Source organism: Microbacterium excoecariae (assembly GCF_011326725.1).
Classification (GTDB): domain Bacteria; phylum Actinomycetota; class Actinomycetes; order Actinomycetales; family Microbacteriaceae; genus Microbacterium; species Microbacterium excoecariae.
Genome location: NZ_JAANCO010000001.1, coordinates 2,334,003 through 2,415,429, shown reverse-complemented (window position 1 = coordinate 2,415,429; position 81,427 = coordinate 2,334,003). Strand labels below are relative to the sequence as shown.

The 81,427-nt window shown below is 71.2% G+C and carries 71 protein-coding genes (1 of these 71 running past the window's edge); 58 read left to right on the top strand and 13 right to left on the bottom strand.

The genetic code is table 11. The features are described 5' to 3' along the window. Nucleotides 1-222 (bottom strand): phosphoadenosine phosphosulfate reductase domain-containing protein (locus G8E01_RS11130; protein WP_166319648.1); only part of this gene is annotated, 222 nt, incomplete at its 3' end. Between the two features lie 147 nt (nt 223-369). Here G8E01_RS11130 and G8E01_RS11125 point away from each other — a divergent pair. Then, on the top strand, nt 370-1,350 hold the full coding sequence (locus G8E01_RS11125) for a sulfite exporter TauE/SafE family protein (RefSeq protein WP_166319646.1): 981 nt from the start codon (nt 370-372) through the stop codon (nt 1,348-1,350). Here G8E01_RS11125 and G8E01_RS11120 read toward each other — a convergent pair. Further along, nucleotides 1,347-2,306: a helix-turn-helix transcriptional regulator gene (locus tag G8E01_RS11120; RefSeq protein WP_166319644.1), complete on the bottom strand. Its 960-nt coding sequence runs from the start codon at nt 2,304-2,306 to the stop codon at nt 1,347-1,349. The genes G8E01_RS11125 and G8E01_RS11120 overlap by 4 nt on opposite strands. Before the next feature lie 297 nt (nt 2,307-2,603). Here G8E01_RS11120 and G8E01_RS11115 point away from each other — a divergent pair, with 297 nt between their 5' ends. From G8E01_RS11115 to G8E01_RS11100, 4 genes are all read left to right on the top strand, one after another. After that, a complete protein-coding gene (locus G8E01_RS11115; protein WP_166319642.1) occupies nt 2,604-5,489 on the top strand; it encodes a helix-turn-helix transcriptional regulator in 2,886 nt (961 codons plus the stop codon). A gap of 242 nt (nt 5,490-5,731) precedes the next feature. Next, a complete protein-coding gene (locus G8E01_RS11110) occupies nt 5,732-8,536 on the top strand; it encodes a SpaA isopeptide-forming pilin-related protein (RefSeq protein WP_166319640.1) in 2,805 nt (934 codons plus the stop codon). 43 nt (nt 8,537-8,579) lie between these two features. Continuing rightward, nucleotides 8,580-10,010, top strand: a complete 1,431-nt coding sequence (locus tag G8E01_RS11105) for a SpaH/EbpB family LPXTG-anchored major pilin (RefSeq protein ID WP_166319638.1) — start codon at nt 8,580-8,582, stop codon at nt 10,008-10,010. After that, entirely contained in the window at nt 10,007-10,903 is an 897-nt protein-coding gene (locus G8E01_RS11100; protein ID WP_166319636.1) for a class C sortase, read from the top strand. Before G8E01_RS11105 ends, G8E01_RS11100 begins: the two co-directional genes overlap by 4 nt. A 17-nt stretch (nt 10,904-10,920) precedes the next feature. Here G8E01_RS11100 and G8E01_RS11095 read toward each other — a convergent pair whose 3' ends face one another. Then, nucleotides 10,921-11,871 (bottom strand): DUF1214 domain-containing protein, encoded by a 951-nt coding sequence (locus G8E01_RS11095; RefSeq protein ID WP_166319634.1) that lies wholly within the window; start codon nt 11,869-11,871, stop codon nt 10,921-10,923. A 99-nt stretch (nt 11,872-11,970) separates the two neighbouring features. Here G8E01_RS11095 and G8E01_RS11090 point away from each other — a divergent pair, with 99 nt between their 5' ends. Then, complete coding sequence (locus G8E01_RS11090; protein ID WP_166319632.1) at nt 11,971-12,828, top strand: serine hydrolase domain-containing protein; 858 nt, start codon at nt 11,971-11,973, stop codon at nt 12,826-12,828. 100 nt (nt 12,829-12,928) lie between these two features. Here G8E01_RS11090 and G8E01_RS11085 read toward each other — a convergent pair whose 3' ends face one another. After that, complete coding sequence (locus G8E01_RS11085) at nt 12,929-13,714, bottom strand: SDR family NAD(P)-dependent oxidoreductase (protein ID WP_166319630.1); 786 nt, start codon at nt 13,712-13,714, stop codon at nt 12,929-12,931. A gap of 125 nt (nt 13,715-13,839) precedes the next feature. On the opposite strand from G8E01_RS11085, the gene G8E01_RS11080 reads away from it, so the two are divergent. Further along, nucleotides 13,840-14,721: a helix-turn-helix transcriptional regulator gene (locus tag G8E01_RS11080; RefSeq protein WP_166319628.1), complete on the top strand. Its 882-nt coding sequence runs from the start codon at nt 13,840-13,842 to the stop codon at nt 14,719-14,721. A 71-nt stretch (nt 14,722-14,792) separates the two neighbouring features. Here G8E01_RS11080 and yicI read toward each other — a convergent pair whose 3' ends face one another. Both yicI and G8E01_RS11070 read right to left on the bottom strand, forming a co-directional pair. Next, nucleotides 14,793-17,108: an alpha-xylosidase gene (gene yicI / locus G8E01_RS11075; RefSeq protein WP_166319626.1), complete on the bottom strand. Its 2,316-nt coding sequence runs from the start codon at nt 17,106-17,108 to the stop codon at nt 14,793-14,795. Further along, entirely contained in the window at nt 17,105-18,148 is a 1,044-nt protein-coding gene (locus G8E01_RS11070) for a substrate-binding domain-containing protein (RefSeq protein WP_166319624.1), read from the bottom strand. The genes yicI and G8E01_RS11070 overlap by 4 nt, the downstream gene beginning before the upstream one ends. Before the next feature lie 192 nt (nt 18,149-18,340). On the opposite strand from G8E01_RS11070, the gene G8E01_RS11065 reads away from it, so the two are divergent. The 4 genes from G8E01_RS11065 (at nt 18,341) to G8E01_RS11050 (ending at nt 22,859) form a co-directional block, all read left to right on the top strand. Next, the gene (locus G8E01_RS11065; protein WP_166319622.1) at nt 18,341-19,546 is read left to right on the top strand and encodes a sugar ABC transporter substrate-binding protein; all 1,206 of its coding nucleotides are present in this window, start codon (nt 18,341-18,343) and stop codon (nt 19,544-19,546) included. A gap of 90 nt (nt 19,547-19,636) precedes the next feature. Beyond that, nucleotides 19,637-20,539 carry a carbohydrate ABC transporter permease gene (locus tag G8E01_RS11060; RefSeq protein ID WP_240921449.1) on the top strand — a complete coding sequence of 301 codons (903 nt, stop codon included), beginning with the start codon at nt 19,637-19,639 and terminating at the stop codon, nt 20,537-20,539. 8 nt (nt 20,540-20,547) lie between these two features. Continuing rightward, a complete protein-coding gene (locus G8E01_RS11055; protein ID WP_166319618.1) occupies nt 20,548-21,366 on the top strand; it encodes a carbohydrate ABC transporter permease in 819 nt (272 codons plus the stop codon). Nucleotides 21,367-21,530: 164 nt separating this feature from the next. Continuing rightward, complete coding sequence (locus G8E01_RS11050; protein ID WP_166319616.1) at nt 21,531-22,859, top strand: HNH endonuclease signature motif containing protein; 1,329 nt, start codon at nt 21,531-21,533, stop codon at nt 22,857-22,859. 284 nt (nt 22,860-23,143) lie between these two features. Here G8E01_RS11050 and G8E01_RS11045 read toward each other — a convergent pair whose 3' ends face one another. Beyond that, nucleotides 23,144-24,013 (bottom strand): aminodeoxychorismate lyase, encoded by an 870-nt coding sequence (locus tag G8E01_RS11045; RefSeq protein ID WP_166319614.1) that lies wholly within the window; start codon nt 24,011-24,013, stop codon nt 23,144-23,146. Nucleotides 24,014-24,040: 27 nt separating this feature from the next. Beyond that, entirely contained in the window at nt 24,041-25,075 is a 1,035-nt protein-coding gene (locus G8E01_RS11040) for a LacI family DNA-binding transcriptional regulator (RefSeq protein ID WP_166319612.1), read from the bottom strand. A 281-nt stretch (nt 25,076-25,356) separates the two neighbouring features. Between G8E01_RS11040 and G8E01_RS11035 the strand changes: the two genes are divergently transcribed. The 33 genes from G8E01_RS11035 to G8E01_RS10875 all read left to right on the top strand — a co-directional run bounded on the left by G8E01_RS11035 (nt 25,357) and on the right by G8E01_RS10875 (nt 63,819). Beyond that, a complete protein-coding gene (locus G8E01_RS11035) occupies nt 25,357-26,331 on the top strand; it encodes a dihydrodipicolinate synthase family protein (protein WP_166319611.1) in 975 nt (324 codons plus the stop codon). Then, entirely contained in the window at nt 26,325-27,494 is a 1,170-nt protein-coding gene (locus G8E01_RS11030; RefSeq protein WP_166319609.1) for an FAD-dependent oxidoreductase, read from the top strand. The genes G8E01_RS11035 and G8E01_RS11030 overlap by 7 nt, the downstream gene beginning before the upstream one ends. Next, nucleotides 27,491-28,810 carry a metal-dependent hydrolase family protein gene (locus G8E01_RS11025; protein ID WP_166319607.1) on the top strand — a complete coding sequence of 440 codons (1,320 nt, stop codon included), beginning with the start codon at nt 27,491-27,493 and terminating at the stop codon, nt 28,808-28,810. Before G8E01_RS11030 ends, G8E01_RS11025 begins: the two co-directional genes overlap by 4 nt. Then, a complete protein-coding gene (locus G8E01_RS11020) occupies nt 28,807-30,867 on the top strand; it encodes a hydantoinase/oxoprolinase family protein (protein ID WP_166319605.1) in 2,061 nt (686 codons plus the stop codon). Before G8E01_RS11025 ends, G8E01_RS11020 begins: the two co-directional genes overlap by 4 nt. Then, a complete protein-coding gene (locus G8E01_RS11015) occupies nt 30,864-32,597 on the top strand; it encodes a hydantoinase B/oxoprolinase family protein (RefSeq protein WP_166319603.1) in 1,734 nt (577 codons plus the stop codon). Before G8E01_RS11020 ends, G8E01_RS11015 begins: the two co-directional genes overlap by 4 nt. An 8-nt stretch (nt 32,598-32,605) precedes the next feature. Then, nucleotides 32,606-34,183, top strand: coding sequence for an ABC transporter substrate-binding protein (locus G8E01_RS11010; protein WP_166319601.1), 1,578 nt, complete (start codon nt 32,606-32,608; stop codon nt 34,181-34,183). A gap of 79 nt (nt 34,184-34,262) precedes the next feature. Then, nucleotides 34,263-35,342, top strand: coding sequence for an ABC transporter permease subunit (locus tag G8E01_RS11005; RefSeq protein WP_166319599.1), 1,080 nt, complete (start codon nt 34,263-34,265; stop codon nt 35,340-35,342). Continuing rightward, nucleotides 35,339-36,214, top strand: a complete 876-nt coding sequence (locus G8E01_RS11000) for an ABC transporter permease (RefSeq protein WP_166319597.1) — start codon at nt 35,339-35,341, stop codon at nt 36,212-36,214. The genes G8E01_RS11005 and G8E01_RS11000 overlap by 4 nt, the downstream gene beginning before the upstream one ends. Next, nucleotides 36,211-37,074: an ABC transporter ATP-binding protein gene (locus G8E01_RS10995; protein WP_166319595.1), complete on the top strand. Its 864-nt coding sequence runs from the start codon at nt 36,211-36,213 to the stop codon at nt 37,072-37,074. Before G8E01_RS11000 ends, G8E01_RS10995 begins: the two co-directional genes overlap by 4 nt. Continuing rightward, entirely contained in the window at nt 37,071-37,895 is an 825-nt protein-coding gene (locus G8E01_RS10990) for an ATP-binding cassette domain-containing protein (RefSeq protein ID WP_166319593.1), read from the top strand. Before G8E01_RS10995 ends, G8E01_RS10990 begins: the two co-directional genes overlap by 4 nt. Continuing rightward, nucleotides 37,892-39,280: a dihydropyrimidinase gene (hydA, locus tag G8E01_RS10985; protein WP_166319591.1), complete on the top strand. Its 1,389-nt coding sequence runs from the start codon at nt 37,892-37,894 to the stop codon at nt 39,278-39,280. The genes G8E01_RS10990 and hydA overlap by 4 nt, the downstream gene beginning before the upstream one ends. 119 nt (nt 39,281-39,399) lie before the next feature. Beyond that, the gene (locus G8E01_RS10980) at nt 39,400-40,215 is read left to right on the top strand and encodes a GntR family transcriptional regulator (RefSeq protein ID WP_166319589.1); all 816 of its coding nucleotides are present in this window, start codon (nt 39,400-39,402) and stop codon (nt 40,213-40,215) included. 173 nt (nt 40,216-40,388) lie between these two features. Next, nucleotides 40,389-41,699: an NtaA/DmoA family FMN-dependent monooxygenase gene (locus G8E01_RS10975; RefSeq protein ID WP_166319587.1), complete on the top strand. Its 1,311-nt coding sequence runs from the start codon at nt 40,389-40,391 to the stop codon at nt 41,697-41,699. 2 nt (nt 41,700-41,701) lie between these two features. After that, nucleotides 41,702-42,547, top strand: coding sequence for an ATP-binding cassette domain-containing protein (locus G8E01_RS10970; RefSeq protein ID WP_166319585.1), 846 nt, complete (start codon nt 41,702-41,704; stop codon nt 42,545-42,547). After that, nucleotides 42,540-43,304, top strand: coding sequence for an ABC transporter ATP-binding protein (locus G8E01_RS10965; protein WP_166319583.1), 765 nt, complete (start codon nt 42,540-42,542; stop codon nt 43,302-43,304). The genes G8E01_RS10970 and G8E01_RS10965 overlap by 8 nt, the downstream gene beginning before the upstream one ends. Further along, nucleotides 43,304-44,353 carry an ABC transporter permease gene (locus G8E01_RS10960; protein ID WP_166319581.1) on the top strand — a complete coding sequence of 350 codons (1,050 nt, stop codon included), beginning with the start codon at nt 43,304-43,306 and terminating at the stop codon, nt 44,351-44,353. Before G8E01_RS10965 ends, G8E01_RS10960 begins: the two co-directional genes overlap by 1 nt. A 22-nt stretch (nt 44,354-44,375) precedes the next feature. Next, nucleotides 44,376-45,290, top strand: coding sequence for an ABC transporter permease (locus G8E01_RS10955; protein WP_166319579.1), 915 nt, complete (start codon nt 44,376-44,378; stop codon nt 45,288-45,290). Between the two features lie 65 nt (nt 45,291-45,355). Beyond that, on the top strand, nt 45,356-47,017 hold the full coding sequence (locus G8E01_RS10950; protein ID WP_166319577.1) for an ABC transporter substrate-binding protein: 1,662 nt from the start codon (nt 45,356-45,358) through the stop codon (nt 47,015-47,017). A 63-nt stretch (nt 47,018-47,080) separates the two neighbouring features. Beyond that, nucleotides 47,081-48,394 carry an NtaA/DmoA family FMN-dependent monooxygenase gene (locus G8E01_RS10945; protein WP_166319575.1) on the top strand — a complete coding sequence of 438 codons (1,314 nt, stop codon included), beginning with the start codon at nt 47,081-47,083 and terminating at the stop codon, nt 48,392-48,394. A gap of 206 nt (nt 48,395-48,600) precedes the next feature. Then, nucleotides 48,601-49,098, top strand: a complete 498-nt coding sequence (locus G8E01_RS10940) for an NAD(P)H-dependent oxidoreductase (RefSeq protein WP_166319573.1) — start codon at nt 48,601-48,603, stop codon at nt 49,096-49,098. Nucleotides 49,099-49,135: 37 nt separating this feature from the next. Beyond that, nucleotides 49,136-49,672, top strand: coding sequence for a flavin reductase family protein (locus tag G8E01_RS10935; RefSeq protein WP_166319571.1), 537 nt, complete (start codon nt 49,136-49,138; stop codon nt 49,670-49,672). Then, complete coding sequence (locus tag G8E01_RS10930) at nt 49,669-50,499, top strand: aldo/keto reductase (protein WP_166319569.1); 831 nt, start codon at nt 49,669-49,671, stop codon at nt 50,497-50,499. The genes G8E01_RS10935 and G8E01_RS10930 overlap by 4 nt, the downstream gene beginning before the upstream one ends. A 275-nt stretch (nt 50,500-50,774) precedes the next feature. Beyond that, on the top strand, nt 50,775-51,611 hold the full coding sequence (locus tag G8E01_RS10925) for an ATP-binding cassette domain-containing protein (protein ID WP_205827278.1): 837 nt from the start codon (nt 50,775-50,777) through the stop codon (nt 51,609-51,611). Between the two features lies 1 nt (nt 51,612). Further along, the gene (locus G8E01_RS10920) at nt 51,613-52,398 is read left to right on the top strand and encodes an ATP-binding cassette domain-containing protein (RefSeq protein WP_166319567.1); all 786 of its coding nucleotides are present in this window, start codon (nt 51,613-51,615) and stop codon (nt 52,396-52,398) included. Further along, nucleotides 52,395-53,435, top strand: coding sequence for an ABC transporter permease (locus G8E01_RS10915; protein ID WP_166319565.1), 1,041 nt, complete (start codon nt 52,395-52,397; stop codon nt 53,433-53,435). The genes G8E01_RS10920 and G8E01_RS10915 overlap by 4 nt, the downstream gene beginning before the upstream one ends. Beyond that, complete coding sequence (locus G8E01_RS10910; RefSeq protein WP_166319563.1) at nt 53,432-54,295, top strand: ABC transporter permease; 864 nt, start codon at nt 53,432-53,434, stop codon at nt 54,293-54,295. The genes G8E01_RS10915 and G8E01_RS10910 overlap by 4 nt, the downstream gene beginning before the upstream one ends. A 78-nt stretch (nt 54,296-54,373) precedes the next feature. Continuing rightward, nucleotides 54,374-56,035 (top strand): ABC transporter substrate-binding protein, encoded by a 1,662-nt coding sequence (locus G8E01_RS10905; RefSeq protein WP_166319561.1) that lies wholly within the window; start codon nt 54,374-54,376, stop codon nt 56,033-56,035. 84 nt (nt 56,036-56,119) lie between these two features. Next, nucleotides 56,120-57,424, top strand: a complete 1,305-nt coding sequence (locus G8E01_RS10900) for an NtaA/DmoA family FMN-dependent monooxygenase (RefSeq protein ID WP_166319559.1) — start codon at nt 56,120-56,122, stop codon at nt 57,422-57,424. Continuing rightward, complete coding sequence (locus G8E01_RS10895; RefSeq protein ID WP_166319557.1) at nt 57,424-58,743, top strand: NtaA/DmoA family FMN-dependent monooxygenase; 1,320 nt, start codon at nt 57,424-57,426, stop codon at nt 58,741-58,743. Before G8E01_RS10900 ends, G8E01_RS10895 begins: the two co-directional genes overlap by 1 nt. A gap of 35 nt (nt 58,744-58,778) precedes the next feature. Further along, complete coding sequence (locus G8E01_RS10890) at nt 58,779-59,579, top strand: GntR family transcriptional regulator (protein WP_166319555.1); 801 nt, start codon at nt 58,779-58,781, stop codon at nt 59,577-59,579. Then, nucleotides 59,576-61,072: an MFS transporter gene (locus tag G8E01_RS10885; RefSeq protein WP_166319553.1), complete on the top strand. Its 1,497-nt coding sequence runs from the start codon at nt 59,576-59,578 to the stop codon at nt 61,070-61,072. The genes G8E01_RS10890 and G8E01_RS10885 overlap by 4 nt, the downstream gene beginning before the upstream one ends. A 175-nt stretch (nt 61,073-61,247) precedes the next feature. Then, nucleotides 61,248-61,784 carry a flavin reductase family protein gene (locus G8E01_RS10880; RefSeq protein WP_166319551.1) on the top strand — a complete coding sequence of 179 codons (537 nt, stop codon included), beginning with the start codon at nt 61,248-61,250 and terminating at the stop codon, nt 61,782-61,784. Between the two features lie 310 nt (nt 61,785-62,094). Further along, on the top strand, nt 62,095-63,819 hold the full coding sequence (locus G8E01_RS10875) for a tannase/feruloyl esterase family alpha/beta hydrolase (RefSeq protein ID WP_166319549.1): 1,725 nt from the start codon (nt 62,095-62,097) through the stop codon (nt 63,817-63,819). Nucleotides 63,820-63,863: 44 nt separating this feature from the next. Here the strand turns inward: G8E01_RS10875 and G8E01_RS10870 are convergent, their stop codons facing one another. Further along, nucleotides 63,864-64,640 (bottom strand): IclR family transcriptional regulator, encoded by a 777-nt coding sequence (locus tag G8E01_RS10870; RefSeq protein ID WP_166319547.1) that lies wholly within the window; start codon nt 64,638-64,640, stop codon nt 63,864-63,866. A 212-nt stretch (nt 64,641-64,852) separates the two neighbouring features. Between G8E01_RS10870 and G8E01_RS10865 the strand changes: the two genes are divergently transcribed. The 14 genes from G8E01_RS10865 to glmM all read left to right on the top strand — a co-directional run bounded on the left by G8E01_RS10865 (nt 64,853) and on the right by glmM (nt 78,504). Further along, the gene (locus G8E01_RS10865) at nt 64,853-66,100 is read left to right on the top strand and encodes an ABC transporter substrate-binding protein (RefSeq protein ID WP_205827277.1); all 1,248 of its coding nucleotides are present in this window, start codon (nt 64,853-64,855) and stop codon (nt 66,098-66,100) included. Nucleotides 66,101-66,122: 22 nt separating this feature from the next. Further along, nucleotides 66,123-67,136, top strand: coding sequence for a branched-chain amino acid ABC transporter permease (locus tag G8E01_RS10860; RefSeq protein WP_166319545.1), 1,014 nt, complete (start codon nt 66,123-66,125; stop codon nt 67,134-67,136). Then, on the top strand, nt 67,133-68,218 hold the full coding sequence (locus G8E01_RS10855) for a branched-chain amino acid ABC transporter permease (protein WP_166319543.1): 1,086 nt from the start codon (nt 67,133-67,135) through the stop codon (nt 68,216-68,218). The genes G8E01_RS10860 and G8E01_RS10855 overlap by 4 nt, the downstream gene beginning before the upstream one ends. Then, entirely contained in the window at nt 68,215-68,949 is a 735-nt protein-coding gene (locus G8E01_RS10850; protein WP_166319541.1) for an ATP-binding cassette domain-containing protein, read from the top strand. The genes G8E01_RS10855 and G8E01_RS10850 overlap by 4 nt, the downstream gene beginning before the upstream one ends. After that, complete coding sequence (locus G8E01_RS10845) at nt 68,933-69,640, top strand: ABC transporter ATP-binding protein (RefSeq protein WP_240921244.1); 708 nt, start codon at nt 68,933-68,935, stop codon at nt 69,638-69,640. The genes G8E01_RS10850 and G8E01_RS10845 overlap by 17 nt, the downstream gene beginning before the upstream one ends. 2 nt (nt 69,641-69,642) lie before the next feature. Then, nucleotides 69,643-70,992: an MmgE/PrpD family protein gene (locus G8E01_RS10840; protein ID WP_166319539.1), complete on the top strand. Its 1,350-nt coding sequence runs from the start codon at nt 69,643-69,645 to the stop codon at nt 70,990-70,992. After that, nucleotides 70,989-71,651: a cysteine hydrolase family protein gene (locus tag G8E01_RS10835; RefSeq protein WP_166319537.1), complete on the top strand. Its 663-nt coding sequence runs from the start codon at nt 70,989-70,991 to the stop codon at nt 71,649-71,651. The genes G8E01_RS10840 and G8E01_RS10835 overlap by 4 nt, the downstream gene beginning before the upstream one ends. Next, nucleotides 71,651-72,613, top strand: a complete 963-nt coding sequence (locus G8E01_RS10830) for a polysaccharide deacetylase family protein (RefSeq protein WP_166319535.1) — start codon at nt 71,651-71,653, stop codon at nt 72,611-72,613. Before G8E01_RS10835 ends, G8E01_RS10830 begins: the two co-directional genes overlap by 1 nt. After that, nucleotides 72,610-73,527, top strand: a complete 918-nt coding sequence (locus G8E01_RS10825; RefSeq protein ID WP_166319533.1) for a polysaccharide deacetylase family protein — start codon at nt 72,610-72,612, stop codon at nt 73,525-73,527. The genes G8E01_RS10830 and G8E01_RS10825 overlap by 4 nt, the downstream gene beginning before the upstream one ends. Before the next feature lie 25 nt (nt 73,528-73,552). Then, a complete protein-coding gene (locus G8E01_RS10820) occupies nt 73,553-74,956 on the top strand; it encodes an MFS transporter (RefSeq protein ID WP_166319531.1) in 1,404 nt (467 codons plus the stop codon). Then, a complete protein-coding gene (locus tag G8E01_RS10815; protein ID WP_166319529.1) occupies nt 74,953-76,014 on the top strand; it encodes an oxidoreductase in 1,062 nt (353 codons plus the stop codon). The genes G8E01_RS10820 and G8E01_RS10815 overlap by 4 nt, the downstream gene beginning before the upstream one ends. Before the next feature lie 181 nt (nt 76,015-76,195). Continuing rightward, the gene (gene rplM / locus G8E01_RS10810; RefSeq protein WP_166319527.1) at nt 76,196-76,642 is read left to right on the top strand and encodes a 50S ribosomal protein L13; all 447 of its coding nucleotides are present in this window, start codon (nt 76,196-76,198) and stop codon (nt 76,640-76,642) included. Nucleotides 76,643-76,667: 25 nt separating this feature from the next. Continuing rightward, nucleotides 76,668-77,132, top strand: coding sequence for a 30S ribosomal protein S9 (rpsI, locus tag G8E01_RS10805; protein ID WP_338100801.1), 465 nt, complete (start codon nt 76,668-76,670; stop codon nt 77,130-77,132). Nucleotides 77,133-77,142: 10 nt separating this feature from the next. Next, entirely contained in the window at nt 77,143-78,504 is a 1,362-nt protein-coding gene (gene glmM, locus G8E01_RS10800) for a phosphoglucosamine mutase (RefSeq protein WP_166319525.1), read from the top strand. A gap of 789 nt (nt 78,505-79,293) precedes the next feature. On the opposite strand, the gene G8E01_RS10795 is transcribed toward glmM, so the two are convergent. The 4 genes in view from G8E01_RS10795 to G8E01_RS10780 are tightly spaced (at most 22 nt apart) and all read right to left on the bottom strand, a layout consistent with a single transcriptional unit that may run on beyond the window. Beyond that, entirely contained in the window at nt 79,294-79,629 is a 336-nt protein-coding gene (locus tag G8E01_RS10795) for a DUF202 domain-containing protein (protein WP_166319523.1), read from the bottom strand. Continuing rightward, nucleotides 79,629-79,988, bottom strand: coding sequence for a DUF202 domain-containing protein (locus G8E01_RS10790; protein WP_166319521.1), 360 nt, complete (start codon nt 79,986-79,988; stop codon nt 79,629-79,631). The genes G8E01_RS10795 and G8E01_RS10790 overlap by 1 nt, the downstream gene beginning before the upstream one ends. Beyond that, nucleotides 79,985-80,965, bottom strand: coding sequence for a formylglycine-generating enzyme family protein (locus G8E01_RS10785; RefSeq protein ID WP_205827276.1), 981 nt, complete (start codon nt 80,963-80,965; stop codon nt 79,985-79,987). Before G8E01_RS10785 ends, G8E01_RS10790 begins: the two co-directional genes overlap by 4 nt. Nucleotides 80,966-80,987: 22 nt before the next feature. Beyond that, nucleotides 80,988-81,427 carry the 3' portion of a Ppx/GppA phosphatase family protein gene (locus tag G8E01_RS10780; protein ID WP_166319519.1) on the bottom strand. Its footprint extends 490 nt past the window's final position, so 440 of the gene's 930 nt are visible here — the last part of the coding sequence; the start codon falls outside the window, past its right edge; the stop codon is at nt 80,988-80,990.

The following is an 81,427-nucleotide window of genomic DNA, read 5'->3' as shown; positions in this document are numbered from 1 at the left end:
CTCATCGAAGTTATGACCCGTATCGATATGCACCACCGGGAACGGCAACCGCGCCGGCGCGAACGCCTTCATCGCCAGATGCAACATCACCAGCGAATCCTTACCCCCCGAGAACAGCAACGCCGGCCTCGACAGCTGCGCCACCACCTCCCGGATGATATGAATCGACTCCGCCTCCAACTGCCTCAGCTGGGAAATCGAGTAGTGCTGCTCTGAGCTCACGCAGGGGTGCCTTCCTGTGCGGAGGGGTGTCCGGGCACCCCGGGTCGGGATGCCAACAGGGTGACCTTACCTGAGGCGTATTACGGGCGTGTATTCCGGAACATTAACCCAACATCCCCGCCCTCTCGTGCTGATAGGTTGCTCGACATGGACTGGGCCACACTGCTCACGGAGTTCAACTGGCCCCTCGCGATCGCCGCCGTCGGGATCGGCGTCGTCGTAGGCCTCACAGGCATGGGCGGCGGGGCGCTGATGACACCGCTCCTCGTGCTCGGGTTCGGCGTCAGCCCGCTCACCGCGGTCTCGAGCGACCTCATCACGTCGGCCGTCATGAAGCCGGCGGGCTCTATCGTGCACGCGCGCCACGGCACCGTCGACTGGCGCATCGTGGGGTGGCTTGCCCTCGGATCCGTTCCCGCCGCGTTCGCCGGTGCCCTTATCATCGCGGCGGTTGGCGAGCTCACCGGGGTACAGGCGTTCGTCAAGACCGCGCTCGGCGCCGTCCTCCTCATCGCCGCCGCGCTGCTCGGTCTGCGCGCGTTTATCGGGATGCGCAACCGGGCTCGGGAGCGCCGGTATGGCACCTCGACGCGGCGAAGCGAGGCGGCCGAGATCAGGGTCCGTCCGATTCCGACGCTCATCATCGGGGTGGTGGGCGGCCTCATGGTGGGCCTGACCTCGGTCGGCAGCGGGTCGTTCATCATCATCACGCTGATGCTCATGTACCCGCTGCTGTCGATGAACAGGCTCGTCGGCACAGACCTGGTGCAGGCCGTGCCGCTGGTCATCGCCGCCGCCATCGGACACCTTCTCTTTGGTGACGTCGACTGGTCGATCGTCATCCCGCTGACGATCGGAAGCGTGCCCGGCGCGATCCTCGGCGCGCGTATGTCTTCTTTGATGCCGGGCGGCATCGTGCGGCGCGCGCTCGCGCTCGTCCTCCTGGCCGCCGGGCTGCGGATGCTGAACGTCGATCTCGGCTGGACGATCGCCGCGGTCTCGCTCGGTTTCGTTGCCGCGACGGTCGGCTGGATGGGTCTCCGGCGTGCCAACGGGCTCGAGGCGACGTATGCCGGGGAGCGGAAGGTCGCGGGGGACGACGAGGTCGTGGCCGATTCGCCCCGCTAGAACCCCAACCCGCGCCGCCGGTACGCCGCCGGCGACATGCCCTTCTGGGCGCGGAAGGCGCGGTAGGCGGCGTCGGGGGATCCGAATCCGACGCGGCGGGCGATCTCCTCGAACCCGTCCTCGGTAATGATGAGGTCGCGGCCCGCGGCCTCCACGCGGCGCAGGCGGATCGTCTGGGCGAGCGAGAGCTCCTCGCCCTCGAACAGCTTGTGCAGGTGGGTGCGGCTGATGTTCATGCGGCGCGCGAGCTGCGCGACCGTGAGATCCGGATCCGTGTACTCCGCCGCAATGAGGTCGCGCACCCGCGTGCGCACGTCCGCGAGCGGCGGGCCCTGGTTCACGACGGGTCCGGGGGAGAGGATCCGGGCGTGCACGAGATCCGTCAGCGCGCGGGCGACGAGCGCGGTCTCGGGGGATCCGTCGGTCGGGGCCGCCGTCGCCAGCCCGTCCGTCATCCCCGCGAGCGCGGCGTCCAGCGGCGAGGCGGGGAGGGCCCGGAACGCCCGGTGCGCCACCTGGTCGGGCGTCATACGCAGGGCGCCGACCGGGAGGGCGAGGCTGACGATGCGGCCCGGCCCGATCGTGTGATTGCGGAAGGGGCGCGAGAGTGGGAGCACCACCGTCTGGCCCACCGTCAGCGTGTGCGCCTCGCCGTCGCCCGCCTCGATGTGCAGGGCGCCGCGCGCGACGCGCGTGAGGAAGACGACGTCGCTCGGCGCCTCCCGGACATCGGTAACCGTTCGCTCCATCGCCCAGGCGTTCGCCGTCAGCTCCTGGAACGTGACGTGGCCGATGCGGGCCGACACCAGGCGCGCGCGGAAGGCTTCCGGCGACGCGGACGACACCGTCAACCCGGCCGAGAGCAGCTGAAGGCCCGCGCCGCCGGCGAGAGAGACGGTCGCGTGTGCGCCATGGCCGGCCGGAGCGATGCCTGTCGGGAGGGAAGAGGGAGGCATCGCGTCGGGCATACAGGTGATCCTTCCGTGGCCGCCCGCGATCCGCGGGACGTGTCGGCCAATATGAGGATATTCGGAGCGGATTCCCTCCCGGATTGCCGCAGACCGTCCGCGGGTCGCAGTTTGTCCGCACAATTCCCCGTAGCCGGTACGAGGTATCGCGCCTAGCTAGGATATTGCCACGACCCGCATCGTCCGGCGAACCCGAAACGCTCGACACTGCGGCTCAGGCGCCGGTGGCGGGCAGTGATGCCGTCGGTGTCTGTGTCGCGCGCGGGAGGATTGGGGGATCCGCCGATGCCAGAACTGCTCCGCACGCCCGACGGCGCAGCCACCGCCCTGCCGCTCCACGACGCCGCCTTCGTCGGGCGCGAATTCGAGCTCTCGCGCCTGCGCGAGCACGCCCAGCGCGCCGCGGCGGGATCCACTCAGCTCGTCGTGATCGAGGGGCCCCCGGGGATCGGCAAGACGGCGCTCGCGCAGTACGCGTTCGACGCGCTCGGCGAGTCGGCGCGGCTCGCCATCCGGCTCGATCCGCAGGACCGTCACGTTCCCGGCGGCACCGCGTGGCGGGTGTTCCACGACGGGCAGGAACCCGCCGACGTCCCCGCCGTTGACGTCGAGTTCCTCGTCGACGGCGTGCTCGAGGCCGCCGCGGCCGTGACCGGCCCCGCGATCATCCTCGTCGACGACCTGCAGTGGATCGACGATCTCTCCGCCGAGGCCCTCTGGCTCGTCCTGCGCGCCCTCGATCGATTCCGCGGGCTCATCGTGACCACGATGCGGCCGAACCACCGCCGCCTCGTCCAGCGCCTCGCCCGCTTCGCGCAGACGAGTCCCGACGCGAGCTACCTGCGCCTCGACGCCCTCAGCGCGCGCGACGCGCAGGACCTCCTGCGCGAGCGCACCGGCCTCCCGATCTGGCGGCACGCCAGCGACCGGCTCCGCACCGTGACCGGGGGCTACCCGCTGCACCTCGACATCGTCGCCCGCGCGCTCGCCCAGGCCCCGGCCGGCGAGCGCAGCGTCGACGGGATGCTCGCCACCCTGCGCGGGTCGACGGATCCGCGCCTGATGAGCTTCGACCGCGCGATCCACGCCGCGCTCGTGGACGAGGGCGACGAGGTCGCGCTCCAGCTTCGGGCGCTCGCCGTCGCCCAGCGACCCATCTCGATCGAGGACCTCGGGCGTCTGACAGCGACCGCCGTGGACACGGCCCCGATCGTGGCGACGGGCCTCGTGACCGCGAACGCAGACCGGCGCACGCTGCGCATCGACCACGCGCCGGTCGCCGGCGCCATCCGCGCGAGCATGAGCCCGGAGGACCTCGCCCGCCTGCACCTCGACGTGGCGGCGTTCGAGCCGGAGGCCGCGCTCATGCACCGTCTGCACGCGGCGCTGGCGCACCCGGGTTCGGGCGAGACGGACCCGATCGTGGCGGAAGCCCGCGCGACCGCCGCCCGCGAGCTTCACCACGGCGGTACCTGCGTTGACCGGATGCTCCAGCTCGTCCGCCTCGACACCTCGCCCGAAACGATGCGCCTTGCCCTGCGCGGGATCGCCGTCTCCGCGACGCCCCAGCGGATCCTCGAGATCGAGCCGGCCGCCGCCGCGATGCCGGCCGGCCCGCTACGCGCCGCCCTCGAGGCGCGCGCGGCCGCCGCGCGGTACCGCCCCGTCGCCGCCCTGCGGATCCTCGAGGAACACGAGCACGCGCTGGCGGGATCCGACATCGCCGACGTCCTCGCGTACGCGGAGGCGGCGGGGGCGATCGGCCGCATGGCGGCCGCGATCTACCGCACCGACGTCGCGACGAGCGTGTACTTTTCCGCCCTGCGCGAGCTGGACGCCCGCGCGGTGCCGGACGGCGACGCGGAAAACGCGGGCCGCGTGCGCGGGGTGCGGGCGTTGCTGCGGGTGTGGTGCGCGCTCGCGGAGGTCGGCCCGCACAACATCGAGGAGTCCATCCGCGTGCTCGCGGACGAGGCCGCCCGCGCCGACGTCGTCCCTGACGCGAGCGAGGCCGCCGCGACCGCCCACAGCATCCTCGGGATCCTCCTGCGCCAGACCGGCGACAACCGCGTGGCGCTCACCCACCTGGACGCCGCGCTCGCGCACTCGGCCGCGGGCGCGCACCACGTGACGGCCGTCCAGACGCATCGCGCGCTGATCTTCTTCGACGCGGGGCTCTGGCCCGACGCGGACGTCGCCATCGAGCACGCCCTCGCGCGGCTCGTCGAGACGGGGGAGGGGCCGGACGCCGTCTACGCCCACGCGGTCTGCGCCCTTCTCTGCGCGGGGCGCGGCGACGCTGCCGGCGCGCACGCCGCCCTCGCGCAGGTCGCGGAGTTCGTGCCCCTCGCCGCCTCGCCGCCCGTCGTCGCCCTCGTCGACTACGCGCACGCGTGGCTGGCGATGGGAGGCGAGAGCGAGGAGGAGTTCGCGGACGTCGCCCAGCGCATCGCCGACAACCCGATCGGCGGCAGCATGATCGGCGGATCCGTCGTCAGCATGCTCGCCCGCGGGCTCTACAGCGGCGGGTACGCCGAACTCATCCCCGACCTCGTCGACGACGCCGAGCGCGTCCTCCTCCCGCACCCCGATAACCCCGCACGCTTCACGCTCGCGTACGCGCGCGGGCTGCACGCGTGGGCGCTCGACCGGCCCCACGACGCCGCGTCGTCCCTGCGCGCCGCGATCGACCAGATCGCGCGCGGACCGGGCCTGCGCACGCCCGGGGACCGCGCGCGCGGTCTCGGCCTGTTCCGCGCGCTCGTCGCCGTCGACCTCGCGACCCTCGTGCGCGACAACTCCGACGCCCTGTCGGGGCATCGGGATCGCGCCCTGTCCGAGGTCGTCGCCGCGAGCAGCGTGTTTCGCCGGTGCGGGGTAAGTCCGCTCGCGGCCCGCGCGCGGCGACTTGCCGCCGAGATGCGGGGCCTCGCGTCCGCACCGGCCCCGTCGTCCGCGCGCGAGAACGGATCCGTTCCCGCGGCCCTGACGCGCCGCGAACAGCAGATCGCGCACTTCGTGGCCGACGGCCTGACGAACCGGGAGATCGCCGAGGAGCTCGTCGTCTCGGTGCGCACCGTGGAGTTCCACGTCGCCAACGCGCTCGCGAAGCTTGGCCTCACCTCGCGCGTCGAGCTGCGGCACCTCGTGCGCGCGCCGCGGGACGCGTAACGCCCGGTCGCCCTTCCTCACGACGCGCCCAGACGCGCCGTGGAGATCGCCGTCGCGCTCGCGCGCGCCTGGGGCCACCCCCGTATCGCCCCCGTATCCGTGCGCGCCACGGGGGAGGCCCACCGTCTACGTGTTGTTCCCCGTAGGCCCCACGGGAATCACGCGAACCTCGTAGGATCCCCGTTCAGCCAGGTCATAACTTCGGGACGCCCCCTCTCACGGCGACCCGGAGCCGACCTCACATGCCCTTGCTTTCTTCCCGGCGCCCGCGCGCATTCACTCGCCGGCGCGTCCTCGCGACGTCGCTCGCGGCCGCCCTCGCGGCCGCCGTGCTCGGCGGCGCGGTCGCCCCCATCGACGAGGCCGTCGCCGCCGTGCCGGCCGCCTCGAACACCACCTCGGTCGTCACGATCAAGACCGGCGGCGACCGCACCGGGGGCGCGACCATCGCGCCGCTCGCCGGCGTCGTTCTGCACCTGCGCACGGGCGGCTCCACCGGGCCCTCCACCACTCGCGCCGACGGCGTCGCGGGCGACGGTGCGGGCTGGGCCCGCTGCGTCGCGGACGCGCAAGGCGACTGCAACTTCACGGTCCCGAACACGGGAACGAACCAGGCGAACCGCAACCGGCAGTTCTGGGTCGTGCAGCAGAGCGCACCGACCGGATGGGTCGCGAGCGCGGCGCTCCGCACGGGCAGCGGCGACGGATCCGGATCCCAGGCGACGCCCTACGTCTTCCGTACGCCCGCCCTCGTGTCGAACACCGTCTACCGCTCGACGGACACCACCTTCATGGTGCCTACACGGGACGGCAACGGGCGCGATGCGAACAACGACCGAGACGCCTCCGGCGGCATCTGGCAGCAGCGCCGCGTCAACCCCAACCTGCCCCTGACGTGCGGGCTGGACGTCGCCCTCGTGCTCGACCTCTCGAACTCCGTGTCGAACAACGGGGCGCTCGAGCCGCTGAAGGACCAGGCCGACGCGCTCGCGAACGCGCTCGTGGGCACGCCGTCGCGCATGGCGCTGTTCTCCTTCGGGTCGCTCTCGCCCGCGCTCACGTCCCAGCCCAACGACCCGACGCTGCGCTCCGTCGCGACGCAGTCCGCCGCCGACGCGTTCACGAGCACCTACGCCGATTGGACGACGCCGACCCTGGCCGGGACCGCCATCCGCGGCGGGACCAACTGGGATCGCGGCCTCTACGCGCCCGCGCAGGCCACCGGCGCGCTCAACGACTACGACGTCGCCGTCGTCCTGACCGACGGCAACCCGACCCTCTACGGGCCGGATGCCATCTCGGGAGGCAGCACGGTCAACGGGTCCGGCAACTACACGCGTTTTCGCGAGGTCGAGAACGGCATCTTCTCGGCCAACGTGCTGAAGTCGCAGGGCACGCGCGTCCTCGCCGTAGGCGTCGGCCCCGGCATCACGGACGCGCAGACCGGCCTCAACCTCGCGGCGATCTCGGGCGGCGAGGCGTACAACGCCGCACAGGACAACGCGCTCACGGCCGACTATTACCAGCTCGCCGATGTCAACCAGGCCGGGCGCGCCCTCGCCGACCTCGTGCAGGCGCAGTGCGCCTCGTCGCTCAGCGTCACGAAGATGATCGTCCCCGAGGGCGGCGACACCGCCGACGCCGAGCCCGCCGGCGCGGGCTGGGACATCACGGCCACGAGCACGACGGCCGGCGCCGTCCCCGCTCCCGCCACGCGCACCACGACGGACGACGGCACCGGGTCGGTCAGCTACCCGCTGAACGTCACCTCGGGCACGGCCACCGTCGAGGTCCGCGAGGCCCAGCAGTCTGGGTACGCCTACCTCGGTAGCGAGTGCATCGTCCGCACCGCCTCGGGAAGCACCACCCGCGTCACGACCGAGCGCGAGGACGATCCGGCGGCGCCGGGATTCTCCGTCAGCGCCGCGCAGGGCGAGCGCCTCAGCTGCACGATCTACAACACGCCCGCGCCCGCCTCGCTCAGCCTCGTGAAGACCGTGGAGGGCGGTGACGCCGACCCGGCCTCGTGGACGCTCACCGCCACGGGCCCCGAGGGCGCCGAGCCCGGCCCGACGGGTACGACCGGCACGTCCGCCGAGGTCACCCCCGGCGCGACCTACGTGCTGTCCGAGTCCGGCGGCGACCCGCGCTACGTGCAGGTGGACGAGCGCACCCGCCCGCTGCAGTACCCCGCGTCGACCGGATCTTGGTCCTGCACCGACGTGATCACCGGAGAGAACGTCGGGGGCGCCGAGGGCGCGATCAGCGTGCCCAGTGGGGCCTCCGTCGAGTGCGAGGCCGTCAACCAGACGGCGAGCCTCACGCTGCTCAAGCACGTGGCGGATCCGCTGCCCGGCGGCGACACCGCGGACGACTGGACGCTGTCCGCGGACCCGGCCACCGGAGTCGCGGGCCTCGACCGCGCAGAGATCGCGGGCGCCGAGGAGGCGTCGGACGAGAACACCGTCCTCGTCCGACCCGACCACGACTACACGATCGACGAAGAGGGCCCGACGGGCTACCGCGCCACCCTCCAGCGCCTCGTCGGTGAGGAGTGGGTGGACGTGGACGAGACGACCGTGTCCGTCGCGGCTCTCGACACCGACACGTACCGCCTCGTCAACGCGCGGATCCCCGGATCCATCGCCTGGTCCAAGGTCGCCGACGGCGCCTCGCAGGCCCCGCTCGCGGGCTCCACGTGGCAGATCGTCGGCCCCGACCACCCCGCCGACGACCCGCTCGTCGTTGAGGACGCGGACGAGACGGGATCCTTCCTCGTGGAGGGCCTCGACTGGGGCACCTACACGGTGACGGAGATCTCGGCCGCCCCCGGCTACGCGCTCGCCGACCCCGCGCCGTCGTTCACTGCGACCCTGACGGGCGCCGACCGTGACTACGTGCACGCCGACGCCATCGCCAACCCGCAGCGCGAGATCACCCTGCCGGTCGCCGGCGGATCCGGAACCTGGCCGTACCTCGCGGGAGGCGCGCTCGTGCTCCTCATCGCCGCGGCCGCCGCCCTCCGCGCCTGGCGCCGACGGGCCTGACACCCCCCGCATCACACCACCCACCCATCCAGAAGGAACCTTCATGTCTGAGAAGTCCCTCGCACGCGGCGCCTGGCGGGCCCTCGCCGGCGTCACCGCGACCGCGGTCCTCGCGCTCGCCGCGGGCCCGGCGTTCGCCGCCGGCCCCGGCAACATCGACCCCGAGGCCGAGCCGACGCTCACCATCCACAAGTACGAGCAGCCCGACGGCACGCTCGGCGAGAACGACGGCACTGAGATCGACGTTCCGGCGGACGCCAACGCGCTCGAGGGCGTCGAGTTCACCGTCCAGCGCCTCGGATCCGTGGACCTCCTCACGAACGCCGGGTGGGACACGCTCGACGGCCTCACCGCCGCCGACGTGCTCGCCGACCCCGACGCCTACGGGCTCGAGGCGGGCGTCGCCGAGACGACCGACGCGGAGGGCATCGCGACCTTCGCCGCGCCCGACGTCGAGATCGGCGCCTACCTCGTGACGGAGACGGCCGCCGGCCCGAACCCCATCGTGCAGCCGGCCGTGCCCTTCCTCGTCACCCTGCCGATGCCGGCGGGCGACGGCGCGTGGAACTACGCCCCGCACGTCTACCCGAAGAACGCGCTGAGCTCGATCACCAAGGCCGTCGACGACACGAGCGCCGTCGTCCTGGGCGACATCGTCGACTGGACCATCACCAGCGCCGTCCCGCTCCTGCCCGAGGGCACGACCTACACCGACTACACCGTGACCGACACGCTCGACGCGCGCCTCGGCTTCTCGGCCGCCACCGTCTCGCTCGGCGGCACCGCCCTCGTCGAGGGTACGGACTACACGCTGACGGCACCCGCCGTGGGCGAGAACGGCACCGTCACCATCCAGGTGGACCCCGCCGTCGCGAACGCGGCGGGCGCGGGCGCCGAGCTCGTCGTCGTCCTCTCCACCGAGGTTCTCTCCATCGGCGATGGCGTCATTCCCAACACGGCCACGGTCTTCATCAACGACCCGGAGCGCACGAACGGCACCGAGTCGAACGAGGTCGACACGAAGTGGGGCGCGCTCCAGATCGTCAAGCACGCCGCGGGCGACGAGACCCAGCTTCTCGAGGGCGCCGCGTTTGACGTGTACGCGGTCGACCCGGCGCAGAACGCCGACGCCGAGCCCGTCGCCTCGCTCGAGACGGACGAGGCCGGTCAGGCGACCGTGTCGCTCGCCACGGGCCAGGCCGACTCGCGCGACTACTGGCTGGTCGAGACCGCGGCGCCCGCCGGGTACGAGCTTGACGAGACGCCGATCCAGGTGACCGTCGTCGCCGGATCCGTCGCCAACGCCACGGTCGAGCTCATCGCCAACAGCCAGGTGCCCGCCTTCATGCTGCCGATGACCGGTGGCATGGGTGCGTCGCCGATCGTCCTCGGCGGCCTCGGCATGCTCCTCCTCGCCGCCGGCGCGTACCTCATCGTTCGCCGTCGCGCCCGCGTCGCCGAGCAGGCCGCGTGACCCTGAGCCCCACGCACGACGCGCGGCGGCGGCCCCGACGGGCCGTCGCCGCGCGGCGTCTCGCGCGCCGTCGCGTCGTGCGTCAACGCGTGGGGCTCGCGACGCTCGCGCTCGCGGGCGTCCTCCTCATGCTCTACCCGCCCGCGGCGACCTGGGTGTCGTCGCTCAGCGAGGCGGGGGCGCTGACCTCCTACTCCGAGCGCGTGGCCGGCCTCACGGACGCCGACCGCGACCGCGCGCTCGCCGCCGCCGACGCCTACAACGACACGCTCACCGACGGCCCGATCGTCGACCCGTTCAGCAACACGCCGGGGGTGGAGCAGCTCGCCGTCGACGCCGACGCCCGCGCGTACCTCGATCAGCTGGCGCTCGACGACGTTATGGCGCGGATCCGCGTCCCCGCGATCGGCGTCGACCTGCCCGTGTTCCACGGCACGACCGACGAGACCCTCCGCCGCGGGATCGGCCACCTGTACGGCACGTCGCTTCCCGTCGGCGGATCCGGCACGCACGCCGTCCTCACGGGCCACAGCGGGCTCCCCGAGGCCGAGCTGTTCACACGGCTCGCGGACCTTGAGGAGGGCGACGAGATCGTCGTGGAGACGATGGGGGAGAGCCTCACCTATCGCGTCACGGGATCCGAGACCGTCGAACCGACCGACATCGATTCGCTGCGCCCGGCCGCGGGCCGCGACCAGCTGACGCTCCTCACCTGCACGCCCATCGGCATCAACACCCACCGCCTGCTCGTCCACGCCGAGCGCGTCGACGACGCGCCCGCCGCGAACGCCGAGCCGGCCGGGGTGGGCACTCCCTGGGCGCTCATCGCCGCCGGCGTCGCCGTGGCCGGCTGGGGCGCGGTCGTGGTCGGGGCGGTGCGGCGGCGCGGCTGAGGCGCGCCGCCGCCCGCTCAGCCCGCGATCTCGGTCACCTCCGGCAGCACGTACTCGCGGGCGAGCACGGACGCGTGCGGCCGGTACACGCGGAACAGGAAGTTCCAGCCGTCCGAGATATCGAGGCGGTTCGGCTTGTCGCCGACGACCTCGGCGGATCCGAAATACACGGTGAACGTGCCGTCGTCGTTCATGTGCGTTGTCGCGGGGCTGAGGGTCGCGTTGTCCGAGTGGAAGAACGCGTCGTCGCCGTACACCGCGATCGACCAGAACGCGTCGCATGGCGGCACGGTGTACGTCGCCGAGTAGCCCTTCGTGGCGTCGGCCGGGCCCGTGTAGTTGATGTAGACGGCCTCGGTCTCGGGAAACAGGCCCCACGCGCCCGCGACCGCCAGGTGCCGCGTGGCCTCGTCGACCTCGCCGCGGCGCCCCATCCACTCGGCCGGGTACTGCGCGAACGTGCGGAACTCCTTCTCGTACTCCGCCCGCAGCGCGAACATCGAGGCGTAGTCCCAGTCGGCCGGAACGAACGGATCCGCGCTCCCCGCCTCGATGCGGAAGGCGTTCAGGATCTCCCGCACCTCGGCGATCTCCTCCTCGTCGCGCATGTCGTGCAGCTCGACGCGCGGCACGGCGACGCAGTAGCGCGTCGGCGAGTCGATCTCGTGCCAGCCCGGCTCGTGGAACACGCCCACCGTGTAGTGATCGTTGTCGATCACCATGAGCGAGACGTACCGGCCGTCCGGCGCCTCCGGGATGAACACGCGCGCGCCCCGGGCCGTGTCGATCACGCCGCCGCCGTACAGCGTGTCGCGGTTCATCCGCACCACCGGCTGCTCGTGGGTGGGCACCGGGCGCGAGATCAGGTAGAACGCGTTGACCGCGCCCCCCGCCCGCTCCTGGAAGACCGCGAACCGGCCGTCCACCTCCGCGCGAATGTAGGTCTCGGGCGTGACTGTCGTCGGCATCGTTGCTCCCCCTCGTGGATGTGGGGCCAGGCTATCGGCGGGGTGCGCCTGCGGTCGAGGGGCGATCGGATGTCGGTGCCCCCTGCGAGAATCGTCCCCATGGATCCCGCCGCCCGCGCCCTCGCCCCGCTCGTGACGTTCGTGGAGGAGGGCGGGTTCGGCGCGCGGGGAATCCACGTGCGGGTCGGATCCGACACCGCGCGCTTCGACGCCGTCCCGGACGCCCGGGTCGACGTGCAGTCGGTGGCGAAGGGCGTGTGCGTCATCGCCGCGGGAATCGCGAGCGACGCGGGGCTCTTCGACATCGACCGGCCCGTCGCCGAGTACCTGCCGGGGATGCGGCTCGGATCCGGCGCCTCCGAGGTCACGACCCGGCACCTGCTGAACATGACGAGCGGCGTCGACCTGCCCTGGTCGCCGACCCTCATGACCGACTGGCCCGACCTCGCCGCCGAGTTTCTCTCCCGCCCCACCGAGGGGCGGGCGTTCCAGTACTCCAACGCCTCGACGTACACGGCGATGCGGGCGCTCGGCGCCGTCGTCGGCGACGTGGGGGCTTTTGTGCAGGCGCGGCTGTTCGACCCAATCGGGATCCCCTCGGTCGAGTGGGAGCGCTGCCCGAACGGGCACATCGTCGCCGGCGGGGGCCTGCCCCTCAGCCTCACCGAGCTCGCGCGCCTCGGGCTCCTCATCCGGAACGCGGGGGAGTCGCTCGTCTCGCCCGGGTGGATCCGCGCCCTCCACGAGCCGTGGTTCGTGCGGGAGGAGTCCGCGGATCCGTACCGCCGCTACGCGCTCGCCGGCTGGGGCGGGCCGGGAGACGCGTGGCGGCTGCACGGCGCGTACGGGCAGATGCTCATCTTCTCGGGCGACGCCGTCGTGGCGATCACGGCGGACGATCACTTCGGGGCCGATCAGATGGCGGAGCGGGTGGTGGGGGTGCTGGCGGGGGCGTGAGGAGCCGGCGTCGTGGGCGGTCGCGCGGACGGCGCGCGGCGCCTGCGTGGCGCGGGGGAGGTCGCCAGCGTTGGTCGTGGCGCCGCACCGGGCCCGAGGGCTACCGCCGGGGCTTCGCGCCCTCCGCGTGCCGGGCGGCCTTCTCCGCCTCGGGGAGGGCGCGGTTCGTGCGGTAGGCCTCCTGGGTCCGCTCGTCGCCGCCCACGACAAAATCGTCGCCGGCGAACAGCGCGTCGACGCCCTGCCGGGCCACGAGGGTCTTGTCGTTCTTCCACGAGTTGTCGCCGTAGACCGTGTCGTGCATCCCGGCGTTCGCGTGGAAGTCGCTGTTCGTCGCGCCGGGCAGCAGCGCCGTGACGGAGATGCCCGTCTCGATGAGTTCCTCCCGGAGGCCCTCCGCGAAGGAGTACCCGAACGCCTTCGTCGGCCCGTAGACCGTCTCGTAGGGCGTCGGCGTCGTGGCGCTCACGGACGAGACGACGAGGATCCGCCCCGCGCCCCGGGGCGCCATGTGATGCACGACGCGCTTGGCGAGGTGGACGGTGCCCGTGATGTTGATGGCGATGATGCGGAACTCGTCCTCGAGGGAGTTCTCGAGGAAGGATCCGCCCTTGCTGATGCCGACGTTCAGCGCCGCGACCTCGACCGGGCGGCCGAGCGCGGTCACGAAGGCCCAGAAGGCCTCGACGCCGTCGTAGGTGCCGAGGTCGGCCTGGAAGGGGTAGGCCTCCTGGCCGAGCGCGCGGAGCTCCTCGGCCGCGGCGAACACGCGCTCGCTCTGGCCCGAGATCGCGACGTCGTAGCCGCGGCCCGCGAGCTGCTTCGCGATCTCGAGGCCGATGCCGGAGGATCCGCCCGTGACGAGGGCGAGGGGGCTGGTGGTCATGGTGCTCCTTGGGGTTGCGTGGTCGGATCCACTCTCCGCCCTCGACCGGGGGCCGCGGAAGGGACGGGGGACCGTAGGACATTGCGGCCCACCCACGTTGCGGGCGCCGGGGCGACAATGGGCGCATGGCCCGAAACGACGCGCTCAGCGACTTCCTCACCGCCCGGCGTGCGGCGATCACGCCGGCGATGGCCGGGATCCCGGCCCAGGGCGTTCGGCGCGTGCCCGGCCTGCGGCGCGAGGAGGTCGCGTTCCTCGCGGGCGTGAGCGTGGACTGGTACGTGCGGCTCGAGCAGGGGCGGCAGGTGCGGCCGTCCGAATCGGTGCTCGACGCGATCGCGCGGATCCTGCAGCTCGACGACGCCGAGCGCGACTACCTCGTGAATCTCGCGCGGCCGAGCGCGGGGATCCGCGGATCCGCGACCCCCGTCGTCCGGCCGGGCATCGAGCGGATGATCCGGGGCCTCGACGACCAGCCCGCTTTCGTCCTCGGGCCCCGCATGGAGGTGCTCGCCGGCAACGCGCTCGCGTGGGCGCTGTTGCACGACTTCTCCGCGCACCCCGTCGGCGACCGGAACCTCTTGCGGTGGATCATGACGGATCCGTCCACCCGCACCCTCTATGTCGACTGGAGCGTCGTGGCCACCGAGATGACGGGCGTACTGCAGCTCGAGGCGAGCGCCCACCCGCACGACGCGGAGATCGCGGCGCTCGTGGGGGAGCTGTCGACGTCGACCCCGGAGTTTCGGAAGTGGTGGGCGGAGCCGAACCCGCAGGGCCGCACCTCTGGCACGAAGCGCTTCCGCCACCCCATCGCCGGCGAGCTCACGATCGAGTGGGAGGCGTTCGTCGTGCCGGACGACGAGACGCAGACCCTGTTTATCTACACGGCGCGCGACGCGGCGAGCCGGGAGGCGTTGGGGTTGTTGGGGGCGTGGGGGGTGTCGGGTTCCCCGGGTGCGGACGGCGCCGGGAGAGTCGAAGCCGAGGCGCGCGGGGGAGCGTAAGAGGGAGGCCGCGGAGTGCGCGGCTGCGGCGAGGGGCCGCGGCTGCGCACTCCGCGGCCCCTCGCAGGGAATCAGGCCGCTCGCACGCGAGCGGTGCCCGAGGCGGAGGCCGACGTGGCGCCGCCGAGCACCTCCACGCCCCATGCGCCCGCGGGACCGGTGACGATCACGTCGTCCCCGTCGCGGTGCGCGCGGAACTCCGCGGTCGAGCCGTCCGGTCGCTCCACGCGCAGCGTGCGCGTCCAGCCCGGGTCCGTCCCGGGGTGCACGAGGAGCGTCAGCCCATCCAGGTGATCCGCGTCCGGCCGGTCCTCGTGCGCCGACATCGGGATCACCGCGCCCTCGCGGACGTACAGCGGCAGCGAGTCGAACCCGTGCTCCTCCCGCCGCCACCCCGCCTCCGCGACCGCGCCCGTCCGCAGCGCACGCCAGGAGCCTTCCGGCAGGTAGAACTCCGCGACACCCGATGCGTGGAACACGGGCGCGACGAGCAGGTCGCCCCCCAGCATGTACTGCCGGTCCAGGTGCGGCGTCGCCGGGTCCTCCGGGAACTCCAGCATCATCGGCCGCATGATCGGCGTGCCCGAGTCGTGCGCCTCGCGCCCGGCCGCGATGAGGTACGGCGCGAGTCGGTTCTTCAGGCGCGCGAAGGTGCGAGTCACGGCGACGGCGCTCTGCGGGTCCGCCTCGTCCTCGCCGAACATCCACGGGACGCGATACGACCCGCTGCCGTGGAAGCGGCTGTGGCTCGACATGAGGCCGAAGGCCACCCAGCGCTTGAAGACGCCCACGTCGGGCGCATGCTCGAAGCCGCCGATGTCGTGGCTCCAGTACCCGAAGCCCGAGTACGCAAGCGACAGGCCGCCGCGCAGCGTCTCGGCCATCGACGCAAAGGAGGCCGTGCTGTCCCCACCCCAATGGATGGGGAAGCTCTGCCCGCCCGCGCTCGCCGAGCGCGCGAACAGCACGGCCTCGCCCTCGCCGCGCTCCTCGGCGAGCACCTCGTGGACGGCCTGGTTGTAGAGGTGCGTGTAGTAGTTGTGCAGGCGCTCGGGATCGGACCCGTCCGCGTACACGACGTCCACGGGGATGCGCTCGCCGAAGTCGGTCTTGAACACGTCCACACCCTGCCGCACGAGCGCCCGCAGCTTGTCCTTGTACCAGGACGTCGCATCCGGGTTGGTGAAATCCACGAGCGCCATGCCCGCCTGCCAACGGTCCCACTGCCATACGGACCCGTCGCGCCGGTGCACGAAGTACCCGCGCGCGAGACCCTCGTCGAACAACGGCGACTGCTGCGCGATATAGGGGTTGATCCACACCGACACCCGGAGGCCCCGCTCGTGCAGGCGCGACAGCATGCCCTCCGGATCAGGGAAGACCCGCGTGTCCCACTCGAAGTCGCACCACGTGAACTCGCGCATCCAGAAGCAGTCGAAGTGGAACACGCTCAGCGGGATCTCGCGCTCGCGCATGCCCTCGACGAACGAGGTCACGGTCGCCTCGTCGTAGTCCGTCGTAAAGCTCGTCGAGAGCCACAGGCCGTATGTCCAGGCCGGGATCCGCGCGGGGCGCCCCGTGAGCGCCGTGTACTTCTCGAGGATGCTCTTCGGGTCGGGGCCGTAGATGATCGAGTAGCGAATCTCTTCTCCGGCGACGGAGAACTGCACGCGCTCCACGGCCTCCGAGCCCACCTCGTAGGAAACGTGCCCCGGGTCGTCGACGAAGACGCCGTATCCCCGGTTCGTGAGGTAGAACGGCACGTTCTTGTACGCCTGCTCGCTCGACGTCCCGCCGTCGTAGTTCCAGATGTCCACGGTCTGGCCGTTCTTGGCGACCGGCCCGAAGCGCTCGCCCAGGCCGAACACGAGCTCGCCGACGTCCAGGTCGAGCTGCTCGAACATGTAGCTCATGCGCGACGCGCGCTCGAGCTGGACCGGCCCGTGATCGACCGAGGCGTCCGGGGACACGTCGACCCATGCGGCCGACTTGCCGCCGCTGCGCGTCAGGGCGCGCCCCTCCGCCTCGAAGGCGAGCTCGAACGATTTCCCCGTCGTCATGCGCGCCGACAGCGCGCCGGCGCGCAGCTCGACCCGATCCCCGTCCCGCGTGATCTCGACGTCGTCGTCGGTCTGCGTCACGGGGAAGCGGAGCGGATCCGGCCCGCCACGGTGGTGCACGTGCGACACGGTGATGACATCGGCCATGGGCGAGGACAGCGTCGTCGTCACGATCGGCAGGTTGAGGGTGTCGCCGCGCTGCGTCACGACGCGCGTCGGCGAGAACACCCGCACGCGGTCGCCCTCCTCGATGATGCGATCGATCTCTCGCGCGTAGTGGATCCCCACTCCCGGTCGCGCGTGCCAGAACCCATCGGTGAACTTCACGATTCTTCCTTTCTCAGGGGGTGTGCATCCGTCCGCACGGCGCCGGTCGACCCCGCGAGCCGCAGCTCGCACGGCACCAGGCGCTGGACGCGGTCGGCGGGGTTTGCCAGATGGCTCACGAGAGCCGCGACGCTCGCGCGGCCCAGTTCCTCGCCCGGCGCGACGAGCGCGCTCAGCGCGGGATCCGCGGTCGTCGTCGCCTGCTCGGAGGTCGCCAGACCCAGCACCGAGACATCCCGTGGTACCTGCCGGCCCGCGGCGACGAGGCCGTTGAGGAAGCCATGCACGGCGCCCTCGTTGAGCGCCAGGACAGCGGTCACGTCGGGGTGGTCCGCCACGAGTGCCCGCGCCGCCGCGCGGCCGGACCGTGGATCCTGGGGCGCGCGCACGATGACGGGCTCGCGGCCGCGCTCGCGCATGGCCTCGGAGAACGCGCCCTCGGTGCGGACGATCGGCCCATAGCCGACGAGCTGATCGGAGGCGAGCTCGCCCGACAACAGCGCGATGTTCCGATGCCCCCGCTCCTCGAGGTGCGCGAGGCCCTCACGCACGGCGCCCGCGAAGTCCATGTCCACGAACAGGTGCGCGCTCGGATCCGCCGTGCGGCCCACGAGCCCGAAGGGAATCTCGCGGCGCTCGAGCGCGGGGATCCGCGGATCCTCCGCCGTCACCTCCATGAGGAGCACGCCATCGACCAGCCCCGAAGAGACGTACTCGTCGAGTTGCTGCGGGTCGTTGCTGACGGGCCACAGCACGAGGTTGAACCCCGCGCGCGCCGCCGCGACGGCCGCGCTGGTGACCACGCCGAGCGCTGTGGTGCCGAGCGTGTGCTCCAGGGCGGGGAAGACGATCGCGAGGATGTGGGTGCGCTGGCTCGCGAGGGCTCGGGCCAGAACGTTGCGGCGGAAACCGAGCTCGGCCATCGCCGTCTCGATGCGCGCACGGGTTTCCGCGGAAACGGGCTTCGTGTCGTTCACGACGAAGGAGACCGTCGCGATCGAGACCCCTGCGCGTTCGGCGACGTCACGCATCGTTGCCATGTCGTTGTCCTTCCGGTTCGTCCGCTGTCGAGAGATCGGCGGCGACCTCAGCGAACGATATGGGCCCCACCCTGACACGAGGTTAAGCGCTTTGACAAGTCGACGAAGATCGTCCTACAGTGCCCGGTGTGCGCTCGCCGCAGAGCGCGACCGGGGTAACCCGGGCGGGGTCATCAAGCAAAGGAGCTTCACATGCATCGCTCATTCACGGTCGTTTCCGGAGCGACGCTCGCCGTCGGCGCGCTCGCCCTGGCCGGGTGTTCCGGCTCTTCCGACGCGTCCGGCGACATCACGCTGTCGATCACCGACACGATGTCCGAGAACAGCGCGCCAATCTACGAAGAGATCTACTCGGCGTGCGCGGAGGAGCTCGGCATCACCGTCGAGCCCAACCACGTGGCCGGGTCCGGTCTCATCGCCACCGTTCTCCAACAGGCGTCCTCGCGCACACTGCCGGACGTGCTCATGCTCGACAACCCCGATGTCCAGCAGATCGCCGCGTCGGGCGCGCTCAGCCCGCTCAGCGACTACGGCATCACGGGCGACGGCTTCCCGCAGGGGATCCTCGACGCCGGCACCTACGACGGCGACCTCTACGGGATCGCCCCCGTGGTCAACACCATCGGCCTGTTCTACAACGAGCAGATGCTCGCCGACGCGGACATCGCGCCGCCTCAGACGTGGGACGAGCTGCGCGAGGCTGCTGCGGCGCTTACTGCCGGCGACACGTACGGGCTGGCCTTCAGTGCGACCAACTCGTTCGAGGGTACGTGGCAGTTCCTCCCGTTCCTCTGGAGCAACGGGGCAACGGAGGACGATCTCACGAGCGACGAGGCCGTGGAGGCGTTGACGTTCGTCGACGACCTCGTGGCTGACGGGTCCGCCTCCCGGAGCGTCGTGAACTGGTCACAGAACGACGTCAACGACCAGTTCATTGCGGGCAAGGCGGCCATGATGATCAACGGCCCCTGGAATCTCCCCGCGCTCGAAGCGGCGGAGGGGCTCGAGTTCGCGTCCGTGCCGATCCCCGTTCCCGACGCGGGCGACGACATCATCGCACCGCTCGGTGGAGAGGCATTCACGGTCCCGAATACCGACTCGCCCGAGCGCATGGCGGCTGCCGGAGACTTCGTCGACTGCATCACGGCGCCCGAGCATCAGCAGACGATGGCGATCCAGCGCGGCGCCGTGCCCGCGGACACGGACGCGGCGGCCGAGGCGGCCGCCGACAACCCGCTCGTCGCGACGTTCGCCGACAGCGCGCAGACGGCGCGCGCCCGCACCGCACTTCTCGGGGAGGACTGGCCCGCCGCCGCCACGGCCATCTACTCGGCGGTGCAGCTGGCGCTCACTGACAGCGCCGAGCCTGCCGACGCGCTCGCCCAGGTGAGCGAGTAGCCGACGCCGGGCGAAAGGAGACCGACGAACATGAGTGTGTCGACAGAGACGGCGACGGCCGTACGAGCGGGGTCCGTCAGCCGACGGGCCATGCCCGACCCGCGCCGACAGCGTGGCCGAGCGGCGCTATCGCTGTGGCTGTTCCTCGCGCCCGCCATCCTCTACGTGGTGGTGTTCTTCGGCTACCCCGTGGTCAAGAACCTCCTGATGGGTTTCCAGGAGTACACGACGCGCACCTTCTACACGGGGGAGGCGCCCTGGGTGGGGATGGCGAACTACGTCGAGGTCGTCACCGACAGTCTGTTCTCCACGACCGTGGTCAACACGCTGCTGTTCACCATCGGCTCGATCGCGGGACAGTTCGTCCTCGGTCTCCTCTTCGCCCTGTACTTCAACAAGAAGTTCCCTCTCAACGGTGTGCTCCGTTCGCTCCTCCTCCTGCCCTGGCTCATCCCGGTCATCGCCGGCACTGCGGTCTGGAAATGGATCCTCGACCAGGACGGCGGGGTGCTGAACGAGGTGCTCGGCGGGCTGCACGTCATCAGCACCCCCATCCCGTGGCTGACGAGCCCCGATCTCGCCCTCATTGCGGTCATCATCGTCAACGTCTGGCTCGGCATCCCGTTCAACACGACCCTGTTGTACAGCGGCCTGCAGGACATTCCGGAAGAGCTCTACGAGGCGGGTGCGCTCGACGGGGCAACGGGGTGGCGCGCGTTCTGGCACATCACCTGGCCGAACCTCCGTCCCGTCGTCACAGTGGTCCTCGTGCTCGGCGTCGTCTACACACTGAAGGTGCTCGACATCATCGTCGGGCTGACCGGTGGCGGTCCCGCGAACGCCACCCAGACGCTCGCGACGGACTCGTATCGTCGCTCCTTCGAGGAGTTCTCGTTCGGCACCGGTGCCGCCGTGAGCAACATCCTCATCCTCGTATCGCTCGCCTTTGCCATCGTCTATTTGCGGCTTAACCGCCGCGCCGTGGACGAGTAAGGACCGTCATGATCACCACCACGCGCACGCGCCGAGCGCTGCACACGGCCTTCGGGATCCTGCTGCTCGCGCTCATGCTCTTTCCCGTCTACTGGATGGTGAACACCTCGTTCCAAGGGGGTGGAACTGCCGCCTCGAGTGCGTTCTTCCCGACGGATCCGACGCTCGACGGGTACCGTCTCGCCTTCAGCCAGCAGCTCCCGCGACTCGGGGTCAGTCTCGTCGTGGCACTCGGCACCGTGCTCCTCACGCTCGCGATCGCCGCCCCCGCGGCATACGCCGTGGCGAAGTTCGCGCTCCGCGGTAAGGGCGTGTTCATGTTCGCCCTGCTGCTTGCCCAGATGATCCCCGGCATCGTGATCGCCAACTCGCTCTACACGCTCTTCAACGATCTGCGGATCGTGAACACCATTCCCGGTCTGATCCTCGCCGATGCGACGCACGCCGTTCCGTTCGCCATCCTCATCATGAGCGCCTTTATGCGGTCCATCCCGGACTCGATCGTCGAGGCCGCGCGCGTCGACGGGGCGACGCAGTTCCGCGCCTTCTGGTCGATCGTGCTTCCCGTCAGCCGCAACGCCCTCATCACGGCGGGGTTGTTCAGCTTCCTGTTCGCGTGGAGCGACTTCATCTTCGCTCTGACGCTGACGACGGATGAGAGCGTCAAGCCCATCACCCTCGGCATCTACAACTATCTGCAGGGCAACGTGCAGAGCTGGGGGCCCGTCATGGCGACGGCCGTGATCGCCTCGATCCCGGCGCTTGTGCTCCTCATCTTCGCGCAGCGGTACATCGCCGCCGGGGCGGCGGGTGGCGCGGTCAAGTAGGGAAGGCCGCGGGATGCTGTGAGGGCGATCGATTGGGCTGTCCGTGGATCATTCGTCGCTCAATCTTCATCCGAAGATATGTTCTCCACAGAATCCACATTCCTCCTCTAAATGTCGTACCTCTCTTCTAATCTGAGGGTATCGAACAGGAGGCGGTGAGACCGATGGAGCGACGCGAGGCGGGTGGGTTCGCGACGCGCGAGGAGATGCGTCAGGCGGAGGAGATCGCGCGGGCGCTCGTCGAGATTCGCGCCGCCGAGGCCGGCCTAGCGGCGCAGAAGGCGACGCTCCTCGCCCGCGCCGACGCGATCGCCGCGGCGCAGACGGCGCGGGTGGGCGCGGCGGCCTCCCGCGAGCGCGAGATGCCGCGGCGGCTCATGGCCGCGACGCTCGCGGCGCCCCTGCGGGCTAACGATCGTCGCGTACAGTCGCGCATGGCCGAGGCCGCGCGGCTCGTGGGCGGGTTCCCGGCGACGCTCCACGCGCTCCGCGAGGGCCGGATCGACGACCGCCACGCGCACGCGATCGCCGAGGCCGGGGCGCGGATTGCGGATCCGTCGACGCGCGGATCCTACGAGGTCGACGCGCTGGCGGTGGCCGAGGACTCGACGCCGGCGGCCACCGCGCGATACGCGGCGCAGGCGGCCGAGCGACACGCGCCGCGCACGGAGGCGGCCCAGCGGGTGGCCGCGGTCGCGTCGCGGCGGGTGTTCGTCAGCGACATCGACCAGGCAACGTCGATGCTGGGCATCATCGGGCCGAGCGCCGAGATCCACGGCACGTACGACCGGCTCACGCGCCAGGCGCGGGTGCTGCAGGACGACGCGCGGCGGGCGGCGCGGGAGGGTGATGGTTCGGGGGAGGGCGCGGGCGAGCAGTGGGCCGACACGCGCACGGCCGACCAGACGCGGGCCGACCTGGCGCTTGACATGCTTCTCACCGGCACACCGGCGGTGGATCACGCGTCCGATCAGGCGCCGGGCGGGCTCGGCGCCATCCGGGCGCACGTCCAGGTGACGATCCCCGTTACGACGCTAACCGGGGCGGCGGCGACGCCGGGCGAGCTCGACGGGCGGTGCCCCGTGGATCCGGAATCCGCCCGGCGCCTCGCGGGCGGGGCGAGCGGATGGGATCGGCTCTTGACGGATCCGGTCACCGGCACGGTCCTCGCGACCGACCGCTACGCGCCGACCGCGGCGCAGCAGCGATTCCTGCGGGCGCGGGACCAGCACTGCCGATTCCCCGGGTGCCGCCAGCCGGCCAGGCGTTGCGACATCGACCATACGATCGACCACGCGCGCGGCGGACCGACGGCGGTCACGAACCTCGCGTGCCTGTGCAAGCGGCACCACACGTTGAAACACGCGACGGGGTGGCGCGTCGCGCAGGGGCCGGGCGGCCACCTCGCGTGGACGCCGCCCGCGGGCGGCACGACGGTCATCGACAGACCGCCGCGGCGCGTGAGTTTCGTCCCGGCGGGGGAACCGGGGTGAGCGGGGGTGTTCGGTGGGGGAGTCGGGCCGGTGCCGTCAGGCGCGGGCCCGTCAAGGACGGACCGGTGCGTGCGGTGGGCGTCGGGGGCGACGTGCGGCTCGAGCCCCGCGGGGGTGCTGCGGGGCTTGAGTGCACCCGGGGGCGCAGGGCGTGCCGTGGGGCGTCGATCCGCCAGAGGTGCCGTGGGGCTTGAGTGCACCGGGGGTGAGGCGCTGTATAAGCCCGCCGGGGGTGCCGTCAGCGCGGGGATGCTGGGCGCCGTGCGGCTGCCGGATTGTGTCGGTCAGCTGCGGACGCGAAGGAAGGTGTTCAGGCCGGCGGTAAAGGTGCGGTCGACGGGGAACTCGCGGCCGTCGAGGCGGCGGAGAGGGGCAGCGAGACGCTGGCTGTTCGTCAGCCAGAGCTGGTCGGCCTCGGCCAGCTCCTCGACTCGCACGTCGCGGTAGGTGGTGCGGTGGCCGTGCGAGGCGAGGTACTCGAAGGCGCCGAGCTGGGCGGTGCCGACGAGGACGCCGTGCTCGGGCGTCGGCGTGACAAACTCGTCGCCGAAGCGGAGGAGCAGCGTCGAGGTCGGGCCCTCCAGCACGTAGCCGTCGGTGGTGGTGAAGATCACGTCCTCGGCGTCGCGCCGGGCGGCCTCGCGCAGGACGGCGCGGTTCACGGCGTACGACAGGGTTTTCGCGCCCTGCAGCAGCCAGGGGGCGCGCTGCGCGATGTCGAGCGGGTACCCGCGCGTAAGGGTGACGGCGGCAATGCCCTCCGTGCGCTCGCGCGTCCAGTCGGGGTTGACGTCGATGAAGGCGTAGCCGGTGGGCTCGAAGCTCCGGCTCTCGATGCCGCGGGTGTAGACGTACTTGCAGTAGGCATCCTCGACGTCGCCCAGGTGAGACACCCCGAGGTCGACGGCCGCGCGGAAGGCCTCCAGATCGGGCTCCGGCAGCTCGAGCATGGCCGCCGAACGCGCGAAGCGCGCGAGGTGCTCCTCAACGCCCTGCACCCGACCGCGGTGGATCCCGACCGTCTCGAAGATGCCGTCGCCGCGCGTGATGCCGAGGTTCATGGCATCGACGACGGGGTGATCGAAGGGGTGCACGCGGAGGCGATCCGCGACCGGCACGCCGGCGTGAGCCAGGTCGGGCTGGGAAATCGTCACAACGACTGGTGTGGCGGGCATGATCAATCAGCTCTTTCGGGTAACGGGAGGTGCCGTGGAGGCGCGCTCTATGAGCCGCGCGCCCACGCGGTAGGTGCGGGCGAGACGCCGCAGGTTTTCAGGATCGGTGGGGGCGCCGATCTGGTTCAGGAGGAGATCGACGGCGAGCTCGGCGATCTCCGACGCGCCGTTGTCGACGACGGTCACGGGCGGGTGCCACATCTGCAGCAGGGGCATGTCCTCGAAGCAAGCGAGGGCGAGGTCATCGGGGATCCGCACCTGCTCCGCGGCAAGCACGGGCAGAACCCCGAACACGGCCTCGTGGTTGGCGGCGAAGAGCGCCGTCATGCCCGTACGGCGGGCGAGAAGCTCGCGCGCGGCGTCGGCGCCGAAGTCCTGGGTGAAGGGGCCGCGGATGACGAGGTCGGGGTCGTACGCGAGGCCCTCGGCCTCGAGGGCCTCGGAGTAGCCGGCATGTCGCTCGCGCCCCGAATCCGACGTCGGCTCGCCGCCGATGTAGCCGATGCGTCGGTGGCCCAGGCCGGCCAGGTGGCGGGTCGCCTCGAAGGCGCCGTCGCGGTCGGCCGCGAGTACCGTCGGCGCGAGGCTGTCTCGTGACGACCGAATGACGTTGACGACCGCCATGCCGTCGGCGAGGAAGCCGTTGGTCGTCGCGGCGTTCTGGCCGCTTCCGATAATCAGGGTGCCATCGACGCCGTGGTCGGAGAGGGTGCGGAGGAGATCCTGCTCGGCGGCGGGGTCGCCGCCCGTCGTGGACAGGATGACCTGATAGCCCTCGCTCGCGGCCTTGCGCTGGGTGACCTCGGCGATTGTGTGGAAGGAGTGATTGACGAGGTTGTTCATCACGAGGCCGATAAGGCGCGAGCGCTTCGAGCGCAGCGCGCTGGCGGCGCGGTTCGGGCGGTAGCCCAGCTTCTGCGCCGAGCCCTCGACGAGCGTGCGGGTTTCGTGCGAAATGAGCGGAGATCCGTTCAGCGCCCGCGATGCGGTGCTGATCGAGACCCCCGCGTCCTGCGCAACCGCGCGCAGCGTGATCGACATGTGTGGTCCTCCCCAACGCGCCAGCGGGTGGTCCGCGCGGCGCCGACACGTGCACGCTAACAGTCTGCAATCGAATGCATATTGAGCGTTCGAACGTGTCGTCGACACGATGATCCACGGTTGCGGCGTTCTGCGCAAGCGCGTCGAAATGGCGCATTTCTACCATGTTTCGAGCGGTGAAAAACCTGGTTTCCGCCTTGCGCTCCGGCCAAATGTGTCCTCAAACTAATGCAAACGATCGCAGGAATTGCTCGCCGCACGGCGGGAGACCAGAGGAAGCAATGAACCGACACGACGTCGAGTGGTCGGGCTACTGGCCCGCCGCCTCCACCCCGTTCGCCGCCGACGGATCCGTCGACGAGCCGGGGCTCCGACAGCTCATGGATCTGTACGTGAGCCAGGGCGTGCACGGCGTGCTCATCAACGGCAGCACGGGGGAGTGGTTCAGCCAGTCCGTGGCCGAGCGCCGCCAGGTCGCGGAGGTCGCGGTCGACGCGGTCGCGGGTCGGATCCCCGTCGTCATCGGCGTCACCGCCTCCACCGCCGACGAGGCCATCGCCCTCGCGCGGCACGCGGAATCGGCGGGCGCCGACGGCGCGCTCGCGACGGTGCCGCCCTACGTGCACCCGTCGCCCGCGGAGGCGCTGGAGTTCTACCGCGAGGTCAGCGGCGCGACCGCCCTGCCGTTCATGGTCTACAACTGGCCGCGCGGTGTCTCCGCCGACCTCGCGCAGGTCCCCGGGCTCATGTCCGACCTCGCCGACCTGCCGAACGTCGCGGCGATCAAGGACTCGACGGGCGACTGGAACGCCATGGTCGGGACCGTCCAGGAGGTCGCCGAGCGAGTGCGCGTCTTCGGCAGCCTGAGCCACCGCAAGGGTCTTGCGATCATGGCCGGCCTCGGGGGCGACGGCGCGATCGATGGCGGCGGCGTCGCGGCCCCCTACGGCGTGCCCTTCTACGAGGCGGCGCTGGCCGGGAACCTCGACCTCGCGCGGTTCTGGGTCGACAAGTACCAGGCGATCAGCGGACGCCTGATCGCCGGCGACTACAGCGGACGCTTTGCCTCCCCCATCTCGCAGCTCAAGCTCGCGATGGAACTGCTGGGTCAGCCCGCCGGCCGCGTGCGCCGGCCGCTGCTCGAGGTCACGGACGCGGGGGCGATCCGCGACATCGCCGCGATCCTCCGCGCCGGCGAGCTTCCCCTGTCCGCCGACCGCGAGGCGGCCGTGATCGCGGAGCGCGCGACGTGGTGAGCCAGACCGCCGACGTCATCGTCATTGGCGGAGGCGTTCTCGGATCCGCCACCGCGTTCGAGCTCGCCGACCGCGGCCTCGACGTCGTGCTCCTCGAGCGCGCGCTGCCGGGCCGGCAGGGATCCGGCACCACGGCGGGCAACCTCCACATCCAGGCCATCCACACGCGCCGGCCCGGCCAGGGCATCGCGGTCGACGCCGCGCGCCTCGTGCCGCTGCAGAAGGTCGCGAGCGACCTATGGGAGGGCGTGGAGGAACGCCTCGGCCGGCCCGTCGAGGTCGTGCGCTGCGGCGGATTCACCGTCGCGGAGACGCCCGAGGACCTGGCGGCGCTCCACGAGAAGTCCGCGTGGGAGCGCGCCGCCGGCATCGAGACCGAGGTGCTCGACGGCGACGCCGTGCGCGCCGCGCTCCCGCAGCTGGGTCCGTCGGTGCTCGGCGCGACGTGGTGCGCGGCCGATGGATACGCCAACTCGCTCCTCGTCACCCCCGCGTACCTGCGCGCGGCGCGGGAACGAGGCGCCCGCGTCTACTCGAACGCCCCCGTCACGGCGCTGGCGCGCGTCGGACAGGACTGGGAGGTCCGGAGCACGGTCGGGAACTTCTCCGCGCCGGTCGTCGTCAACGCGGCGGGCCCGTGGGCCGGCCGGGTCACGCAGCTCGCGGGAGCCGAGCTGCGGCTCGAGCCCCTTGCGATCCAGATGCTCGAGACCGTCCGCGCCCCGCGTTTCCTGCCGCACCTTGTGCAGCACATCGGCATCGGGCTGTCCGTGAAGCAGGTCGGATCCGGCAGCGTCGTCATCGGTGGCGGCTGGCCCGCCGGACAGCTCACCCTCGGCGAGCCAGCACCCGTCGTCGACGAGAACGTCGCCGGCAACCTGGCCGACGCGGTGCGCGTCGTGCCAGAGCTGGCGGGGCTCGGCCTCTCCCGCGCCTGGAGCGGTCCGCTGGCCGCCACGCCCGACGAGATGCCCGTCGTCGGCGAGGTTCCCGGCCTCACGGGGTTTCTCGTCGCCACCGGCACTTATTCCTTCACCTTCTCCCCCCTCTGGGCCCGCACGCTCGCCGAGACCGTCACCGGCGAGACGCCGCAGGTCGACGTACGCGACCTCGGACCGGAACGACTGCTCGCGACGGCGGGCAAGGAAGCGATCTCCGCATGATCCGCAACACAAACATTCCGTCGGCGCGCCCCGGCATGCCCGCCTCGGACGAGCCGCTGTGGCTCGTCGGCGGCCGCGTCGTCGACGTCGTCGGGACGAGCGTCTCGGAGGCGAACGTCGAGGTCTTTCGCGGCGTGATCCGCACGGTCACCGACCAGCCCGCGCCCGCGGGCGCCGCCGTCGTAGATCTCGGCGGCCGCTACCTCGCGCCCGGCCTGGTGTCGGTGCACACCCACCTCACGATCGTCTACCCGTTCGACGACACGGACGTCACCGAGACGTCGGCGCAGAGCGTCCTGCGCGGCGCGAGCCGGGCCCGGGACGCGCTGTACGCCGGCGTCACCACGGTGCGCACCCTGGACGAGCAGAACCAGGCCGACATCGAGATCCGCAAGGCCGTCGCCGCGGGCTGGATGGAGGCACCGCGGATCCTCGCCTCCGGGCGCGCGCTCGGAATCACCGGCGGGCACGGCAAGGGTATGGCGTGCGTGTACGCCGACGGCGCCGACGAGTTCCTCAAGGCCGCGCGCACCGAGCTCGAGGCCGGCGCCGACCACATCAAGGTGTTCATCACGGGCGGCATCGCGCACGCCGACGAGTCCTTCAACGGCGCGCAGATGACGCGCGAGGAGATGGCGGCCGTCGTGCGCGCCACCCGCGAGCAGGGCACGTACGTCGCGGCCCACGCGGGCGGCGGCGAGGCGATCCGCGAGGCCATCTCGGTCGGCATCAACGCGTTCGAGCACGGCTACGACCTCGATGAGGAGACGGTGTCGATGATGGCCGCGCACCGCTCCTACCTCACGCCGACGCTCTCGGTCACCTCCAGCCCCGTCTGGATGCGCGACCACGGCTTCACCGAGTGGCAGATCGAGCTCGCCCAGCGGGTGCACCCCCAGCACCTCGAGAGCATCCAGCGCGCCTTCGGCCGCGCCATCACGTCGCCCGACGAGCTGGACGGCGACGGGATCCGCATCGTCGCCGGCACCGACTACCTGCCGGGCGAGCCGCACGACGGCACCTCCTGCGCCGTCAAGGAGATGGAGTATCTCGAGCAGGCCGGCCTGCCCACGGGCGCCGCCCTGCGAGCCGGTACCTGGGAGGCCGCGCGCCTGCTGCGCTCCGAGGACCGCTTCGGGTCCATCCGCGAGGGTCTCGCCGCCGACTTCGTCATCACCGAGGAAGACCCGACCGCCACGGTCTCGGCCCTCCGCACTATCGGCACGGTCATCCAGGCCGGCCGCCTCGTCCGCAGCGACCTCGACGTCGCCGCGACCATCGCCCCGAACCCCGCCCCGAACGGAGGAGTCCAGTGACCGACCCCCGCCTCAAGGTCGCCGTCGACATCGGCGGAACCTTCGTCGACGCCATCTCGTACGACACGACGAACGGCGACATCACCGTCCACAAGGTGTCCACGACCCCTGCCGAGCCCGCCCGCGGCGTGCTCGAGGGCATCACGGGCCTCGTCGACGGCATGGGCGCCGACATCGCGGAGATCGAGTCGTTTGCGCACGGCACGACGCTCGGCCTCAACGCGATCCTGCAGCGCAGCGGCGCCGCCGTCGGCATCATCACGAACGAGGGCTTCAGCGACCTCCTCGAGATCGCGCGCGCCGCGATCCCCGCCGCGCACATGTACGACTTCCAGTACCAGCGCCCCGCGCCGCTCGTGCCGCGCCGCCACCGCCTGGGCGTGCCGGGCCGCCTCGACGCGCAGGGCCGCGAGCTCGTCCCGCTCGACGAGGACGCCGTGCGCGAGGCGGGCCGCATCCTCGTGGAGGAGCACGGCCTGTCCTCGATCGCCGTGTGCTTCTTGCACTCCTACGCGGATCCGCGCCACGAGCAGGCTGCGGGCCGGATCCTGCGCGAGGCCTTCCCCGGCACCGCCGTGTCGCTCTCGAGCGACCTCACGCGCGAGTACCGGGAGTACGAGCGCACGAGCACCGTCGCGCTCGACGCGTACATCCGCCCCGTGCTGGACGACTACATCGCCTCGCTGGAGGGCAAGCTCGCCGAGGGCGGACTCGCGACCCCGCTGCACATCATGCGCTCGGGCGGCGGGGCCATGACCGCCGACCTTGCCAAGCAGGCGCCGCTGACGACCGTGCTCTCCGGCCCCGCCGGCGGCGTCGTCGGGACGACGTTCCTCGCCCGCGAGCTGGGCCTGCCGAACGTGCTGTCGTTCGACGTGGGCGGCACGAGCGTTGACTCGTGCGTCGTCGTCGACGGGCAACCGAGCGAGGTGCACGAGGCCGAGATCGACGGCCTCCCGCTGCTCTTGCCTATCTTCGACATCCGCACGATCGGCGCCGGTGGCGGATCGATCGCGTGGATGGACGGCGAGCTCCTCAAGGTCGGGCCTCGGTCCGCAGGATCCGTTCCGGGCCCCGTCGCCTACGGCAACGGCGGCACCGAGCCGACCGTGACGGACGCCGCGTTCGCGCTCGGCTTCCTCGACCCCGATCGCTTCCTCGGCGGCCAGATGCAGGTCTCAGCCGACGCGGCCCGCGACGCCATCGAGCGCGTCGTGGCGACCCCCCTCGGGCTCGACAAGACGGCCGCGGCCGCGAGCATCCTCCGGATCCTCGTCGCCCGCACCGTCGGCGCCCTGCGCGAGATCACGATTGAGCGCGGCCTCGACCCGCGCGAGTTCACCCTCCTCGCCTTCGGCGGCGCCGGCCCGCTCCTCGCGCCCATGCTGGCGCGCGAGATGGGGATCCGCACCGCGCTCGTTCCGCCCGTGCCCGCCGCGTTCTCGGCGTTCGGCATGCTCATGAGCGATCTCGAGTTCGAGTTCGCCGCCACAGCGCTGGCCCCGCTAGACGACGAGGAGCTCGCCATCCTCGAGTCCACGTTCCGCGAGCTCGAGGGCCGCGCCACCGAGGTCCTCGACCGGCAGGAGGTCCCTGAGGAGGCCCGCCGCATCGTCCGCACCCTCGACGTGCGCTACCGGGGTCAGGAGCACACGCTCTCGGTCGAGTACCGACCGGGCGACACCGCGGCCGACGTCCTCGCGGCGTTCAACGCGCAGCACCTCTCGCGCCACGGCCACGCGATGGACGAGCCGGGCCAGATCCTCTCCGTTCGTCTGCGCGCCGTCGGCGTGCAGCCGAAGCCGCCGCTCGTGCGCATCGCTTCCGGGTCCGGATCGCCGGAGGCCGTCTCCTCGCGCCGCCTGTTCGACGTCGCCACCGATGCGTGGGTCGACGCGGCCGTGTACGACCGCCATAGCCTCCTCGCGCGGCAGACGATCGCGGGCCCCGCGATCGTCGAAGAGGGCACCTCGACCACCGTGTTCTTCAGCGACCAGGAGCTCCTCGTCAACGAGTACGGACACCTCGCCATCAGCCTGAAGGGAGCCGCGTCATGACCGCGGAACAGCGACTCGACGGGGCCACCGTCGAGGTCATCCGGAACTACGTCGTCTCGGCGGCCGAGCAGATGCGCCGCACGCTCGTGCGCAGCGCCTTCAACCCGGTCATCTACGACGTCCTCGACTTCGGGATCTCCATCTACAACGCCGAGCAGCAGCTGATGGCGGAGGCGAGCGGCATCACGCACTTCCTCGGCGCCAACGACCGCGCGCTCATGGAGGGCTCTCGCTACATCGGCGTCGAGAACATGGGGCCCGGCGACGTCTTCCTCCTGAACTACCCGTACTGGAGCGGCGCGCACGCCTACGATGCCATGCTGTTCGCCCCCGTCTTCCTCGACGGCCGCGACGCGCCCGCCGCGTTCCTCGCGGTGCGCGCGCACTGGATGGACCTCGGCGCCAAGGCTCCGGGATACGTCCTCGACTCAACGGACATGCACCAGGAGGGGCTCATCTTCCCGGGCACGAAGATTGTCGCGGGCGGCGAGCTCGTCCACGACGTCGCGGAGCTCATCCGCTTCAACTCGCGCCTGCCCGAGCTCACCCTCGGCGACTTCCACGCCCAGCTCGCCGCGCTGCGGGTGGGGGAGCGCAGCCTCCACCAGATCTGGGAGAAGTTCGGCATCGACCAGGTCGAGCAGGCGATTCGCCAGGTCATCGAGCACGGCGAGTCCGTCGCGCGCCGCGCCGTCGAGGCCCTGCCGAATGGCAGCTGGACGGCGACCGACTACATCGACGACGACAACATCAGCGACGACCTCATCGAGATCACGGTGCGCGTCACGATCGACGGCGACCGCATCACCGCCGACTACACGGGTTCCTCGCCGTCGGTCCTGGGCCCCGTGAACCTGCCGATCGGCGCCACCGAGGGCATCGTGAAAGCCACCTTCAAGAGCCTCACGACGCCCGAGGAGCCCTCCAACGCGGGCCACTTCGCGCCGCTCGAGGTCATCGCGGAGGAGGGCAGCATCTTCCACGCCGTCTACCCCGCCGCGACCTTCACGCAGTGGAGTGCCATCGTCGCCACCGAGCTCGTCCACAAGGCGCTTGCGCAGGCCCTCGCCGAGATCCCCGCCTCCTCCGGCGGGGACGAGCCCGGGTTCATGGCGCTCGGCCACGATTCGCGCACCGGATCCGACTATGTCGTCAGCAACAACGAGGGCATCGGGTGGGGCGCGACGCGCGACCACGACGGCGGCAACGCCCAGCAGCACCCCTCGCAGACGACCGTGCGCAACACCCCGATCGAGGTCCTCGAGCACAAGGCGACGCTCCTGCACGAGCGCCTCGAGCTCATCCAGGACTCGGCGGGCGCAGGCCGCCACCGCGGCGGCGTCGGCGTGCTCCGCGAGGTGAGCTACACGGAGCCCGGCGAGGTGCTCTCGATGAAGAAGAAGACCAAGACCCGCCCCTGGGCGCTCGACGGCGGGCTCGAGCCCGAGCCGAGCGAGATGGTCATCTGGCCGGACACCGATCGCGCCAAGCGCGTCGGCATGTACCGCGCCTCGATGGCCGCGGGGGAGAGGTTCATCAACCGCACGGCGGGCGGGGGCGGCTACGGCGACCCGCTCGAGCGTGACCCCCAGGCTGTCGTCGAGGACGTCATCGACGGCTACGTGAGCGCAGACGCCGCTCGCGAGCTCTACGGCGTAGAGATCCACCCTGACGGCTCGTGGTCCCCCACCGCGCGCCGTGACACCCGATCCCCCTCCTCACAGGAATAGGTACCGACATGCGTTCAACCCACCTCTTGGGCACCGCAGCGATCCTCGGCACGGCGCTGCTGCTCGCCAGCTGCGCCGGATCCGGCGACACCGGCGGATCCGCCGCCACGGGCGGAGCCCGCCAGGGCACGCTCGTCATCGCGGAGAACGAGCCGCCGGCGTCGTTCGACCCCGTGCAGGCCGACAACTCGACGGTCGACGAGGTCGTCATCCCGGCCTACGACTCGCTCCTCACCTACGACGACGACAACCAGCTGGCGGGCGAGCTCGTCACCGAGTGGAGCGTTGACGACAGCGGCACCGTCATCTCGCTGACGCTCCGCGACGACGTCACCTTCCACGACGGCGCGGCGCTCACGGCCGCCGACGTCGTGTACACCCTGGACCGGATCCAGGGCATCGGGATCGGCGTCGCGTCGTTCCTCACCGCCTACGACCACGCCGAGGCGATCGACGACACGCACGTCGAGATCACCCTCAGCGAGGCCGACGCCCCCTTCCTCGCGGCGCTCACCCGCGTCTACGTCGTCAACTCGGCGCTCGTCGAGGAGAACGCGGGCGACGACCAGGGCCAGTCCTGGCTCGCGACGAACGACGCCGGATCCGGCCCGTACACCGTCACGGGGTACACCCCGAACCAGTCGGCGACCTACGCGCAGTACGCCGACTACTGGGGTGGGTTCGACGGCCAGGCGGAGAACATCGAGTTCCGCTACCTGACGGAGGCCTCCACGCAGGCCTCGGCGCTCACCTCGGGCGACATCGACATCGCCATGGACATCGCGCCCGCCGACCGCGCCCAGTTCGACACCGACGGGTTCGTGACCGACTCGTCCGCGACGAACGTCGTGCTGTACTCGTTCTTCAACATGGCCGACCCGACGACCTCGGATCCGGCTCTGCGCGAGGCGATCTCGTACGCGTACGACTACCAACAGCACGTCGACGCGATCCTGCTCGGCGCCGGAAACACGGTCAACGGGCCGCTGCCGGGCGGTATGCAGTGCTCCACGACCGACGACATCGGGCAGCCGACGTTCGACCTCGAGCGCGCCCAGCAGCTCGTCGACGACAACGGTCTCGCCGGCACCACCGTGTCGATGGTCTACCTCGAGGCGACGACCGAGATGGAGCAGGCCGCGACGCTGCTGCAGTCGAACCTCGCCGAGATTGGCATCACGCTCGAACTGCAGGCCGTCACCTACCCGCAGTTCGTGGAGCTCTACGCGAGCGACGACACGCGCCCGCAGATGGGCATGATCTACGCGTTCCCGGCGTTCCCGGACGCCAGCGCGATCCTGTACCAGAACTTCGATTCGCAGTTCATCGGCACGGGGCAGAACTGGGGCGCGTACGACAACGCCGAGGTCGACGAGCTGCTCGAGTCCGCCCAGCGCGAGACCGACGAGGACGCGCGCTGCGCGCAGTACCTCGAGGCGCAGGAGACCATCACCGGTGACTTCGTCTCGATGAACCTGGCCAACTCGAACCTCGTCGCGGTCATGTCCGACCGTGTCGAGGGCTACACCTACCGCGCGTCGCACCACCAGACGGTCGACGTGTACGAGATCACTCTCGCCGACTGATCCGGACGGATGCGGCGCGGGCCACCCCGCGCCGCATCCCGCCCCCGCCCGAGCCCCCAGAACCAGCGGAAGGACCCCCGTGATCCGCTACCTCCTCCAACGCATCGCCCTCGCGGTGCTTGTCTTCGCCGGCCTCCTGGTCATGGCCTTCGCGATGGTGCAGATCCTGCCCGGCGACCCGGCCCGCGCGGCCGCCGGCCGCAACGCGACGGCCGAGCAGGTCGAGGCGGCGCGGCAGACCCTGGGGCTCGACCGCCCGCTCTGGGCGCAGTTCGTCGACTACGTCGGCCGGGTCCTCAGCGGAGACCTCGGCACGTCCGTCTTCACGCACCGGCCGGTCACGGCCGATATCGCGCAGGTGCTGCCCTCGAGCCTCGAGCTCGTCGTCGCCGCGATGATCATCAACGTCCTCATCGCCGTGCCGCTCGGAATCCTCGCGGCCTACCGCCGCGGCCGCGCGGCCGACGTCGCGGCGCGTTTCGTCGCGCTCCTCGGCGCGGCGCTCCCCGTCTTCTGGCTCGGTCTGCTCCTGCAACTGCTCTTCTCCGTCGTGCTCGGCTGGTTGCCCCTATACGGGCAGATCGGCATGGACTACGCGGTGCCGACGATCACCGGGGCCGTCACGCTCGACGCGCTCCTCAGCGGCAACCTCGCGGCCTTTGGATCCGCCCTGTCCTACCTCCTTCTCCCCGCCGTGACGCTGGCGGCGTCGTTCATCGCGGTGATCGCGCGCACGGTGCGCTCCAGCATGATCACGGCGCTCGACGCCGATTACGTCAGCCTCGCCCGGGCGACCGGGGCGGGGGAGTTCCGCGTCGTGGTCGCCCACGGGTTCCGCAACGCGCTGATCCCCATGACGACGATTCTCGGCATGCAGCTCGGCTGGATGCTCGGCACGACCGTCCTTGTCGAGTCGACGTTCAACCGCACGGGGATTGGGGCGTACATGGTCACGGCCGTGCTGCAGAACGACCTCTATCCCGTCATCGGCGCCATCATCGTCATCGGCATCGTCTTCATCGTCACGAACCTCGCGGTGGACGTGCTGCAGCTGTGGATCAACCCGCGCCTGCGCGACGGCGCCGCGCCCCGACGCGCGGCCGTCGCCGCGCCCACCCAGGCCCGCACGGGCCTCGCCCCGATCGGAGGTGCGCGATGAGCGTCCTCGCGCCCCGCACCCGCGCCCTCGTGCGCGCTCGCTCCCGCCGCGCCCGCACCCCGCTCGTCGAGCGGATCGCCCTCGTCGTCGTCGCCCTTGTCGTCGTCGTCGCGGTGGTCGGGCCATGGATCGCGCCCTACGACCCATACAAGGTCGACCTGACGATGGCGCTCCAGCCGCCGAGCCTCGCACACTGGTTTGGCACGGATGTCAACGGGCGAGACGTGCTCTCGCGGGTGCTCGCCGGCGGACGAATCACCCTGACCGCCACGGCGATCGTCCTGGCCGTCACGATCGTCATCGGCATCGCGGTCGGCACGATCGCGGCCCTCGGCGGGCGGGTTGTCGACGAGGTGCTCATGCGCATCACTGACATCGGGCTCGCGCTGCCCGCGATCATCCTCGCGCTCGGCTTCGCCGTCGCGCTCGGCCCCGGGCTGTCGTCCGCCGTCGTCGCGATCGCCGCGACGTGGTGGCCCGGATACGCGCGCCTCGTGCGCAGCGTCGTGCGCGAGACGCGGCGTTCGGAGTACGTCGAGTCCGCGATCGCGCTCGGCGTCAGCCGGTGGCGCCTCGTGTTCCGCCACATCCTCCCCAACTCCCTGGACGCGATGTACGTGCAGGTGACGCTCGACGTCGCCGCCGTGATGCTCGTCATCAGCGGCCTGTCCTTCATCGGCGTCGGCGCGCAGGTGCCCTCGCCCGAGTGGGGCGCAATGATCGCGTCGGCGGCCGACAACGTCGTCAACGGGTGGTGGTCGCTCGTGTTCCCCGGCCTCGCCATCGCGCTCACGGCCATCGCCTTCAACCTCGCCGGCGACTGGCTCCGCGTCCGCCGCGATCCGACGCTCCGGAATGGAGGCGCACGATGAGCGCGCTGCTCGAGATCACCGACCTCCGGGTGTCCTACCCGACGCCCGACGGCGGCGGCACCGAGGTCGTGCACGGCGTCTCGCTCGCCGTCGAGACCGGCCGCAAGGTCGCGCTCGTCGGCGAGTCCGGATCCGGCAAGTCCGTGACGGCCCGCGCCGTCCTGCAGCTGGACCCCGACGCGCAGCTCGAGGGCAGCATTCGCCTCGCGGGCCGCGAGCTGGTCGGGGCGAGCCCCCGGACGGTGCGCGGGATCCGCGGATCCGGCGCGGGGCTCGTGTTCCAGGACCCGCTGACCTCGCTGAACCCGGTCAAGCGCATCGGGTGGCAGATCATGCAGCCTCTCCTCATCCGCGGTGTCTCCCGCCGCGTGGCCCGGCAACGCGGGATCGACCTGCTGGGACGCCTCGGGGTCGCCGACGCGGCCGCGCGCTTCGACGACTACCCGCACGAGTTTTCGGGCGGCATGCGCCAGCGGGTGGTCATCGCCATCGCGATCATCGCCGAGCCCGAGCTGCTCATCGCCGACGAGCCCACGACGGCGCTCGACGTGCGGGTGCAGGCGCAGGTGATGGAGCTGTTGCACGAGGTCGCCGACGAGCGCGGGATCGGCGTGCTGCTGATCACACACGACCTCGGCGTCGTGGCGGGCTTCGCCGACGAGGTGGTCGTCATGCGCCACGGCGAGATCGTCGAGCGCGGCGGCGTGGACGCGCTGTACGCCGCGCCGCAGCATCCGTACACCCGCGGCCTGCTGGCCGCGATTCCCCGGCTGGACTCGGACCCGGGCGTACGACTGAGGTCCGTCGCCGAGTTCGAAGCCGGCGAGTCGGGCCGGCCCACGGAAGGAGCACCCGCATGAGTCTCGTCGAGGTCCAGTCCCTCTCCAAGCGGTTCGCCGGGCGCGACCGCCTCGCCGTCGACGACGTGTCGTTCACGCTCGAGCGGGGATCCGCCCTCGGTCTCGTCGGCGAGTCGGGCTCCGGGAAGTCGACGACGGCGCGGCTCGTCGCCGGGCTCATCGCCCCCGACGCCGGGTCCGTGACGCTCGACGGGCAGGAGATCGTCGGCGCCTCGCGTGGCACCCTCCGCTCCGCGCGTCGCACGATGCAGTTCGTGTTCCAGGATCCGTTCGCCTCCCTCAACCCGCGCATGCGCGTGCGGGATCTCGTCGGCGAGGGCCTCCTCGTCCACGGCATCGAGCGCGACGCGCGCCGCCGCACCGATCGCGTGGTCGGGACGCTCGAGTCAGTCGGCCTCGACGCGAGCCACCTCGACCGGTACCCGCGCTCGTTCTCGGGCGGCCAGCGTCAGCGCATCGCGATCGCCCGTGCGATCGCCGTGCGTCCGAGCGTGCTCATCTGCGACGAGCCGGTGTCCTCGCTCGACGTCTCGGTCCAGGCGCAGGTCCTGAACCTCCTCGCCGAGCTCCGCGAGAGCCTCGACCTCGCGCTGCTGTTCATCGCCCACGACCTTGCCGTCGTGCGCTACCTCTGCGACCGCGTGGCCGTCATGAACAGCGGGCGCATCGTCGAGCAGGGACCGCGCGACGACGTATACCTCCGACCGGCCCACCCCTACACGCGGTCGCTGCTGGAGGCCGTCCCGATCCCCGATCCCGCGCTGGAGCGTTCGCGCCGAGAGGCCCGCGCCGGCCAGACCCCCGAAGGAGTCACCCCATGAACGTCGACCTCGTGATCCGCGGCGGCACCCTCGTCGAGGCGGACTGGATGGGCCCGTCCGACCTGTTCGTCTCGGAGGGGCGGGTCGCGGCAATCGTCGCCCCCGGCACGCCTGCGCCGGACGGCGCGCAGATCGTCGACGCGACCGGCCGCCTGGTGATGCCCGGCGGGGTGGATCCGCACTGCCACGTCGGCTTCACGTCGGGGGAGTTCACCTCGCGCGACGACTACGCCGAGTGCACTACGGCGGCGGTCTTCGGCGGCACGACGACGATCGTGGACTTCGCGATTCCGCGTCCCGGCGAGGTGCCGATCGAGGTCGCCCGCGCGCAGCGGGCCAAGGCGGACCAGGGGTGGTGCGACAGCGCCCTGCACGCCTCCGTCGTCGCGTGGGACGACACCGTGCCCGATCAGCTACGGACCCTCGCCTCCGAGGGCGTCGTGACGGTCAAGATGTTCACGACGTATCGCGGGGAGTCGATGGCCGAGCCGGACACGATCCTCAAGACCATGCAGGTGCTGCAGGAGGTCGGCGGCATGGTCGTCATCCACTGCGAGGCCAACGCGATCATCGAGGAGGACCAGCGCCGCGCCGCGGGCCGCGGCGAGATCGACGCCGGCCACATGCACGACAGCCGCAGCGCGCTCGCGGAGACGGCGGCCGTGGCCGAGGTGCTCGCGATCGCCGAGTCGATCGGGGCGCCCGTGTATTTCGTGCACCAGTCGACGCCCGCCGCCGTCGACCTCGTCGCCGACGCGCGCCGCCGGGGCGTGCGTGCGTTCACCGAGTCGGTCGCGCACCACCTCGTCCTCGACGACGCGCACTACCTCGGCGCGCACCCCGAGCGCTTCGTGTGCTGCCCGCCGCTGCGCGACCGGGAGACGGTCGACGCGCTCGGCGAGTACCTCTTTAACGGGGAGATCACGACGATCGGAAGCGACCACTGCTGCTACGACACGGCGCAGAAGGAAACCTATCCGCACGACGTGCGCATCATGCCGAACGGCCTCCCCGGCGTCGAGACGCGGCTGCCGGTGATCTTCAGCGAGTTCGTGTCGAAGCGCGGCCTGAGCCCCCGTCGCTTCGTGGAGGCGACCGCCGCCAACCCCGCGAAGGTCAACGGGCTCTACCCGCGCAAGGGCACGCTGCGCCCCGGATCCGATGCGGATATCGTCCTGTGGGATCCGGCCGCGACGTGGACGATTCGCACGGGCGACCTCCACATGGCGACCGACTACACGCCGTACGAGGGCATGGAGGTCACGGGGCGCCCGGCCGACGTCTTCGTGCGCGGCGAGCGGGTCGTCGCGGAGGGGGCGTTCGTCGGCGTCCGGCCCACCGGGCGACACGTGCCCGCGGGCGCCGTCGACACGACGGTGGTCTGAACGACACGCGTCGAAACCAACCCACCGTCCAGGGGTAATCCGGGCGAAACACCCGGGGTCGATGCTGGATGGGAATCATCACATCATTGCCTGGCCGGCCGCGCGCGAGTGGAGACAACATGCCCGAACCCCGGAGTCTCACCACGGCGGCCAGGCGCGCGATCGACGGCCAGCACCGGCGGGCGTACGAGCTGATCCGCTCGCAGATCCGGTCGGGGTGGGTGGAGAGCGGGGGATCGCTCATCGAGAGCGACCTCGTGACGCTCACGGGGTTGCCGCGCGCGAGCATCCGCTACGCGCTCGCGCGGCTCGCGGACGAGGGGCTCGTGGCCCGGCAGCGGCACGTCGGAACGCATGTCGTGGGGCACCAGTACCGGATCCCGATCGACGACATCCTCCCGAACCACACGCCGCCCGGGTTCATGTACCGCAAGCTCGTCGACCGGCGGGTGCCGATGGTCGCCTTCGTGCGCACGGCGATGGACACGGACGACCGCGAGATCGGCATGTGCGAGCAGATCTTCGAGCACGTCACGGCCGACGGCGCCGAGCCCGTGGGGCTACGGACCGCCTACTACCGCACCTCCGTGCACCAGCCGGCCTCGTGGCCGACGTGCCCGAGCCTCGAGTTCGCGTTCGAGTTCGTCTTCGGGGTGCCGCTCGGCGACGTCGAGACGGTCATCGACGCGGCGGCCGCCGACGAGCACACGGCGCGGACGCTGCACATCGCGCCGGGCGCGCCCGTCCTCATGCGGGAACAGCGGCTCCTCGACGTGAACGGCGTCGTGCACGAATACAGCTTCGCCCACTACCGGGCCGACCGGGTCTCCTTCCCGCTCCGCGATCGTTCGGGGCGGCTGTCGGCGCTCCTCGCCGACCGGGCCGCCACCCCCGACCTCTCCGTCCACCGCGCGCACGACCGCGCGGCCTCCTAGCGGGCCTTTTCGCGGGCACGGTTCGGCGGGATCCGCCGCGTTAAGCGCGCTCTATCCGCGGAAAAACGCGGGATCTCACCGCGTAAACGACGCGTAAATGCACGGAAAACCGGGCGTGCGCTCGACGGTCAACACTGGAGCGCACACCCTCCCGCACCGCAGAAAGAGTCACGATGTTCCACCTCGGTTGGTTTCTCGGAAACGGCTTCGGCATTCAGCCCTGGCACGGCCCCTTCACGGGGCGGGGCATGACGGAGTGGACGAAGCCCGACATGTATCGCGACATGACGAGCGCGCTCGAGCGGGGCGGATTCGACTTCGTGTTCATCGAGGACACGTCGATGATCGAGGACACCTACGGCGGATCCGCCGATCTCACCCTCGCCCGCGGATTCATGGCCCCGAAGAACGACCCCATGCCGCTCGTGCCGCTCATGACGCAGCACTCGAAGCACATCGGCGTCATCGCGACCGCCTCCACCACTCAGTACCCGCCGTACCTCGCGGCCCGCCAGGCCGTCACGCTCGACCACCTCACGGAGGGACGGTACGGAATGAACGTCGTCACGAGCGTGACGCACCGGGTCGGCCAGAACTTCGGCTACGACAAGCTCCCGCCGCACGACGAGCGCTACGCCCGGGCCGCCGAGTGGCTCGACGTCGTCTCGAAGCTTTGGAACTCGTGGGACGACGACGCGCTGGTGCTGGATCCGTCCGTCCCGCGCTACGCGGACGCCGCCAAGGTCCACACGATCGACCACCGCGGCGAGCACTTCTCGGTGCGCGGGCCGCTCAACACGATCCCGGGACCGCAGCGCCGCCCCGTCGTCGCCCAGGCCGGCAACTCGATCCCCGGCCGCGAGCTCGCCGCCGAGCACGCCGACACCATGCTCGCGATGGGCAAGAGCGTCGAGCAGATGAAGGCGTTCCGCGACGACATGCGCGCCCGCGCCGCAGCCCACGGCCGCAACCCCGACGACCTCAAGGTGATGTTCCTCGTCACGCCCATGCTCGGCGAGACCGACGCCCACGCCCGAGAGCGCGAGGCGCAGCGCCTCGCCTACGCCCAGTCCGACGCGTACATCGAGCACATCCTCTGGCAGATGTCGTACATCAGCGGGGGAGAGGTCGACTTCAGCACCTTCGACCTCGACGCCAAGATGCCCGACGTCGTCGGCAACGGCGAGCAGAGCTCGATGCGCCAGTACGTCACGGGTAACGAGGACAAGACGCTGCGCGAGGTCGTCACGACCATTCGGCAGATCGACGACCTCGGCCTCATCGGATCCCCCGACACGGTCGCGGCCAAGATGGGCGAGCTCATGGAGGAGGTCGGCGGCGACGGCTTCCTCCTCTACCCCGAGGTCACCCGCCGCTCCATCGCCGAGTACGCCGACGGGCTGAGCCCCGCCCTCCGCCGCCGCGGGCTCATCCGCGACGGCTACGACCACACCACCCTCCGCGAGAACCTGAGGTCCTTCTGATCATGAGCGCACCCGCCGAGGCCCCCGGGCTCGTCCTTCGCAACCTCTCGGTCGCCTACGACGGCACCTTCGCCGTGCGGGACGTCGCCCTCGACGTCCCGCGGGGCCAGCGGGTCGCGCTCATCGGTGAATCCGGATCCGGCAAGACCACCGTGTGCATGGCGGCGGCCGGCTTCCTCCCGCGCTCGGCGACGATCCTTGCCGACGAGCGCAGCTTCGAGGGCGTGCCCATCGGCGCCACGCGGCAGAAGACGCTCATCGCGCCGCGCGTTCCCGGCGTCGTGACGATCTTCCAGGACGCCATGTCCTCCCTCGACCCCGTCGCGACGGTCGGCCGGCAGTTCCGCGCCGTGCTCGCCGGCGTCCGGCGCTTCTCGGCGGCCGCGGCCCGCGAGCGGGCCGGGGAGCTGCTGCGGTCGGTGGGCCTCTCCGACGTCGACCGCGTGTGGGGATCTACCCCGCAGAAGCTCTCCGGCGGCATGCGCCAGCGCGTCATGATCGCGCTCGCGCTCGCCGCGGAGCCCCGCCTCATCATCGCGGACGAGCCCACGAGCGCCCTCGACGCGTCCGTCGCCCGCGAGACCATGGAGGTGCTCAGCCGTCTCACCGCCGAGACGGGCGCCGCCCTCCTGATCGTCTCGCACGACATCGCGCTGTGCAGCCACTACGTCGACCACCTCGTCGTCATGCGCGGCGGGGCCGTCGTCGACCGCCTCACGCCCGCCGAGCTCGCGGCCCGCGAGCCGGGATCCTCCTACGCCCGCGGGCTCCTCGACGCGATCCCCACCCTCGACAACTGGAACACCACACGCCTGGCCACGATCGAGCAGGAGGCCGTTCATGCTTGAGTTCCGCGACGTCAGCCGCACCTTCCGGGTGGCGGGCGAGGACCACCCCGCGCTCCAGGGGGTGAGCTTCGAGGTCGGCTCCCGCGAGCGCGTCGGCATCATCGGCGAGTCCGGATCCGGCAAGTCCACGCTCGTGCGCCTCGCGCTCGGCCTCGACCACCCCGACACCGGCGAGGTGCTCTACGACGGGGTGCCCGTCGACAGCCACGACGCCAAGGCGCGCCTCGCGTTCCGCCGCGCCGTGCAGTGGATCGGCCAGGACACGGGCGGGGCGTTCAACCCGCGGTGGACGATCCGCGCGACCATGATGCGCGTCAACGCCAAGCTTGGCGGCCTCGACAAGCCCGCGGCCACGGTGCGCATCGAGGAACTCACGCGGCAGATGGGCCTCGACCCCGCGCTCCTCGACCGCCGGCCGGCCGCGCTCTCGGGCGGCCAGCGCCAGCGGTTCTCCATCGTGCGCGCCGTGCTCCCGCAGCCCCGCCTCCTCCTCGCCGACGAGGCCGTCTCGGCGCTCGACGTCTCGGTGCAGGGTGTCGTCCTGAATCTCCTGCGCGACTACTGCGACGAGGCCGAGTGCGCGCTGATGTTCGTCTCGCACGGCCTGCCGACCACGGCGTTCATGACCTCGCAGGTGCTCGTCATGAAGTCCGGCCGCGTCGTCGAGCGCGGCGCGACGGCAGACGTCCTCGGCGACCCGCAGGACGACTACACCCGCGCCCTCGTCGGCGCCTACCGATACGAGGAGGCCGCCTGATGGCCCGGTTGCTCTCGCTGCGCCACACCCACTTCTGGTGGGTCCAGCGCCTGATCCTCATCCCCGTGTACCTCTTCGTCTTCGTCATCGTCGTGTTCTTCCTCGTGCGCGTCATCCCGGGCGACCCCGTCGTCAACGCGGCGGGCGGGCAGAACATCACCGAGGAGCAGTACCTCGAGATGCAGGAGGCGATGGGCCTCAGCGGATCCCTCCCGGAGCAGCTCGGGGCCTACCTCGGCCGGCTCGTCCAGGGCGACCTCGGCACCTCGTTCAGCTCGGGCGCGCCCGTCCTCGACGACCTTGTGCGGGTCATCCCCGGCACCGTGCAGAACGCGATCGTCGCGGCGCTCGCGATCGTGCTGCTCGCCTTCGGCGCCGGCATGGCCGTCCTGATCCGCCCCGGGAGCGTCGTCGCGCGGGTAGCCGCCTTCGTCGCGCGGACCGCCGGTGCCGTGCCCGACTTCGTGCTCGGCATCTTCGGGATCCTCCTCTTCTTCGTCGTCCTCGGGATCGCGCCCGCGCCGATCGGGCTGTACGACGTGACGCTCCCGCCGCCGCCGACGGTCACGGGATTCGCGATCATCGACGCGGCGATCGCTGGGCGGTGGGACGTGGAGGCGTCGATCTGGGCCCACCTCTGGCTCCCCACGCTCACCCTTGCGCTCGCCTACGGGCCGATGCTCCTCAAGGTGCTCATCCCCGCGCTGCAGGAGGCCGCCGAGGCCAACTCGACGAAGTTCGCCGTCTCGACGGGGCAGAAGACGGGCGCCGTGCTGCGATCCGTCTGGCGCCGCGCTCTGCCCGCCGCGCTCGCGATGTTCGGCACGATCTTTGGCTTCCTCCTCGGCGGCGCCGTCGTCATCGAGCAGCTGTTCGCCCTCCAAGGCAGCGCCCAGTACGCCGTCAACGCCGTGAACCGATCCGACTACGTCGCGCTGCAGGGGATCCTCCTCGCCATCGCGCTCATCTCGCTGATCGTCTTCTTCGCCGTCGACATCGTCACGGGAATCATCGACCCCCGCCGCCGCACCTCGACCGTCGCCGCGTGACCGACAGGAACCAGGAGACCTCATGACCGCGCTCGCCGATCCCGTCCGCACGCCGGAGAAGGTGGTTCCCGCCGCCCCCGCACCCCACGAGGTGGTGGCGCGCCAGAAGCGCCGCGCCCAACTGACGAACCGCATCACGGGGATCCTCTCGCTCGTGGGCGTCGCGCTCGTCCTCGCGCTGTGCCTGTTCGGCGAGGCCATCGCGCCCTATCCCGCGACCCGCGTCGTCGCCGAGCCGTACATCCTGCCGGGCGCCGCGCACCCGTTCGGCACGGACTCGGCGGGCATGGACGTCTTTTCCCGCACGCTGGCAGGCTTCCGCATCGACGTCGTCATCGGGCTCGCGACCGCCGCGATCAGCACGGTGCTCGGCATGATCATCGGCCTCGCGGCCGCCCTGTTCGAGCGCTCCCGCTCCCGCGCGCTGCGGGCGATCGGGCAGGTGTCGTTCCGGGCGCTCGACCTGCTACAGGCGCTCCCCGCCGTCATCATCGGGCTCGTCCTCGTGGCGTTCTTCGGCGTCAGCATGGTCACGCTCACGCTCGCGATGGTCGTCGCGCTGACGCCCAACCAGGCGCGCCTCGTCCGCGCCGAGGCGCTGCAGGTCAGCGGCGAGGTGTTCGTCGAGAACGCCCGCGTGTCGGGGGAGTCGGCGACGTCGACGGCCTTCCGCTACATCCTCCCGAACGCCGCCTGGCCCGCGCTCGAGAACATTACGCTCGTGTTCGCCTCCTCCATCGCCCTCGTCGCGGGCCTCGGGTTCCTCGGCGTCGGGCTCGCCCCGCCCGCCCCGGAGTGGGGATCCATGATCTCCACCGAGGTGTCCGGCGTCCTCACCGGCAAGTGGTGGCCCGTGCTGTTCCCGGCCCTCGCGATGCTGCTCGTTACCGTCTTCATGGTGGCGCTCAACCGGCGCATCATGCGCCTGTCCCACTGACTGTTCCGCCCGCTCCGCCCGGAGCATCCCCCGCATCACTCCACCCCTCCCCGAGGAGTACAGCCATGCATTTTTCGCCCTCATCCCTCTCCCTCCGCACCCGACGGATCCTGCGCACCGCCGTCGCCGGGACCGCCGCGGCCGGGCTGCTCGCGCTCGCCGCGTGCGGCGCCGGGACGACCGCCGACACCTCCGCCGACGGCACGACCGTCACGATCGTTCAGCCCGATAACAACATGGGCTGGTCGCTCGACTACACGTTCAGCGGCATGGAGCAGTCCGTCAACACGCAGGCGACGCTCTTGAAGAAGCCCTACGTCGACACCGACCAGGCCGGCGTCCAGGCCCAGGACATGGCGACGTTCGAGCCCTACCTCGCCGAGTCGCTCGAGGTGAGCGACGACGGCCTCACCTACACCTTCACGCTGCGCGAGGTCACGAGCGCGCAGGGGAACCCGCTGACCGCGGAGGACGTGCGCTGGTCGTGGGAGCGCAAGTTCGAGACCGCCACGTCGGTCGCCTACGGCGCCGCGGGGCCCGTCTGGACCGACCCCGACGAGATGATCGAGGTGATCGACGACCGCACGGTGGCCTTCACGCTCACCGACGCCGGATACGGCACCGAGTTCCAGGCGCTCTTGTCCGACGTGCTCGGCGAGGTCTACGACTCCGTCTGGCTCCAAGAGAACGCGACGGACGAGGACCCCTACGCGGTCGAGTTCTCGGCCCAGAACCCCAACTTCGGCTTCGGTCCCTACGAGGTCACGGACTGGGATCCGGCCACCGGCGCCACGCTCGTCGCGCGCGAGGACACGGGCCTGCCGATCGTCCCCGACGTCGACACCGTCATCGTCCGCATCGTGCCCGACAGCGGCGCGCGCGTCACGGCCGTCGAGAGCGGCAGCGCCGACATCGCCGAGAACGTCGACCCGGCCGCGCTCGCCGAGGCGGCGGAGAACCCCGACGTCATCGTCCCGACGGTGTCCAACTCGAACACATACGTGATGATGCCGCTCGTGACGAACAAGGCCCCGTTCGACAACGAGACGGTGCGCCAGGCGTTCGCCTACGCCGTGCCCTACGACCAGATCATCGACAACGTGTTCCACGGTCGCGCGGTGCGCAACGGATCCGGCTTCCTCGACCGCGAGGCGCCCGGGTACTCCGACGCGGACATCCCCGAGTACACCTACGACCCCGACACCGCGCTCGAGCTGCTCGAGGGCGCGGGGATCACCACGCCCGTCGACGTGACTCTCACGGTGAGCGCGTCCGACGCGGACCTCGCGAACACGGCGATCCAGATCCAGTCGGCCGCGGCCGACGCGGGATTCAACGTCACGATCGACGAGCAGAACCAGTCGCAGTTCAACGCCCAGCGCGTCGACCACTCGGGCGAGGCCTACCTGCTCCGCGACTACGCCATCACGATGGCGCCGGGCTACGAGCTCAACGTCTACACGGTGATCGACGGGGCCAACAACCTCGCCGACTGGAACGACGAGACGTTCCAGGAGCTCAAGCTCGCCGGGTACGAGTACGCCGACTCATTCTCCGAGGAGGCGGGGGAGGCCTGGGCCGCCGCCGAGGCGTACTGGATCGACTCGTCGCCCATCGTCTTCCTCGGACAGACGCAGCCGCCCGTGCTCCTCGGCAGCGACGTAACCGGCTACGCGATCCGCTCGGACCAGTGGATGGACTACTCCAACCTCACGGTCGAGGACTGACCGACACCCATTCTCCGGCGGGGCGCCTCCCGGGCGCCCCGCCGCAACGAAAGAGAGACACGCATGTTTCAGCTCGGCTGGTTCGGCAACCTGACCGCCCCCGAGTGGGCCCCCTCGCCCACCGCCCCGTTCGTGGGGGACGACGCGACGACCTGGATGGACGGGCGCTTCTACATCGACCAGGCGCGCAACCTCGAGCGCGCGGGCTTCGACTTCCTCATGCTCGAGGACTCGCTCATGGTGCCGGACATGTACCAGGGCACGTCCGAGATGGCCCTCAAGCACGCGCGCTACGCGCCGAAGCTCGACCCCGTCGTCACGGCGTCGATGCTCGCGTACGCGACGGAGCACATCGGGATCATCTGCACGGCGTCGACGACGTTCTACAACCCCTTCCAGCTCGCGCGCCAGTTCGCGACCCTCGACCACATCACGCGCGGCCGCATCGGCTGGAACATGGTCACGAGCTCCGAGGACCGAGCGGCGCAGAACTTCGGCATGGACAAGCTGCCCGAGCACGATCTGCGCTACGACATGGCCGACGAGTTCAAGCAGTGCGTCGAGGCGCTGTGGGACTCGTGGGACGAGGACGCGATCGTGGCGGATCCGGCCACCGGCTATTACGCCGACTACACCAAGGTCAAGCGCGCCGACTTCGAGGGCACGTTCTACAAGTCGCGCGGACCCCTGAACGTCCCGCGGAGCCCCCAGGGCACGCCCGTGTACTGCCAGGCGGGCGGATCCCCCAAGGGTCGCGACTTCGCGGCGAAGAACACCGACCTCATCCTCAACATCCCGAACGGCGTGCAGGGGATGAAGGAGTTCCGCGACGACATCCGCCGCCGCGCCGAGGGCTTCGGGCGCAACCCCGACGACATCAAGGTGTTCTTCGTGGTCCTGCCGATCATCGGCGAAACCGAGGCCGAGGCCAAGGCGATCGAGCAGGCCTGGGCCGACGCGAAGGACTACAACTTCGAGGTCAACATGGCCCACTTCGAGGCCACGCAGGAGATCGACATGTCGGTCTTCGACCCGGATCAGCCGCTGCCGGCCGACGTCACGACCAACGGGCACCAGTCCACGCTTGCGAACACCAAGCGCGCGTGGGGCAACAAGACGATCCGCGAGGCGGCCTCCGAGAGCAGCCGCATCTCCTCGATCCCGCTCGCCGGCACGGCCGACCAGGTCGCGGAGCGGATGGGCGAGGTCATGGAGGAGGTGGGTGGCGACGGCTTCCTCATCTACAACCAGCCCATGAGCCGCCACTACATCGCCTCGATCACCGACGCCCTGTCGCCGGCCCTGCGCCGGCGCGGCCTCATCCGCACGGGCTTCAAGCACGACCACCTCCGGGACAACCTGCGCGACTTCGCGTAGGCCCGCGGGACCGGGTGGGGCCGCGGCGTTATCGCCCGAGCCCGCGCCGCCGGATCCACTAAAAGCGCCCCCGACCAGGACATTGGCGGGGGCGCTTTCGCGCGCATGGGAGATGTCCGCGGCGTAATGGAGGCGCAAATCTGCAGATATGCCGGGGCAACCGGGGCCTGGTGTCCTAGGGGCACATCACGAACCGAGAGGACCCCATGAACGTCACGGTTGTCGCCGGAAACCCCAAGCCCGGCTCGCGCACGCTCGAGGCCGGGCGGATCCTCGCGCGCGAGTTCTCGACCGAGTGGCAGGAGGTCGACGTCGTCACCCTCGGCGCGGGGCTCCTCGGCTGGGGCGACGAAGCCGTCGCCGCGGCCGTGACCACCGTCGCCGAGAGCGACCTTATCATCGTCGCGTCGCCGACGTTCAAGGCCACCTACACGGGGATCCTCAAGCTCTTCCTCGACCAGTTCGAGACGGGCACGGGGCTCGCCGGGGTCACGGCGATCCCGCTCATGCTGGGCGCCGGCCCCGCCCACTTCATGGCCCCCGAGCTGCTGCTGAAGCCGCTGCTCGTCGAGCTCGGCGCGGTCGTGCCGGTGCAGGGGCTGTACCTCTCCGACAAGACCTACGCGGACGAGGGCGCGCTCGACGCGTGGCTCGGCCGCTGGCGCGCGGCCGTCACGGCGACCACCGGGCTCGCGCGGGCCTGATCACCACACCGATCCGCATACCTCAGGAGACCACCTCATGACCCTCGTCTCGCCGGCCCAGCCGGATCACGCCTACCGCCTCGTGAGCGTCGACGCGGAACCCGAGCACGTGCGCGCCGCCATGGGGCGCTTCCCGTCCGGCATCGCGGCCATCTGCGCCGTCGTCGACGGCGTGCGCACCGCGATCGTCGCCTCCTCCTTCTCCGCCGGGGTGTCCTACGCGCCGCCCATGGTGATGTTCTCCGTGCAGAAGAGCTCCACCACCTGGCCCACCCTCCGCCGCGCCGCGCGCCTCGGGGTGAGCATCCTCGGATCCACCCAGTCCGACGCGTGCATGCAGCTCGCCTCGCGCTCGCGCGACCGCTTCGACGGGCTCGCTACGACCGAGACGGAGGCAGGGGCGCTGCTCATCGAGGAGGCCACCATGTGGCTCGAGTGCGAGGTCGTCTCGACGACGCCCGCCGGCGACCACGAGATCGTCGTGCTCCAGGTGCACGGCATGGGCGTCGCCGACGACCGCGTGCCGCTCGTCTACCACCAGCGCCGCTTCCACTCGCTCCACGCGATCGCATGACCCTCGCCCCGGTCGATCTCCCGCCGATCGGCTTCGGCGTGTGGCAGATCACGGGCGGCGACGCCGCCCTGGTGATCCGCCACGCGATCGACACCGGCTACCCGCTCATCGACACCGCCTCCGCGTACGGCAACGAGGACGAGGTCGGATCCGCGCTCCGCCGGGCCGGGGCGGCGGCGGATACGGTCCAGGTCACGACGAAGGTCTGGATGGCCGACTACGACGACGTGCCCCGCGCCGTCGACGTCAGCCGCCGCCTCCTCGGGCGCGATCGGATCGACACCGTGCTGCTGCACTGGCCGTCGCCCCGCCTGTTCGATCGGACCCTCCGCGCCTGGGACGCCCTCACCGCGCTCGCGGAGGAGGGCGTTGTCGGATCCGCGGGGGTCTCCAACTTCACCCCCGCGCACCTCGACCGGCTTGTCGCCGCGGGCGGGCGCCGTCCGGACCTCAACCAGATCGAGCGCCACCCGTATTTCTCGCAGGCGGATGCCCTCGCGGCGCACCGCGCGCGGGGCATCGCGACGCAGGCGTACTCGCCGCTCGGCGGGCCGACCGACGGACGCGTGCGCCCCGCCGAGGACCCGGTCGTCGCTGCCGTCGCGGAGGAGGCCGGGGCCAGCCCCGCGCAGGTGATCCTCGCCTGGCACCGCGCCCACGGCGTTTCCGCCATCCCGCGCTCGGGGAACCGCGCGCGCATCGAGGCGAACCTCGCCTCGCTCGAGGTCGCGCTCACGCCCGACCAGGTGGCGCGCCTCGACGCGCTCGAGACGGGCCGCCGCCTCACCGCCGACCCCGACGTCGTCGACGAGTTCACGTTCGCGTAGGTTTTCGCGCCGTGTTACACGGTGCGAAACATACCCGCCCCGCCCGCGGCCCGCGCGAATTCGCGGCCCGCGGGCCCGGCCGGGCGGCGGCCCCGCGACACCCGCGCTGGCGTAACGGCGGATTTACGGTCGTCCGCCCCCGCCGAAACAATGCCCCGTGAGATTTAACCCACCGCTCTCCATCACGAATCTTTGACCGGCCCGTCGGGCTCACCATTCCTGCGAGAGGACCCCGTGTGACGATCCATCCGGCAACACCCGCTCCGCTGCTCAGCGTGCGCGATCTGCGCGTCACCTTCCACGACGGCGACGTCACCGCCGTGAATCGCTTCGACCTCGACCTCGCCCCGGGCGAGCGCGTCGCGGTCGTCGGGGAGTCCGGATCCGGAAAGAGCACCTCGTGCTCTGCGATCGCCGGGTTCGTGACGGATCCCGGATCGTCCGTGGACGCCTCCGTCCTCCGCTTCGACGACGCGGACCTCACCCGCCGGCGCCGCACGCGGATGCCGCGCCGGATCCCCGAGATGTCGATGATGTTCCAGGACGCGATGACCTCGCTCGACGCGGTGTGGACCGTCGGAAGCCAGTTGTGCGACGCGCTCGCCGCGGATCCGGAGGTGCCGCGCCGCGAGCGTCGGGCGCGCGCCGCCGGGTGGCTCGAGCGCGTGGGAATCCCCGACGCGGAGCGGGTTCTGCGGGCGCGGCCCTACGAGCTCTCCGGCGGCATGCGCCAGCGCGTCATGCTCGCGATCGCTCTGTGCAGCCGCCCGAAGCTCCTCATCGCCGACGAGCCGACCTCGGCGCTCGATGCGACCCTCTCCGTCGAGATGATGCGCCTCATGGTCGAGCTGACCGAGACCGCGGGCGCCGCGCTCCTCATCGTGAGCCACGACATCCGCCTGTGCGAGGCGTTCGCCGACCGCCTCGTCGTGATGTATCGCGGCGAGGTCGTCGAGACGATCGCGGCGCGGAACCTCCCGCTCGCGCAGCACCCGTATACCCGCGCCCTCGCCGACTGCGTCCCGACGCTCGGCAACTACGACGCCGACTGGCTGCCCACGATCGACGGGCCGCGCCCGGTCGCCGAGCCCGTTCACGCGAAGGTGGCGTGACGTGGGCTTCGAGCACCTGACCGTCACGAACGCGCGCCGCTCCTTCGGCACGCGCCGCCGCGCGCACCTCGCGCTCGACGGCGTCGACCTCGACGTCACGCCCGGCGCGCGCATCGGCATCGTGGGGGAGTCCGGATCCGGCAAGTCGACGCTCTCGCGCATGCTCGTCGGCCTCGACACCCCCGACACGGGTGACGTCAGCTTCGACGGGCGCCCCGTGCGCTCCTGGCTGTCCGACCGCCGCGACCTCCTGGAGTTCCGGCGGGCCGTGCAGTACATCCCGCAGGACACGACGTCGTCCTTCGACCCGCGCCGGACGTTGCGCGACTCGGTCCGGATGCCCGCGCTCACGCTCCTCGGGCTCACGACCCGCGAGGCCGACGAGCGCGTGGACGAGATGGTCGCCTCGCTCGGGCTCGCCCCCGACATGGCCGACCGGCGCCCCGGCCACGTCTCCGGCGGCCAGCGCCAGCGGTTCGCGATCGCCCGCGCCCTGATCGTCGAGCCGCAGGTCGTCGTCTGCGACGAGGTGGTCTCGGCGCTCGACGTCAGCGTGCAGGGCGTGATCCTCAACCTCCTGAAGGAGTACGTCCTCGGCCGCCAGGCCGCCCTCGTCTTCGTCTCGCACGGGCTGCCCGCGACGGCGTTCATCAGCAGCGACATGGTCGTCATGCGCGGCGGGCGGATCCTCGAGCGCGGCACCACGCACCGCGTCGTGGAGCACGCCGAGGACCCGTACACCCAGGGCCTCCTCTCGGCCTACGCGCTCGCGGGCGGCACGGCATGAGCGCCCTCGCCCGCAACCGCTGGTGGATCACCCGCCTGCTCGTCCTCCCCCTGCACCTGCTCGTCTTCAGCGTCGTCGCGTTCTTCCTCGTGCGCATGGTGCCGGGGGATCCCGTCCAGAACTTCCTCAAGGACGGCAACCCCACGGCGGAGGACTACGCCCGCGTCGAGCAGCTCCTCGGGCTCGACGGATCCCTGTGGGAGCAGTTCCTGCGCTACCTCGGCAACGTCGTCGTCCTCGACTTCGGCACCTCGATCTCCTCCGGGCGTCCCGTCTTCGACGAGCTCATGGTGCGCTTCCCCATCACGCTGCAGCTCACGCTTATCGGCATGATCGTGACGATCGCCGTCGGCTTCGCCGGGAGCTACGTCGCGGCGGTGTTCCCGCGATCGGCGGCCGGCCGCGCGATCCGGGCCTACGCCCGCGCCGCCGGGGCGATCCCCGACTTCGTCCTCGGCGTCCTGTCGATCTTCCTCTTCTACGTCCTCCTGCGCTGGGCGCCCGCGCCCATCGGGCTCGTCGGCGCGACCGAGACCCTCCCGCCCGCGATCACGGGGATGTCACTGATCGACGCGCTGCTCGTCGGCGACGTGCAGACGGCCGGGTCGATCCTCGCCCACCTGGCGCTGCCCGTCCTCGTCCTCGCGCTCGGGTACTCGCCGCTCATCATGAAGATCCTCATCATCTCGCTCGACGAGGCGCTCGACGCGGCCCCGACCCGCTTCCGGATCGCGACGGGATCCCGCCCCCGCGTCGTGCTCGCGAGCGTCTTCCGCCGCGCGGCCCCGAGCGCGATCGTCGTGTGCGGCATGCTGTTCGGCGGCCTGCTCGGCGGATCCGTCGTCCTCGATCAGCTCTTCAGCCTCGGCGGGATCGGGCAGTACGCCGTCGCCTCGATCAACTCCAGCGACATCCCCGTCCTACAGGGATTCCTCCTCCTCACGGCCGGGATCTCGCTTCTCGTCTACCTCCTCGTGGACGTCGTCAACATGCTCCTCGACCCCCGTCGCCGCCCCGGTCTGGAGGCCGCCGCATGACCGCATCCGCCGTCGCCCCCGCCAGCCGCACTCTACGGATCCGTGCCCCCCGCGAGGCGCTCACGTGGCTCGCGCTGCTGCCCGGAATCCTCCTCGCGCTGCTGGCGATCGTGGGCCCGTTCGTCGTGCCCTTCGACCCCGAGGCCGTCGTCGGACCGCCGTCGAGCGCGCCCGACGCGACCTACTGGTTCGGCACGGACAGCGCGGGAATGGATGTCTTCTCCCGCACGATCGCGGCCGCCCAGGTCGACCTGTTCATCGGGCTCGCGACCACGGTCATCGCGACGACCGGCGGCATCCTCCTCGGGATGTTCTCCGGCATGGGCGAGTCGCGGCGCGGCGTCGTCGGGCTCGTCGCCCGCGGCACCTCCCGCGTCCTCGACCTCGCCGACGCGGTCCCGCTCATCGTCATCGCCATGGTCGCCGTCGCGCTGTTCGGCGCGACGCCCCTGACGATGATCGTCGTCCTCGCGATCATCCTCGCGCCCTCACCCGCGCGGCTCACCCGGGCCGAGACGCTCCGCGTGCGCCGCGAGGCCTATCTCGACGCCGCGCGGATCCACGGCATGACCGAGACGCGCCTCAGCCTCCGTCACGTCCTCCTCAACGCCGCGGCCCCGGCGATCGAGAACATGTCGGTGATCTTCGGCCTCTCGATCGCCGTGGCCGCGGCGCTCGGGTTCCTCGGCGTCGGCATCGCGCCGCCCACCCCGGAGTGGGGCGCGATGGTCTCGCGCGGCACGTCCGATTTGATCTCCGGGCGCTGGTGGTCGTCGGTGTTCCCCGCCGCCATGCTCGGCGCGGCCATCGTGAGCGCCGCGGCCGCCGGCGCCGTCGTCCTCGCCCGGATCCGGCGCTAGCCCCCAGACTGCACCACCCCGCACCACCCTCCTGAGCACCACCCATTTCCTGCACTGCCCATGAAGGGATGCTTTGCCATGCCACCGTTTCGTCATCTCGCACGCCGACCCCGACGCGCCATCCTGGCCGGGATCGCCGCGACCGCCGCGCTCGCGCTGAGCGCCTGCGCTGGCGGCACCTCGGCGGATCCGTCCGCCTCGGCCGACGCCGACGGGATCGTCGTCGCCGCCGTCGGTGTCCCCGTGTCGTGGGCCCACGACTCGGGCGTCATCACCCCCGGAAAGTACGACTACCTCACGCTGTCGCAGGGCTTCCTCGTGAAGAACCCCTACATCGAGAGCGACGACGGGGTGACCGGCCTGCAGGACGTCACGAGCTTCGAGGGCGACTTGGCCGAGTCGTACGACGTGAGCGAGGACGGGCTGACCTACACCTTCCACCTGCGGGAGGACGCGGTCAGCGCGGCGGGTAACCCGCTCACGGCCGACGACGTGGTGTGGACGTACGAGCGCAAGTTCGCCACGCCCACGAGCTCCGTGCAGTTCGTGAACCGCCCGATCCTCACGGATCCCGCCACCCAGATCACGAAGATTGACGACCACACCGTGTCCTTCACGGTCGAGAACGCCGGATACGGCTTCACGCTGCTCTCGCTGCTCGCGAACTCGACCGGCGCCATCTTCGACTCGACGCTTCTGAAGGAGCACGCGACCGACGACGACCCGTACGCCGTGTCGTGGTCGGACACGAACTGGGACTCGAACTACGGCTTCGGCCCGTACATGGTCGACAGCGTCTCGGGCGACACCGAGTGGACGATGGTCGCGAACCCGAACTGGTACGGCGATACGGCGATCGACGAGATCACGTTCAAGGTGATCGCCGACCCCGCCACGCGCGCGCAGGCGCTCGCCAATGGCGAGGTGCAGGCCGCCATGGCGTTGCGCTCGGTCGACTCGGCCGACCTCCTGGGCAACGACGCGGTCGTGGTGCCGAGCGGCACGTGGTCGAGCAACCTCCTCATCGCGCCGCTCGTGACGAACAAGGCCCCGTTCGACGACGTGCTCGTGCGCCAGGCCTTCCAGTACGCGATCCCGTACGAGCAGATCGTGGAGAACGTCTACGACGGCCGCGCCACCGAGGCGAACGGCATGCTCGACCCGTCGCTGCCGGGCTACACCGACGAGGGCCTCGTCGACTACACCTACGACCCCGAGATGGCCGCCGATCTCCTCGCCGAGGCCGGGTTCGCCGACGGCGTCGAGTTCACGCTCACGTACGCCTCGGGCTCGCCCGACGTCTCCGACGCCGCGATCCAGATCCAGAGCGCGGCGGCCGAGGCCGGCTTCACCGTGACGCTCGACGAGCAGCCGGCCGCGGCGTTCGCGACCGGGCGCGCCGAGGGCGACTACCAGGCGATCCTGCAGCGCGACGCGGCCCTCGTGCAGGCGCCGTCCTACGAGATGCTCCTGTTCACGGGGGAGGGCGCCACGACGAACTACTCGAAGTGGGAGAACCCCGACTACTACGCCGCCGTGAACGACGCGATCGACGCGGGCGACCCTGCGACCGAGGAGGGCGGCCTCGCCTGGAACGCGGCCGAGCAGATCCTCATGGACGACGCGGCGATCGCCTTCATCGCCCGGCCGATGGCCAACTGGGCCGTCGCATCGTCGCTCTCGGACGCGGCGTTCCGCACCGACAGCACGATCGACTGGGCCGCCGTCACGCCCGAGTAATGCCCGCGGGAGGGGGCGCTCGCGCCCCCTCCCGCACCACACGCCCCACCGATAAGCGCGCACCACACACAAGGAGATTTTCGCGTGAGCAAGAAGATGCACCTCGGCTGGTTCATGAACTTCAGCCGCTCCACCGCCTGGAACGGCCCGTGGGTCCTCGAGTCCGAGGCCCGCGAGTGGATGAACGGCGATTACCACATTGACTGGGTGCGCTCGATGGAGCGCGCCGGCTTCGACTTCGCGATGCTCGAGGACTCCTCGATGGTGTCCGACGGGTACGGCGGCTCGATGGAGGCCGACCTGAAGTACTCGCTCTACGCCCCCAAGGGCGACCCCCTGTCGATCGCCCCCGTGCTCGCGAAGGCCACGAGCAACATCGGTATCATCTCGACGGCGTCGACGTCGTTCTATCCGCCCTTCCTCCTCGCCCGCTCGATCGCGACGATCGATCACCTCTCCGGCGGCCGCGCCGGCTGGAACATCGTCACCTCGAGCGAGGACCGCGCCGCGCAGAACTTCGGCCTCGACAAGCTGTACGAGCACGACGAGCGCTACGAGCGCGCCGACGAGTTCGTCGAGGTCGTCGAGAAGCTGTGGGGGTCGTGGGATGAGGACGCCCTCGTCATGGATCGCGAGACCGGCACCTACGTCGACCACACGAAGGTGCACCCCATCCACCACCGCGGCAAGTACTACGGCGCGCGCGGGCCGCTCAACCTGCTGCGCCCGCCGTCGGGGAAGCCCGTGTACTGCCAGGCGGGCGGATCCCCCCGCGGACGCCAGTTCGCCGCGGAGCACGCCGATACGATCATCTCGGCGGCCCAGGGCATCGAGGACATGCGCGAGTTCCGCGACGACATCCGCGCCCGGATGCTGCGCGCGGGCCGCAACCCCGACACGTGCAAGGTCATGTTCATCACCATGCCCGTGCTCGGCGAGACGCAGGCGGACGCCGACCGCAAGTATGAGGAGATGAAGCACCCCACGAAGGCGGGGGTGGACGTCGCGCTCGGCCACATGGGCGCGCTCACGGAGATCGACTTCACGACGATCGACGTCGACAAGCCGTTCCCCGAGCTCACCACGAACGGCCACCGCACGACGCTCGAGAAGTTCCTGAAGCTCGGCCGCACCCCGCGCGAGGCCGCGGGGAACTGGTCGATCCGGTACACGGATCCGACCTTCGTCGGAACGCCGGAGAAGGTCGCGTCCGAGATGGCGCGGGTGTTCGACGAGGTTGGCGGCGACGGTTTCCTCATCGCCGGCGGCGGATCGCGCCGCGGCATCACGGAGATCACCGACGGCCTCGTGGGGGCGCTGCAGCAGCTCGGGCGCGTGCGCACCTCGTACGACAGCGACACGCTGCGCGGCAACCTGATGGCGTTCTGATGGGGCGCGTGCACCTCGGCTGGTTCACGAACTTCCTGCCGCCGTCGTGGAACCGCACGTGGTCCGGCCGCGCGGCCGACACGTGGGCCTCGGGGCAGTTCCACATCAACGTCGCTCGCCGCCTCGAGGAGGGGTGTCTCGACTACCTTCTCCTCGAGGACTCCAGCTACGTCTCAAATGCCTACGGCGGCGAGTTCGAGCTCGAGCTGCGGCAGATGTCGCGCGCGCCGAAGCACGACCCCATGCCGCTCGTCGCGGCCATGGCCCGCGAGACCCGCCACCTCGGGCTCGTGGCGACGGCGAACACGACCTACTACTCGCCCTTCCTGCTCGCGCGCCTCATGTCGACGCTCGATCACATCTCCGGCGGCCGGGCCGGGTGGAACATCGTCACGGGCGGCCCCAACCAGGCGCTCGCGAACTTCGGGCTGGACCAGCGCGCGGAGCTGAAGGACTCCGCGTCGGCGCACGACCTGCGCTACGACATCGCCGACGAGTTCGCCGACGTCGTGCTGAAGCTCTGGGATTCGTGGGAGGCCGACGCCGTCATCGCCGACCGGGAGGCGGACCGCTACATCGAGTCGGCGAAGGTCCACACGATCGACCACGTGGGCGAGCACTTCCGCTCGCGCGGCCCGCTCAACACGATTCCGAGCCCGCAACACCGCCCCGCGATCTGCCAGGCTGGCGGATCGCCGCGCGGGATCGCGTTCGCGGCGAAGTACGCCGACACGATCGTCGCGCTCCCCAAGGGCGTCGAGTACATGACGAGCTACGTCGCCGACGTGCGGCGCAGCCTCGAGGAGCAGGGGCGGGATCCGCACTCCGTGAAGATCATGTTCCTCGTCTCGCCGACCCTCGGCGACGACGACGCCGACGCGCGGCGGCGCCGCGACGCCGATCGCGCGCGGGTGGACGAGCGGATCCGCCAGCGCCTCTCGCTCATGTCGGGCGGCGACGAGGACTGGTCGACCTATCCGCTCGACGAGCCCCTGCCGGATCTCGACAAGACCGGGCAGAGCTCGTCGAACACGTTCCTGCGGGTCAACGCCGGGAAGACCTTCCGGCAGGCGCTCGCCGAGGACACGACCGAGGCCGTCGAGCTCGTGGGCGCCCCCGAGACGGTGGCCGAGCGCATGGGCGAGGTGGCCGAGGCCACGGGCGGCGATGGATTCCTCTTCTACTCCGGCAGCGGTCAGCTCACCATGCGCTACGTCGACGAGGTCATCGATGGGCTGGTCCCCGCGCTCCAGCGCGCGGGGCTTGCCCGCACGGAATACGTCTCGAGCACTCTGCGCGAGACGCTCCAGGAATTCTGACGCGCGCCGGATCCGCGGCGCGAGAGGGGGATCCCATGATGGGAGATCGCACGGGGCGGCCCCACGGCGACCGCGCGGCCGCCGATCGCGCGAACTTCATGCGCGCGAAGGCGGCCCGCCGCTCCGAGTACGAGCGGCAGAACGTGTCCAGGCGCGTGTACGTCCTCATCCGCACTGCGATCCGCAAGGGCTACCTCGCGCGCGGCGAGTCGCTCGAGGAGTCCCGGCTCATGTCGGACTTCGCCGCGCCGGGGGGCGCGGTGCGCGCGGCGCTCGGGCGCCTCGCCCGCGACGGCCTGCTCCGGCGCTCGCCCGGTGCGGGCACGCACGTGGAGGAGTTCTTTGTGGGCGTCGAGGTCGGCCGCCCGCAGGAGACGACGGGCGTCTTCGAGATCGAGACGCTGTTCTCCGGGCTCGTCCCGGGCGCCCCGGGGATCCGCGAGCAGCTCTGCCTGCCCGAGGACAGCCCCGTCCGCGTCGCGGAGTACCTCCTCCACACCGAGGGGCGGCCGTATTGCGTCGAGACCATCTACTGGGCCCCGACGACCGCCCCCCGCGTGCCGTTCGTCGCCGCGTCGGGGGACGACCTGCCGACCGCCTTCCGGCGGCACTTCGGCGTCGCCCTCGGCGACAGCACGACCGCGATCGACGCGGTCGTCGGCGACGCCGCGACGACCGCGAGCCTCGGGGTCCCCGCCGGGACGCCCCTCCTGCTCAGCGAGAAGCTCCTCACCGGCGCGGACGGCGTGCCGCGGGAGCTGCAGTACATCCACTACCCGGCGGGACGCACCTACTTCATCGCAAGCACCGATTACGAGACGGAGATACGGCCGTGACGGCGACACCCGTGCGCACCACCGAGGAGGGGCGCGGGCCGAGCATGCGCGCGCTCATCGTGCCGATGAGCGGGGTGCTCGTCGCCCAGTTCGTCGCGAACCTCAGCGCGACGATCGTCGCGACCGCGCTGCCGTCGATCCGGTTGAGCCTCGACGGCCCCGCGGAGCACGCGACCTGGATCGTCGCCGCGACCGTCCTCGGCAACACCGCGAGCACGCCGCTGTGGGGAAAGCTCCTCGACCGGTTCTCGCCCAAGAACATGCTGCTCGTCGCGGTCGCGCTGTTCGCGCTCGGGAGCCTCATCGCGGGGCTCGCCCCGCACACCGGGATCCTCATCGTCGGGCGCGCGATCCAGGGCGTCGCGCTCGGCGGCGTCATCAACGCCAACGCGATCGTCGTGGCGGGCCTCGTGGCCGCGCGGTTCCGGGGCAAGCTCAACGCCTGGACGTCGGCCGTGCAGACGAGCGCGACGCTCGCGGGTCCCGTCGCGGGCGGCATGCTCGTCGAGGCGCCGGCGCTCGGTTGGCGCTGGGCGTTCTTCCTCAGCGTGCCGTTTGCTCTCACCGCGATCGTGATTCTGTTCTTCACGCTTCCGAAGCTGCCCGCGCCCGCGACGCACGGGCGCGGCGACATCCTGGGCGGTCTCCTCATCGGCACGACCGTGACGGCCGGGCTGATCGCCGTCTCGATCGCGCCCCGCGCGGGGGAGCAGCCCGTCGTCGTCTGGGTCTCCGCCGCGGTCGCGCTCGTCGGGACGATCCTCACGGTCGTTGTCGAGGCGCGGGCGCCGGATCCGGTCATCCCGCTGCGCTTCCTGCGCGACCCGGTCGTGCGCGGATCCGCTCTCGCCGCCCTCCTCGTGGGCACCTCGATGTTCTCCGCGACCGTGTTCGCGGCGCAGTACTTGCAGCTGGGCGTCGGGATCTCGCCGACGCAGTCGGGTCTGCTCCTCATGCCCGGCGCCATCGCCACCGTCATCGTCAACATCGCGGCCGGACAGTTCATGGCGCGCACGGGGCGGGTCCGGCCCGTCCTCGTGTTCGGCACCGCCGCGCTCGCCGTCGGCAACCTCGTCCTCGCGCTCGTGTTCGTCGAGCCGATCGCGTGCGTGATCGCGGCGACCGTGCTCATCACGTGCGGGACGGGCGCGACCCTGCAGAACCTCGTCGTCACGGCCCAGAACGTCACGGATCGCGCGAACCTCGGCGCCGTCAGCGCGCTCATCGTGTTCGGTTTCGTGCTCGGCGGGACGGTCGGTCTCGTCGTCTTCGGCACGCTGCTCGAGGCGCTGCTCGGGGGACCGGATCCGGGCCTCGCGGGCTACAACGCGGCCATGTTCACCGTGTTCGGCATCGGCGCGCTCGTCCTCGTTCCGGCCGTCGTCATCACGATCGCGATGCGCCCCCAGATCCTCCGCGGGACGATGGCGCCGGCGCCGACGGCCCCGGAGACGGGGGCGGTGCCGGTCGTGCGCGAGGCCCGGGAGGGCTGATCCGCCGCGGCGGAATGCGGCGGGATCCGCCGCGATCCGCGTCAGGGCGCGGATCGCGTTGGCGCAACGGTCGTTTTACGAGGGCGTGACGGTGGCGCAATTGCGCCTTTCCATACTGGGGGCACACCCCGCTTCCGACTCCCGGCCATCCGCCCCGCTCAGAAGGAGCACCGCCATGACCCTCCTGTCTCCCGTCGACACCGCAGCCATCCGCACGCTCGTCGAGATCTCGGCCGAGCCCGAGCAGGTCCGTGGCGCCATGGGGCGCTTCCCCGCCGGCATCGCCGCCATCTGCGCCGTCGTCGACGGCGTGCGCGTCGGCATGGTCGCCTCGTCGTTCTCGGCTGGCGTGTCCTACGCCCCGCCGATGGTGATGTTCTCGGTGCAGAACGCGTCGTCGACCTGGCCCGTGCTCCGGCGCGCGTCGCGCATCGGCGTGAGCATCCTCGACGCCACGCAGGCCGACGCCTGCATGCAGCTCGCCTCGCGCTCGCGCGACCGCTTCGAGGGCCTCGAGGTCACGGAGACGGACGGCGGCTCGCTCCTCGTCGGCGGCGCGACGATGTGGCTCGACTGCGAGGTCGTGTCCACGACGCCCGCGGGGGACCACGAGATCATCGTCCTGCAGGTGCACGCGATGAGCGTCGAGCACGCGGGAGCGCCGCTCGTGTATCACGAGCGGCGCTTCCACTCCCTCAGCGCGCTGGCGTGAGGGCGGCGACCAGCTGAGACCCCTCCCGGAACAACCCGAGCGCCCGGCGGCATCTGCCGCCGGGCGCTCGGGTCGTGTGCGGGGCCGTGTTCCGCTCATCGATCCGAATGCCCTCTCGTTCGCCTGCGCGGAACGTGACTTCCGCAAAACGTCCCCCGGGAAACCTCCGCGAAACGATCTGCATACCTGGACCGTCATCCTCGCGAGGAACATTCCACGCGGGGCGGATCCGCGCCCCCTGCGAAAAGGAATGGACAGGATGAAGCGAATACTGGGAGGCGCCATTGCCGTGGTGGCGCTTGTGGTCGGGGTGGCAGCACCCGCAGCGGCGCTCGACACATCGTTCCAATATGTGGAACGGGCATCTGTTGGCAGCGTGATCGAACATTGTGGCGAGCTCGCGCGCACATACGTCGCCGACGACTCGGGCGTCGAGGTGACGGCCGTGGTGGCGTCGGCCGTGTCGGTCGCGGCCGACGACGGCGAGCCCGCCTGTGAGCTGTCCGGAACGATCGACGGACGAGTCGGGTTTACGGTGCAGCTTCCGACGGACACCTGGAACGGGCGATACTTCCAGACCGGCTGCGGTGGCTTCTGCGGATATGTGCCCATCGACAGCTGTGCGGCGCCGCTCGCGGCCGGGTTCGCCGTGGCCGCGGAGGACACTGGGCACGCCGATCCGACGGGAGGTGCCGAGTGGGGCGCAATGGACGCGGACGCGCGCGCGGACTGGGGCTACCGGTCGCCGCACCTTCTCGCCGTGAGCGCCAAGCAGATCATCCACGAGGCATACGGGGCATCCGCGAGCGCATCGTATTTCCAGGGATGCTCGACGGGCGGTCGTCAGGCGCTCAGCGAGGCGCAGAGGTATCCGGACGACTTTGACGGCATCATCGCCGGCGCGCCGGCGCTGTACCAGAACTACCTCGCGGTGCTCTCGCAGGGCGGATACGAGCGGATCAACCGGCGCGACGACGGCACCGCGATCCTGACGGCCGAGGCCGTGGACACGCTGGCCGCGGCCGTGCAGGACGCCTGTGGTGGCGTCGACGGCGTCGTGGCGGATCCCATGGGGTGCGACTTCTCGCCGGAAACGCTCACCTGCGTGGATGGCGCGGCGGCCGACTGCCTGTCTCCCGAGCAGGTCGACGTCGTGCAACGCCTGTACGCCCCGCCCGTGGCCGACGATGGCACCGTGCTGTACCCCGCGGGTCTCCCGCTCGGGTCCGAATCGCTGTGGATGGGGATGGCCGTGGGGACGGACGAGGCTTACTCGGGCGGCGGCGGCTACGCCCAGAATGTCCTGCGGTATCTCGCGTTCCCCGAGAGCCCGGGCGCGGAGTACGCGCTCACCGATTTCGACCCGAGTACGCAGTATCGCGAGCTCGACGCCATGGCCGAGGTTTACAACGCGGACGACGCGGACCTCTCCGAGTTCGCGGCGAGCGGCGGGAAGCTCATCCTCTATCACGGGCTGGCGGACGCCCTGATTACGCCCTACGGCACGGTGGAGTACCTCGAGGCCGTCGCCGACAAGATGGGCGCCGGAACGGTCGACAATTTCGCCCGACTGTTCCTCCTTCCCGGCGTCTCCCACTGCACGGGCGGCCCCGGTGAGGACACCGTCGACTGGCTGGGGTCCCTCGTGGATTGGGTCGAAAACGATTCCGCGCCGACGCAGGTCGAGGCAACGAAACTCACGGCAGGCGAGATCGCGAGTGCCCGCACGGTGGCGGCCTACGAGCTGGGCTCGGGGACGTCGTGGTACAGCGACTGGTTCGCGAGCGCGGGCGCGAACCCTGTGGGCACGGGGCCCGTCGAGCCCGAAGCTCCCGCTGCGGAGGACACGGTGGCGGCGCCGACAGCACCGGTGGAGCCGAGTGTCGACGGCACCGCGGGTGCAGCGGAGGAGACCGCTGCGCCCCTGCTCCCGACCGGGGAATCGCCCGCTCGCGCGCTGACGGCGGTGGCGTTCGTCGCCGTGCTCGTCGGCGCCGGGGGCCTCGCGGTTGTGGCGCGGCGGCGCCGAGCCTGACGTCCTCGGACGTGTGCGCGGGGCCCGTGGGCCCCGCGCACGCGTCATTCTCCAACAACAGATCGCCTGTAGCGCTCCGACGCCTCTGCGGCCGCGTCGACCACGCTCTGGGCGAGCGCGTCCCGCGATACCCCCTGCGCGCGGTCGGCGAGCGTGGCGACCGAGATCGCGCCCTCGGGGATGCCGTCGGGGCCGAAGAGGGGGGCCGCGATGCTGCTCGAGAAGGGGACGCGCTCGCCCGCCGTCTGCGCCCAGCCCCGCTCGCGGATCTCCGCAAGTCGCTCCCGGATGGAGGCTTCCTCGACGATCGTCTGATCGGTGTACTGCGTGCGCGGCTGGCGGAGGACGAGGTCGACGTCGACGTTCGGGAGGAACGCCAGGATGCTGAGGCCGCTGGCGCCGGACCAGAGAGGCACTTGGTCGCCGAGCCGGATGGTGATTCGGATGGGCTTGTAGCTCTCCACCTGGCCGACGTAGTGACGCAAGTGTCCGACGCGTTCTGTCGCGGTGGCGGTCTCGCCCGTTTCGGCCGCGAGGTGCGCGATGACGGGGAGGGCTGCTTCCCGGATTCGGCTACTGCGCGCCGCTTCGTGCCCAAGAGCGAGGGCGGCCGGTCCGATCGCATACTTTCGGGACTCGCTGAGGTACCGAACGAAGCCGCCGGCCACCAACGTCTGCAGGATGCGGTGGACAACGGCCTTGCTCAGGTCGCATCGCCGGGCCAAGTCGGATACGCCAAGCGGCGCGCTGCTCGCGCCGAATTCCGTGAGGACGAGGACGACGCGCTCCGTCGTCGACGGTCCGTGGTCTGCCAGTGCCATCAGGTCTCCTTCGTGATGCTTGTCACCATATCGATGCGTTTCAACTGTCGGAACACGTATCCGCCGATTCCGGCGAGCGTTAACACCCGCGTTACACGCGGGCAATCCCAGAAGCGGCGGAAAGTAGTGAAATAAAGCGATCTCAACCGGAATGAGTGTTGTTTCAAAGGGTGGAACACACGAGGTGAGTGGAACAGTCGACAGGAGACAACGTGCGAACTCGAAACAGGATCGTCGCCTCGGCGTCCGGCATCGCTCTGGGCGCCCTTGCGCTCAGCGCCTGCGCGGGCTCCGCCGTGAGCGGCACGGCCGCCGACACGAGCGCTGACGTCGAGGAGATCGTCATCGGGTCGCTGCACCCGCTCAGCGGGGCCAACGCCGCGGACGGTCAGCAGATGGCGAATGCGGCCCAGATGGCCGTCGACGCTATCAACGAGGCGGGCGGTATCGACTCGCTCGGCGGCGCGCAGCTCGTCGTCGAGGAGGCCGACACGCGAGGCGAGGCCGAAACGGGACAGTCCGAGGCCACGCGCCTCATCCAGGAGGGCGTCGTCGGGCTCGTCGGCTCGTACCAGAGCGGCACCAGCGCGAACATCGCCTCCGTCTCCGAGCGCAACGGCGTGCCGTTTGTGATGGACGTCTCCGCGCTCGACTCGATCCTCGAGCAGGGCTACACGAACTCGTTCCGGATCCAGCCGTCGGGCTCGATGATGGGGAGCCAGGCGGCCATCGACCTCGTCGACATGGCCGAGGCGTCGGGCACGAGCGTCGAGTCGGTCGGGTACCTCTACGAGCAGGGCAACTTCGGCGCGTCGGCGTACGAGGGTTTCGCCGCCCAGGCCGAGGAACTCGGTGTCGAGGTCACGAACGCCGTGAGCTACGACCCCGCCGCGAGCGACCTCTCCACGCAGGTGCAGCAGGCCATCGCTGGCGGCGTCGACGTGCTCGCCGTCTCGGGCTACTACAACGACGGGCTCGCGATCGCGCGGGCGGTTTCGTCGATCGCGCCCGACCTTGATGCGGTGTACGGCGTCGCGAACGGCGGCTTCGACCAGTCGCAGTTCGTGGTGGATGCCCCGGAGGGTGGCGAGGGCTACCTCAACGCGAACTACCACTGGGACGTCACGAAGCCGGCCGCGCAGGAGCTCGCCGAGGCCTACGAGGCGGAGTACGGGGAGCCGATCCGCACGAGCGCGGTCCTGACGTACGACGCCGTGATGGTCATCGCCGAAGCGATCGAGGACGCCGGTAGCGCCGATCCCGCCGCGATTCGCGATGCGATCGCCGAGTCCGACTACGAGCCGCTCGTCGTCAACGACGGTCCCGTCGCGTTCGACGAGACGGGCCAGAACGAGAACGCGTCGGTCGTCGTGATGCAGATCCAGGACGGATCCGTGCTGCAGGTGTTCCCGAGCGACCTCGCCGAGGCCGACGCGGTCTTCCCCGCACTCGCCAACTAACCCCCACGTGAGAGTGAGCTCCATGAGTACCCAGACAGCGCCGCGAGCGCTTGCGCCGGAGGACGTCGCCCCGGCTGCGCGAAGGTTCGCGAACGGCCCGTCCGGCCGCACCATGCTCGTCACGATCCTGATCCTCGTGATCGCCACCGTCGTCGCCGGCCTCGTGTCGGGCAGCGCCACGGTGCTCACGCAGGCTCTCGTGACCGGGGTCCTGACCGGCGGGATCTACAGCCTGATCGCCATGGGGCTCACTCTCGTGTACGGCGTGCTCCACATCATCAACTTCGCCAACGGGTCGATGGTGACGCTCGCGATGTTCCTCAGCCTCGCCGTCGTGAACGGCTTGGGGATGCACCCCTACGTTGCGCTTCTCATCACCGTTCCCGTCATGTTCGGCCTCGGCGCCCTCACGCAGTGGGGACTCCTGAACCCCATCATGCGGGCGCCCATCCACACCCAGCTTCTCGTTACGATCGGGTTGTCGCTCGCCATCGAGAACGCTCTGCTCCTCGCCTTCGGGCCGAACCCGCAGTCGGTTCAGCTGCCCGGCGACCGGGGGATTTCCGTGTTCGGCGCCACCGTCGACCTCAGCCGGATCTACGCGTTCGTCGGAGCGCTCCTTCTCGTCCTCGTGTTGTGGCTGATCCTGCAGCGCACCCCCGTCGGGACCGCCATCCGCTCGGTTGCCTCGAACCCCGAGGGCGCTCGCCTCGTCGGCATCAACATCAAGGCGATCTACGTGCTGACCTTCGCCCTCGGTGCCGCGGCTGCCGGCGCGGCGGGCACGCTCGTCGCACCGTTCACGACCATCGAGCCCACGGCGGGCGGGGTGTTCAACCTGACGGCGTTTGTCGTCGTCGTGCTGGGCGGCATGGGGAACATCCCCGGCGCGCTGCTCGGCGGATTGATCGTCGGCCTCACGGAGCAGCTCGGCGGGCTCATCCTGCCCGGCCAGTCGCCGCTGCTCGCCGTATTCATCGTGTTCCTCGTCGTGCTCTTCGCTAAGCCGCGCGGCATCTTCGGGAAGGCATCATGACTCTCACCGCACCCTCCGCCCCCGCGGATCGCCGCGAGCGCTCCGGGTCCGCGCCGCGACCGGCGTCTCGCGCCGCGCGCTCGCCGTGGACGTGGCACTACGTCGCACTCGCCGGCGTCGTGATCGTCGGCGCGGCGCTACCGTTCGTTCTTCCCGCCGCCGAGCTCGCCGTCGCGATGCGCGTCGTCATCTTCGCGCTCATGGGCATCGGGTGGAACATCATGAGCGGGTTCGGCGGCATGTTCAGCTTCGGCCACGCCGCCTACTTCGGAATCGGCGCGTACGTCACGGCGGTCCTTCTCGTCGACTTCGGCATCTCGCCGTGGATCGGCCTCCTCGCGGGCATGATCGTCGCGGCGGCCGCGGCCGTCGGGATCAGCTATCTCGCGCTGCGCTACAAGCTCACGGGCGCGTACTACGCGCTGTCCACCTTCGCCTTCGCCGAGATGCTCCGGCTGTTCGTCATCGGGAACGAGGCGCTCAACCGCACGGTCGGGTTCACCGTCCCGGTCCTGCCGGGCAATAACTGGGCGATGTTCCAGTTCAGCGCGGGATCGCCCATTTACTTCTGGATCGGCATCGCGATGCTCGGCGTCGCGCTGTTCGTCACCATCCAGTTCCTCCGCAGCCGGACCGGGCGCTTCACCCTCGCCTCGCGCGACGACGACATGGCCGCGGGTGCGGTCGGCATCAACGTCCTGCGCTACAAGCTCACGACGGTGGCGCTGTCGGCCGCCGTCATGGCCGCAGCCGGGACGCTGTACCTGCAGTACTACATGTTCATCGACCCCGAGCTGGGCTTCGGTGCCGCGGTGTCGAACAACGCCATCATCACGGCCGTCGTCGGCGGCGCGGGCACGCTCTGGGGCCCGGTCATCGGGGCCGTCGTCATGGCGCCCCTGTCGGACCTCGTCGCGGCGTTCCTTCGTAACCCGCCCGAGTGGCTCGCGTTCCTTTCCGGACAGGGCGGCCTCGACATTCTCATCTACGCGGTCATCCTCATCGTCTGCGTCCTGGTGCTCCCGCACGGCATCTACGGGACGATCCGTGACCGATACAAGAAGAAGGCGGCGCGAAAGTGAGCTTGCTCGAGATTCAGGGACTCTCGAAGTCCTTCCGAGGCCTGCGAGCCCTGAACGACGTCACGATCGACGTCGCCGAGGGCGAGATCGTCGGCATCATTGGCGCCAACGGCGCGGGAAAGACCACGCTCTTCAACTGCATCACGGGCGCGTTTCCTCCGGACTCGGGGCGCGTGACGCTCGACGGCGCCGACATCACCGGGGCGAAAATGCATCGGCTCGCCCGCGCCGGCCTCGTGCGCACGTTCCAGCTCATGAGGCCGTTCGCGACCGTGACGGCGCTCGAGAACGTGACGATCGCGGTCCAGAGCCGCGGGGTGCGCCCCGAGCGGCGGGCGCGAGACGAGGCCGCGGAGCTCATCGCGCGCACCGGGTTGGACGCGTGGGCGGACGCCGCGTCGGGCTCGCTCCCGACGGCCGTGCAGAAGCGGCTCGAGCTGACGCGGGCTCTCGCGATGCGCCCGCGCGTGCTCCTGCTGGACGAGGTCCTGGCGGGCCTGGTGCCCTCGGAACGCGAGCCGGTGCTCGACCTTCTCGCCGAACTCCGTCGAGAAGAGGGCGTGACGATGCTCTTCATCGAGCACATCATGGCCGCCGTCCGTCGGCTGAGCGACCGCGTCGTGATGATGGACCAGGGCACGGTGCTGGCGCGCGGAAACGTCGACGACGTGCTGGCGGATCCGCGCGTGATCGAGGCCTACCTCGGAAAGGAATATGGCGATGCTGCTTGAGGTGACGGATCTGGCCGCGGGTTACCACGGGCTGGAGATCCTGCACGGGGTCTCCCTGAGCGTGGGCGAGGGCGAGGTCGTGGCGATCGTCGGTGCGAACGGCGCCGGCAAGTCCACGACGCTCAAGACCATCGCGGGGGAGGTGAAGCAGTACGCGGGATCGGTCACGTTCGACGGACAGCCTGTCACGTTCGGCAGGAGCCACACGACCGCTCAGCGCGGACTCATGCTCGTGCCCGAGGGGCGCGCCCTGTTCGGGTCGCTCACGGTCGAGGACAACCTCCGAATGGGGACCTGGGGCCGGAAGGGACGCGAGGGGTTCTCCGAGGAGGAGATCCTCGACCTGTTCCCGATCCTGCGCGAGCGACGCGCGCAACTCGCCGAGACGATGTCGGGCGGACAGCAGCAGATGCTCGCGATCGCGCGGGCGCTCATGGGCGCGCCGCGGCTGCTGATGCTGGACGAGCCGTCGACGGGCCTCTCCCCGAAGCTGACGTGGGACGTCTTCCACGCCGTGGGCGCGATCCGCGAGCGCGGCGTGGGCGTCCTCATCGTCGAGCAGAATGCGAACCAGGTCCTGAAGCTCGCGGATCGCGCGTACGTCCTGGAATCCGGCTCGGTCGCGCTCGACGGTGAGGCTGCCGCGCTCGCCGACGACGAGCGCGTCAAGGCCGCCTACCTCGGCGCGTGAGCATGGATCCCGTCACCGCACTCGCCGCCTGGGCGGCCGACGACCCGTGGGGGCGCTCCGGCGCGCCGACGAGGGAGGCGTTGCGCCGGGCGATGGCCAACCTGCTCGCGGTCGCCGCGGGCGGCGCCGCGGCCGAGTCGAGCCGGCGGCTCCGCGCGGCGTGGGCGACGGTCCCCGGGCCCGCCACGGTCTTCGGCGAGACGCGGGGTGGATCCGTCGAATCGGCGGCCTGGCTGAACTCGGTGGCTGCGGTGTACCAGGAACGCGACGAGGGGAACCGCCACGCGAAGGGCCACCCCGGTGCGCAGACGGTGTTCGCCGTGCTCGCGCTCGCCGAGGAGCGTGGGGTCGACGGGGACCGGCTGTGGGCGGGCCTGCTCGCCGGCTACGAGATCGCGGCCCGGGTGGGGCGCGCGACGGCCTTTGCTCCGGGGGTCCACACCCATGGGCCGCTGGGGGCGGTCGGAGCCGCGGCCGGCTGTGCCGTCGTCCTCGGCCTCGACGCGGCGGGCATTGCCGCGGCCATCGACGCGGGTGCGGCGATGGCGCCGGCCACGAGCTGGCGCGCCGTCGACGGCGGGTCCGCGGTACGCGACCAGTGGGTCGGGCAGGGCGCCGTCGCGGGTCTCGCCGCCGCGCGATACGCCGCCGCGGGCGCGGAGGGCCGCGCTCACGGACTCGACGGAAGCCTCGCCGGCGGACTCGGCGTGATCGACGCGTCCGATCTGCTGTCGGGCCTCGGCACGCATCATCTCGTCGACTCGAGCTACCTCAAGCGCCACTCGTCGTGCGCGTACACCCACGGGGCTGCGGACGCCGCCCTGATCGCTCGTGAGCGGATGACGGACGTCGGGCGGTCGTTCGGGGACATCGACGCCGTCCTGGTCGAGGGCGTGGCGTCGGCCGCCGCCCTCGACAGCACCGAGTGGACCACACGCATGGGCGCCTACTTTTCCGTCCCGTTCGTGGTCGCGAGCGCGCTCGTCCACGGCGACGTCGCCGCGCACCGCGCGACGGGGGCGGAGCACGAGATCCGCGATCTGGCGCCGAAAATTCGCGTCGTGGACGCGACGGAGGCGCTCGCCCCCGCCACCGCCACGTCGCGCCCTGCGCGCGTGACGGTGCGGCTGCGCGACGGATCCGAGTTTCGGGGCGCCGTCCGGCATCCGGCGGGGGACAGCATCGACAGCCCGTTCTCGGCCGAGATGCAACACCACCTGCTGCGCGAGGCCGCGGCATCCGCCGGCCTCGACGGCTCCGACATCGAGCGCGCGGTCCGCGCGCTCGCCACGGGCCCGGTACGCGACGCGCTCCGGCCCCTCATCTCTCAGTTCGAAGGAGTACACGCATGACGCAAGACATCGACTGGAACCACGAGGTCGCGACCATCCGCGAGTTGCGCGCGAACCGCACGAAGGTCGGCCCGGGCACGAAGCCCGCGGTCGTCGTCGTCGACTTCCAGCGCGCCTTCACGGAGCACGAGAAGGTCGGGCCCGGAACCGCCGTCACGCTCGCGCACACGCAGGAGATGCTCGAGGCCGCGCGCGCCGCCGGCGTGCCCGTCATCTACCTCGTCATGATCCTCGAGTCGCTCGACGACCGGATGCTCGCCCAGCGGGTCCGCTCGAGCCTCACCGAGCGCTGCGAGCGCGGCAACCCCTGGACCGAAATCAGCGCCGCGGTACCGGCCGCGCCCCAGGATCACATCGTCGAGAAGACCGTCGCGTCCGGCTTCTACAAGACGCGCCTCGACGAGCTGCTCGAGGAGCTCGGCGTCGACGAGGTCGTCATGGCGGGGACCTCGACGAGCGGGTGCGTGCGCGCGACCGTCGTCGACGCCGCGTACCGCAACTACCGCATCAGCATCGTCGAGGAGTGCGTCGACGACTTCCGGACCCTCTCGGGCGAGGTCTCGCTCTGGGACATGCAGGACCGGTTCGGCGACGTCGTGTCGAAGGCCGAGATCCTCGAGCGCTTCGCGGCCATGGCCGCCGAGAACCAGGCCGCCTGATGGCCGCCGCGCCCCTGCGCAACAATGAGCGCCTGATGTACGCCCCCATGGCCACGCGCCCGCGCGTGACCCTGCCGGGCGGCGCGTCGGTCGCGTTCTGGCACGCGCCGAACGTCGAGCACTACGACTTCATCCCGCCGGGTGGCGCGAGCCCGCAGGGGCGCGTCTCGGCGCCCGATCTCCAGCACTACATGCACCGCGATGCGGGCAACCGCGTCGGTCTCTGGCGCATGCTGCGCGTTGTCGACGAGTTCGAGATGCCGTCGACCGTGTCCCTCAGCCTGTCCCTCCTCGAGGAGCAGCCCGAGGTGCGCGACGCGATGTTCTCCCGCGACTGGGAGATCATGAGCCACGGCATCTCCAACCTCCGCCCCCTGTACGGGATGTCCTACGAGGACGAGAGCGCGTTTTACGAGCTCTCCCAGCTCCTCAGCGAGACGTACTACGGCGGCAGGCGGATCCCCGGCATGCTCGGCCCGAAGATCTCGGGCACCGACAACACGACCGACCTGCTCGCCGACCACGGCTTTACCTACTTCGCGGACTGGATCCACGACGAGCAGCCGCGCCCGCTGCGCACCACGAGCGAGAACCGCATCGTCTCGATGCCGTACAGCTTCATGCTCAACGACGTACCGATCATCATGGCGCGCTCGTTCTCGGGGCGCGAGTTCATCGACCTCGCGAAGGCCCAGATCGACCGCACCCTGCGCGACGCCGAGCGCGACGGGCAGGCGCGGGTCGTGTGCTTCGCGACGCACCCGTTCCTCTCCGGCCAGCCGTGGTTCGCGCGCTACCTCGCCGAGATCTTCGCGTACGTGCGCGCCGACGAGCGCATCTGGTGCACCACGGCCGGCCGCATCGCCGATCACTTCATCGAGAACCACTACGACGAGCAGGCCGCGTTCGCCGAGGAGATCCGGCTCGAGCACGCCGCCCGCGAGGAGCCGCTTCGCGCATGACGCTCATCGATCACCCCGCCGATGCCATGGTCTTCGCGCCCGACCTGCCGCGCGCGTACGACGCGCACCGGGATCCGCTCGCCCTTCCCGGCGGCAAGAAGCTCGCCGTCAGCGTCCTCCTGCACGCGCCCAGCTACCAGGACGACGTGCCGGCCGGATCCGTCACGCCCCTCTCGATGGCGGGCGGCGTGGGACGCGACACCTCGGAGCCGCGCCACGGTCAGGTCGCGCGGCTGTCGCAGTGGGACTTCGGGCTCACGACCGGCATCTGGCGTTTGCTCGACATCGCCGAACGCGCGGGCGTGCCCGTCGCCGTCGCCCTCGACGAGTACGGCGCCCGGACCGTGCCCGGGCTCGCCCGCGAGGTCGCGCTGCGCGCGCAGGAGGTCGTCGCCCGCGGCACGGCCGCAAACATCCTGCTCGCGCCCGGCATGACCGAGGACGAGGAAGCCCGCGCCATCGCCGCCGCCCGCGACGCGGTCACGGGCCACACTGGCCGGGAGGTCGCCGGCTGGTTCAGCCCCGAGCGCTCCATGACGCCCCGCACGACGCGCCTCCTGCGCGAGGCCGGGTTCTCGTGGTTCGGCGACTGGCCGATCGACGAGCGACCGGTCGCGCTCGGCGGCGCCTCCGGCGGGCTCACCGCCCTCCCGCACCCGCTCGAGACGGAGGACATGTTTGTCCTCTACGGGCGCTCCGCGACGGCCGCGACCTACGAGCGGATCCTCGAGGAGACGGTCGACCAGCTCGTCGCCGACGCCGACGTCACGGGCGCGCGGACCCTGGGGCTCAGCTGGTTCGGGTGGGTGCTCGGCCAGGCCTGCTACGCCGACGTCGCCGAACGCACGCTCGCCGCTCTCGCCGCCCACCCCGACATCCTCCTCGTGACGCCGGGCGAGGCCGCGGCCCTCTGACCCCCTCGCCCCAGAAAGCACCACCGTGACTCAGCACGTCCAGGCGCCGCCGATACCGGCGGAGGCCCCGCGGCCGCTTCCTCTGCGGATCCCATGGTCCCTCGGCAGCGGCACCATCCTGCTCGGCCTCAACTCCGCCATGATCGCGGTCGCCGTCGTCCCCATGGCGGGCGACTTCGGCAGCTCCGCGGCGGTCGCGTGGATCGTCAGCTCGCTCTACATCGCCGCGGCCGTCGGCTCGCCGACCGCCGGACGGCTCGCCGACGTGTTTGGCGCCCGGCGGGTGTACCTCGCGGGCCTCGCGCTCATCCTCGTCGCGTCGCTCGCGGGCCCCTTCATGCCCACGGCCGAGTGGATGATCGCGGACCGCGTGGTCCTTGGCCTCGGCGCCTCGGCGCAGTTCCCGGCCGCGATGGCGATCATCCGGCAGCAGGCCGCCGCCCGCGGGTCCCGGCCCGCCGGCGCGATCGGGATCGTGGCGATGTGCGGGCAGACGACGGCCGCGCTCGGGCCCACGGTGGGCGGGTTTGTCGTGCTCCTGTGGGGCTGGCCCGGCATCTTCTGGATCAACCTGCCGATGGTCGCGCTCTGCGCCGCGCTCGTCCTCGCCTTCGTTCCCGCGGATCCGCGGTCCGAGCGCGCGGGGATCGCCCGGCGGCTCGCGTCCCTGGATCCGCTCGGCATGCTCCTCATGGTGGGGGCGCTCGTGCTGATCATGATGGGGCTGCTCTCGGCCGACGGCGGGGACGCGTGGTGGATCTTCCTCGGCGCCGGCGTTCCCGTTCTCGCGCTGTTCGTCTGGCGCGAGGCCGTCGCCCGCACCCCCTTCGTCGACGTGCGCCTCATGGTCGCGTTCCCGGCCTTCGGTATGACCCTCGTGCGGGCGGTCGCGACGTTCGTGTCGTTCTACTGCATCTTCTACGGGCTGCCGCAGTGGTTCCAGGGGGAGGTGGGCCTCGACGCGGGGCACACGGGCCTCCTGATGCTCCCCGTCTTCGGGGTCGGGGCGATCTCCACCTGGATGGCCTCCCAGCTGGGCGCGCGGGTGCGGCCCTGGGCCCTCCTCACCGTCGGGACCGCGGCGATGGTCGTCGCGGGCGCGGGGCTCGCCCTGTTCACGCACGCCGATTCGCCCACCTGGTGGTTCGTCGTCGTCTGCGCGCTCCTCGGGGTGCCGAACGGCTTCAACAACCTCGGCAACCAGCTCATCCTCAACGGCGCCGTGCCCGCCCACGCGTCCGGCAGCGCGACGGGCGTCTACCGCACGGCGCAGTACGTCGGCGCCGCACTCGCCGCGATCGTCGTGGCGCACACGATCGGCGCGCCCGGCGGATCCGTCGCCTGGCTCGGGTGGGTCATCGCCGGCATCGGCGCCGTCCTGCTCGTCACCGCGATCGCCGCGCTCATCACCACCCGGAGGACCGCATGACCCCCGCCCTGTTCGCCCCGCTCGCGCTCCGCGACCTGACCCTGCGCAACCGCATCGGGGTCTCGCCGATGTGTATGTACGCGTGCCACGACGAGACCGGCACGGTGACCGACTGGCACGTCGTGCACTACGGCCAGTTCGCGCTCGGTGGCGCGGGCCTCGTCATCACCGAGGCGACCGCCGTCAGCCCCGAGGGGCGCGTCACGCCGCAGGACGCCGGCCTCTGGGACGACGCGCACGTCGACGCCTGGCGCCGGGTGACGGACGCCGTGCACCGCGCCGGCGGGCGCATCGCGGTGCAGCTCGCGCACGCGGGCCGCAAGGGCGGCAAGTACGCCGGGCTCCCGGACGAGCCTGCCGAGCACCGCGGATCCGTCCCCCTCGACCGCGGCGGCTGGGCCACGCGCGGCGTGACGGGCGAGGCGTTCGGGCACTACGCCCCGCCGGTCCCGATGGGGCCCGAGGAGGTGCCGGGCCTCGTGGCCGCGTTCGCGCACGCGGCCCGCCGCGCCGTGGCTGCCGGCTTCGACGCGGTCGAGATCCACGCCGCGCACGGCTACCTCCTGCACGAGCTCCTCTCGCCCGTGACAAACCCGGAAGGATCCGACCGTGAGGCACCCCTCCGCGAGGTCGTGCGGGCCGTGCGCGCGGAGGCGCCGGCCGGGTTCCCCGTCATCGTGCGGCTCTCTGTCGACGACGTCGCCGAGGGCGGGCTGACAGCGGAGGACTCCGCCGGCCTCGCGCGCCGCCTCGTCTCGGACGGCGCGGACCTCATCGACTGCTCCTCCGGCGGGCTCGTGTGGGGCGCGGAGTACGCGCCCGCGCCGGGGTACCAGGTGCCGGGGGCCGCGCGCGTCCGGCGCGAGGGCGTTCCCGTCGCCGCGGTCGGGCTGATCGCGGATCCGGATCACGCCGAGGCCCTCGTCGCCGGGGGAGAGGCGGACCTCGTTCTGCTCGGGCGTGAGATGCTTCGGGATCCGCACTGGGCGCGCCGCGCCGAGTCCGCGCTCGCGGGCGCGGCGACGATCGAGCCGCGGTACCACCGGGCGTACCTTTAGGGGAGCACCCGGGCCCCGAATGGCGCGCCGGGATCCAATCGTGTAATCTTGTCCTTTGGTGTGCACGCGTGTGCCCACCGCGAACGTGAGCCCTCCACCGGCTGCGTTGTCCGGCCTCGCCGGCAACCGCCCCGGAGCGGGATTCACGAACACCTCCGTTCGACAAGAAAGCAGCACTATCGTGACGCGCACTTACACCCCGAAGGCCGGTGACGCCCAGCGCGAGTGGCTCGTGATCGACGCCACCGACGTCGTTCTCGGTCGCCTCGCCTCGCACGCCGCAGCGCTCCTGCGCGGCAAGCACAAGGCCACCTTCGCCCCCCACGTCGACATGGGCGACTTCGTCGTCATCGTCAACGCCGACAAGGTCGTCCTGACCGGCAACAAGGCGCAGCAGAAGCGCGCCTACCGCCACTCGGGCTTCCCGGGCGGACTCAAGTCGGTCAGCTACGAGGAGCTTCTCGAGAAGAACCCCGTTCGCGCCGTCGAGAAGGCCGTTCGCGGCATGCTCCCCAAGAACACCCTCGGCCGCCAGCAGGCGACGAAGCTGAAGGTGTACGCCGGTGGTGCGCACCCGCACGCCGCGCAGCAGCCCAAGACGCACACGCTCGACCAGGTCGCCCAGTAAGCGCCGAGGCGAAAAGGATCATCCAGTGACTGACGTTCAGAACTTCACCACCGAGACCCCGGCCGAGGCCGAGCAGGTCGAGGCCGTCCGCCCCGTCGTCAGCGTCCCCGGCGCCGCCGTGGGTCGCCGCAAGCAGGCCATCGCCCGCGTGCGCCTCAACCCGGGTTCGGGCTCCTTCACGGTCAACGGCCGCACGCTCGAGGAGTACTTCCCGAACAAGCTGCACCAGCAGCTCATCACCGACCCCTTCACGCTCCTCGGCCTCACGGGCGCCTACGACGTGACGGCGCGCATCAACGGTGGCGGCCCCTCGGGCCAGGCCGGTGCGCTCCGCCTCGCGATCTCGCGCGCGCTCAACGAGATCGACCGCGAGAACAACCGCCCCGCCCTCAAGAAGGCTGGCTTCCTCACGCGCGACGCTCGCGTCATCGAGCGCAAGAAGGCCGGTCTCAAGAAGGCCCGCAAGGCGTCGCAGTTCTCGAAGCGCTGATCGAGCGCTGATGCGTCTCTTCGGCACGGACGGAGTCCGAGGGCTGGCCAATGGCACCCTCACCGCCGACCTTGCCCTCTCCCTGGCCCAGGCGACCGCTGTCGTCCTGGGCCAGGGGCGTTCCGCCGAGGCGCGCCGCGCCGAGGGTCGGCGCGCCAAGGCGGTCATCGCGCGGGATCCGCGCATCTCCGGCGAGTTCCTCGGCGCCGCCGTGTCCGCGGGCCTCGCCTCGAGCGGCGTCGACGTGTACGACGCCGGCGTGATCCCCACCCCCGCCCTCGCGTTCCTCGTGAACGATTTCGATGCCGACTTCGGCATCATGATCTCGGCGTCGCACAACCCGGCGCCCGACAACGGCATCAAGATCTTCGCGCGCGGCGGCGTCAAGCTGCCCGACGTGGTCGAGGAGCGCATCGAGCGCTACCTCGAGGAGGACGACCGCCTCCTCCCCACCGGCGCCGACGTCGGCCGCATCGCGCGCTTCGCCGACGCGGAGGATCGCTACCTCCTCCACCTCCTCGGCACGATCCCCGCGCGCCTCGACGGCCTCCACGTCGTGCTCGACTGCGCCAACGGCGCCGCCTCGGGCGTCTCTCCCCAGCTCTTCGCCGACGCCGGCGCCCGCGTGACCGTGATCGGCGCGGATCCCGACGGCATGAACATCAACGACGGCGTCGGATCCACCCACCTCGGGCCCCTCGCCCGCGCCGTCCGCGAGCACGGCGCCGACCTCGGCATCGCGCACGATGGCGACGCCGACCGCTGCCTCGCCGTCGACGCCGACGGCCAGACGATCGACGGCGACCAGATCATGGCGATCCTCGCGGCCAGCCTTCACGAGCGCGGCGAGCTCGCGCAGGACACCCTCGTCGCCACCGTCATGAGCAACCTCGGCCTCGTCCGCGCCATGACCGAGCGCGGGATCCGCGTCGTGCAGACCGCCGTCGGCGACCGCTACGTGCTCGAGGTCATGAACCGCGACGGCTTCACCCTCGGCGGCGAGCAGTCGGGCCACGTCATCATGGGCGCGCACTCCACGACGGGCGACGGCCTCCTCACCGGCCTGCAGCTCGCGAGCGAGATGGCGCGCACCGGCAAGACGGCCGCCGAGCTCGCGGCGACGATGACGATCCTGCCCCAGACGATGATCAACGTCACGGGCGTCGACAAGACCCGCGCCCACGCTGACGAGGGCGTCCGCGCCGCCGTCGCCGCGGTCGAGGCCGAGCTCGGCGACACCGGCCGCGTGCTGCTGCGCCCCTCCGGTACCGAGTCCCTCGTTCGCGTCATGGTCGAGGCCGCCGACAGCGACACCGCGCTTGCGGCCTGCGAGCGCCTCGCGGACGTCGTCCGCGCCCGCCTCAGTATCTAGGCGCGGCGCCCGACAGCGCGCGCGATGTGGGCGGTGGCCGCTCGGGTCGCGCGTCTGCACGTTGCCGGTGGTCGCGAAGATGCGTTTGTGCGATCTGGCGGAGCGCGGATCCGCTCGGGTCGCGCATATGCACGCTGGCGGTGGCCGCGGAGGTGCGTTTGCGCGATTTGGGCGCGGGTGACGGCTGCGGGCGCTCGCGGAGGTGCGTTTGCGCGACTTGAGCGGGCACGGATCCACTCAGGTCGCCCAAATCACGCGGGTGGTGGCCAGGCCAGCGCATTTGCGCGACTTGGGCCGGGCGCGGATCCGCTCGGGTCGCGCGTATGCACGTCCAAGTCGGTCGCGGAGGTGCGTTTGCGCGATCTGGGCACGGACGGCGGCAGCGTGCGGTCGCGAAGGTGCGTTTGTGCGATCTGTTGGCGCGCGGATCCGTTCAGGTCGCGCGTATGCACCTTGAGGGCGGTCTCGGAGGTGCGTTTGCGCGATCTGGCCGCGGGCGCCGGTGGCGTGCGCCGACAGGAGATGTAGGTGCGCGACGCGGGCGGGCACGGATCCGTTCAGGTCGCGCGTATGCACCTTGAAGGCCGTCGGGGAGGTGCGTTTGTGCGATTTGGCGGGGCGTGGATCCGCTCGGGTCGCGCGTATGCATGCGAACGCCGCCCTCGAAGGTGCGTTTGCGCGATCTGGGCCGGCGCGCGCCCACCCGGGTCGCTCATATGCACCCGCGCGGGTCGCGCACCCGCGCGCCGCACCCGCGCGCCGCGCGCCCCACGCCGCGCGCCCGACCGCCTACAGCCCGCCGGAGAACACGAACGCCGCGCAGGCGGCGCCGACCGCGAGGGCGGCGGCGGAGCCGAGCGCGACGGGGACGCCGCTCGTGCCGGCCTCGCCGCGGGAGTGCAGGGCGTCGTGGGCGCGGCGGTAGCCGTGCGCGGCCGCGAAGTACGCGCCGGCCGCGAGCCCGGCGCCCGCGAGCCCGAGGAAGATCGACAGGATCCCGAACTCGTCCAGCGTGAAGCGGGCGGCCACGAGGCTCGCGACCGCGAAGGCGAGGCACGTGCGGCGCCAGGCCAGGAGCGTTCGCTCGGGCTGCAGGCCCGGGTCGAACACCTCGCCGCCCGACATCAGACGAAGATGCCGATGGCGACGAGGGCCACGGCGACCACCACGCCGACGACGATGAGGCCCCCGACCGCGAGGCCGGGCAGCGGCTCGCCGCGCCGCAACGAGCGCTCGGTCTGCGCCCACCCGATCCACGCCTGAATGGCCGCGACCGTCCCGAGGATGAGGAAGACCGCCGCCGCCGCGAAGCGCCACGCGACGGGCTCCGGCAGCGACAGCGCCTCGAGGGCGAAGGCGCCCGCGTACATCGCCAGCGCGGTGCGCAGCCAGGCGAGGAACGTGCGCTCGTTCGCGAGGCTGAAGCGCGGATCCGGCTCGGATCCCTCGCGGTACACCCGCCGGGGGAAGCGCTTCTCGCTCACGAGGCCACCCCCGCCACCGTGCGGAAGCCGGCGTTGCCCATCGAGGAGTCCGGGGTGTTCTGTGACCGCGCCGAGTTGCGGTACCGGTTGCAGTACGAGTCGTGGCAGAGATAGCTGCCGCCGCGCAGGATCCGGGAGGCGCCCGTCTCGGGGCCCGCGGGATCCGCGGCGGGGGAGCGGCGGTAGTAGCCGGGATCGAAGAAGTCCTGGCACCACTCCCACACGTTCCCGATCGGCTGCCAGAGGCCGTATCCGTTGGGCGCGAAGGAGCGCACGGGCGCCGTCGTGAGGAAGCCGTCCTCGAGCGTATTCTGCGTGGGGAATACGCCCTGCCAGATGTTGGCCCGCCAGCCGCCGTCGTCGACGGGCTCGTCGCCCCACGGGAACTTCGCCGACTCCAGGCCGCCGCGCGCCGCGTACTCCCACTCGGCCTCCGTCGGCAGGCGCCGCCCGGCCCAGGCGCAGTACGCCTGCGCGTCGTTCCAGCTCACGTGCACGACGGGGTGGTCCGCGCGGTCGTCGATGCCCGAGTTCCGGCCGTGCGGGCGGCGCCAGTCGGCGCCCTTGACGCCGTACCACCACGGGGTGCCCGGGGCCTGGCCGATGATGTCGCCGTCGGGGGCGTCCACCGCGAGGTGGAACACCGCCGAGAACCCGAACGACTCGGCCTCCGTGACGTAGCCGGTCGCGTCGACGAAGCGCGCGAACGCCTCGTTCGTCACGCTCGTCGCGTCGATCTCGAATGCGCTCAGCGCGACCTCGTGCACGGGCGTCTCGCCGTCGGCGGGGTTGCGGTCGCCCGAGCTGTCGCCCATCGCGAACCGGCCCGCGGGGATCCGCGCCTGCTCGATGCCGTGCGCGGCCGCGGCGGTCGGGACATCGGGGCGAGAGAGGGCGGATTCGAGCGGCACGAACTGCGCGCGTCCTGGCATCCCGCACCCGCAACCGCACCCGGCGGCGTCGGTGGCGTTGGTCATTCGACCACCGTACCGGCTGGGGCTACCACCCCATGTCCTCGATGTAGCGCAGGAGCACGCCCTCGCGCAGCGCCCACGGGCTCACCTCGAGCTCTTTCACGTCGAGCGCCCGCATCGCCTCGTGCAGGACGACGGCGCCGGCCGTGATCTGGAACGTGCGGTCCGCCGTGATGCCCGGCAGTTCCTGCCGCGACTCGGCGGGGATCCGCGAGAGGACAGGGATCCACGCGCCGAGCGCGGCGCGCGGCAGCATCCAGCGCTCGATGCCGGACCAGCCGGGCCGCTTGTAGCCGGCGAGCTTGGCGAGCGAGCGGATCGTCTTGGAGGATCCGACGACGTGGTCCGGCGCGGGCAGGCGCGAGAAGCGCTTCGCGAGCGGCTCGAGCACCTCCTCCGCGTGCGCGGCGAGCTTGGCGACCGCCTTGTCGCCCGGCGGATCGTTCGGGAGGTATCCGATCGTCA

Bases quoted from the DNA above. Each gene is read 5' to 3' on its own strand.
- G8E01_RS11125 (WP_166319646.1), top strand. From the start codon at position 370: ATGGACTGGGCCACACTGCTCACGGAGTTCAACTGGCCCCTCGCGATC.
- G8E01_RS11120 (WP_166319644.1), bottom strand. From the start codon at position 2,306: ATGCCTCCCTCTTCCCTCCCGACAGGCATCGCTCCGGCCGGCCATGGC.
- G8E01_RS11115 (WP_166319642.1), top strand. From the start codon at position 2,604: ATGCCAGAACTGCTCCGCACGCCCGACGGCGCAGCCACCGCCCTGCCG.
- G8E01_RS11110 (WP_166319640.1), top strand. From the start codon at position 5,732: ATGCCCTTGCTTTCTTCCCGGCGCCCGCGCGCATTCACTCGCCGGCGC.
- G8E01_RS11105 (WP_166319638.1), top strand. From the start codon at position 8,580: ATGTCTGAGAAGTCCCTCGCACGCGGCGCCTGGCGGGCCCTCGCCGGC.
- G8E01_RS11095 (WP_166319634.1), bottom strand. From the start codon at position 11,871: ATGCCGACGACAGTCACGCCCGAGACCTACATTCGCGCGGAGGTGGAC.
- G8E01_RS11090 (WP_166319632.1), top strand. From the start codon at position 11,971: ATGGATCCCGCCGCCCGCGCCCTCGCCCCGCTCGTGACGTTCGTGGAG.
- G8E01_RS11085 (WP_166319630.1), bottom strand. From the start codon at position 13,714: ATGACCACCAGCCCCCTCGCCCTCGTCACGGGCGGATCCTCCGGCATC.
- G8E01_RS11080 (WP_166319628.1), top strand. From the start codon at position 13,840: ATGGCCCGAAACGACGCGCTCAGCGACTTCCTCACCGCCCGGCGTGCG.
- G8E01_RS11070 (WP_166319624.1), bottom strand. From the start codon at position 18,148: ATGGCAACGATGCGTGACGTCGCCGAACGCGCAGGGGTCTCGATCGCG.
- G8E01_RS11065 (WP_166319622.1), top strand. From the start codon at position 18,341: ATGCATCGCTCATTCACGGTCGTTTCCGGAGCGACGCTCGCCGTCGGC.
- G8E01_RS11060 (WP_240921449.1), top strand. From the start codon at position 19,637: ATGCCCGACCCGCGCCGACAGCGTGGCCGAGCGGCGCTATCGCTGTGG.
- G8E01_RS11055 (WP_166319618.1), top strand. From the start codon at position 20,548: ATGATCACCACCACGCGCACGCGCCGAGCGCTGCACACGGCCTTCGGG.
- G8E01_RS11050 (WP_166319616.1), top strand. From the start codon at position 21,531: ATGGAGCGACGCGAGGCGGGTGGGTTCGCGACGCGCGAGGAGATGCGT.
- G8E01_RS11040 (WP_166319612.1), bottom strand. From the start codon at position 25,075: ATGTCGATCACGCTGCGCGCGGTTGCGCAGGACGCGGGGGTCTCGATC.
- G8E01_RS11035 (WP_166319611.1), top strand. From the start codon at position 25,357: ATGAACCGACACGACGTCGAGTGGTCGGGCTACTGGCCCGCCGCCTCC.
- G8E01_RS11025 (WP_166319607.1), top strand. From the start codon at position 27,491: ATGATCCGCAACACAAACATTCCGTCGGCGCGCCCCGGCATGCCCGCC.
- G8E01_RS11015 (WP_166319603.1), top strand. From the start codon at position 30,864: ATGACCGCGGAACAGCGACTCGACGGGGCCACCGTCGAGGTCATCCGG.
- G8E01_RS11010 (WP_166319601.1), top strand. From the start codon at position 32,606: ATGCGTTCAACCCACCTCTTGGGCACCGCAGCGATCCTCGGCACGGCG.
- G8E01_RS11000 (WP_166319597.1), top strand. From the start codon at position 35,339: ATGAGCGTCCTCGCGCCCCGCACCCGCGCCCTCGTGCGCGCTCGCTCC.
- G8E01_RS10995 (WP_166319595.1), top strand. From the start codon at position 36,211: ATGAGCGCGCTGCTCGAGATCACCGACCTCCGGGTGTCCTACCCGACG.
- G8E01_RS10990 (WP_166319593.1), top strand. From the start codon at position 37,071: ATGAGTCTCGTCGAGGTCCAGTCCCTCTCCAAGCGGTTCGCCGGGCGC.
- hydA (WP_166319591.1), top strand. From the start codon at position 37,892: ATGAACGTCGACCTCGTGATCCGCGGCGGCACCCTCGTCGAGGCGGAC.
- G8E01_RS10980 (WP_166319589.1), top strand. From the start codon at position 39,400: ATGCCCGAACCCCGGAGTCTCACCACGGCGGCCAGGCGCGCGATCGAC.
- G8E01_RS10975 (WP_166319587.1), top strand. From the start codon at position 40,389: ATGTTCCACCTCGGTTGGTTTCTCGGAAACGGCTTCGGCATTCAGCCC.
- G8E01_RS10970 (WP_166319585.1), top strand. From the start codon at position 41,702: ATGAGCGCACCCGCCGAGGCCCCCGGGCTCGTCCTTCGCAACCTCTCG.
- G8E01_RS10965 (WP_166319583.1), top strand. From the start codon at position 42,540: ATGCTTGAGTTCCGCGACGTCAGCCGCACCTTCCGGGTGGCGGGCGAG.
- G8E01_RS10960 (WP_166319581.1), top strand. From the start codon at position 43,304: ATGGCCCGGTTGCTCTCGCTGCGCCACACCCACTTCTGGTGGGTCCAG.
- G8E01_RS10955 (WP_166319579.1), top strand. From the start codon at position 44,376: ATGACCGCGCTCGCCGATCCCGTCCGCACGCCGGAGAAGGTGGTTCCC.
- G8E01_RS10950 (WP_166319577.1), top strand. From the start codon at position 45,356: ATGCATTTTTCGCCCTCATCCCTCTCCCTCCGCACCCGACGGATCCTG.
- G8E01_RS10945 (WP_166319575.1), top strand. From the start codon at position 47,081: ATGTTTCAGCTCGGCTGGTTCGGCAACCTGACCGCCCCCGAGTGGGCC.
- G8E01_RS10940 (WP_166319573.1), top strand. From the start codon at position 48,601: ATGAACGTCACGGTTGTCGCCGGAAACCCCAAGCCCGGCTCGCGCACG.
- G8E01_RS10935 (WP_166319571.1), top strand. From the start codon at position 49,136: ATGACCCTCGTCTCGCCGGCCCAGCCGGATCACGCCTACCGCCTCGTG.
- G8E01_RS10930 (WP_166319569.1), top strand. From the start codon at position 49,669: ATGACCCTCGCCCCGGTCGATCTCCCGCCGATCGGCTTCGGCGTGTGG.
- G8E01_RS10915 (WP_166319565.1), top strand. From the start codon at position 52,395: ATGAGCGCCCTCGCCCGCAACCGCTGGTGGATCACCCGCCTGCTCGTC.
- G8E01_RS10910 (WP_166319563.1), top strand. From the start codon at position 53,432: ATGACCGCATCCGCCGTCGCCCCCGCCAGCCGCACTCTACGGATCCGT.
- G8E01_RS10905 (WP_166319561.1), top strand. From the start codon at position 54,374: ATGCCACCGTTTCGTCATCTCGCACGCCGACCCCGACGCGCCATCCTG.
- G8E01_RS10895 (WP_166319557.1), top strand. From the start codon at position 57,424: ATGGGGCGCGTGCACCTCGGCTGGTTCACGAACTTCCTGCCGCCGTCG.
- G8E01_RS10890 (WP_166319555.1), top strand. From the start codon at position 58,779: ATGATGGGAGATCGCACGGGGCGGCCCCACGGCGACCGCGCGGCCGCC.
- G8E01_RS10880 (WP_166319551.1), top strand. From the start codon at position 61,248: ATGACCCTCCTGTCTCCCGTCGACACCGCAGCCATCCGCACGCTCGTC.
- G8E01_RS10870 (WP_166319547.1), bottom strand. From the start codon at position 64,640: ATGGCACTGGCAGACCACGGACCGTCGACGACGGAGCGCGTCGTCCTC.
- G8E01_RS10860 (WP_166319545.1), top strand. From the start codon at position 66,123: ATGAGTACCCAGACAGCGCCGCGAGCGCTTGCGCCGGAGGACGTCGCC.
- G8E01_RS10855 (WP_166319543.1), top strand. From the start codon at position 67,133: ATGACTCTCACCGCACCCTCCGCCCCCGCGGATCGCCGCGAGCGCTCC.
- G8E01_RS10845 (WP_240921244.1), top strand. From the start codon at position 68,933: ATGGCGATGCTGCTTGAGGTGACGGATCTGGCCGCGGGTTACCACGGG.
- G8E01_RS10840 (WP_166319539.1), top strand. From the start codon at position 69,643: ATGGATCCCGTCACCGCACTCGCCGCCTGGGCGGCCGACGACCCGTGG.
- G8E01_RS10835 (WP_166319537.1), top strand. From the start codon at position 70,989: ATGACGCAAGACATCGACTGGAACCACGAGGTCGCGACCATCCGCGAG.
- G8E01_RS10830 (WP_166319535.1), top strand. From the start codon at position 71,651: ATGGCCGCCGCGCCCCTGCGCAACAATGAGCGCCTGATGTACGCCCCC.
- G8E01_RS10825 (WP_166319533.1), top strand. From the start codon at position 72,610: ATGACGCTCATCGATCACCCCGCCGATGCCATGGTCTTCGCGCCCGAC.
- G8E01_RS10815 (WP_166319529.1), top strand. From the start codon at position 74,953: ATGACCCCCGCCCTGTTCGCCCCGCTCGCGCTCCGCGACCTGACCCTG.
- glmM (WP_166319525.1), top strand. From the start codon at position 77,143: ATGCGTCTCTTCGGCACGGACGGAGTCCGAGGGCTGGCCAATGGCACC.
- G8E01_RS10795 (WP_166319523.1), bottom strand. From the start codon at position 79,629: ATGTCGGGCGGCGAGGTGTTCGACCCGGGCCTGCAGCCCGAGCGAACG.
- G8E01_RS10785 (WP_205827276.1), bottom strand. From the start codon at position 80,965: ATGACCAACGCCACCGACGCCGCCGGGTGCGGTTGCGGGTGCGGGATG.